Source organism: Segatella copri (assembly GCF_019249795.2).
Classification (GTDB): domain Bacteria; phylum Bacteroidota; class Bacteroidia; order Bacteroidales; family Bacteroidaceae; genus Prevotella; species Prevotella copri_B.
This window is the reverse complement of the sequence record NZ_CP156891.1, coordinates 2,082,501-2,197,843: the sequence shown is the minus strand read 5'-3', so window position 1 is coordinate 2,197,843 and position 115,343 is coordinate 2,082,501. Positions and strand designations below refer to the sequence as shown.

Annotated in this window: 90 protein-coding genes, 2 tRNA genes, 2 rRNA genes and 4 pseudogenes (2 of these 98 cut by a window edge); 48 read left to right on the top strand and 50 right to left on the bottom strand. The window is 44.3% G+C overall.

Going from position 1 to position 115,343, the window contains the following annotated elements:
* The 5 genes and pseudogenes from KUA48_RS09290 to KUA48_RS09270 form a co-directional block, all read right to left on the bottom strand.
* On the bottom strand, nucleotides 1-603 hold the 5' portion of the coding sequence (locus KUA48_RS09290; RefSeq protein WP_218433543.1) for a S41 family peptidase. It extends 981 nt beyond the left edge of the window; only the first 603 of its 1,584 coding nucleotides appear in the window; it begins with the start codon at nucleotides 601-603; its stop codon lies off the left edge, out of view.
* 137 nt (nucleotides 604-740) lie between these two features.
* Nucleotides 741-2,750: a DNA topoisomerase IV subunit B gene (locus KUA48_RS09285; RefSeq protein WP_371833693.1), complete on the bottom strand. Its 2,010-nt coding sequence runs from the start codon at nucleotides 2,748-2,750 to the stop codon at nucleotides 741-743.
* A gap of 99 nt (nucleotides 2,751-2,849) precedes the next feature.
* Nucleotides 2,850-4,001, bottom strand: coding sequence for an N-acetyltransferase (locus KUA48_RS09280; protein WP_153087358.1), 1,152 nt, complete (start codon nucleotides 3,999-4,001; stop codon nucleotides 2,850-2,852).
* Between the two features lie 165 nt (nucleotides 4,002-4,166).
* Complete coding sequence (locus KUA48_RS09275; RefSeq protein ID WP_153080732.1) at nucleotides 4,167-5,456, bottom strand: acetylxylan esterase; 1,290 nt, start codon at nucleotides 5,454-5,456, stop codon at nucleotides 4,167-4,169.
* Nucleotides 5,457-5,749: 293 nt separating this feature from the next.
* Nucleotides 5,750-5,911: pseudogene (locus tag KUA48_RS09270) on the bottom strand (IS1380 family transposase); the annotation flags it as partial.
* Nucleotides 5,912-6,060: 149 nt separating this feature from the next.
* Between KUA48_RS09270 and KUA48_RS09265 the strand changes: the two are divergent.
* Nucleotides 6,061-7,602: a carboxylesterase/lipase family protein gene (locus KUA48_RS09265; protein ID WP_218433542.1), complete on the top strand. Its 1,542-nt coding sequence runs from the start codon at nucleotides 6,061-6,063 to the stop codon at nucleotides 7,600-7,602.
* Between the two features lie 161 nt (nucleotides 7,603-7,763).
* Here the strand turns inward: KUA48_RS09265 and KUA48_RS09260 are convergent, their stop codons facing one another.
* Nucleotides 7,764-9,338: a class I SAM-dependent methyltransferase gene (locus tag KUA48_RS09260; RefSeq protein ID WP_153080715.1), complete on the bottom strand. Its 1,575-nt coding sequence runs from the start codon at nucleotides 9,336-9,338 to the stop codon at nucleotides 7,764-7,766.
* 439 nt (nucleotides 9,339-9,777) lie between these two features.
* On the opposite strand from KUA48_RS09260, the gene KUA48_RS09255 reads away from it, so the two are divergent.
* From KUA48_RS09255 to KUA48_RS09245, 3 genes are all read left to right on the top strand, one after another.
* Nucleotides 9,778-10,188, top strand: coding sequence for a hypothetical protein (locus tag KUA48_RS09255; RefSeq protein ID WP_144021577.1), 411 nt, complete (start codon nucleotides 9,778-9,780; stop codon nucleotides 10,186-10,188).
* Complete coding sequence (tnpB, locus tag KUA48_RS09250) at nucleotides 10,176-10,523, top strand: IS66 family insertion sequence element accessory protein TnpB (protein WP_117588063.1); 348 nt, start codon at nucleotides 10,176-10,178, stop codon at nucleotides 10,521-10,523. The genes KUA48_RS09255 and tnpB overlap by 13 nt, the downstream gene beginning before the upstream one ends.
* 100 nt (nucleotides 10,524-10,623) lie before the next feature.
* Nucleotides 10,624-12,213, top strand: coding sequence for an IS66 family transposase (locus tag KUA48_RS09245; protein WP_369503212.1), 1,590 nt, complete (start codon nucleotides 10,624-10,626; stop codon nucleotides 12,211-12,213).
* Nucleotides 12,214-12,626: 413 nt separating this feature from the next.
* Here KUA48_RS09245 and KUA48_RS09240 read toward each other — a convergent pair whose 3' ends face one another.
* Genes KUA48_RS09240 through KUA48_RS09230 form a run of 3 tightly spaced genes read right to left on the bottom strand, consistent with a single transcriptional unit; the run spans nucleotide 12,627 to nucleotide 16,099 of the window.
* Nucleotides 12,627-13,385, bottom strand: a complete 759-nt coding sequence (locus tag KUA48_RS09240) for a succinate dehydrogenase/fumarate reductase iron-sulfur subunit (protein WP_022120108.1) — start codon at nucleotides 13,383-13,385, stop codon at nucleotides 12,627-12,629.
* A gap of 15 nt (nucleotides 13,386-13,400) precedes the next feature.
* Nucleotides 13,401-15,383 (bottom strand): fumarate reductase/succinate dehydrogenase flavoprotein subunit, encoded by a 1,983-nt coding sequence (locus KUA48_RS09235; protein ID WP_153073137.1) that lies wholly within the window; start codon nucleotides 15,381-15,383, stop codon nucleotides 13,401-13,403.
* Nucleotides 15,384-15,415: 32 nt separating this feature from the next.
* Nucleotides 15,416-16,099: a succinate dehydrogenase/fumarate reductase cytochrome b subunit gene (locus tag KUA48_RS09230; RefSeq protein ID WP_118254486.1), complete on the bottom strand. Its 684-nt coding sequence runs from the start codon at nucleotides 16,097-16,099 to the stop codon at nucleotides 15,416-15,418.
* Nucleotides 16,100-16,330: 231 nt separating this feature from the next.
* Here KUA48_RS09230 and mnmG point away from each other — a divergent pair, with 231 nt between their 5' ends.
* From mnmG to deoC, 6 genes are all read left to right on the top strand, one after another.
* Entirely contained in the window at nucleotides 16,331-18,202 is a 1,872-nt protein-coding gene (gene mnmG, locus KUA48_RS09225; RefSeq protein ID WP_218433277.1) for a tRNA uridine-5-carboxymethylaminomethyl(34) synthesis enzyme MnmG, read from the top strand.
* 249 nt (nucleotides 18,203-18,451) lie between these two features.
* Nucleotides 18,452-18,982: an adenine phosphoribosyltransferase gene (locus KUA48_RS09220; RefSeq protein ID WP_117587136.1), complete on the top strand. Its 531-nt coding sequence runs from the start codon at nucleotides 18,452-18,454 to the stop codon at nucleotides 18,980-18,982.
* Nucleotides 18,983-19,103: 121 nt separating this feature from the next.
* Nucleotides 19,104-20,951 (top strand): excinuclease ABC subunit UvrC, encoded by a 1,848-nt coding sequence (uvrC, locus tag KUA48_RS09215; protein ID WP_218433278.1) that lies wholly within the window; start codon nucleotides 19,104-19,106, stop codon nucleotides 20,949-20,951.
* A gap of 129 nt (nucleotides 20,952-21,080) precedes the next feature.
* The gene (gene dtd, locus KUA48_RS09210) at nucleotides 21,081-21,533 is read left to right on the top strand and encodes a D-aminoacyl-tRNA deacylase (RefSeq protein ID WP_117695101.1); all 453 of its coding nucleotides are present in this window, start codon (nucleotides 21,081-21,083) and stop codon (nucleotides 21,531-21,533) included.
* A gap of 49 nt (nucleotides 21,534-21,582) precedes the next feature.
* Complete coding sequence (locus KUA48_RS09205) at nucleotides 21,583-21,927, top strand: nucleotide pyrophosphohydrolase (RefSeq protein ID WP_153073134.1); 345 nt, start codon at nucleotides 21,583-21,585, stop codon at nucleotides 21,925-21,927.
* A 69-nt stretch (nucleotides 21,928-21,996) separates the two neighbouring features.
* Nucleotides 21,997-22,932 (top strand): deoxyribose-phosphate aldolase, encoded by a 936-nt coding sequence (gene deoC, locus KUA48_RS09200; RefSeq protein ID WP_153080718.1) that lies wholly within the window; start codon nucleotides 21,997-21,999, stop codon nucleotides 22,930-22,932.
* 169 nt (nucleotides 22,933-23,101) lie between these two features.
* Here deoC and KUA48_RS09195 read toward each other — a convergent pair whose 3' ends face one another.
* Nucleotides 23,102-24,079 (bottom strand): polyprenyl synthetase family protein, encoded by a 978-nt coding sequence (locus KUA48_RS09195; protein ID WP_118152530.1) that lies wholly within the window; start codon nucleotides 24,077-24,079, stop codon nucleotides 23,102-23,104.
* A 107-nt stretch (nucleotides 24,080-24,186) separates the two neighbouring features.
* Between KUA48_RS09195 and polA the strand changes: the two genes are divergently transcribed.
* The 3 genes from polA to KUA48_RS09180 all read left to right on the top strand — a co-directional run bounded on the left by polA (nucleotide 24,187) and on the right by KUA48_RS09180 (nucleotide 27,964).
* Nucleotides 24,187-26,949 carry a DNA polymerase I gene (gene polA / locus KUA48_RS09190; RefSeq protein WP_218433279.1) on the top strand — a complete coding sequence of 921 codons (2,763 nt, stop codon included), beginning with the start codon at nucleotides 24,187-24,189 and terminating at the stop codon, nucleotides 26,947-26,949.
* Nucleotides 26,950-27,309: 360 nt separating this feature from the next.
* Nucleotides 27,310-27,474, top strand: a complete 165-nt coding sequence (gene rd / locus KUA48_RS09185; protein WP_022120120.1) for a rubredoxin — start codon at nucleotides 27,310-27,312, stop codon at nucleotides 27,472-27,474.
* A gap of 106 nt (nucleotides 27,475-27,580) precedes the next feature.
* Nucleotides 27,581-27,964: a desulfoferrodoxin gene (locus KUA48_RS09180; RefSeq protein WP_118152531.1), complete on the top strand. Its 384-nt coding sequence runs from the start codon at nucleotides 27,581-27,583 to the stop codon at nucleotides 27,962-27,964.
* A gap of 438 nt (nucleotides 27,965-28,402) precedes the next feature.
* Here the strand turns inward: KUA48_RS09180 and KUA48_RS09175 are convergent, their stop codons facing one another.
* A complete protein-coding gene (locus KUA48_RS09175; RefSeq protein WP_153080719.1) occupies nucleotides 28,403-28,678 on the bottom strand; it encodes a hypothetical protein in 276 nt (91 codons plus the stop codon).
* A 454-nt stretch (nucleotides 28,679-29,132) separates the two neighbouring features.
* Between KUA48_RS09175 and KUA48_RS09170 the strand changes: the two genes are divergently transcribed.
* From KUA48_RS09170 to lgt, 5 genes and pseudogenes are all read left to right on the top strand, one after another.
* Nucleotides 29,133-31,550: a DEAD/DEAH box helicase gene (locus KUA48_RS09170; protein ID WP_218433280.1), complete on the top strand. Its 2,418-nt coding sequence runs from the start codon at nucleotides 29,133-29,135 to the stop codon at nucleotides 31,548-31,550.
* A 163-nt stretch (nucleotides 31,551-31,713) separates the two neighbouring features.
* Nucleotides 31,714-32,052, top strand: a complete 339-nt coding sequence (locus KUA48_RS09165) for a hypothetical protein (protein ID WP_147327900.1) — start codon at nucleotides 31,714-31,716, stop codon at nucleotides 32,050-32,052.
* Nucleotides 32,053-32,245: 193 nt separating this feature from the next.
* Nucleotides 32,246-33,082, top strand: a pseudogene (gene dinD, locus KUA48_RS09160) (DNA damage-inducible protein D).
* A gap of 143 nt (nucleotides 33,083-33,225) precedes the next feature.
* Nucleotides 33,226-34,329 (top strand): redox-regulated ATPase YchF, encoded by a 1,104-nt coding sequence (gene ychF / locus KUA48_RS09155; protein WP_006848895.1) that lies wholly within the window; start codon nucleotides 33,226-33,228, stop codon nucleotides 34,327-34,329.
* Between the two features lie 18 nt (nucleotides 34,330-34,347).
* On the top strand, nucleotides 34,348-35,211 hold the full coding sequence (gene lgt / locus KUA48_RS09150; protein ID WP_218433281.1) for a prolipoprotein diacylglyceryl transferase: 864 nt from the start codon (nucleotides 34,348-34,350) through the stop codon (nucleotides 35,209-35,211).
* Between the two features lie 80 nt (nucleotides 35,212-35,291).
* Here the strand turns inward: lgt and mutS are convergent, their stop codons facing one another.
* Both mutS and KUA48_RS09140 read right to left on the bottom strand, forming a co-directional pair.
* Nucleotides 35,292-37,955 (bottom strand): DNA mismatch repair protein MutS, encoded by a 2,664-nt coding sequence (gene mutS, locus KUA48_RS09145; RefSeq protein ID WP_153088770.1) that lies wholly within the window; start codon nucleotides 37,953-37,955, stop codon nucleotides 35,292-35,294.
* Nucleotides 37,956-37,999: 44 nt separating this feature from the next.
* Entirely contained in the window at nucleotides 38,000-39,139 is a 1,140-nt protein-coding gene (locus tag KUA48_RS09140) for an ATP-binding protein (RefSeq protein ID WP_153080723.1), read from the bottom strand.
* A gap of 125 nt (nucleotides 39,140-39,264) precedes the next feature.
* On the opposite strand from KUA48_RS09140, the gene KUA48_RS09135 reads away from it, so the two are divergent.
* The gene (locus KUA48_RS09135) at nucleotides 39,265-41,127 is read left to right on the top strand and encodes a calcineurin-like phosphoesterase C-terminal domain-containing protein (protein WP_218433282.1); all 1,863 of its coding nucleotides are present in this window, start codon (nucleotides 39,265-39,267) and stop codon (nucleotides 41,125-41,127) included.
* A 47-nt stretch (nucleotides 41,128-41,174) separates the two neighbouring features.
* Here the strand turns inward: KUA48_RS09135 and cysS are convergent, their stop codons facing one another.
* Nucleotides 41,175-42,665, bottom strand: coding sequence for a cysteine--tRNA ligase (gene cysS / locus KUA48_RS09130; RefSeq protein WP_006848890.1), 1,491 nt, complete (start codon nucleotides 42,663-42,665; stop codon nucleotides 41,175-41,177).
* Between the two features lie 351 nt (nucleotides 42,666-43,016).
* On the opposite strand from cysS, the gene KUA48_RS09125 reads away from it, so the two are divergent.
* Entirely contained in the window at nucleotides 43,017-44,522 is a 1,506-nt protein-coding gene (locus tag KUA48_RS09125; RefSeq protein ID WP_118254474.1) for an acetyl-CoA hydrolase/transferase C-terminal domain-containing protein, read from the top strand.
* A gap of 653 nt (nucleotides 44,523-45,175) precedes the next feature.
* On the opposite strand, the gene KUA48_RS09120 is transcribed toward KUA48_RS09125, so the two are convergent.
* From KUA48_RS09120 to KUA48_RS09110, 3 genes are read right to left on the bottom strand one after another with little or no spacing between them, the layout of a single operon-like run.
* Entirely contained in the window at nucleotides 45,176-45,781 is a 606-nt protein-coding gene (locus KUA48_RS09120; RefSeq protein ID WP_153073417.1) for an RNA methyltransferase, read from the bottom strand.
* A gap of 38 nt (nucleotides 45,782-45,819) precedes the next feature.
* Nucleotides 45,820-46,251, bottom strand: coding sequence for a SufE family protein (locus KUA48_RS09115; RefSeq protein WP_006848257.1), 432 nt, complete (start codon nucleotides 46,249-46,251; stop codon nucleotides 45,820-45,822).
* The gene (locus KUA48_RS09110) at nucleotides 46,251-47,516 is read right to left on the bottom strand and encodes a peptidase U32 family protein (RefSeq protein WP_153073416.1); all 1,266 of its coding nucleotides are present in this window, start codon (nucleotides 47,514-47,516) and stop codon (nucleotides 46,251-46,253) included. The genes KUA48_RS09115 and KUA48_RS09110 overlap by 1 nt, the downstream gene beginning before the upstream one ends.
* A 226-nt stretch (nucleotides 47,517-47,742) precedes the next feature.
* On the opposite strand from KUA48_RS09110, the gene KUA48_RS09105 reads away from it, so the two are divergent.
* From KUA48_RS09105 to KUA48_RS09060, 10 genes are all read left to right on the top strand, one after another.
* Nucleotides 47,743-48,474, top strand: coding sequence for a FimB/Mfa2 family fimbrial subunit (locus tag KUA48_RS09105; protein WP_218433283.1), 732 nt, complete (start codon nucleotides 47,743-47,745; stop codon nucleotides 48,472-48,474).
* A gap of 273 nt (nucleotides 48,475-48,747) precedes the next feature.
* On the top strand, nucleotides 48,748-49,845 hold the full coding sequence (locus KUA48_RS09100) for a C1 family peptidase (protein ID WP_218433284.1): 1,098 nt from the start codon (nucleotides 48,748-48,750) through the stop codon (nucleotides 49,843-49,845).
* 833 nt (nucleotides 49,846-50,678) lie between these two features.
* Nucleotides 50,679-51,323 carry a hypothetical protein gene (locus KUA48_RS09095; RefSeq protein WP_218433286.1) on the top strand — a complete coding sequence of 215 codons (645 nt, stop codon included), beginning with the start codon at nucleotides 50,679-50,681 and terminating at the stop codon, nucleotides 51,321-51,323.
* A gap of 2 nt (nucleotides 51,324-51,325) precedes the next feature.
* Complete coding sequence (gene rpoN, locus KUA48_RS09090; RefSeq protein WP_218433288.1) at nucleotides 51,326-52,849, top strand: RNA polymerase factor sigma-54; 1,524 nt, start codon at nucleotides 51,326-51,328, stop codon at nucleotides 52,847-52,849.
* An 82-nt stretch (nucleotides 52,850-52,931) separates the two neighbouring features.
* Complete coding sequence (locus KUA48_RS09085; RefSeq protein ID WP_153073412.1) at nucleotides 52,932-53,540, top strand: phosphatase PAP2 family protein; 609 nt, start codon at nucleotides 52,932-52,934, stop codon at nucleotides 53,538-53,540.
* A 25-nt stretch (nucleotides 53,541-53,565) separates the two neighbouring features.
* Nucleotides 53,566-54,072, top strand: coding sequence for a 5-(carboxyamino)imidazole ribonucleotide mutase (purE, locus tag KUA48_RS09080; protein ID WP_153073411.1), 507 nt, complete (start codon nucleotides 53,566-53,568; stop codon nucleotides 54,070-54,072).
* Between the two features lie 53 nt (nucleotides 54,073-54,125).
* Nucleotides 54,126-55,994, top strand: coding sequence for a 4-hydroxy-3-methylbut-2-en-1-yl diphosphate synthase (locus KUA48_RS09075; RefSeq protein ID WP_153073410.1), 1,869 nt, complete (start codon nucleotides 54,126-54,128; stop codon nucleotides 55,992-55,994).
* Between the two features lie 267 nt (nucleotides 55,995-56,261).
* On the top strand, nucleotides 56,262-56,969 hold the full coding sequence (locus KUA48_RS09070; RefSeq protein WP_022120513.1) for a response regulator transcription factor: 708 nt from the start codon (nucleotides 56,262-56,264) through the stop codon (nucleotides 56,967-56,969).
* A gap of 69 nt (nucleotides 56,970-57,038) precedes the next feature.
* Entirely contained in the window at nucleotides 57,039-57,833 is a 795-nt protein-coding gene (locus KUA48_RS09065; RefSeq protein WP_215651202.1) for a hypothetical protein, read from the top strand.
* On the top strand, nucleotides 57,820-58,776 hold the full coding sequence (locus tag KUA48_RS09060) for a sensor histidine kinase KdpD (protein WP_153073408.1): 957 nt from the start codon (nucleotides 57,820-57,822) through the stop codon (nucleotides 58,774-58,776). The genes KUA48_RS09065 and KUA48_RS09060 overlap by 14 nt, the downstream gene beginning before the upstream one ends.
* A gap of 67 nt (nucleotides 58,777-58,843) precedes the next feature.
* Here KUA48_RS09060 and KUA48_RS09055 read toward each other — a convergent pair whose 3' ends face one another.
* The 6 genes from KUA48_RS09055 to KUA48_RS09030 form a co-directional block, all read right to left on the bottom strand.
* Complete coding sequence (locus KUA48_RS09055; protein WP_118152301.1) at nucleotides 58,844-59,656, bottom strand: DUF3108 domain-containing protein; 813 nt, start codon at nucleotides 59,654-59,656, stop codon at nucleotides 58,844-58,846.
* A 6-nt stretch (nucleotides 59,657-59,662) separates the two neighbouring features.
* Nucleotides 59,663-61,630, bottom strand: coding sequence for an Ig-like domain-containing domain (locus KUA48_RS09050; RefSeq protein WP_217755816.1), 1,968 nt, complete (start codon nucleotides 61,628-61,630; stop codon nucleotides 59,663-59,665).
* A 65-nt stretch (nucleotides 61,631-61,695) separates the two neighbouring features.
* Complete coding sequence (locus tag KUA48_RS09045) at nucleotides 61,696-63,204, bottom strand: GH3 auxin-responsive promoter family protein (protein ID WP_153087704.1); 1,509 nt, start codon at nucleotides 63,202-63,204, stop codon at nucleotides 61,696-61,698.
* Nucleotides 63,205-63,411: 207 nt separating this feature from the next.
* Complete coding sequence (gene rnc, locus KUA48_RS09040) at nucleotides 63,412-64,494, bottom strand: ribonuclease III (RefSeq protein ID WP_117728223.1); 1,083 nt, start codon at nucleotides 64,492-64,494, stop codon at nucleotides 63,412-63,414.
* The gene (gene fabF, locus KUA48_RS09035) at nucleotides 64,484-65,746 is read right to left on the bottom strand and encodes a beta-ketoacyl-ACP synthase II (RefSeq protein WP_006848241.1); all 1,263 of its coding nucleotides are present in this window, start codon (nucleotides 65,744-65,746) and stop codon (nucleotides 64,484-64,486) included. The genes rnc and fabF overlap by 11 nt, the downstream gene beginning before the upstream one ends.
* A gap of 22 nt (nucleotides 65,747-65,768) precedes the next feature.
* Nucleotides 65,769-66,005 (bottom strand): acyl carrier protein, encoded by a 237-nt coding sequence (locus tag KUA48_RS09030; RefSeq protein WP_006848240.1) that lies wholly within the window; start codon nucleotides 66,003-66,005, stop codon nucleotides 65,769-65,771.
* Between the two features lie 225 nt (nucleotides 66,006-66,230).
* Here KUA48_RS09030 and KUA48_RS09025 point away from each other — a divergent pair, with 225 nt between their 5' ends.
* From KUA48_RS09025 to nadA, 4 genes are all read left to right on the top strand, one after another.
* The gene (locus KUA48_RS09025; RefSeq protein WP_118152293.1) at nucleotides 66,231-66,833 is read left to right on the top strand and encodes a DUF4254 domain-containing protein; all 603 of its coding nucleotides are present in this window, start codon (nucleotides 66,231-66,233) and stop codon (nucleotides 66,831-66,833) included.
* Between the two features lie 92 nt (nucleotides 66,834-66,925).
* On the top strand, nucleotides 66,926-68,011 hold the full coding sequence (locus KUA48_RS09020) for a glycosyltransferase family 9 protein (RefSeq protein ID WP_118254459.1): 1,086 nt from the start codon (nucleotides 66,926-66,928) through the stop codon (nucleotides 68,009-68,011).
* 191 nt (nucleotides 68,012-68,202) lie between these two features.
* Complete coding sequence (locus tag KUA48_RS09015) at nucleotides 68,203-69,426, top strand: transposase (RefSeq protein WP_369503211.1); 1,224 nt, start codon at nucleotides 68,203-68,205, stop codon at nucleotides 69,424-69,426.
* Nucleotides 69,427-69,961: 535 nt separating this feature from the next.
* A complete protein-coding gene (gene nadA / locus KUA48_RS09010) occupies nucleotides 69,962-70,954 on the top strand; it encodes a quinolinate synthase NadA (protein ID WP_153079261.1) in 993 nt (330 codons plus the stop codon).
* 321 nt (nucleotides 70,955-71,275) lie between these two features.
* Here nadA and KUA48_RS09005 read toward each other — a convergent pair whose 3' ends face one another.
* Nucleotides 71,276-72,247 (bottom strand): glycosyltransferase family 2 protein, encoded by a 972-nt coding sequence (locus KUA48_RS09005; protein WP_153079262.1) that lies wholly within the window; start codon nucleotides 72,245-72,247, stop codon nucleotides 71,276-71,278.
* A gap of 78 nt (nucleotides 72,248-72,325) precedes the next feature.
* On the opposite strand from KUA48_RS09005, the gene KUA48_RS09000 reads away from it, so the two are divergent.
* Nucleotides 72,326-73,285: a glycosyltransferase family 8 protein gene (locus KUA48_RS09000; RefSeq protein WP_194252379.1), complete on the top strand. Its 960-nt coding sequence runs from the start codon at nucleotides 72,326-72,328 to the stop codon at nucleotides 73,283-73,285.
* 46 nt (nucleotides 73,286-73,331) lie between these two features.
* Nucleotides 73,332-74,447 (top strand): glycosyltransferase, encoded by a 1,116-nt coding sequence (locus KUA48_RS08995; protein WP_153079264.1) that lies wholly within the window; start codon nucleotides 73,332-73,334, stop codon nucleotides 74,445-74,447.
* A gap of 452 nt (nucleotides 74,448-74,899) precedes the next feature.
* Here KUA48_RS08995 and KUA48_RS08990 read toward each other — a convergent pair whose 3' ends face one another.
* From KUA48_RS08990 to tet(Q), 12 genes and pseudogenes are all read right to left on the bottom strand, one after another.
* Entirely contained in the window at nucleotides 74,900-75,817 is a 918-nt protein-coding gene (locus KUA48_RS08990; protein WP_118142112.1) for an IS982 family transposase, read from the bottom strand.
* Nucleotides 75,818-75,902: 85 nt separating this feature from the next.
* The gene (locus tag KUA48_RS08985; protein WP_218433721.1) at nucleotides 75,903-76,958 is read right to left on the bottom strand and encodes a glycosyltransferase family 4 protein; all 1,056 of its coding nucleotides are present in this window, start codon (nucleotides 76,956-76,958) and stop codon (nucleotides 75,903-75,905) included.
* 2 nt (nucleotides 76,959-76,960) lie between these two features.
* Nucleotides 76,961-77,686, bottom strand: coding sequence for a glycosyltransferase family 2 protein (locus KUA48_RS08980; RefSeq protein ID WP_153079266.1), 726 nt, complete (start codon nucleotides 77,684-77,686; stop codon nucleotides 76,961-76,963).
* The gene (locus KUA48_RS08975; protein WP_153079267.1) at nucleotides 77,683-79,689 is read right to left on the bottom strand and encodes a Por secretion system protein; all 2,007 of its coding nucleotides are present in this window, start codon (nucleotides 79,687-79,689) and stop codon (nucleotides 77,683-77,685) included. Before KUA48_RS08975 ends, KUA48_RS08980 begins: the two co-directional genes overlap by 4 nt.
* Nucleotides 79,690-79,879: 190 nt before the next feature.
* Nucleotides 79,880-80,944, bottom strand: a complete 1,065-nt coding sequence (locus KUA48_RS08970) for an acyltransferase (RefSeq protein ID WP_218433719.1) — start codon at nucleotides 80,942-80,944, stop codon at nucleotides 79,880-79,882.
* A gap of 55 nt (nucleotides 80,945-80,999) precedes the next feature.
* Nucleotides 81,000-81,614 (bottom strand): non-canonical purine NTP diphosphatase, encoded by a 615-nt coding sequence (locus KUA48_RS08965; protein WP_153087530.1) that lies wholly within the window; start codon nucleotides 81,612-81,614, stop codon nucleotides 81,000-81,002.
* Between the two features lie 82 nt (nucleotides 81,615-81,696).
* On the bottom strand, nucleotides 81,697-82,653 hold the full coding sequence (locus KUA48_RS08960) for a YitT family protein (RefSeq protein WP_006848224.1): 957 nt from the start codon (nucleotides 82,651-82,653) through the stop codon (nucleotides 81,697-81,699).
* A gap of 77 nt (nucleotides 82,654-82,730) precedes the next feature.
* Nucleotides 82,731-85,592, bottom strand: a complete 2,862-nt coding sequence (gene leuS, locus KUA48_RS08955) for a leucine--tRNA ligase (protein WP_218433717.1) — start codon at nucleotides 85,590-85,592, stop codon at nucleotides 82,731-82,733.
* 110 nt (nucleotides 85,593-85,702) lie between these two features.
* Entirely contained in the window at nucleotides 85,703-86,677 is a 975-nt protein-coding gene (locus KUA48_RS08950) for an aldo/keto reductase (RefSeq protein ID WP_117728247.1), read from the bottom strand.
* A gap of 176 nt (nucleotides 86,678-86,853) precedes the next feature.
* The gene (locus tag KUA48_RS08945) at nucleotides 86,854-87,264 is read right to left on the bottom strand and encodes a hypothetical protein (protein WP_218433724.1); all 411 of its coding nucleotides are present in this window, start codon (nucleotides 87,262-87,264) and stop codon (nucleotides 86,854-86,856) included.
* Nucleotides 87,262-87,336: pseudogene (locus tag KUA48_RS15720) on the bottom strand (two component system sensor kinase); the annotation flags it as partial. The gene KUA48_RS08945 and the pseudogene KUA48_RS15720, both read right to left, overlap by 3 nt.
* Nucleotides 87,336-89,261: a tetracycline resistance ribosomal protection protein Tet(Q) gene (tet(Q), locus tag KUA48_RS08940; protein ID WP_117859267.1), complete on the bottom strand. Its 1,926-nt coding sequence runs from the start codon at nucleotides 89,259-89,261 to the stop codon at nucleotides 87,336-87,338. The pseudogene KUA48_RS15720 and the gene tet(Q), both read right to left, overlap by 1 nt.
* A gap of 144 nt (nucleotides 89,262-89,405) precedes the next feature.
* Between tet(Q) and KUA48_RS08935 the strand changes: the two genes are divergently transcribed.
* The 3 genes from KUA48_RS08935 to KUA48_RS08925 all read left to right on the top strand — a co-directional run bounded on the left by KUA48_RS08935 (nucleotide 89,406) and on the right by KUA48_RS08925 (nucleotide 94,026).
* Nucleotides 89,406-90,629, top strand: a complete 1,224-nt coding sequence (locus tag KUA48_RS08935; RefSeq protein ID WP_369503210.1) for a transposase — start codon at nucleotides 89,406-89,408, stop codon at nucleotides 90,627-90,629.
* A gap of 356 nt (nucleotides 90,630-90,985) precedes the next feature.
* On the top strand, nucleotides 90,986-92,275 hold the full coding sequence (locus KUA48_RS08930; protein ID WP_218433801.1) for an IS1380-like element IS612 family transposase: 1,290 nt from the start codon (nucleotides 90,986-90,988) through the stop codon (nucleotides 92,273-92,275).
* A gap of 458 nt (nucleotides 92,276-92,733) precedes the next feature.
* Complete coding sequence (locus KUA48_RS08925; RefSeq protein WP_118065475.1) at nucleotides 92,734-94,026, top strand: ATP-binding protein; 1,293 nt, start codon at nucleotides 92,734-92,736, stop codon at nucleotides 94,024-94,026.
* Between the two features lie 271 nt (nucleotides 94,027-94,297).
* Here KUA48_RS08925 and KUA48_RS08920 read toward each other — a convergent pair whose 3' ends face one another.
* From KUA48_RS08920 to KUA48_RS08905, 4 genes and pseudogenes are all read right to left on the bottom strand, one after another.
* Nucleotides 94,298-94,780, bottom strand: coding sequence for an energy transducer TonB (locus tag KUA48_RS08920; RefSeq protein WP_118201342.1), 483 nt, complete (start codon nucleotides 94,778-94,780; stop codon nucleotides 94,298-94,300).
* Between the two features lie 86 nt (nucleotides 94,781-94,866).
* Nucleotides 94,867-95,349, bottom strand: coding sequence for an ORF6N domain-containing protein (locus tag KUA48_RS08915; protein ID WP_218433636.1), 483 nt, complete (start codon nucleotides 95,347-95,349; stop codon nucleotides 94,867-94,869).
* On the bottom strand, nucleotides 95,346-96,569 hold the full coding sequence (locus KUA48_RS08910) for a DUF6624 domain-containing protein (protein WP_256624507.1): 1,224 nt from the start codon (nucleotides 96,567-96,569) through the stop codon (nucleotides 95,346-95,348). The genes KUA48_RS08915 and KUA48_RS08910 overlap by 4 nt, the downstream gene beginning before the upstream one ends.
* 299 nt (nucleotides 96,570-96,868) lie before the next feature.
* Nucleotides 96,869-97,239, bottom strand: a pseudogene (locus KUA48_RS08905) (DNA resolvase); the annotation flags it as partial.
* A 47-nt stretch (nucleotides 97,240-97,286) separates the two neighbouring features.
* Here KUA48_RS08905 and KUA48_RS08900 point away from each other — a divergent pair.
* Nucleotides 97,287-97,397: an Abi family protein gene (locus tag KUA48_RS08900; protein WP_228112404.1), complete on the top strand. Its 111-nt coding sequence runs from the start codon at nucleotides 97,287-97,289 to the stop codon at nucleotides 97,395-97,397.
* A gap of 231 nt (nucleotides 97,398-97,628) precedes the next feature.
* Here KUA48_RS08900 and KUA48_RS08895 read toward each other — a convergent pair whose 3' ends face one another.
* On the bottom strand, nucleotides 97,629-97,790 hold the full coding sequence (locus KUA48_RS08895; RefSeq protein WP_181993618.1) for a hypothetical protein: 162 nt from the start codon (nucleotides 97,788-97,790) through the stop codon (nucleotides 97,629-97,631).
* A gap of 144 nt (nucleotides 97,791-97,934) precedes the next feature.
* Entirely contained in the window at nucleotides 97,935-99,317 is a 1,383-nt protein-coding gene (locus tag KUA48_RS08890) for a hypothetical protein (RefSeq protein ID WP_218433634.1), read from the bottom strand.
* A 404-nt stretch (nucleotides 99,318-99,721) separates the two neighbouring features.
* Here KUA48_RS08890 and KUA48_RS08885 point away from each other — a divergent pair, with 404 nt between their 5' ends.
* From KUA48_RS08885 to nagB, 3 genes are all read left to right on the top strand, one after another.
* On the top strand, nucleotides 99,722-100,990 hold the full coding sequence (locus KUA48_RS08885) for a VapE domain-containing protein (protein ID WP_218433632.1): 1,269 nt from the start codon (nucleotides 99,722-99,724) through the stop codon (nucleotides 100,988-100,990).
* 310 nt (nucleotides 100,991-101,300) lie between these two features.
* Nucleotides 101,301-101,753 (top strand): DUF6078 family protein, encoded by a 453-nt coding sequence (locus KUA48_RS08880; protein ID WP_118255730.1) that lies wholly within the window; start codon nucleotides 101,301-101,303, stop codon nucleotides 101,751-101,753.
* An 85-nt stretch (nucleotides 101,754-101,838) separates the two neighbouring features.
* Entirely contained in the window at nucleotides 101,839-102,630 is a 792-nt protein-coding gene (nagB, locus tag KUA48_RS08875) for a glucosamine-6-phosphate deaminase (RefSeq protein ID WP_218433631.1), read from the top strand.
* Nucleotides 102,631-102,667: 37 nt separating this feature from the next.
* Here the strand turns inward: nagB and KUA48_RS08870 are convergent, their stop codons facing one another.
* The 8 genes from KUA48_RS08870 to KUA48_RS08835 form a co-directional block, all read right to left on the bottom strand.
* Complete coding sequence (locus tag KUA48_RS08870) at nucleotides 102,668-103,786, bottom strand: efflux RND transporter periplasmic adaptor subunit (protein WP_118065457.1); 1,119 nt, start codon at nucleotides 103,784-103,786, stop codon at nucleotides 102,668-102,670.
* 23 nt (nucleotides 103,787-103,809) lie between these two features.
* The gene (locus tag KUA48_RS08865) at nucleotides 103,810-105,057 is read right to left on the bottom strand and encodes an ABC transporter permease (protein WP_218433630.1); all 1,248 of its coding nucleotides are present in this window, start codon (nucleotides 105,055-105,057) and stop codon (nucleotides 103,810-103,812) included.
* 76 nt (nucleotides 105,058-105,133) lie between these two features.
* Nucleotides 105,134-106,393 (bottom strand): ABC transporter permease, encoded by a 1,260-nt coding sequence (locus KUA48_RS08860; protein WP_203053232.1) that lies wholly within the window; start codon nucleotides 106,391-106,393, stop codon nucleotides 105,134-105,136.
* Between the two features lie 15 nt (nucleotides 106,394-106,408).
* Nucleotides 106,409-107,125 carry an ABC transporter ATP-binding protein gene (locus tag KUA48_RS08855; RefSeq protein ID WP_218433629.1) on the bottom strand — a complete coding sequence of 239 codons (717 nt, stop codon included), beginning with the start codon at nucleotides 107,123-107,125 and terminating at the stop codon, nucleotides 106,409-106,411.
* 160 nt (nucleotides 107,126-107,285) lie between these two features.
* A complete protein-coding gene (locus KUA48_RS08850) occupies nucleotides 107,286-107,657 on the bottom strand; it encodes a GntR family transcriptional regulator (protein WP_117695648.1) in 372 nt (123 codons plus the stop codon).
* A 19-nt stretch (nucleotides 107,658-107,676) separates the two neighbouring features.
* Nucleotides 107,677-108,522 (bottom strand): hypothetical protein, encoded by an 846-nt coding sequence (locus tag KUA48_RS08845; RefSeq protein WP_218433628.1) that lies wholly within the window; start codon nucleotides 108,520-108,522, stop codon nucleotides 107,677-107,679.
* 13 nt (nucleotides 108,523-108,535) lie between these two features.
* Nucleotides 108,536-109,360: an ATP-binding cassette domain-containing protein gene (locus KUA48_RS08840; protein ID WP_022120381.1), complete on the bottom strand. Its 825-nt coding sequence runs from the start codon at nucleotides 109,358-109,360 to the stop codon at nucleotides 108,536-108,538.
* A gap of 226 nt (nucleotides 109,361-109,586) precedes the next feature.
* Nucleotides 109,587-110,243: a hemolysin III family protein gene (locus tag KUA48_RS08835; protein WP_117695654.1), complete on the bottom strand. Its 657-nt coding sequence runs from the start codon at nucleotides 110,241-110,243 to the stop codon at nucleotides 109,587-109,589.
* A 327-nt stretch (nucleotides 110,244-110,570) separates the two neighbouring features.
* Here KUA48_RS08835 and KUA48_RS08830 point away from each other — a divergent pair, with 327 nt between their 5' ends.
* The 5 genes from KUA48_RS08830 to KUA48_RS08810 form a co-directional block, all read left to right on the top strand.
* Entirely contained in the window at nucleotides 110,571-112,766 is a 2,196-nt protein-coding gene (locus KUA48_RS08830; protein ID WP_203053240.1) for an alpha-galactosidase, read from the top strand.
* 454 nt (nucleotides 112,767-113,220) lie between these two features.
* Nucleotides 113,221-114,752 (top strand): 16S ribosomal RNA (locus tag KUA48_RS08825).
* A 134-nt stretch (nucleotides 114,753-114,886) separates the two neighbouring features.
* Nucleotides 114,887-114,960, top strand: a tRNA-Ile gene (locus tag KUA48_RS08820).
* A gap of 63 nt (nucleotides 114,961-115,023) precedes the next feature.
* A tRNA-Ala gene (locus KUA48_RS08815) sits at nucleotides 115,024-115,100 on the top strand.
* A 178-nt stretch (nucleotides 115,101-115,278) separates the two neighbouring features.
* Nucleotides 115,279-115,343 (top strand): 23S ribosomal RNA (locus KUA48_RS08810); it runs 2,833 nt beyond the window's last position.
* The 16S and 23S rRNA genes sit together here with 2 tRNA genes alongside, the layout of an rRNA operon.

Here is a 115,343-nt window from a genome sequence, read left to right as displayed (position 1 = left end):
GAAGCTTCCCAATCGGATGTATCCGATGCCCGAACGAATCATATAAGCCGCATCCATCGTAGTTACCGGAATTTTATCGCGCTTTACCTTGAAGATGAGTTTATCCTTGATGCCACGGCGCACGATGGTAAGGTTCACCGTTGTTCCCTTAGGACCACGAAGGCGCTTCATGATTTCCTCCTTGCTCATCTTGACGCCCGAAATGGCAGTATCGTTTACAGCCACAATGCGGTCGCCGGCAATGATTCCCACCTTCTCAGAAGGTCCGTTCGTAACCGGCTGGATAACGAGCAGCGTATCATCTACCATGTTAAACTGCACGCCAATGCCATCAAAACTGCCGTTCAGCGGCTCGTTCATCGCCTTGGTTTCCTTGGCTGTAGCGTAAGAAGAATGAGGGTCGAGCTTTTCGAGCATACCACGGATGGCGTCCTCTACGAGCTTATTCTCATCCACACTATCCACATAGAGGTTGGTAATGGCGATTTCAGCCCTTCCCAACTTCTCTATCGGGCTGTTCTTGCCCATCTTGATACGCAACTGGGCACTGGCAGAAGTTACTGCCAGGAATGCTACCAGTGCTATGAATAGATATTTCTTCATTTCTTAAAACTTAAAGTTATGAAAGAGAGAAATCCTTCAAGAGTTAACAGGTTAACAGTTAACAGCGCTTTTTTCAATGGTTACCCCCCCGAAAGCACTTGAATTCTTCACTCTTCGTTCTTCACTCTTCACTTCATTTAATCCAGCGGTGCTGAGTCTTCCTCCGGAATATCCTCTTCTATTACCAGATTTTCGATGATGAAGTTCTGGCGCTCCATCGTGTTCTTACCCATATAATATTCCAGCAGCTTCTGCACCTGGTCGGTTTTATGCAGCGTAACCTGCTCCAACCGCATGTCGGGACCGATGAAATGGGCGAATTCATCAGGCGAAATCTCTCCCAATCCTTTGAATCGGGTGATTTCAGGGTCAGGGCCCAAATCGCGAATCGCCTGCTGGCGCTCCTCATCGCTGTAACAGTAATGCGTGATGAAATCGCTCTTTTTCTCCTTGCTTCCCAGTTTCGCATCCGCATCAGCCACCACCTGCTTGTTCTTGATCTTGGTTCGCTTGTTGCGCACTCGGAACAATGGGGTCTGAAGCACGTAGACATGGCCCTTCTTGATGAGATCTGGGAAGAACTGAAGGAAGAAGGTGATGATGAGCAGGCGGATGTGCATTCCGTCGACATCCGCATCGGTTGCCACAATTACCTTGTTGTAACGCAATGAATCCAAGCCGTCCTCTATATCGAGAGCCGCCTGAAGCAGATTGAACTCCTCGTTCTCATAAACCACCTTCTTGGTAAGACCGAAGCTGTTGAGCGGTTTACCACGCAGAGAGAACACCGCCTGGGTATTCACATCGCGGCTCTTGGTGATGCTTCCGCTGGCAGAATCGCCCTCGGTGATGAAGATGGAACTCTCCTCCTTGCGCTCGTTCTTGGCGTCGCTGAAATGGATGCGGCAGTCGCGGAGCTTGCGATTGTGGAGATTCGCCTTCTTGGCACGCTCACGGGCGAGTTTGGTAACGCCCGCCATCGCCTTGCGCTCGCGTTCGCTCTCCTTAATCTTATTCTCCAGAACCTCAGCTACACCCTTGTGGATATGGAGATAGTTGTCTACTTCCTTCTTCAGGAAATCGCCCACATACTTATTGATGGTTTCGCCACCATTCGGCGTCATCGTAGTACTTCCGAGCTTAATCTTGGTCTGACTCTCGAAAACCGGTTCTTCTACGTTGATGGCAATGGCAGCCACCAGTCCGTTTCGGATGTCAGCATACTCATACTTGCCGTAGAACTCCTTGATAGTCTTGGCAATATGCTCCTTGAAGGCACTCTGATGCGTACCTCCCTGGGTGGTGTGCTGACCGTTGACGAAGGAATAATACTCCTCGCCATACTGGTTGGTATGGGTGAAGGCAATCTCGATGTCCTCGCCCTTCATGTGGACGATGTCGTAGAGACCTTCGTTGGTCATATTATCGCTCAGCAAATCCTGCAGACCATGGCGACTCAAGATGCGGCGGCCATTGTGCATGATGGTGAGTCCGGTGTTCAGATAAGTATAGTTGCGGAGCATCGTTTCCACGAAATCATCGTGGAAGGAATAGTTCTTGAAGAGTGTATTATCCGGCTCGAAGAAGATAAAGGTACCGTTCTCGTCCTCAGTATCTTCCGTCATATCGCTCTTCAGAATACCTTTCTCAAACTTCAGATGGCGCACCTTTCCATCGCGGTACGACTTTACTTCGAAATGGGAACTGAGGGCATTGACCGCCTTCACACCCACACCATTCAGACCGACGCTCTTCTTGAACGCCTTGCTGTCGTACTTACCGCCGGTATTCAGCACACTTACAGCCTCAACGAGCTTGCCCTGAGGAATACCACGACCATAGTCGCGCACGCTGACACGCAGATTGTCCTCGATATCGATTTCCAGACGGGCACCTGCACCCATCTTGAATTCATCGATAGAGTTGTCTACCACCTCCTTCAAGAGCACATAAATACCATCTTCCGGCAGATTTCCATCTCCCAGACGGCCGATGTACATACCCGGACGGGTGCGTACATGCTCCATATCGCTCAAGTGGCGGATGTTATCGTCGGTATATTCTACCGGCGGCTGCTCCTGAGGGGCATTGGCAAACTCATCTGCAGCATTCAATTCGCTGTTACCTAAGTTTTTATCTTCAGACATGATTTCCTCCTTAGTTATTCTTATTTATTTTCTTATAACATAGCAAATGATGTTGCAATATTCTGTTTATCAGATCATTGCCAACACAATAATTGCTATTTACTTGATACTCTTAATATAGCAGTTGCGGCGCTTGTGAAGGATTGGATCCAAGACGCCCCATTGTCCCTGCACGGCAGCATTTTCTTCCATTTCTACCTGCGTTTCTCCCCACTCGATTCCATACTTCTGATAGATAGGAATCAGGTCGGCAAAGAGCAGCGCATTGGCACCCTTAGCACGGTATTCCGGCTGGATACCGATGAGCAGAAGGTCGACAATCTTGGTTTTATGGAACTTGATGGCGCGCAGCAGATGCCACCAGCCAAAAGGAAGCAGCCTGCCCCTATGACACTTCTGCAGAGCTCTGGAAAGGGAAGGCATCGTAATACCGATACCTATCATCTTATGATCCTCGGTAGTCCAGTCTTCTATGGCTGTTACAAAGTTCAGGTCGAGCAAAGACAGATACATCTTGATGTACTGGTCTATCTGCTTCTGTGAAAGTTCGGAATAACCATAGAGATGCTTGTATGTATCATTGATGAGGTCGAAAATCTTCTGTCCGTATCCGCCCTGATAAATATCCTTACGGGTAAGTTTGCGGACATGGAGATTGTATCTTTTCTCTATCATCGCTGCTATCTTGGCATATTTCTCCGGGATGGTATCTGGCACCATCAGTTTATACTCTACATACTTATTATCTACGGTAAAGCCCTCCAGAGCCTCGATGTGCTCCGGATAATATGAATAATTATAAATGGTAGGCATGGTGCCTAGCTGGTCAAAGCCCCAGGTAAGCATGCCTTCTGGATCCATATCGGTAAAACCCAGCGGACCTACAATATCTTCCATTCCCTTCTCCTTACCGTATTTCTCTACAGCATCGAGAAGAGCCTTGGAAACCTCGCGGTCGTCAATGAAATCAATCCAGCCGAAACGGACCGACTTCCTGCCCCATTTATTGTTTGCCTTATGATTGATAATGGCAGCGACGCGACCTGCCAGCTTGCCGTCCTTATAGGCAAGAAAATACTCTGCCTCGCAGAACTCGAACGCTGCGTTCTTGTCCTTGCTCAGAGTATTCATGTCGTCGCTGAAAAGATTAGGCACATCATATTCGTTGCCTTCGTAGAGGTCGTAATGGAAGTCGATGAACGTCTTCAAGTCCTTCTTTGTTTCGACCTTTTTAATTTCTATTAATGACATGATTTTCAAACTAGTTTGCAATATTATAAATGCAAAAGTAGCAATATTTTGGCAAATTACCAAATATTGCTACTTTTTTTGCAGTTTTTTAGGGGTTAATTTTTAATTACAGCTCCCAAACTAGCCTATATCACCCATTTACTGGTGGTTTTGGCGGAATCAGTTTTACTTAACGAGATGCTCTTTTATCCAAACCATCTGCTGATAATTTGTATCGGGTGTAGTCCAATGCTCATTGATTGGAGTGAGCAAAGCTTCCTTCTTACATTTCAACGTATTCCAAACAGCATAGCTGGTAGTTGGCGGACAGGTATTATCGTTATATCCCCATGTAAGATAAGTTGGGGCCTTTACCTTGCGGGCAAAATTCACCACATCATAATAAGCCATCGTGTTGAGACAATCCTTGTTCTTCAATATCTCATGATATTTATTGAAGTGAGGATAACCGCCCGTTCTTCCCTTCTCGGCATAAGCAGCCATATCGCTGAGCGCCGGATGATTGGCAACACACTGGGTTACGCGCTTATCTAAACCGGCTGCAATAATAGCCAAGGCTCCACCCTGACTTCCGCCCTGCACAGCCACATTCTTTCCGTCCCATTCTGGGAGAGAGGTTAGGAAATCTATGCAGCGCACCAGTCCCTGATAAACATGCCTCATATAATAACGGTTCTTATCTTCCAATCCATTGGCAAGATAACCACCGTTTGCATCGTTGAATCCCTTGCTTATCTCCTGGAATGTTTCGGCTGGGAGACGTGGGTCGAGACCATGAATCTCTATCTCGAAGCGGATGAATCCGTTCTCGGCGTAATATTTATTGCGCATAGGCTCCTTGATGGTCTTGATGCCGGCTCCAGGAGGTGTGAGAACCACAGGATGGCTACCCTGCTTGGCATTCTTGGGATAGAAGAGGTAGCCGTACATCGCATGACCTTTCTTATCTATCTGAAGCTTTACAAGATAGCAATCTATCTTATCTGTACAATATTCCTTGGCGAGTTCCTTGGTATAGCTCATCGGCACGTTCTTCAGTTCGTCCTTTGCCTGCTGCCAGAAAGCATCGAAATCCTTAGGCTCCTGGGTATAAGGCTGAATCTTATCTACCGAGAATCCTACTTTGATATGATGCTGATAGGTCTTACCATCGAGTTTATAGAATAATCTCAAATCGCGGAAGCCCGGTGTCTTTCGGGTTCCCATGTTCACGATGGCGCGCCCATTCTTCAGCTTGAAGCTTCCTTTCTTGTCAGCCTTCAGCATGTCATCGCCTATTTCATAATTCACCTCGCCGTCACGGGGAATTCCATACTTATAGAAACTTACTTCCACCTTAGCCTGTTCGCCCGTCTTATAGAGCCAGTCGGCATGGTCAGGCACGGTTAGCCAGAGATAATCACTGCGATAGGGATAGTTCTCCGCCTTCACACTTAACACACTCGTCATGTTCATCGCCAGGATAAACAGAAGCGATAAATAGATTGTCCTTAATCTGTTCATAATTTTATAGTTTGTTTTTAAATTATAATATTCAACTATCATATATGAGCGCAAAAGTACAACATTCCATTGAGATAACAAAATGATTTCAAGGATATTTTTGTTCAAGATACCCTCAATAGGCATCTTGAACAAACAAATATCCTTCCCGATAGTTTTAAGCACTGGCGGAAAACTAACATTCTCCAAGGAATCACAATAAGAAAAAGCTCGATCATCTATTCTCTCCAACACTGGCGAGAAATGCGAAGTGTCGGATGAAGCGAGAGATGGTTCATCAAATGAGTAGTGAAATTATGAGGGTGGAGTCGATTACAGAAGACAATATGGTGTCAAATTGCTCCATGACCCGAAAATATTCCTCCAAAAGGAGTGAGTTTCTCAGATTTAATTTGTATCTTTGCCATGTCATATCAGAGTTTTGCTTGTTTTCTTTTCGCAACACTAAGATAAGTGAAAATTCTGATATAGCAAAATCCGGAGTAACTTTTTGTTGCTCAGGCGCCTAAAATGTTTAATTGATAATAGTGTTGCGGAATTAATGGAATAACCAGAAATGAAATTGAAAAGACATCTACTGACAGCCGCCCTGACACTCTTTTGCCTATCGGCAGCTAACGCCCAACTGCTAAGAACAACAGTGGAGCAAGGAGAAATTGAAGGTGTGGAACATGAAGGATTCGCCCTATACAAGGGAATCCCATACGCTGAAGCACCAGTGGGCAACCTCAGATGGAAAGCCCCAGTAAGCAAGAAGCCTTGGAAGGGAGTATTCAAAGCAGATAAATGGGGAGACCGTCCACCACAGCCCATCGACCCTAACCAAAATGGTGGAGAGCAGGGCATGAGCGAGGACTGCCTATACCTCAGTGTGGAAACACCAGCCAAGAGTAAGAATGACAAACTCCCTGTATTTGTGATGATTCATGGAGGAGCCTTTCTTTCTGGCTCCTACAGTGGAACTCAGGAAAGCTTTGTCAAGGAAGGCATCATCTATTGCAGCATAGAATACCGCTTGGGAGCCTTGGGATTCATGGCACATCCAGAGCTGAGTAAGGAATCAGGCAAGAACATATCTGGTAACTATGGCATCCTTGATCAAGTGATGGCCTTAAAATGGATTCACGACAATATCGCTGCCTTCGGTGGAGACCCAGACAAGATTACCATTGCTGGAGAATCTGCCGGTGGTATCTCGGTAAGTATACTATGCGCCTCTCCCCTTGCCAAGGGACTCTTCCGAGGAGCCATCAGCGAAAGTGGTAGCTCCTTCTGGCCTGTGGGTGAAAGCAGAAATGGTAACACAGCCATGCTCACCTCCAAAGCGGCAGAAGCAGGTGGACTTCTCCTTCAAAAGAGACTCAAGGCTAAGAACTTGAAGCAGCTAAGAAAAGTTCCGGCTATGGACATCGTGAAGAATACCGCCTTTGAGTCTTTTTGGCCGAACGTTGACGGCTACTCCATCACCGATGACCAGTATAAGCTCTATGAAAAGGGAAGCTACAATGATGTAAATGTCATCATAGGAACCAACAGCGACGAAGGAAGTATGTTTAGCCACCCTGTCAGTGTAAGTGACTATGAGAAAAGAATCCATGAGATATATGGAAGTTGGGCAGACCAGGTTCTCAGTCTCTATCCTGCCAAGACAGAGGAAGAAACCTACTTCGCTCAATCCGACATTTTCCGTGATGGCTCCTTTGCATGGGGAACGTATGCCTGGGCTAACCTGCAGAGCAAGACCGGCAAGGGCAAGGTGTATATGTATTACTTTGACCAAGACTCTGAGAACACCATCGTGAAAAGCCGCAAGGGAGGAGCCAGCCATGTGGCAGAGATGCCATTCATCTATGGCTATAAGTTTGGCTCTGGAAAGATGACCGAGACGGAGCAGCACATGGAACAAATCATGTCACGCTACTGGATCAACTTTACCAAGACTGGCAATCCAAATGGGGATAGCCTTCCTTTCTGGACTAGCTACCAGGAAGGTAAACCAACGGTGATGATTATGAAGGAAGGACTGCATTTGGGTCCTGTTCAAAATCAAAAGCAAATGGACTTCTTCGAGAAGTTCTTCAAGGAAAAAAGAAAATAATACGTCAAGTTCCAAGTGGCATTTCTCCCACTTGGAACTTTTTCATTAAAGAGATAAAACGCCACTGTGGCAGCACACCTCACCTATTTTTTTCTCTATCAAGCTGTTGCTGATATATTTTTCTTTTCAGACCTTTACATTTTACACATTTTCGAGGTTTTCTAAGCTTTCTCCGTTATCATCAGCACATGACTTTCGTCGCTCAATGTGGTGGCGAAGATATAGGTTTCGCCACCATCCTTCAGCTTCAATCGCTTGCGTAATTCTGCTACGGAAAGGGGGAAGTTGCGGGTAGCGATGTTTGCCTTGGTGATTCCTGACAGATGACGCTTCAACTCCTTTTTATTAAAGGAGGATACGACGATGATGCGGAAACTTCTGCCGGGGAAGACAGCGATAGGCTCACGGCTCACGAAAAGATGACTGTTCTTGGAAAGCATTCTGGCTCCATATCGCTCAGATAAGACGCTGAAACAGCCGGCTTTCATCAACGAGGCATTCGGCTCGTAAAGATACAGCATCTCTTCAAGGGTGGATGGGGCTATCTTCACCGAAGAAGACTCCATATCCAACTCATCGCAGACGAAGGATTGCGCATCGTTGATGCAATAAATACGGAGATTCCCGGCATGTTTTACTTCTCCATCTGTTCCTTCTGCTCCATCTATTTCATCTTCTCCACTTTCTCCATCTGCCGATGAAGCCCTCATATCGTCCATATTTCGCGCTGAGAGCACTAAAAGGAGTTCCTTACACTCATTATTCACGGAGATGATATGAACCTCTTGTACGCAGTTTAATTCGCTTACCGCACGGTGCCAGTCAAGCATCGGAGAGAGTTTGATGATGACGTAATCTGCCTTCGAAAGCATTTCTTCCTGCAAAAGGGTTACATCGGGCGTACAATCTTTCAAGGATACTACCTTGTTGCCCGCATCGTCTCTACGAGCAGGATCGATGAAGATCAGCTTAAGACCAAGGTTGGTCTTAAGTAATGACTGAGACTGATCTTCAGTTATGCCTAAAGAATCTGATGCAGCAGCCTCTTTCTTTGAAGCAAAAGAATGCAGAACCTCTATTCCGTCTCCATTCTTCACGATGGCATTCTTCAAACCCAACCGCCCAAAGTTTTCCTTCGCTGCTTCACAGAGATGAGCCTGACGCTCCACATACATCGACTTCACGTCCAATCGGGAAGCGATGTAAGAGAAGTCTACTCCGAAACCGCCGGTCAGGTCAACAAACCCGATTTCTTCAGAAAAATCTCCTTCATAAGGTTCTTCTTTTATTTCATTAACATTCTCTTCTGATTCTGTTAATATCTGTTGCTTTTTGCAAGTAGCTTCATTTTTGGCGAATTCTGAATCAACTGCCCCTTTGCCGGCAAATTCGCAAATTTCAGAAAGATGAAGATTTGAGGCGTTTTCGCTCTCCTTCTCCTTTTCTTCTCCGTTTTCGGATGATGAAGGAGACAAACCGAGCAGTCGGGCAGCGAGTTCAGCCTTATAAAGTGCCGTTTGCTCTGACGAACATTGCTCCATCGAAATATGAGGGGGATAGATGATGCCATCAATGCTTGCCCAACGGGGCAGTTTCACACGAGCCATCTTTCGCCCGCGAATCTGGTCGAGAGCGAAAGGCATATCTACCTCGGGATACTTGCTGCCGAGGAAAGCCAACTGGCGAACATCATCGTCCTGATGCTGGCGGATAAAATCGAGCGTTGCTTGGTTCATTATTTCTGTTGAGTGATTCGTCATTACATTACTTATTCTTAATAACCGCAAAATTACGATATTCTGATGAGATTACAAAATATTTCTCAGAATATCTGATATTTTATATTGGGATGCACCGAAAACAGGATGCTCTCGGCTATAATCTACCCTTTTTCCTGGCTATATGATTCTAACAGCAGGTATAAATAAATACATAACTATCGGAGACAGAACAACTGACTAGGAAAAACAGAAGGCTGGCAGAAGAAAAACAGCATACTGGCAAAAGGCAAACAGCCGACTAGCGCAACAGAGGCTAGTCGGCTGTTCCTGTATAACAGTTTGCCAAACATCCTTTCTCTTATTTCAAGAGAAGGTAAGCGGCTCCGCGTTTATACCTTGCCCTTTATCGTAAAAGTTCTTACCTTTGCACCATAATTTTAAAAGCAACGAAATTATGAGAGCAACAGAACGTTATGAGAGGGCATGGAATGCCTTCCAGATTCATTTGAATCATAATCCAAAAGCCAGTTTGATTCCTTTTTTAAAGGAACGGCATGTAAACCATCGCTCGATGCATAGATGGATGTCAGAGAAAGGTTATTCTGTTAGGTTAGCCAAACAGCAGATTCGTCTGCTTCAGGCCGAAGCCCGTAAGGAATGTTCCGAAGCAACAGCCAAGGACACTGGGATGATGTTCCTTCCCATGGAAATGCCATCCGATTCCGTCTGCCCGGAAAATTATCTTTTCGGCATAACCTTAACCTTTCCCAATGGAACGATAGTCACCATCAAGAAAGGTAGTGCCAAATCAGTCATGCATCTGATGAAACTTTACGAGAAGGAGGACTTGCTATGTTTGGATTAAACGAAAACACCCAGTATTACGTCTGCCAGCGATATGTCCGAATGAACATGGGCATAAATGGCCTGTACCAGATTGTGAGGACGGAGATGGAGCTGCCGCCACTCGGTGGTGCCGTCTTCATCTTCTTCTCCAAGAACCGCCAGCAGGTAAAAATGCTAAAATGGGATGGCGACGGTTTCTTGCTGTATCAGAAGCGACTGGAGCGAGGAACCTTTGAATTACCATTCTTTGATCCCCAAAGCAAACAATGCAAAATGCCGTACAAGACGCTATCTGCCATCATGAGCGGAATTTGCCTGAAAAGTATGAGATATAGGAAACGGCTTAATCTATAGGCGCATAAGATTATATTTAATGAACTGTGTATCAATAAGATAGAAAAATAAATATCTAAAAATCCTTGCATATCTCGATATTTTTTCGTACCTTTGCACTATGAAAAAGGACGAAATTATAGTACTTTTAAAGAAACAGCTTCAGCTTGCAAACGAACAGCTTCAGCAAGCTAATGCTACGGTGAGTTCATTGACTACACAGGTCAACGAACTCATTGAACGTATAAAGTCATTAGAAGAATTACTCGTCCAGAAAGGAATCGCCATTGACAAAGCGAATCGTCAGAACAAGGCACTCGGCAAGCTCGTTTCAGGCAAGAAGTCCGAACGTCAGGAAAAGAATCCACAAGACTCGATGACCCAGGAGGAATTTGACAAGAAGAAAACAGAGCAGGCCGAAAAGAGAAAGGCACGCAAAAACAACGGAGCCAAGCGTGACATGCATTACGAGATGAAAGAGGTGCATGTTACGATAGATCCAGTCATGGATGCAGAGTTTTTGAAGACGTTGCGTCTCTTCGGAACTCGTACCTGTATACGTTACAGCATGGAACCCATCAAATTCATCAAGACCGTGTATCACATCAACACTTATACTGATGGAAGTATCATGTATCCGGGGAAAACTCCGCCGGCTCTGTTGTTGAATTCTTCCTATTCACCTTCCTTTGCAGCAGGACTCCTGCAGATGCGATACATCTATTCCATGCCGGTAGAGCGAATCATCAAATACTTTGCCGACAATGGGTTTACGTTAAGGAAAGCCACGGCAAACAAACTGATTGCCAGAAGTGCCGATGTACTGGAAAACTTCTATAAGGCTATCTGCCAAGTAGTGTTGCAGCAGGATTATGTCTCGGCAGACGAGACATACCATAAAGTGCTGTTAGCCAAGACAAAGCCTACGGACAAGGGTTCGAAGAAAGGCTACTTCTGGGCTGTAAGTGCGCCTAAACTGGGACTTGTCTTCTTCGTATATGAGGATGGATCACGCTCTGAGCAGGTCATACTTAACATATTCTCTGATTATAAAGGTACCATACAGAGTGATGCATATGCTCCTTACCGGAAACTGGAGTCGGATGCTTATCCTGACATTATGAGAATCGCCTGCCTGCAGCATGTCAAGAGAGATTTCATCGACTGCGGCAAGGAAGACAAGGATGCTCAGGAGGTCGTAGATATCCTCAACAGATTTTATCGAGAAGACAAAAAACATAAGGTTGGGGTAAATGGATGGACCGTTGAAGACCATCTAGCCTATCGGCAGTCATATGCACCGGACATTTTGCAGGATTTATTGGAGAAACTGGAGGAAATATCTTCCAGGAAAGATTTGCTGCCCAAGTCTACCTTGGCGCAGGCGGTCGGCTATGCCCTTAATGAATATAATGCCATTTGTGACATCTTCAAAAGAGGTGATACGGCTCTCGATAACAACTACATTGAGAGAATCCAGAGATACATATCACTATCAAGAAGAAACTCAATGTTCTTTGGTTCGCACGAAGGAGCAAGCCGGGCGGCTATCCTATATTCTATCGCAATCTCATGCAGGCTGAATGGCATTAATCTGTTTGAATACATATGCGACGTAATAGAAAAGACTGTAGAATGGCAACCCAATACCCCATTAGAAAAATATAGAGACTTACTTCCTGACCGATGGAAAAAGCAGCAACAGCATTAATTTAATCAGCTGTTACTGCTTTTTTTTGAATTATGCAAGGTATAAACGCGGAGCCGCTTACAAGAGAAGCACGGTTGGCAGGAATATCGCAATCAGCTCTTCACTCTTCACCTTCCCAACATAAAGAGCTGAAACACAACGCATTATATAGGTGAAGAGATTTCCGGCACTCTTCACCCACTCTTCACCTTTTACGATTTTGGGAAAGGTATAAACGCAGAGCCGCTTAGCTGTCAACAGCCTAAAAAGGTGAAGGGCGGGTGAAGAGTAAAAAAACACTCTTCACCCGCCCAACTTTCTATCCTTCAACTACTTACACCCAAAAGGTGAAGAGTGAAGAGTTGTTGGGAATTTTCTCTCGCATCCGTAAAGATGCAGAGAGAAAATTCCGGTGTCTCAAAAGAAACGATGGATTAGTCAGCCAACTTAGCCTTCAAGAACTCACGGTTCAAGCGGGCGATGTTAGCGATAGACTCGTTCTTAGGACAAACAGCCTCGCAAGCACGAGTGTTTGTACAGTTACCGAATCCGAGCTCATCCATGCGTGCAATCATCTTCTTAGCACGGGCAGCAGCCTCTACACGACCCTGTGGGAGAAGTGCCAGCTGGCTAACCTTTGAGCTGACGAAGAGCATAGCAGAACCATTCTTACATGCAGCAACACAAGCACCGCAACCGATACATGTAGCGCAATCCATTGCCTCGTCTGCATTCTCCTTAGGAATCAGGATAGCGTTGGCATCCTGAGCCTGACCTGTACGAATGCTGGTGTAACCACCTGCCTGGATGATCTTGTCGAATGCTGAACGGTCTACCATACAGTCCTTGATGATAGGGAAACCAGCAGAACGCCAAGGCTCAACGGTGATAACATCGCCATCGTTGAAACGACGCATGTAGAGCTGACATGTTGTAGCACCACGCTCAGTCTTACCGTGAGGTGTACCATTAATATAGAGAGAGCACATACCGCAGATACCCTCGCGGCAGTCGTGGTCGAAGACGAAAGGCTCCTGACCTGACTCGATGAGCTCCTCGTTCAAGATGTCGAGCATCTCGAGGAATGAAGTATCATCTGGGATGTTCTTCATCTCATGTGTATCGAAGTGACCCTGTGCTGTAGGACCGTCCTGCTTCCAATACTTAACTGTGAAACTTATATTTCTTGCCATTGTCTTGTTCGCTTTTTAATTCTTGTAATTTCTTGTCTGTACCTTAATTGCCTCATACTCGAGAGGTTCCTTGTTGAGCACTGGAGCAGTTGTATCATTGCCCTGATACTCCCAGCAACCTACGTAGAAGAAGTGCTCATCATCACGCTTAGCCTCGCCTTCCTCTGTCTGGTACTCCTCACGGAAGTGACCACCACAGCTCTCATTGCGGTGCAATGCATCGTAAGCGATCAACTCGCCCATCAAGATGAAGTCACGCAAGTGGATAGCCTTATCCAACTCTACGTTCAAGCCTTCCTTCTTGCCAGGGATGAAGAGGTTCTTGTTGAATTCCTCGCGCAGAGCCTTCATCTTCTTCAAGCCTTCCTCAAGACCTTCCTTGGTACGACCCATACCTACGTGCTCCCAAAGGATGTGACCCAACTCCTTGTGGATAGAATCTACAGAGCGCTTGCCCTGGATACCCATCAGGCGGTCGATTTCCTTCTGAACACCTGCCTCTGCCTCTGCGAACTCTGGGAGATCGGTAGAGAGCTTTGGCCACAATGCCTGGTCGGCCAAGTAGTTCTGGATAGTGTATGGCAATACGAAGTAACCGTCAGCCAAACCCTGCATCAAAGCAGATGCACCAAGACGGTTAGCACCGTGGTCAGAGAAGTTACACTCACCAATAGCGAAGAGACCTGGGATAGTAGTCATCAACTCGTAGTCAACCCAGATACCACCCATTGTATAGTGGATAGCAGGGAAGATCATCATTGGGTTGTAGTACTTCACGCCGTTAATCTCGTTAGCCAACTCACCTGGGTTAACGTCGGTAATCTCCTCATACATATCAAAGAGGTTGCCATAACGCTGCAGGATAACGTCGATACCGAGACGGTTGATAGACTCAGAGAAGTCGAGGAATACGGCAAGACCTGTGTTGTTGACACCGAAGCCCTTGTCGCAACGCTCCTTAGCTGCACGAGAAGCCACGTCACGAGGAACCAGGTTACCGAATGCTGGGTAACGGCGCTCCAAGTAGTAGTCGCGGTCTTCCTCAGGAATATCAGAACCCTTCTTTGTACCAGCCTGCAATGCCTTAGCATCCTCAATCTTCTTAGGAACCCAGATACGACCATCGTTACGGAGTGACTCTGACATCAAAGTCAACTTACTCTGGTTTGTACCGTGAACAGGGATACATGTAGGGTGAATCTGAACGTAAGATGGGTTAGCGAAGTCAGCACCCTTGCGGTAGCACTGGATAGCTGCTGTACAGTTACAACCCATAGCGTTTGTAGAAAGGAAGTAAGCGTTACCATAACCACCGGTAGCGATAACTACGGCGTTGGCAGAGAAACGCTCCAACTTACCTGTAATCAAATTCTTGGCGATGATACCACGAGCGTGACCGTCAACGATCACAATATCCTCCATCTCGTAACGGGTGAAGAGCTTAACCTTACCTGCCTCAACCATGCGGCTCAAAGAAGAGTAAGCACCGAGGAGAAGCTGCTGACCTGTCTGACCCTTAGCATAGAATGTACGAGAAACCTGAGCACCACCGAAAGAACGGTTAGCCAGCATACCACCGTACTCACGAGCGAAAGGAACGCCCTGAGCTACGCACTGGTCGATGATATCGTTGCTCACCTCAGCCAAACGGTAAACGTTAGCCTCACGAGCACGGTAGTCACCACCCTTTACAGTATCGTAGAACAGACGGTAAACAGAGTCACCATCATTCTGATAATTCTTAGCTGCATTGATACCACCCTGTGCTGCGATAGAGTGAGCACGACGTGGAGAGTCCTGGATGCAGAAGTTCAAGATATTGAAGCCCATCTCGCCGAGAGAAGCAGCAGCAGAAGCACCTGCCAAACCTGTACCTACAACGATAACGTCGAGCTTTAACTTATTCTTTGGGTTAACCAAACGCTGGTGAGCCTTATAGTTGGTCCACTTCTCAGCAACTGGTCCTTCAGGTATTCTAGAATTTAATGTTTTTGCCATAATCTTTTTTAATACTTAAATGATTACACGAATTATGCGCAGCACAAAGATGGAGCGCAACCGAAAGCGAATGCCAATACAACTACGATGAAGAGGAGAAGCAGGATGGTAGAGTAAATCATACCGATCATCTTCCAACGGCAGAACCAAGTCTTACCGCTCCAACCGAGAGTCTGAATAGCACTCCAGAAACCGTGAGTGAGGTGGAACCAAAGAGCTACCAACCAGATAAGGTAGAGAACTACGAATACTGGGTTAGCGAAGGTGTCCTGAATGAATGCGAAGCCATCTGATGGGCTGTGGCCGAAGCTTGTACCCAAGAATTCAGCAAACATCATGTTGTACCAGAAATTGAAGAGGTGAAGCAACAAACCGAGAACGATGATGATACCGAGCACCAACATGTTCTGGCTAGCCCACTCTACCTTCTCTGGCTTTGCTGTTACCTCGTAACGCTGGTTACCGCGAGCACGACGGTTCTGTGCTGTCAGGATGAAAGCGTAAACGATGTGACAAACTGCCAAAGCTGCCAAACCCAAAGTTGCAACTACGGCGTACCAGTTAGCACCCAACAATTCGCAGATTGTGTTGTAAGCTTCTCCAGAGAAAAGCGCAACAACATTCATGCAACCGTGGAATGTCAAGAATAGAATAAGAGCGATACCAGTTACTGACATCACTACTTTTCTACCAATAGATGAATTGATTAACCACATAAATGATTGAAATTTAATTATTTAACTGTTTGAAACTAATTTATATTCCACACTTTTCGTCCCTGCAATACCTATTTTTTGGCATTCTGCAATCCTCATTTCTAGGTATATTTTCGCAAGTCTGCTGCAAAATTACTATATTTTAATGATTTATCAAAGTATTTTTGCTAAAATTTCGATTTTATTTCTTACTTTTGCCGAAAATTAGAAAAAATATAGATTAAACGAAGTATGAAATTCAATTATGACGTGCTCGTTATCGGTGGAGGACATGCCGGATGCGAGGCTGCTGCAGCCTCTGCAAACATGGGTGCCAAAACCTGTTTGATAACGATGGATATGAACAAGATTGGACAGATGAGTTGCAACCCCGCCATCGGAGGTATTGCCAAGGGACAGATTGTGCGCGAAATCGATGCATTGGGCGGACAGATGGGTATCGTAACGGATAAAACCGCCATCCAGTTCCGAATGCTCAACATCGGCAAGGGGCCTGCCGTATGGAGCCCCCGTGCCCAATGCGACAGAGGAAAGTTTATCTGGGAATGGAGAACCACCCTCGACCATACTGACAACCTCGACATCTGGCAAGACCAGGCTGACGAACTGCTCGTAGCTAACGGAGAAGCCATCGGCGTAAAAACCATCTGGGGAGCCGAATTCTATGCCAAGAGCATCATCATCACCGCAGGAACATTCCTCAACGGACTGATGCATGTAGGAAGAAAGATGGTTGAAGGCGGAAGATGCGCCGAACCTGCCGTACACAACTTTACGGAGAGCATCACCCGATGGGGCATCACCACAGCCAGAATGAAAACCGGGACTCCGGTCAGAATTGACAAAAGAAGTGTTCATTTCGAAGATATGGAAGAACAGCCGGGCGACAGCGATTTCCACCAGTTCTCTTACATGGGAGAACATCGGGTTCTGAAACAATTGCCTTGCTGGACTTGCTACACCAACAAGAAGGTACACGAAACTTTAAAAAGCGGTCTCGCTGACTCACCTTTATATAATGGTCAGATTCAGAGTACCGGTCCACGTTACTGTCCGAGTATAGAAACAAAGCTCGTCACCTTCCCCGACAAAGATCAGCATCCGCTCTTCCTGGAACCGGAAGGCGAAGATACGAACGAGATGTATCTGAACGGTTTTTCTTCGAGCATGCCGATGGATATCCAGCTGAATGCACTTCACGAGATTCCTGCTTTGAGAGATGCCAAGATTTACAGACCGGGATACGCCATCGAATACGATTACTTCGACCCTACCCAACTCAAACACTCACTGGAGTCGAAAATCATCAAAGGTCTCTTCTTTGCCGGACAGGTGAACGGAACCACCGGTTATGAGGAAGCAGGAGGACAGGGAACCGTGGCCGGAATCAACGCAGCCTTGCATTGTGTTGGCGACAAAACATTCGAGATGAACCGCGATGAGAGTTATATCGGGGTACTCATCGATGATCTCACCACAAAGGGAGTTGACGAACCATACCGTATGTTTACCTCCAGAGCCGAATACCGCATTCTGCTCCGCCAGGACGATGCCGATGCCCGACTCACCGAAAAAGCATACGAACTCGGAATTGCCAAGCGCGACCGTTACGACTGGTGGATAGAGAAAAAAGAAGCCATCGGAAGAATCATCGAATTCTGCGCCAACTATCCTATCAAGAAGGATGAGATAAATCCAAAACTGGAGGCACTCGGCACTACTCCACTTCGCGCCGGCTGCAAGCTCATCGACCTCATCGCTCGTCCGCATCTGAATCTCACGAATCTTTCGGAGATTATTCCGGACCTGAAGGCTGCACTGGAAACACCAGCTAACCGAAAGGAAGAGATAACGGAAGCTGCAGAAATCAAGATGAAGTACAAAGGTTACATCGAACGAGAGCGTCTCATTGCCGAGAAGATGCACCGTTTGGAGGACATCAAAATCAAGGGCCGTTTCAACTATTCCGAGCTCCACGAAATCTCCACAGAAGGACGCCAGAAACTCGAGCGCATCGACCCGGAAACTTTGGCACAGGCAAGCCGAATTCCGGGCGTATCACCAAGCGATATCAACGTGATGCTTGTATTACTCGGAAGATAAGCCGTTTCACAGCGAAGCACAAGGGAATTTCCAATGTTTCACGTGAAACAGACTATCAACAAAACATTTGATGCTCAACCGCTTAAGAAAGGTTGCATCAAGTGTTTTGCGGTTAAAGTAAAACTTCAGTAATTCGTGAAACAAAAGCGGATAAAATCGAGTAAAAGGCAAAAATAAACGGGCAAAAAGCCCATAAAAAGGAACAAGAAAAAAGAACAAAATAAGTATCAATTTAAAGCATAAAAAGTAATGAACAATCAGCTATTATTAGACAATCTGCGTTGCATTCCAGATTGGCCAATCAAGGGTGTGAACTTCCGCGACGTTTCAACCCTTTTCAAGAATCCTGCATCTTTAAAAGAGATCAGCGATGAGATGTATGAACTCTACAAAGACAAAGGAATCACCAAGATTGTAGGCATCGAATCACGCGGTTTCGTAATGTCTTCAGCCCTCGCAATACGTCTCGGAGCCGGTGTAGTTTTATGCCGCAAACCAGGCAAACTTCCATGCAAAACCGTACAGGAAAGTTATGCTAAGGAATATGGTATCGACACCATCGAAATCCACGAAGATGCCATCAACGAGAACGACATCGTACTCCTCCACGATGACCTCCTCGCTACTGGCGGAACCATGAAAGCAGCATGCGACCTGGTAAAGAAATTCCATCCGAAAAAGGTATATGCCAACTTCATCATTGAACTCGTAAACGAGAATTTCGAAGGCAGAAACTCCTTTGATCCAGACGTTGAAGTAACTACTTTATTACAGTTATAAGCTGCAAAAAGACTGCAAGAAATACTGCGAGAATGCAGCAAGGAAGCAGTAAAAGACACTAGAGCGTTGCCGTTTCACGTGAAACAGTAGCGCTCGTTTTCCCTTTAAAAACAAGTAAAATATGACGAAACAAGAGAATGAGGAGCGCTTGGCAAGGCTTAAAAACATCGTTTTAAGTATGCCGGAAAAGCCAGGAAGCTACCAATATTACGACGAAAATCATACGATTATATATGTGGGAAAGGCGAAAAATCTGAAGAGAAGAGTATCTTCCTACTTCCATAAAGAGGTAGACAGATACAAGACAAAGGTGCTTGTTTCTAAGATTCACGACATATCTTATACGGTCGTAAACACAGAAGAAGACGCACTTTTGCTCGAAAACAGCCTGATCAAAAAGTATAATCCAAGATACAATGTCCTGCTGAAAGACGGCAAGACATACCCCTCTATATGCGTAACAAACGAGTATTTTCCACGCATTTTCAAGACTCGTCATATCAATAAAAAAGTGGGAACCTTCTTCGGTCCTTACCCTCATATCGGCAGCATGTATGCCGTTTTAGAGGTCATCAAGAAGCTTTATAAGCCCCGCACCTGCAGAATGCCTATCACCAGAGAAGGCGTTGCAGAAGGCAGATACAAGCCGTGTCTGGAGTATCATATCCACAACTGCGGAGCACCCTGCATCAACAAGCAGAGCTATGAGGAATATCAGGAAAACATGCGCCAGGCACGTGAAATTCTGAAGGGAAACACGCGGGAAGTAAGCAAATATCTCTACGATTTGATGATGAAAAATGCCGAACTTCTTCGCTTTGAAATAGCTGAAGAATATAAGAAAAAGTACCAATTACTGGATGAATTTGAGGCAAAAAGCGAGGTAGTAAGCCATACCATTACAGATGTAGATGTCTTCACCATCGTAAATGATGATGCCAACAAAAACGCCTTCATCAACTATATTCACGTAAAAAACGGCACCATCAACCAGAGCTTCACATACGAATATAAACGTAAACTGGAGGAGAGCGATGAGGAACTTCTGATTACAGCCATTCCGGAAATCAGAGAGCGTTTCCACTCCACATCGAAGGAGATAATCGTGCCCTTCGAAATGGAATGGAAGCTGAAAGATGCAACCTTCTTCGTACCCCAAAGAGGAGACAAAAAGCACCTTCTGGAGCTGTCGGAAATGAACTGCAAGCAGTATAAATTCGACCGTCTGAAGCAGGCAGAAAAGCTCAATCCGGAGCAGAAACAGACCCGATTGATGAAGGAATTACAAGCAAAACTGAAGCTTCCAAAGCTGCCGTATCAGATAGAATGTTTTGATAATTCCAACATATCCGGTACTGATGCCGTGGCAGGTTGCATCGTATATAAAGGTATGAAACCATCCAGAAAAGACTACCGTAAATACAACATCAAAACGGTGGAAGGACCTGATGATTACGCATCCATGCAAGAGGTGGTAAGACGCCGGTACAGTCGCATGATAGAGGAAGAAACTGCACTTCCTGACCTCATTATTACCGATGGCGGAAAGGGTCAGATGGACGTAGTAAGAGAGGTTATTGTTGACGAATTACACCTGGATATTCCTATCGTAGGACTGGCCAAAGACGACCATCACCGCACCAACGAACTTCTCTTCGGATTCCCTCCTCAAACCATCGCCCTACCACCCGAAAGTGAACTGTTCAAGGTGCTGACACAGATACAGGATGAGGTGCACAGATACGCCATCACCTTCCATCGCGACAAGCGCAGCAAACATGCTCTTCACTCAGAATTAGACGATATCAAAGGCATCGGTCCAAAGGCTAAAGAAGCCCTTCTGAGCAAGTTTAAGAGCGTGAAAAAGATGAAAGAAGCATCCTTTGAACAACTTTCAGAAGTATTAGGCCCTCATAAGGCAGAAATTCTTTCAAAATATTTCGAAGAAAAAGGCGAGAATATGAAATAAAAGTTGTATATTTGCAGTTCAAACTATACTATTATTAATAATAAGAAGAAGAACAGAACCGAAGCAAGCATTCCACAAATGCTATTCATAAAGTTCTATGTTCAACATTCAAAGTTCAAAAGTAGTAATATGAGAATCGTAATACAGCGTGTCTCTCACGCCTCAGTAACCATCGAAGGAGAGGTTAAATCTGCCATCAGACAAGGCTATCTGATCCTTCTGGGAATAGAGGAAAGCGACACTTCAGAAGATGTAGACTGGCTGGTCAGAAAGGTAATCGGACTCCGTGTTTTCGACGACGAAAACCATGTTATGAACCGCTCTATCATGGATATAAATGGTGAGATTCTGGTCATCAGCCAGTTCACCCTATTCGCCAGCTACAAGAAAGGAAACCGCCCAAGCTGGCTCAGAGCAGCCAAGCACGAAATCAGCGTTCCACTCTATGAGGAGTTCTGCAAAAAGCTATCCGATGCACTCGGAAAGCCAGTAGGAACAGGCGAATTTGGTGCCGATATGAAGGTAGATTTACTGAACGATGGACCGGTAACCATCATGATGGATACTCACAACAAGGAATAATGCCCTACCCTGAAAGAAAGGCATCTTTCCCCATAAAAGAATTAGGAAGATGACAATAAAAGAAGCACAAGAAGCTGTAGATCAGTGGATTAAAGAATATGGCGTACGCTATTTCAGCGAACTGACCAATATGGCTTGCCTCACAGAAGAAGTGGGCGAACTGGCACGTGTCATTGCCCGAACATACGGCGAACAGAGTTTTAAGAAAGGCGAGAAACCTAACTTAGGCGAAGAAATGGCCGATGTTCTTTGGGTGCTTATCTGCCTGGCAAATCAGACAGGGGTTGACTTGACAGAAGAACTCCAGAAGAGTTTTGACAAGAAGACCAAAAGGGATTCTGAAAGACATAAAAACAACCCAAAACTATCTGAGCATCAGAAAGATAAAGAATAAGACAACAAGAATTAAAATTGCTATTCATATAAAAACTTAACTTTAATAATTATATAAATAACATTAAGTATGAGCAGTATTAAAGAACAGGTTCTTGCACAGCAGGGACAGTATAAAGAGTCAGACGACAAGTATTTATCAGTTTTGAAGCAGTACAACTGCAACCTCAACGATGAGGAAGTAGCTGCTGCAGTAAAGAAGATTCTCGATGAAAAGGTAGCAGAGAATGAGACCATGGAGGTCAAGAAGTTCCTCTTCGGTAGCATCGAGTTGACTTCTCTCCATACAGAAGATACAGAAGAAAGCATCCTGAAGATGATTGAAAAGGTGAACCAGTTTGCCAAGGATTATCCTCAGCTTCCTCACGTAGCAACCGTATGTACCTACCCTAACTTTGCCGGCCTTATCAGCCAGAGTCTGGAGGTTGACGGCGTAGAAATCGCTGTAGTAAGTGGCAATTTTCCATCCTCTCAGACCTTTATCGAGGTAAAGATTGCAGAAACCGCTATGGCTATCAAGGATGGTGCTACAGAGGTGGATATCGTAATGCCTGTTGGCAAGTTCTTCAGCGAAGATTACGAGGGTCTCTGCGATGATATTCAGGAACTCAAGGAGACATGCGGAGAGCATAAGATGAAGTGCATTCTGGAGACAGGCGATCTGAAGAATTGCAGCAACATCATGAAGGCTTCTATCCTCGCAATATACTCAGGTTCTGACTATATCAAAACCTCAACAGGCAAGGAGAAGGTCTCAGCTACCCCTGAGGCAGCATACGTTATGTGCCAGGCTATCAAGGCATATTACGAAAAGACTGGTATTCAGATTGGTTTCAAGCCTGCAGGTGGTATCAATACCGTTCATGATGCCGTAGTTTACTACACCATCGTGAAGGAAGTTTTGGGAGAGAAATGGCTGACCAACCAGTGGTTGCGCCTCGGCACATCACGCCTGGCTAACCTCCTCTTGAGCGAAATTCTGGGCAAGGAAATCAAGTACTTCTAAAGATAATTTCAAAGTACCATTAAACATACTTAGAAGGATAGTTTTAAAGTACCATTTAAGATACTTCTAAAGAGAATTCTAGAGTATTGCTTAAAAGAAAAGTAACTGATTATCAGTAGAATACAAAAAACAAAGGGTTGATTCTCTCTGAGAACCAACCCTTTTTATATTAAGCTTTTCTTTCAATCACAAAATCCAAGTAAGCCTTCAAGGCATTGTAAATATCCTTATCCTCCACATAAGTATCGAGGAAATTCATGGCTTCGGCATGGAAATCCCACATGCGCTTATCCGCATATTCTATACCTCCGTTTTCCTTTGTAAATGCCACTAACTGAGCTATTTCATCAGCCGTCACAGTATGAGCCTTTACCTTTCTGGCAAGCTTCATCATCTCCTCATCACCGGTAGACTTCAAAGCATATATTACAGGCAAAGTTAGTTTTCCTTCAACCATATCATTACCAGTAGGTTTACCTATCTCCTTGGAATCATAATAATCAAAGATATCATCACGGATCTGGAAGATGATGCCCAAGTTCTGCCCGAAACGCTTCGCCTCTTCAATCTGCAGTTCTGAAGCATTGGCAGATATCGCTCCGATACCGGCGCAAGCCTCAAAGAGAGCTGCCGTTTTCTGCTTAATCACCTGATAATAAATATCTTCCGATATCTCTTCATTACTGATACTGTTGAGCTGAAGAATCTCACCATTAGACAGGATACGTCCCAACTCAGCAAGATAACGCACGATTTCCTCTGAATGCGAATAAGATACATGAAGCAAGGCGGTGGAAAGAATGAAATCGCCCACAAGCACAGCCACCTTATTATTATAAGTAGCATTCACGCTAGCCTGTCCGCGGCGCTCCTCACTCTCATCAACCACATCATCATGTACCAGCGAAGCGGTATGAAGAAGCTCCAGACCTACCGCAGAATGCTGGGTAACACTGGAAACCTTTCCAAAATTACGTGCCATCAACAAGATGAGTATAGGGCGCATACGTTTTCCAGCGCGCTGACGGATGTGGTCGAGCACCTGGGAAAGGAGGCCATCGCTATGCATAAGAGACTTGTTGAACAAATCTATAAAATCTGCTAATTCTGCCTCTATAGGCAGCTTGATAAGTGATAAATAGTCCATTATATGTGAGTAAATCTACTTAATTTCTGAAATTTGTTACAAAATTAATCAATTCTTCTTGAAATATCGCATTTTTTTAGTAATTTTACACCACAAAAATGAATATTATGGATAAATTGTTCCTTTTAGACGCGTATGCGCTCATTTATAGGTCGTATTACGCCTTTATGAAAGCCCCTCGAATCAATTCGAAGGGACTCAATACTTCGTGTGTAATGGGGTTCTGCAATACCCTCAACGAGATACTTACCAAGGAGAAACCTACCCATATTGCGGTGGCTTTCGACCATGGCAAGACTTTCCGTCATGAGGCTTTCCCTGCATATAAAGCTCAACGAGAAGAGACACCGGAAGACATCAAACTCTCTGTGCCTATCATCAAAAATATCCTGGAGGCATATCATATCCCTATCCTTCAGGTAGATGGTTTCGAGGCGGATGATATCATTGGAACAGTTGCCTTGAAGGCAAGTGAAAAGGGGATGGAAACCTACATGCTCACACCCGATAAGGATTACGCACAACTGGTTCGTAACAATGTTTTCATGTTCCGTCCTCGTCATGGCGGTGGATACGAAAAGTTGGGCGTACAGGAAATTGAAGAGAAATACAGCATCACTTCCCCACTCCAGGTTATCGACCTCCTTGCTCTGATGGGCGACTCAGCTGATAACTTCCCTGGCTGTCCGGGCGTGGGAGAAAAGACAGCCATCAAACTTATCAACGAGTTCGGTAGTGTAGAAGGTCTTATCGAGAACTCTTCTCAAGTGAAAGGCAAGCTCCGCGAAAAAGTGGAGGGTGCAGTAGAAGATATCAGGATGTCAAAGTTCCTGGCAACCATACGAACCGATGTTCCGGTAGAGATCAAGATGGAAGATTTGAAACGGGTAGAGCCAGACAATACAAAATTGGATGAAATCTTCACCGAGTTAGAGTTTAAGTCGTTTGCTAATCGAGTTCTTAACAAACCTAAAAAGGTGCAAACAAAACCTACAGAAGAGCTCGATTTATTTGGCGTACAGCTGGCAGATAGTAAGGGAGAGCCAAAAAACGCGAGTTTTGAGACCCTTAAAACGACCTCTCATTCATATAAACTCATTGATACAGAAGTAGATGCAAAGAAACTTTGTGACTATTTATTGACATTCAATATTCTCAGTCTAGACACAGAGACCACATCTACCGCTGCCATTGATGCAGAATTGGTGGGTTTGAGCTTTGCCGTGAAGGAAAAAGAGGCTTTCTACGTAGCAATTCCAGCAAATCGTGAAGAAGCCTTAAAAATCGTAAACATCTTCAAACCTCTCTACGAGAACCCGGAAATCTTGAAAGTGGGGCAGAACATCAAATACGATTACGAGGTGTTGATGAACTACGGCATAGAGATTCAGGGCAAGATGTTCGATACGATGCTCGCCCACTATCTCATCCAGCCAGAACTTTACCACAACATGGATTACTTGGCAGAAGTATTCCTCAATTATCAGACCATCCACATCGAAGAACTGATTGGTCCGAAGGGAAAGAACCAGAAGTCGATGCGCGATCTCGCCCCATCAGACATTTACGAATATGCTGCCGAAGATGCCGACATCACCTTGAGATTGAAAAATGTGCTCGAACCAAAACTCAAAGAGATAGATTGTGAAGATCTGTTCTGGAATGTAGAAATGCCGCTTGTACCTGTTTTAGCCCACATGGAGATGACGGGAGTATGCATCGACACCGATACCCTGAAGGAAACATCCGAGAAACTCACCAACCGCCTCAATGAGATAGAACATCATATCTATGAGTTGGCAGGCGAATCGTTCAATATCGCTTCCCCACGCCAGGTTGGAGAAATACTCTTCGGAAAGATGAAGATTGTGGAGAAGCCTAAGAAGACGAAGACGGGCCAGTACGTAACAAGCGAAGAAGTTCTTCAGCAGCTGCGCAGCAAGAGTCCAATCATCGATGAAATACTGAACTACAGAGGTTTAAAGAAACTTTTGGGAACCTATATAGATGCCCTTCCAAAGCTTATCAACTCTCGCACCGGTCACATTCATGCCTCTTTCAACCAAGCCATCACAGCCACTGGACGTCTTTCTTCAAGTGATCCAAACCTGCAGAATATTCCTGTACGCGATGACGATGGCAAGGAGATACGCAGATGCTTCATCCCAGAACCAGGCTGCCTGTTCTTCTCTGCCGACTATTCACAGATAGAACTTCGCATCATGGCACACCTGAGCCAGGATCCAAACATGGTAGAAGCATTCCGTGAAGGCTCTGATATTCATGCAGCTACAGCTGCCAAGATTTGGCACGAAGACATCAAAGAAGTAACAGATGCACAGCGCAAGAAGGCAAAAACTGCCAACTTCGGCATCATCTACGGCATCACGACCTTCGGTCTTGCCCAACGCATGAACATCGAAAACCGAGAGGCAAAGCAGATCATAGAAGACTACTTCCGCACCTTCCCTGGTGTTCAGGCTTACATGGAGAAGGCAAAGGAAATGGCAAGAGAGAAAGGCTATGCCGAAACCCTCTTCCAGCGCCGTCGCTACCTGCCAGACATCAACAGCAAGAATGGTACTGTAAGAGGATTTGCCGAGCGCAATGCCATCAATGCCCCTATCCAGGGCTCTGAGGCAGACATCATCAAAGTGGCTATGATCCGCATCTTCAACCGATTCAGAGCAGAAGGCATCAGGAGCAAGATGATTATCCAGGTGCATGACGAACTCAATTTCTCCGTATATCCGGAAGAGAAGGAAAAGGTAGAGAAGATTGTGGTAGAAGAGATGCAGAACGCCTACCACCTCAGTGTGCCTCTGGTTGCTGATGCCGGATGGGGAAACAACTGGCTAGAAGCACATTAGAAAAACCAGAAAGCGGCCGCAAAAACCGCAAGGCAACTTAAATACAAAGAAGCTCGCAAGATACCAAACGTTCATCTTGCGAGCTTTTCTTTTTCGAGATGTTTCACATGAAACAATCAAACATTCTATCAAAACACCACTAAAAAGACAAATAACTCCTTTATTCACAAGTACATCTAGAAATCTTTGTTTATTTAGTTTAAAAAGGATAATAAAATTATAATATTTTCAAATTTATTTGGCTCTTACAGAAATAAAGTGTATATTTGCATTGTAAATCAGAAAGATATGTAAACGCACCTGTCTGATTAAAAGTGAATAGATACAGTAATCAATCAAATTAAGAAAGAAAGGAACATTATGAAGAAATATGTTTGCGACGTGTGTGGTTGGATTTATGATCCAGAAGTAGGTGACCCAGAGGGCGGCATCGCTCCAGGTACAGCATTCGAAGACATCCCAGATGATTGGGTTTGCCCTCTTTGCGGAGTAGGAAAGGAAGATTTCAGCCCTGTAGAGGAATAAGGCTCTTTTGGAGGAATCACCCGAAGGAAATCCTCACAAAGGAATCATCTGAATGAAATACCTGATATTCAGGCAACACATTCATAAAATAATAGGAGGAACCATTATGACAAAAGTTAGAGAAATCTACCGCTGCCAGATTTGTGGCAATGTAGTAGAAGTTGTAAACCCAGGAGCCGTGCTCAGTTGCTGTGGCGAGCCGATGAAGCTGATGAAGGAAAACACCAGCGATGGCGCCAAAGAGAAGCACGTGCCTGTGATAGAACCTATCGAGGGCGGCTATCGCGTAACAGTAGGAAGTGTGGAGCATCCGATGCTACCAGAGCATTACATCCAATGGATAGAATTGCTCACCCCTACCGATGTACTTCGTCACGAGTTGAAGCCAGGCGAAAAGCCTGAAGCAATCTTCCTGACCAACGCAGAAGCCAAGGATGTTACGGCTCGAGAATACTGCAACCTTCACGGGTTGTGGAAGGGGGTAATCTAAAAGATTATGGAAAGGTAAAATCTAAAGGAATACTATAATTCAGGAGGACGTGTCTCTATATCGTAGACACATCCTCCTGATTTTTCATCTATAAATCAAAGTTTTCTCCAAAAAATTTTGGAACTTATTGAAATTATTCGTATATTTGCACCAAATAACTATTATACACGCATTTTTAACAATAATACGATATCATTTAATCATCATTTAATTATAAACATTTAAATCACAACAATTATGAGAAGAACTATTTTTACTTTTATCATGCTTTGTTTCATAACACTAACTCTGCAGGCACAAGATGTCTGAACAGCAGCAGGTTCTAGCACAATCTTCGGTTCTCATTGGAATGAAACGGATACCAGCAATGACCTGACCGATAAAGGGAACGGCATCTGGGAACTCACTTTCACCTTCAATCAGGCAACCAAGGAGGTATCAGCTACAGCTGTACCAAGCGTAACCGACGGCATTAGCCAGATTGCCAGTGACATCAAGACCAAGAAAGTAATCTTCAATCTTCAGGGACAGCGCATTTCTGCTCCAAAACAGGGAGTTTACATCATCAACGGCAAAAAAGTAGTCTTGAAATAACAAATACTTATCATAGTAATCATCAGAAAGGCATTCACCAGCATCGTGAATGCCTTTTTTTAGATAATTTCCCACGATTTTTTCGTATCTTTCATTTATAATGTGTAACTTTGTATCCAATATATTTAAAGCAAAAGAACAATGGCAAAGAACAATAAGCAGACAGCTGGTCAAGATGGTGTCAGCAAAATGATCACCATAATTCTAAGAAATTCATCGCACAACAACTGAACTACGCTCGCACATCAGCTGTTATGCATGCGCACAACAGGTAATGTGCAATCGCACAACAGCTGTTGTGCGATTGCAGAAGGTATCTCTTCCAGCAACTTATCCTATCTTTCCCAACAACTTATCCTATATATCCCAAGGACTTATGTAATATTTTTCAGGTACCTCTCCCGTATATTCCAACGTCTTCACCTATATCGTTGCGCTTCCTCAAGCGTTTCTGTCGGTTTACCATCGTTGATTCTTCCGTCATCTATGATTTTTAGTTAATTTTCCACGATTTCTTTGTATCTTTCATCCATAATGTGTATCTTTGCATTAATTAAAATAAGGCAACATAACAATGGCAAAGAATAATAAGCAGGCAGCTAACCAAGACGGTAACAGCACCAAGAAGGCTACAAAGAAAAAAAAGAAAGTCAAGGTTTCGCATATCGTGAAACCAGAAAACATGACTTTAGAGGAATGGCAAATCAAACTGCGCAAGCAGGTGACCGATATCGAGCACTTTGATATCAGTTGTGTTGATGACGTCCTTTGCCCTGGAGAGTATATCGTTCACAACCCTGAAAAGAACAACGAGTACAAGGTGGTGTATCGTGGAGCCAACAGCGAATGGAATTATTGTTCCTGCATGGATTTCAAGACTTCGAGACTCGGCACTTGCAAACATATCGAAGCCGTCAAGAAATGGTTTGGCGGAAAGAGGGGCGTACATGTACATCGGGAATTACCACCTTATACTTCTGTCTATCTCTCCTATCGGGATGAGCGATGCGTAAAGATTCGTATCGGCTCAGACAACAAGGAGGCATACGAACAGTTAGCCAAAGATTACTTTGACAAGAACCATGTCTTGAAGAAATCAGCCTATGCCCGCATTGGCTCTTTCTTGAAACAAGCTCGCCAAATCAGCGATACATTCAGATGCTATAAAGATGCCATTGACTTTATCATCGATATTCGCGAAAAAGCGAAAAGAATGAAGATTGTGAAGACATACGATGACGAGAAACTCAACAATCTTCTGAAAGTAAACCTCTATCCTTACCAGAAAGAGGGCATCCGCTTTGCTGCAAAGGCAGGAAAGGCTATCATTGCCGACGAGATGGGTCTCGGAAAGACAATCCAAGCTATAGGTACTGCCGAACTGCTACGCAAGGAAAGTCTTATTGGCTCTGTACTCATCCTCTGCCCTACCTCGCTCAAATATCAATGGCGAAGTGAAATCAAGAAGTTTACTGATGCCGAAGTCTTCGTCATAGAGGGAAGTCATCTCAAGAGAAAGGAAGCGTACAATCGCCCGGAACCTTACAAGATTATTTCCTATAATAGTGCCGCCAATGACATCAAGATACTCGGCTGTTTGCAAACCGATATGCTCATCATGGACGAGGTGCAGCGCCTGAAGAACTGGAACACGCAGATTTCCCGTGCGGCAAGAAAGATAGAATCAGATTACTCCGTAATTCTATCCGGTACCCCATTGGAGAACAAGCTCGATGAACTCTACTCTATCGTGGAGTTTGTTGATAATTTCCGCCTTGCCCCTTACTACCTCTTCAAAGACAAGCATATCATTACTGATGAAACAGGAAAAGTTCTGGGTTATAAGAACTTAAACGACATAGGCAAGAAGCTGGGCGATATTCTCATCCGTCGCCGCAAGAAGGATGTGAAACTCCAGATGCCAGAGCGTTCTGACAAGAACCTTTTCATTCCGATGACCAACGAGCAGATGGAGATGCATCAGGAGTGGCAGAACCAGGTACGTCTCCTGATTCTGAAATGGCGCAGGATGCATTTCCTATCCGATAAAGACCGCAAGCGTCTCCTGCTCTTCCTCTCACAGATGCGCATGGTATGTGACAGCAGTTATATCCTCGACCAAAAGACGAGATACGACACCAAGGTGGATGAATGCGTGAACATCATCAGCGACATTATCAGCGAGGAAGGTGAAAAGGTTGTGGTATTCAGTCAATGGGAACGCATGACCCGCCTCATCGCCAAGGAACTGGAGAAAAAAGAAATAGGCTTTGAATATCTGCATGGTGGCGTGCCATCCGAAAAGCGCAAAAACCTGGTAGATAATTTCATGAACGAACCATCGAGCAGGGTTTTCCTCTCTACTGATGCCGGAAGCACAGGCTTGAACCTGCAGTCAGCCGCTACCATCATCAACATCGACTTGCCTTGGAATCCTGCCGTTCTCGAACAGCGTATCGGGCGCATCTATCGCCTTGGTCAGCAGAACAACATCCAGGTTATCAATCTCGTAACACCTGATTCCATCGAGCAGGAAATGCTCGGTAAGTTGCGTTTCAAGACCTCCATGTTTGAAGGCGTTCTTGATGACGGCGAAGATTCTGTATTCATCACAGATGATAAGTTCAGCAAGATGATGGAAACAGTGAGCGGTATGGTGGAAGAGGACGAAGAAACAGAGAAGGCTCGCAACAAACATAAATCTAACGAGAATAAAGAAGAGGTTTCCATCCAGCAGCAAACGAACTCATCTTCGAACGGAGAATCCGTCTCTAATCGCTCAAGTCAGCCAAAGGATTTAGTAGCCCAAGGAATATCTTTCCTCTCAGGTTTAGCCGAAACCTTAAAGTCGCCAGAAGCCACAGCCCAGCTGGTTGATTCCATCGTTGAGAAAGACGAGCAGACAGGCGAAACCTCCATCAAGATACCTGTGGAGAGCAAAGAGACTGTCTCTAATCTCTTGAATCTCATAGGAAAGTTGTTTGCAAAATAAGTCATGGGTAAAAAGAAACATAAGCATCAAGGACATTATTGCAAGATGTGTGGAGAGTATAAATCCAACGAGTCGTTCAGTGGTAAAGGACACAGACTGCACATCTGCAAGAAATGTATATCAATAAGAAATAAGGCTAAAAAAGAAAAGAAACGTTTAGAACATGATAGAATTAACGAAGTCTCAGAAGAAAACAGCTCGCAAGCTCATTAATTTGGGCTTGCAGCGAGAGTGCGCCAAGTTCATGCAATCTACCAAAGATTTCATGAACAAGAACGCATCAGCAGAGGATGCACACGATGCATACCTCAAACTATATGATAAGGTATACCAATTCGACAAGCATATCGCTCGCCGATACGATGGGATGTCAGGAGGTAGATATTACATCACCGTATGTTACCTATACTATGACGGAGTATTGACTGACGAAGACATCCGAGAGTTTGACGATGAGCTATATAACAGTTTGAAAGAAGCCAAGAAGTCTTTTCAAAATTAAACGATATGAGTTACACAGAATATTCTTGTAGCAGACTAACTTTTAAAATATGTTTGTTCTACCAAAAGAAATTGGAGATTTAGGAGAGATACAAGTATTTATTGATGAGCAAAGAAGGAAATAAATAACCTTTTCCTTGCTACAACCAAATAAAAAGCGTAACTTTGCCGAAATATCATAAAAATAAGCAATTATGAAGGAAGAAGAAATCAAAGAATTGTTCGAGCAATTCGAAGCTATTGCCAACGAATACGAAGGCGTAGAATGTTGGAGCGCAAGAGAACTTGCACAAGTGTTGGGTTATTCCAAATGGGAAAGATTTGAAGGAGTCATCGAGCGAGCTAAAGACGCTTGTATCAACGCTGGCGAAATGGTAGAATATCATTTTCCCGGCGTTGGGAAAATGATACCTCTTGCTAAAGGTGCTCAGCGTGAAGTCAAAGACTACATGCTGACTCGTTATGCTTGCTATCTCATTGCCTAAAACGGTGATCCACGCAAGCCACAAATCTCTTTTGCCCAAAACTACTTTGCCGTACAAACTCGCCGAGCAGAATTGGTGCAAAAGCGTTTGCTGGAATACGAACGTGTACAAGCACGTGCAAAACTTGCAGAAACAGAGAAGCGTCTCTCTGGTGTGCTGTATGAAAGAGGGGTGGACAGCAAAGGCTTTGCCATCATTCGCTCACTAGGTGACAAGGCGTTGTTTAATCTCGACACGGCTCTTCTCAAACGTAAATTGGGTGCTCCTAACAGCCGACCTCTCGCCGATTTCCTTCCAACACTAAATATTAAAGCTAAAGATTTTGCTGCAGAAATGACTTCTGTCAACGTTCAGCAAAAGGATTTGCATGGTCAGCAAACTATCTGTCAAGAACATGTCGATAATAATAAGGCTGTTCGTAATATGATGCTCCAACGTGGCATTGTGCCAGAAAATCTTCCTGCAGGTGAAGACGTCAAGAAAGTAGAACGCAGATTAAAATCTGACGAAAAGACATTGACCAAAAAGAATAGCAAAAAGAAATAATATCTATCATAATTCTATAACTAGAGAAGATGTAAGGATTTCACTCGTCATCTATGATTTTTAGTTAATTTTCCACGATTTCTTCGTATCTTTCATTTATAATGTGTAACTTTGCACCGGAAATTTAAACGTTTAAAGATAAAATGGCATTAAAATGTGGTATTGTAGGCCTCCCAAACGTGGGTAAGTCTACACTGTTCAACTGTCTGTCTAGTGCGAAGGCACAGGCAGCTAACTTCCCTTTCTGTACTATCGAACCAAACTTGGGCGTCATCACCGTACCAGACGAGCGACTCAACAAGTTGGCAGAGATTGTTCACCCAGGACGCATCGTCCCAGCTACTTGCGAAATCGTGGATATCGCAGGTCTCGTAAAGGGTGCCAGCAAGGGCGAAGGTCTTGGTAATAAATTCTTGGGAAATATCCGTGAGTGCGATGCTATCATCCACGTAATCCGCTGTTTCGACGATGACAACATCGTGCGCGAGGGTGGCGCTAAGGTTGATCCTTTGGAGGATAAGAGCGTCATCGATACAGAGTTGCAGCTCAAGGACCTGGAAACTATCGAATCTCAGCTCACCAAGCAGAAGAAGACTGCTGCAGCAGGCAACAAGGATGCTAAGACGATGGTTACCGTTCTGGAGGCTTACAAGGCCGAACTGGAGCAGGGAAAGAACGCTCGTGGCGTTACTTTCGAAAGCAAGGAAGAGCAGAAGGTGGCTCACGACCTCTTCCTCCTCACTACCAAGCCTGTGCTCTACGTGGCCAATGTTGACGAGGCTTCTGCCAAGACCGGCAACGAGTATAGCAAGAAGGTAGAGGAAATCGCCAAGGAAGAAGGTGCTGAGTGCATGGTCATCGCTGCAAAGACAGAGGAAGACATCGCATCGCTCGAAACCTACGAGGACAAACTGATGTTCCTCGAAGAACTCGGACTGGAAGAGAGCGGCGTAAACCGACTCATCAAGAAGGCATACGCCCTGCTGAACCTCGAAACATTCATCACCGCTGGTGAGATGGAGGTCAAGGCATGGACCTATCACAAGGGCTGGAAGGCTCCTCAGTGTGCCGGCGTCATCCATACCGACTTCGAGAAGGGATTCATCCGTGCAGAGGTTATCAAGTATGATGACTATATCAAGTATGGCTCTGAGGCTGCAGTACGCGAGGCTGGTAAGCTCGGCATCGAGGGCAAGGAGTACGTCGTACAGGATGGTGACATCATGCACTTCCGGTTCAATGTATAATCCTATTCTTCTACGGTTATGATAGCAAATCTGCTTAACTATATCGTATGGGACCCAGACCCAATTCTGGCTCATCTGGGTCCTATGACCATCCGCTACTACTCCACCTGCTGGATGATTGGTCTGCTGCTGGGCTATCTGCTCGTGAGCAAGCTTTACAAGCAGCAGGGGCTCTCAGATGAGAAGTTCTCCCCACTGTTTCTCTACATCTTCTTAGGTGTACTGATAGGTGGCCGTTTGGGACATTGCATCTTCTATCAGCCGGAATATTTCCTCACCCAGTGGGATCACTTCATCGAGATGCTGATACCTGTTCACCACATGCCAGACGGCAGTTGGAAGTTTACGGGTTATGAGGGACTGGCGAGCCACGGAGGCGTATTCGGCATGTTCGTCGGCATCTGGCTCTATTGCCGCAACATGAAGGTGAGCGGCTGGGTAGTGCTCGATAATATGGGTATCTGCTCAGGCATTACAGCCACCTTTATCCGTTTGGGCAATCTGATGAATTCAGAGATTATCGGCAAGGTAACCGATGTGCCTTGGGCATTTATCTTCGTTCGCGAAGACCAGTATCCACGCCATCCGGGTCAGCTCTACGAGGCTTTGGCATACTTCTGCTTTTTCCTCCTCATCCTATTCATCTACAAGAAGAGAGGACCTAAGAGCGTAGGCACCGGTTTCTATTTCGGTCTTTGCCTTACTCTCATCTTCACCTTCCGCTTCTTCATCGAATATACGAAGGAGATTCAGGTGGCATTCGAGGCAGGTCTGCCTATGGATATGGGACAGATATTGAGCATTCCGCTCATCATCGCCGGTGTATGGAGCATCGTTTCCAGCACAAAGAGAGCGAAAGAAAAGAACGTAGAGGCAAAATAATATTAGACGACTTATTTTCAGATTATAAAAATCCCTCCTCGTGCAACAGCATCTGCTGCCACGGGGAGGGATTTATATTTTTATCTTCCCAGCAGAATCTTCTTGATGTCATTGAGCTTGTTCAATGCCTCTACCGGAGTGAGATTGTTCACATCCAGCCCGAGTATTTCATCACGTATCTGCGTCAGTACAGGATCATCGAGCTGGAAGAAACTGAGCTGCACACCATCCTTAGGTTCATCGATGTGCTGTACGTTCGGTTTACCGGCACCACCTACCCCGGCATTGTCATCCTCCAACTGTTTGAGAATCACATTGGCACGGTTCACGATGCTGCGAGGCATACCGGCAATCTCTGCCACATGGATACCGAAAGAGTGCTCACTGCCTCCCGGTTCCAGTTTACGCAGGAAGATTACCTTTCCGTCCACCTCTCTCACACTCACATTGAAGTTCTTGATGCGAGGGAAGTTCTTCTCCATTTCGTTGAGCTCATGATAGTGGGTAGCAAAGAGCGTACGCGCCTGCGCCTTCTTATGTTCGTGCAGATATTCCACGATAGCCCAGGCAATGGAAATACCATCGTAGGTAGAAGTACCTCTTCCCAGCTCATCAAAGAGCACCAGCGAGCGCGGAGAAACGTTGTTCAGGATGTTTGCTGCCTCGGTCATCTCTACCATGAAGGTCGATTCGCCGAGCGATATATTGTCGCTTGCACCTACACGTGTAAAGATTTTATCCACCAATCCAACTCGGGCGCTCTCTGCGGGCACAAAACAGCCTACCTGTGCCAGCAGCACGATAAGGGCGGTCTGGCGCAGCAGAGCCGATTTACCAGCCATGTTAGGACCGGTAATCATCATGATCTGCTGTTTCTCGGTATCGAGCAGCACATCGTTAGGTACATAGCGTTCGCCCAGCGGCAGTTGGGTTTCAATCACCGGATGCCTGCCCTGCTTGATGTCAAGCACCTCAGAATCATCGACGATAGGGCGCACGTAGCGGTTCTCGTCAGATATCTTTGCAAATGACAAAAGACAGTCCATACGGGCGATGAGGTTGGCATTGATCTGTATCTGCGGAATATACTCCTGCATGGCAGCTATCAGTTCGTTGAAGAGCTGTGCTTCCAATACCAGAATCTTCTCATCAGCACCGAGAATCTTTTCCTCATATTCCTTCAGTTCCTGGGTGATATAACGCTCTGCCTGAGCCAGCGTCTGCTTGCGTATCCACTCCTCAGGCACCTTGTCCTTAAAGGTATTTCTCACCTCCAGATAGTATCCGAAAACATTATTGTAACCTACCTTCAGACTCGAAATTCCTGTCTTTTCTATCTCCCTTTCCTGTATCTTGAGCAGATAATCCTTGCCGTGGCGGCTGATGGCACGAAGGTCATCAAGTTCAGCATTGAATCCGTCGGCTATCACATCACCCTTATTGACCAGCTGTGGCGGATCGGGCTGTATTTCCCTGGCGATGCGGTCTTTCAGGGTCTCGCATACGTTCAGCTGCTCGCCTACCCGCTTCAGAGCCTCGTTCGTAGCATGCTGGCATGCCACCTTGATAGGTTTGATGGCTTCAAGTGCATTCTTCAGCTGAACCACTTCGCGAGGCGAAACTCTACCCACGGCTACTTTGGAAATGATACGCTCCAGGTCGCTGATGCGATGCAGCTGGTCATCGAGAAGCTGACGGAATTCCGGTTCCTTGAAGAAATATTCCACGATGTCGAGACGCTCGTTGATTGGTTTAACGTCCTTCAACGGGAAGACCAGCCAGCGTCTGAGCATACGTCCACCCATCGCCGTTACCGTACGGTCGATGACATTCAGGAGCGAAGAACCGTCTTCCTGCATAGGGGCAACCAGCTCCAGACTGCGGATGGTAAACCTGTCCATACGCACGAACTTATCTTCTTCGATACGTGAAAGGGCGGTGATATGATTAATCTGTGTATGCTGGGTAATCTCGAGATACTGCATGATGGCACCACTGGCTATCACGCCGTTCTTGAGATGCTCTACACCGAAACCTTTCAGAGATTTTGTCTTGAAATGTCCCAGGAGTTTCTGCAGGGCTGTCTGCTCGGTGAAAACCCAGTCATCCAGTTCGAAGGTACAGTATTTGCTGCCGAAATATTTCTCGAAGTCATTCTTTCGGGCGCGGTCGTAGAGCACCTCTTTCGGCATGAAGTTGCCCATCAGTTTTTCTACATAGTCGTAGGTTCCCTCGCCGGTAAGAAACTCTCCGGTCGAGATATCCAGAAAGCTCACACCGCAAGCGGTCTTGCCGAAGTGTACGGCTGCCAGGAAGTTGTTCTCCTTGTAGTTCAGTACGTTATCTCCCATCGCCACACCCGGTGTAACGAGTTCAGTAATACCTCGCTTCACCATCTTGTCCATCTGGCTCAGTCCCTTCTTACCTTTTATTTCGAGTCGTTTCTTCTTCGGGTCTTCCAGCTGGTCGCATACCGCTACGCGCTTACCCGCCCTGATGAGTTTAGGCAGATAGGTATCCAGAGCATGATGAGGGAATCCTGCCATCTCGGTCGTGCCCGTAGAACCGCCATTATTGCGTCGTGTCAGCGTAATGCCGAGTATACGGGATGCCTCCACCGCATCTTCGCAGTAAGTTTCGTAGAAGTCACCGCAACGGAAGAGCAGCAGCGCTTCGGGATGTTTCGATTTCATCTCGAAAAACTGTCTCATCATCGGTGTAAGACCTTTATTATCGTTTGCCATTATCTTTTTTCTCCTTATATTATTTCTTTTAATTTACATAGTTTCTATCTACAATACTCCTCCTTAAACCACAGCCGGTATATCGGGTCAACAAAGACAAAAGCATCGTTTTGCTTTTCGATAATATCTTTGTTCTGGAGCGTTTTCCTGTTCTTGACAATCGTATTCGGATTACCAAGATTATAGATTTGTTTCACGGCTTGCGAGGAGAAATGCTGTTCGCCATTGGCTATAGCCTTAAGCATCTCTATCTGAGTAGAACTGAGATTCTCCGTATCATTCTGAAACATCGGGGTATTGATGTTGAGTACCTGTTTCAATCCCAGATGATATATATCTTCCGTCACTTCCGAAACCGTGAAACTCCAGATAAAATAGCACAACTGCTGGAGATACCAGGAATGGCAGGCCACGGCATCACAGATCCGCTCTGCCATCTCTGCAGAGATTGACTTTCCTGTCTTCTCGAAAGATGACAGAATGAATGGAATCCAATGCTCCTTAGCTATCTTCTGCATGAAAATCACTTGTCCGAAGCGATAAAAAGGACTATTGGAATTGTTGAAGATATTGAGCATCATGTTTCGCTTGCTGCCGTAGAGGCAGTAAGAGGTAAGCTGCTGTTGCTGCCATACCGAGCGCATCTTTCCCTCCATATCCTTATACTCAGGAAGGTTAGCCAACTGCTGGAACTCGTCTATGCAGACGATAATCCTGATGCCCTTTTCCTTTGCCAGCAACTCAGGCAGTTGGAGAATCGTCATCTTATCACGCTCTTGTGGCACAAACTTCAGGTCAAAAGCCATGAAGTCGGTCACCTGGTCGCTTACTACAACCTGCGGTATCACGCCTGTCAGGAATTTCTTTGCATCCTCTATCCACCGTTCCATTTTAGAGGAAGCACAAGCTATAACCTGACTGGCAAAAGTGCGATAAAATTCAGATTCAGAGCCGATGCTGAAGGCATCGATATAACAGATTCTTACGTTATTATCCTCACCAGCCAATTCGCTCATCGCCCTTTTCACTAGCGATGATTTACCCCATCGGCGTGGTGAAATCAGCATCACGTTGATATGGGAGGACAGTAATTGCTTGAGCAAAGCCCTGTCTTCCTGTCTGTCGATAAAATTCTCATTGGTGGCTAATGTACCAAATTGAAATGGTGATAGATATTTTGCCATATTCCTAGTAATTTGGTACAAAGTTACGAAATATTACCCTAAGGTAAGTTACCCTAAGGTAATATTTAGAGTTTTTTAAATGAATATATGCTGCATTACCATAATAAAGCCGTACTTTTGTACTCATGAAAAAGAAACAATTATACATAGGGGTTCTGTCGGTTGCTTGCTGCGCGCTCGTAGCAATAGGCATCACCTTGCACCTGCTCTACCCCAAGAAACAGATACAGAACCTGGTGAAAAACCCACCGGTTCTCCATCTCAAGCCACAGCCTGCTGATACGCTGAAGAAGAAACCTGTGAAGAAGATGGATTTCAATATCTCCGGAACTTTAAGAGATAAGGAAGGAAAGGGAGTGGCTGGCGTCATCGTGAGCGATGGATTCAACTGTGTAAAAACCGATGCACAGGGCAGATATAAGATGAAGCGAGACAGCCTGGCAAAATTCATATACTATTCTGTTCCAGCCGATTGCGAGGTTCCTACCCATTCTAAGACCGATCGCACGGCTTTCTTCTACCAAAAGGTATCCAAGGGGAAGAAAACCTATAACTTCACCCTCACCCGACTGCCGGGCGGCAAGGAGATTCACTATAAGATGATTGTCATCGGCGACCCGCAGGTTACCAATGCCTACAGCCCTTATTATACTTCTCCGGATGATAATCCCATCAAGAAGAGTGATGTAGAAAGATTCACCACCCAAACCATGGCAGATATCAAACAGACCATCAGTTCGCTGCCTGCCGGAACACCGGTCTACGGGCTCAGCATGGGCGATGATGTACAGTATTATGGCGGTTACAACGCCAAACTGGAGCGTCAGATACGCCAGGCATTGGGCTCTTCAGAGATGCGCCTCTTCTCCGTCATCGGCAATCACGACCAGGATGGCAAAGCGCTCTACCGCAGGAAATGGGAGGAGAATTTCGGTCCTACCGATTTTTCCTTCAACCGTGGCGATGTGCATTATGTCTGCATCAACAACTGCTTCTTCCACCGCGGCATGTCTTATTATTCTCCTGGAGAATTACGTGAACGCCAGGTGCGCTGGCTGAAGCAGGATCTCGCCCTCACGCCAAAGGATATGAAGGTGGTACTCTGCTATCATATCCCGTTCACCTTCGGCAATGCGCCTTTCAGCAAGGCGAAGCCGCTGACCAATGCCCATGAGCAGGGGCATTATTCTTCTTCTCGTCTCTCGCTCCTGCTTTCTTTGCTGAAACAGTTTAAGGGCGGTTACGAACTCTTCTGCGGACATACTCATTTTGCCTGCAACCACGAGATTAATTATCAGGGCGAGGATGTAATGGAGCATTGTCATGCTGCCGCCTGTGGTAATATATGGCAGTCGAATATCAACATCTGCGGAACTCCAAATGGATATTATGTATACAGTTTTGTGGGTACCAGCATCAGCAACTGCTATTACAAGGGAACTTTCTGGGATAAGAGCAAGCAGATGACCTTGTTCCGTGCGCAGACCGATTTCAACGGCGAGAAATACTCTAGGGATTGGCAGTTGGCAAACAACAGGAATATCCTGGTAGCCAATGTCTTCAATGCTACCAGTCATTGGCGTGTGGTAGCCGTAGAGGATGGCAAAGAATATCTGATGGGGCGCCTCAGCGGAAAGGGGCAGGATGCCTTTGCCGCCGGCTATCATCATAAATATAGCGAGAGTGTATCCTATCGGTTCGTGAGCAAGGGCAACGGTTATCTCATCATGAACCACCTATATTATTATACTCCTAGGAATCCGAATGCCAAAATCATCATCAAGGCATCCGATCCATACGGAAATACCTATACGGCATCGAGCGATGAGGTAACGACAGAGCCTTTCGCCAACTTTGCCCATTATTACGAAAAAGAGTATAAGGAATATAAGAGTAAGAAAGATAAGATGTTGCGCGATTCTATATCTGGCAGACAGAAAGATTCACTTGCTGCAAGGAAGAAAAATCCTGCAGCAGTACAAAAATAAAAAGAGAGGGTGCGTCATAAGTTGATGATGCACCCTCTTTTTAAATATTATTTGTTCAGTTTCCAGGTAACACCATCTTTGGTGTCCTTTACCTCGAAACCGGCTTCAGCCAGGGCATCGCGAATCTGGTCGCTGGTAGCCCAGTCCTTATCAGCCTTAGCCTTGGCACGCAGGTTGAGAACCATATCCACTACCTTGCCATAAGCCTCTTCACGAGCATCATTGTTGGCTCCCTTCTCACTCTTCAGACCGAGCAGGTCGAAGGTGAAGAGATGCATGGTGTCTGAAAGCTCCTTCAGGTCTTCAGCAGAGATGTTTGCCTTGTGGTCGAGGGCTGTGTTGATTACGTGGCAAGCCTCGAAGAGATAGCTGATAACGAGCTGAGTCTGGAAGTCATCGTTCATCGCATCGTAGCAGCGCTGGCGCAACTCGCTTACAAACTTCTTCACCTGCTCATCGCTCTGCTTAGCCACAGGCACACGCTCCAGGTCGTTCAAACCATTCATCAGGCGCTCCAATCCCTTCTGGCTGGCCTTCAAGGCATCGTTAGAGAAGTCTACGGTGCTGCGATAGTGAGCAGAGAGGATGAAGAAACGGATGGTCATTGGCGAATAAGCCTGCTCCAGACTGTCGTGATTGCCAGTGAAGAACTGCTCCAGGGTAATGAAGTTACCCAAGCTCTTACCCATCTTCTGACCATTGATGGTAATCATATTGTTGTGCATCCAGTAATGAACCATCTGGTCGCCCTGAGAAGCCACAGCCTGAGCAATCTCGCACTCGTGGTGAGGGAAAATCAAATCCATGCCGCCACCGTGAATATCGAAGTGGCTGCCCAAGTACTTACGTCCCATCGCAGTACACTCGCAGTGCCAGCCTGGGAATCCATCGCTCCAAGGACTAGGCCAGCGCATGATATGCTCAGGTGAAGCCTTCTTCCAGAGAGCGAAGTCAGCCTGGTTCTTCTTCTCGCCGATACCAGCCAGCTCGCGGCTCTCGTTGATTACGTTCTCCAGGTTACGTCCGGAGAGGATACCGTACTTATGATCCTTGTTATACTTCTCGATGTCGAAGTAGATAGAGCCGTTACTCTCGTAGGCATAACCATTGTCTAGGATTTCCTGAACCAGTTTCTCCTGTTCAATGATATGGCCTGTGGCATGAGGCTCAATGCTAGGAGGGAGCACGTTCAGCGCCTCCATGGCATCGTGGTAGCGGTTGGTGTAGTACTGCGCAATTTCCATTGGCTCCAACTGCTCCAGGCGAGCCTTCTTCTCAATCTTGTCATCGCCTTCATCTGCATCGTGCTCCAGGTGGCCAACGTCGGTAATGTTTCTAACGTAGCGAACCTTATAGCCCAGGTGCTTGAGATAACGGAAGAGTATATCGAATGTGATGGCTGGTCGTGCATGACCGAGATGCGGATCGCCATACACGGTAGGGCCACAAACATACATGCCCACGTTAGGAGCGTGGAGCGGAGTGAATCTCTCTTTCGTACGTGTGAGAGTGTTATAGATCAATAATTTCTGTTCCATCTTGTATGAACCTTTATTTTATATTATTTATATTTTGAGTGCAAAGTTAACTCATTTTTCTGATATATCCGACAAATCATTCGCAAAATGTTATTAAAATCCTCGAAAATATCAATGGAACTGATTTTCCATGGTAAATTCTCTCTGTATGATGCTGCTATATTTTTGCATAAAGTAAGTAGTTTTTGTATATCTATTCACTATTTGTAAGTTTTTTGCCAATTATATGCATAAAATTATCAAATTATTAGCATATATCGAAAATAATGTGTAACTTTGCAGCCGCAAACAGTTATCAATTATCAAGAAGGCGGCTATAAGTTCCGCTAATGAGTATTAAGTTAGAAGAAAATGGCATATACAAGATTGAGTGCTGCCGAAGCGGCAGCGATGATTAACGATCAAGATACAATCGGATTGAGTGGTTTCACACCAAACGGCGTGCCTAAGGCAACCTTCCGCGAACTCTCCAAGAGAGCCGTGGCTGAGCACGAGGCGGGCAGACCTTTCCAGGTGGGCATCCTCACGGGTGCTTCTACCTCGCAAAGTATCGAAGGTGACATGGCAGCAGCCCATGCCATCAAGTTCCGTGCGCCATTTTCTACCAACAAGGACTTTAGAACTCATACAAACCTGGGCGAGATTGATTATGAGGATATGCACCTCGGCCACATGGCTGAGCGCCTGCGCCGTGGTTTCTATGGCGAAATAGACCTTGCCATCATCGAAGTTTCTGATTTGGAAGAAGGCGAAACTACCTGCAAGGCATTCCTTACCTCTGCCGGCGGCATCGTTCCTACCATCGTTAGATTGGCAAAGAAGGTGCTCATCGAGAAGAATACCTTCCACAGTCCAGCTTCCCGTTATCTTCACGATGTATATGAGATAGCAGAATGCCCATTCCGCACACCTATCCCAATCTTGAATGTGGGCGATAGAATAGGTAAAGAGTATGTGGAGATTGATGCCCGCAAGATTGTGGGTGTGGTAGAATGCAACATTCCGGAGGAGGCGCGTGCCTTCAAACCGCTCGACCCTGTGACCGAACAGATGGGACATAATGTGGCTGATTTTCTGGTCAGTGACCTGAAGAAGGGACATATTCCTCCTCAGTTCCTGCCTTTGCAGAGCGGAGTGGGCGTAACTTCCAATGCTGTATTGGAGGCATTGGGACAGAACCCTAACGTGCCGGTATTCAGCGTTTATACCGAGGTGGTTCAGGATGCCGTGGTAAAATACATGCGCGAGGGAAGAATCAAGGATGCTTCCTGCTCTTCGCTCACCGTAACAAACGATACATTGAAAGAGGTGTATGATGATATTGATTACTTCAAGAAGCATCTCACCATCCGCCAGAGCGAGATTTCAAACTCTCCTGAGGTCATCCGCCGTCTGGGTGTCATCGCCATGAACACCGCCATCGAGTGCGATATCTACGGCAATGAGAACTCCAGCCATATCTGCGGCAGCAAGCTGATGAATGGTATTGGCGGTTCCTGCGATTACGAGCGCAATGGTTACATCTCTATCTTCACCACGCAGAGTACCACCAAGAACGGTTGCATCTCTGCCATTGTTCCGATGTGCAGTCACGTAGACAGTACCGAGCACGATGTGGATGTCATCGTTACCGAACAGGGAGTTGCCGATCTCCGTGGCAAAGGCCCATTGCGCCGTGCCAAAGAGATTATCGAAAACTGTGCCCATCCGGATTACCGCCCTATACTCCGCGAATACTTGAAGTTTGCCGAGAAGGGCCACGAGCCACAGAGCATGCGTGCTGCCCTCGCCATGCACGATACCTTCCTGAAGAAGGGTGACATGAGATTGACTGATTTCGGAGAATATCTGAAATAATAAGAAACAATACACATTTTCTAGGCGTAAGGCATACGCCTAGAAAGTTTTTTTCTCTTTTTATCCATCACGTTTTCCATTTTCAAAACCGCAACTATTTGATAATGAAGCATTTGCCTGTTTAACACAGCGTGATAGATTGACGAAATGTTTACAATATCCATCACACTATTTAAACGCCTGTATATTAGCACATTAAGAGGCTTAGAGATACAAATCGTGATGGATGATAGATGATTACATAAAACTTATTCACGAATACGGCTGCATCGGGTTACGAATATGACTGCGTAGGCTAACGGAGACGTATCTGTAAGCTTATCGAGACGTCTGCATCAGCTAACAGAGACGTCTGAACTCGCTGATTGAACTACTTGAGTTGCTTGATTGAACCACTTGAGTTAGCAGACTGAACCACTTGAGTATTCTTCTTCATGTGCTTGCATGCAACCATAAAACTTTTTCAGCAACTTTTCCCGGAAGTATGGAAGAAGGCAGAGTTGAAGGCAAATATGAGGCCAACACAGAAACAGCACAACGCTTGCTGGCGATGTGACTTTCTGCCGAACAGGTAGCCAAAGCTACCCAGCTACCTTTGGAAATCATTAAGAATCTGAGCAATTCAAAAAACACAAGTTTGGCATGAACTCAACTTATAGTTTCAGGAGTTTGGCAAATTCCCAGACTACAATACCGGCGGTTACACTGACATTCAGGGAATGCTTGGTGCCGAACTGAGGAATCTCCAGACAGCCATCGCTCATATCCACGATGTTTTGCTTGACTCCCTTCACCTCATTACCGAAGATGACGGCGTAGCCTTTGGGAAGTGAAGAGTGAAGAGTGAAGAGTGAAGAATTCTCTTGCTTTACAGATTCGATTTCCTGATTGAAAAGCTTGTCATGAGCCTCAGGCAGGTTCTGGAGCTTGGTTGAGCCTTCTACCTGCTCGATGCTATATACAAAGTAGCCTTTCTGCTTCAACTTCTCTACCGCCTCTTCGGTAGTCTTGAAGTATTCCCAATCCACGCTGTCTTCGCCACCCAATGCCGTTTTATGAATCTCGGCATTGGGAGGGGTGGCGGTGATTCCGCAGAGATACACCGCCTCTACACGGAAGGCATCGCAGGAACGGAAAACACTTCCTACATTATATAATGAACGCACATCATCCAGGACCACTATCAGGGGCAGTTTCTCGGCTTCCTTGAATTCCTCCAGGGTGAGGCGGTTCATCTCTATCGTTCTTAATTTGCGCATTATAATATACCTTTTATATATAATATAATCAGAGGCGGTTAAGCCTCTGCCTCTTTGGTCTTGTAGGCAAGGGCGTACATGCGAATCTGCTTGATCATCGCCAGAAGACCATTGCTGCGGGTTGGACTCAAATGGTCTTTCAGACCAATTTTCTCTACGAAATAGAGGTCGGCATCCATAATCTCGGTTGGGGTATGACCGCTCAACACACGGATGAGGAGGGCGATGATACCCTTTACGATGAGCGCATCGCTATCGGCAGTGAATACGAGCTTGCCATCTACATAATCGCATTGCAACCATACGCGGCTCTGACAGCCGTCGATAAGGTTCTGCTCGTTCTTGTATTTCTCATCGAGAGGAGCCAACTCGTTGCCCAAGTCAATGAGCATCTGATACTTATCCATCCAGTCGGTAAAATCCTGGAACTCCTCTACTACTTCATCCTGCAATTCATTAATTGTTGCCATTATTTTATTTCTTTAATTTCGTTTACTGTAATCAACTTATAGAGCTTGTCGTTAGGGCGTACCTTATCTGGTACAGGGATGGAAACTCTCCAGCCCTGCTGCGCTGTTTCTACCGGTTTCAGGTCGTAGCGGATTTCATCGGCATGGAGATACATCACACCGGTGGTGTTACCCGTAATCAGCAGTTTCTCGCCCTTGTCGAAGGTAGATGCCTCTACGGCTACTTCTGCCACACCCAACTTAGAGAAATATTTCATCACCTTGCCCACGAGCACCTTCTTCTCAGTAGCTACGGAACCGTAATGCTTATTCCATTCACCGAGAGTCTGCCCCTGGTAATAACCATCCCAGAAACCACGGTTGAAGACGGTGGCGAGTTTCTCATCCCACTCATCCTTCTTCTCCTCGGTAAAGGTTCCGTCGAGCACGGCAGCTATCGCCTCCTTATAACATTTCACTACGGTATATACGTATTCAGGACCACGGGCACGGCCTTCAATCTTGAAGACGCGCACACCGGCATCCATCATGCGGTCGATGAAGCGGATGGTCTTCAGGTCCTTCGGACTCATCACATACTTGTTGTCGATTTCAAGCTGGTTGCCAGTTTCGTTATCTGTAACAGTATAGCTGCGGCGGCAGATCTGCACACACTCGCCACGGTTGGCAGAGCGGTTGGCATTAGCGAGACTCATGTAGCACTTGCCCGATACAGCCATGCACAGAGCACCATGACAGAACATTTCGATGCGGATCTGCTTGCCCATAGGTCCACAGATGTTCTGCTGTTCTATCTGCCCATGGATGTGCTTCACCTGGTCCATATTCAATTCACGTGCCAGTACGGAAACATCAGCAAAGCGTGCATAAAATTTCAAAGCCTCTGTGTTTGAGATATTTAACTGTGTAGATAAGTGAACCTCCTCGCCCACTTCATTGCAATAGCTCATTACAGCCACATCGCTGGCGATGACAGCAGAGATGCCTGCCTCCTTGGCAGCATCGATGATTTCCTTCATCGTTGGGATGTCGTTATCGTAGATGACAGTATTGACGGTGAGATAGGTCTTGATACCATGCTCGTTGCAGGTAGCAGCAATCTCACGCAAATCATCGATAGTAAAATGGTTGGCTGAATGGGATCGCATGTTCAACTTGCCGATACCAAAGTATACGGAGTCGGCGCCAGCCTGTATGGCAGCAGCCAGTGACTCGCGTGAGCCCACTGGTGCCATCACTTCAAATTCGTTTATCTTTGTATTCATGAATGCAATTTTCTAATTTCAGGTGCAAAGTTACACCAAAATGAAGACAAAACACAGAAAAATGGAGAAAAAATGACAGAAATTCGATTATATTGACAAATCAATCACGATTATTTGTCTATATTTGCCTATAAATAAGAATATATCCCTAGGATATACTTCTTTTTATATGAATCCAATCCAGTTTTACAGCTGGTATTATTAATTAAAATTAAAATGAAAGCGTATGAAGAAAGCTTTTACCTCAGGAATGATTCTGTTCCTGGCAATGACCACAATGGTTAGTTGCACACAAGAAAACGTGATGTTTGAAACAACACCACAAGTCAAGAACCAAGAAGTAAGATTCTGCTTCTTCGAAAGTTCCATTGTGCCTATCGGGCAGGATGAAGAGAGCAATCTTGCCAGAACGAGAGCAGACGGGAGCAAGCAATCGCTCAAGGATGCAAAACTCTACACAGATCTGCAAGTATGTCTCATTCCGAAAGGAGATGAAACTACTGCCGGCTATACCGTAAGACAGGAAAACTGGGATGACAAATTCGGAAACGTCAGCCTGCAGGTGCCGGCAGGAGAATACACGCTCGTTGCCGTAGCAGCAAAAACTGATTTGCAGAAGGAAGAACGAATCGAAGTAAAATCAAGGTATGAAATGACCTTTGCCAACAATATCGTACGCGATATGGCGTATACCCTGCAGGAAATCAAGGTGGAATCGGGCAGCAAAGCCGTAACACAGAGTGTTTCGCTGAAACGTGCCGTCAGCTGTTTTGAACTGCAAGCTACCGACATCATGCCTCTGACTACCAAGACTCAGGAAATCACGATAAGCGGAAGCTGCGGCACGGTGTTCAATCCTTCTACCGGATTCTGCAAAGAAAAGGCTACCATCACCCGAAACTTTTCTTTAGTAGCCAAAGCACACCAGGAAAGAAGCATTCACTCTACACCCTTCTGACCGACAAAGATGTAACCGACATCCATATAACAGCTACGGCAAAAGACAAGGAAGAAAAGGTTATCAAGACCGTCAGCTTTGACAACGTACACCTGGTTATCGGAAAGAAGACTACCTATACTGGTCCGATTTTTACCTACCCTAACAATATGTCGTTCACTGTCAACCAGCCGGAGATTCCTGCATCAGGCTATGACAAGGAATTTTAATAACCCATGGCGTTTTAAGAAAGATTAATGCCACAGATTAAAATCTTTTTTGTATTTTTGCGGCATGGAAAGAAAGAACATTATAACCATAGGACTCGCTCTGCTTGTATTCGCCGGTTGCGGATACAGACAGCAGCGAGCCGGTATCTCAGAGACAGGTGGAGGCGAGGATTATCTTCCGGAGCATATCCACCTGATCAGTACTACGCCCGTCAAGGACCAGGGCAACAGCGAACTCTGCTGGGCATACGGCATGCTTGCCACCATCGAAAGCGAGCACATCATGAAGGGGGATTCCGTGAATCTCTCCATCGCCTACATAGCCCGCATGATGCTGGAAGAACAGGCACTGGAATATTACTTTGCACAGGGAAAGAAGAACATCAGCCTGCGCGGTACTGCCCCGATGCTGATACATTATATAGATAAGTATGGTGCACAACCTTACGACAGCTATGAAGATCCGAAGCACGTGAACTACAAGGTGCTCTGCCGCAAGGTGCAGAAACTGTGCGATGGCGCCATCTCGCAGAAAGCGGGCATCAGCCAGCTCAAAGAGGAACTGAACGACCTGTTTGACGCAGAAATAGGCTACATGCCTGCCAAGGCCGTACACATGCTGGGTGCCGAATATACCCCTCAAGAGTTTGCCCACAGCGTATGCTATCCCGAGGAGTATGTATCGCTCACCAGTTTCTCGCATCATCCTTACAGAGAATACTTTGCGCTCGAGATTCCCGATAACCGGATGCACGATGCCTATCTGAACCTTCCGCTCGACGAGCTGATGCTCCACATCAGGAAGGCGGTAGAAAAAGGACACCCGGTATGCTGGGAAGGTGACATCAGCGAACCTGGCTTCAAGGAACCAAGGAAGAACTGTGTAGACATACAGCCGATGGAACGCCCCGTGACCCAGGCATCGCGACAGAAGGAGTTTGAACAGCTTCGCACCACCGATGATCATGTAATGGAAATCATAGGTACCTTCATGAAAGGCAAGCAGAGATTCTACGTCTGCCGCAATTCATGGGGCAAGAACTGGGGCAACAAGGGACTCATCTACCTATCGGAAGACTATCTGCGCCTCAAGACCATCGCCGTATCCATGAGCGAAGAGGCATATATAATAAGGTATAAGCTTAACTATAATCAGGTATAAGCTCCCAAACAGGCTTCAGACATAAGAAATGTGTTAAAATGGTTGACATACATCAAATAGCTGTTAAATAGCACGTGTGTGCGCACACACATAGTTGATTTATATCAAAAAAGAGGCTTTTTTATGTGATTTTCTCTTAAAACATTTGGTGGGTTCGGAAAATCGTCGTACCTTTGCATCGTCAATAAGACAAAAAGGTTATTAGGTTTTTAGGTTAAGATTGTTAGTTGTTTTAGGTTATTAGTTAGTTTAAAGGTAAATTTAAGATTGTTTATTCAGAGAAACGGTATTAGTTAAGGTAAAGAAAAGATTGTTTATTCAAGGACGACAAAAAGTTTAGGTTATTAGGTTTTTAGGTTTAAGATTGTTAGTTGTTTTTTTATTAGGTTTTAGTTTAAAGGTAAATTTAAAGATTGTTTATTCAAGGATTAACAGGATAATTTCAACAGGTGAGTTGAAGGTAAAAAGATCCAAATGTATGGGATAACCAAAGATGACGCCTGAGCAGAATTGCTGCTTCGGGCTCCGTAATGGAAAGGGTAACAAAAAGCCCTTGAGTTATGAGAAATTTGGGAATATCGTATTAAAAGAGCGCAATTTCGAAATCATTCGAAGTTGCGCTCTTTATTTTATCCCCTAGGTAAAGGAGCTAGGACATATGTATTACTACATAAAAACTTTGCCTAAGACTATAGCCATAACACCTTAAAGTACTTAACTCATTTACTCCTAGACTGGAGAAAGTTCAGTTTGAGAAAAAATAACCGCCAAATTATTTTGTTTTACCAACGAAAAGTCGTAATTTTGCAGAAGATATATAAAGATAGGAAATTATGGCAAGACATCCTCTTTGGAACGAAGAATACTGGCTCCTGCTGTTGCAGCTGTACCAGAAGAAGCCCATGGGCGTGAAACCTCTCTATTCGAAAGGGATGGTCGACTTGAGCCTGGAACTGCATATTCCACCTGAGTTTCTGCACGAACAGATGTTCAAACTCAGAATGGTGACTCCGAGAATCAAGCGACTATGGGAGAAGTATGCCGATAAGCCACAGAAACTGAAGCGCGATATACAGCGCATCAGGCAGATGAACGGCTGCGGAAACGCCATACAGTTCTTCGAGGGAGTGGAAGTGAAGGAAACATTCGAGAAAAACTGGGAACCACTGGAAAGTGAACCATCGCTCACCCCCGTGAAACTCATCATCATCCTCGATCTCTACTTCCAGCTTACACCAATCACCATGGTGCCGGAAACACCGGAAATCATCGACCTGGGAAAACTCATCAGGACATCACCGAAGGTCATTGCCGAGGCGATGGGCGTATTCATGTACTGCGACCCCTATCTCAACCGCGAAGATATGCTGATACACCCGCTGCTAGAAGCATGCAACGACATCTGGCACCAATACGGAAACGGAAATCCAGACAAGCTTTACCAGCTTGCCAACGAACTAAAAGAATACTTTAAGTAATTATGGCTCAAAAACTCATACAGACACAGGCACAGAAGTTACAGCAACTTCAAAGACTTTCAGCCCAGCAAATGCTGCAGGTGAAACTGTTGGAAATGCCGCTCACGGAACTGGAAGACAGTATCAATGCAGAACTAGACGATAATCCCGCTCTGGAAAGCGAGAACCCAGACGACATGCTCAACGAGAATGTCGCCAATGATGATTCGCCCGCAGATGATGAGTACGACAACAGCAGCAATGAGGATGCCTACGAGGCAGAATCTGAAAAAGAAGAAAGAAAAGACGAACTGGACCAGGCACTGGAAAGCATCGGAAAAGACGACCAGATGCCTGACTACAATACAGACAGATACAACAACCAGGACAGCGCTGACTACGAAGAAATGGTTTACGGCGACACCACCTCTTTCTATGATAAGCTGAAGGAACAGATGGACATGCAGCCGCTCAGCGACAAGGAGAAGGAAGTAATGGAATATCTCATAGGTTCACTGGATGACGACGGACTGCTCCGCAAGGACCTGGACAGCATCTGCGATGAACTCGCTATCTATCACAACATCGATGTTACGGAAAAAGACATCGAGCACGTGCTCCACATTCTACAGACCTTCGACCCAGCCGGTGTAGGAGGAAGAAGTCTGCAGGAATGCCTCCTGCTGCAGGTTAAGAGACTGCCAAGAGGTGTGCTCCGCAAGACAATGGAAGAGGTGTTTACCGACTATTTTGACGAGTTTACCAAGAAACATTGGGACAAGATCAAGGCAGGACTGGAACTGAACGATACACAGGTAGAAACCCTGCAGGCAGAAATCAGAAAGCTGAACCCGAAACCGGGCGCATCGATGGGCGAAACAGAGGGAAGAAACATGCAGCAGATTACCCCCGACTTCATCATCGACACCAATGATGACGGAACGATTACATTCTCGCTGAACCGTGGCAACATTCCGCAACTGACGGTTTCGCCATCATTCACCGACATGATTGACACCTACAGGAAGCATAAAGACAAGATGAGCCGGAGCGACAAGGAAGCCCTGCTCTACGCCAAGGAAAAGGTGGACAAGGCACAGGGATTCATCGAAGCCATCAAGCAGAGAAGACATACCCTCACCGTCACCATGAAGGCAATTATCGACATACAGCGGCAGTTCTTCCTGGATGGAGACGAGGCTGACCTGAAACCGATGATCCTGAAGGATGTAGCAGAACGCACGGGACTGGACATCAGTACCATCTCGAGAGTGAGCAACGTGAAGTATGCCCAGACTAAATGGGGCACCTTCCCGCTGAAGTTCTTCTTCACAGACAGCTACACCACTGAAGACGGCGAAGAGATGTCTACCCGCAAAATCAAGATTGCCCTGCACGACATCATCGAGAAAGAAGACAAGAAAAAGCCGATCAGCGATGATGCACTCGCCAAACTGCTGAAGGAGAAGGGATTCCCTATCGCACGACGTACGGTGGCAAAATATAGGGAGCAACTGGGCATACCGGTGGCACGACTCAGGAAATAAGATAGTGGTATGAGTCAGGAAGAAACCGGGGCCCACCACAAAATATTTGAGAGATAAAAAGAATATATACGTTATTAGTGTTATGAAAGAGAAGAATATCATATTGACAGCACGCATCATGAGCATGATCTTCACGCCCTTCTATCTGCCGATGGTAGGACTGATTGCTCTGTTCATCTTCAGTTATATGTCGCTGTTACCGATAGGATACAAACTGGTGATGCTGGGCATGGTCTACCTCCTGACCGTCGTAGCTCCATCGCTACTCATCCACCTCTACCGCATGGTTCAAGGCTGGACCTCGCGTGAGCTGGGCAAGAAGGAGCGCCGTATTGTGCCTTACATCCTCTCTATCGTATGTTACTTCGGCTGTTTTTTCTGGATGGAATACCGCAATACGCCTCGCGTCATCAGCATCATCGTAGTGGTAGCGCTGGCGATACAGATGATTTGCGCCTTCATCAATGTATGGTGGAAGATCAGCACCCATACGGCAGCCATCGGAGGTGTGGCAGGAGCTCTGGTGTCTTATTCTGTAGCCTTCAATTTCAATCCGCTGTGGTGGCTCTGCCTTGTGCTGATGATGGCAGGCGCAGTAGGAAGTGCCCGCATGATACTCCGACAACATACGCTGTCACAGGTAGTTACAGGATTTCTGATAGGAACCACCTGTGCTATATTGGTAATATAAAGTTTATAATAAAATATAAGAAGAAATGAAACCATTAGTAAGCATTATTATGGGCAGTACAAGCGATCTGCCTGTTATGGAAAAAGCATGTAAGTGGCTGAACGACAACCAGATTCCTTTCGAGGTTAATGCCCTTTCTGCTCACCGCACTCCAGATGCAGTAGAGTCATTCGCCAAGGGAGCCAAGGAGCGTGGCGTGAAGGTTATCATCGCCGCTGCCGGTATGGCTGCCGCCCTTCCTGGTGTTATCGCAGCATCTACTCCTCTGCCAGTAATCGGCGTGCCTATCAAGGGTATGCTCGATGGTCTTGATGCCATGCTCAGCATCATCCAGATGCCTCCTGGCATTCCTGTAGCTACTGTTGGTGTGAATGCGGCTCAGAACGCTGCCATCCTCGCTGCTGAAATGATTGCCCTTGCCGATGAGGAAGTGGCTCAGAAGGTAGAGGCTTGGAAGGCGGGGCTCGGTGCCAAGATCCAGAAGGCCAACAAGGACCTGGCTGAGGTGAAATACGACTTCAAGTGTAATTAATCTAATATTGTGATATGCCCCATTCTTTTGGGGCATATCTTATCTTATATATTATGGTAGATTTATTCAATTATACCCGCCGTGCCTCTTCTGTGGCACATATCGGAGCCCTCGGCCTGGGTGGCGATAATCCTATCCGCATCCAGTCGATGACCACCACCAACACCAATGATACCGAGGCTTGCGTACAACAGGCTGAGGAGATTATCAAGGCTGGTGGCGAACTGGTGCGCTTCACCACTCAGGGTTCCCGCGAGGCAGAGAACATGAAAAACATCAATGCCGGCATCCGTGCCGACGGCTATCGGACTCCGCTCGTAGCCGATGTTCACTTCAATCCTAACGTTGCCGACGTGGCTGCTCTCTATTGTGAGAAAGTGCGCGTCAATCCTGGCAACTACGTGGATCCTGCCCGCAAGTTCATCAAGCAGGAATATACCGACGAGGAGTATGCCCACGAACTTCAGAAGATTGAGGTTCGCTTCGTACCTTTCCTCAACATCTGCAAGGAGCATCATACTGCCATCCGCATCGGTGTGAATCATGGTTCACTCTCCGACCGCATCCGTAACCGCTACGGCGATACGCCAGAGGGCATCGTAGAGAGCTGTCTCGAGTTTCTGCGCATCTGCAAGAAGGAGAATTTCCACGATGTGGTTATCAGCATCAAGTCATCCAATACCGTTGTGATGGTTCGCTCCATGCGCCTCCTAGTTGAAGAAATGGAGAAGGAAGGCATGAACTACCCACTCCACCTCGGCGTAACCGAAGCTGGCGAAGGCGAAGATGGCAGAATCAAGAGTGCCGTAGGTATCGGTGCTCTCCTGGCTGATGGCATCGGCGATACCGTTCGTGTAAGCCTGAGCGAGGAACCGGCTGCAGAGATTCCTGTGGCACGCCATCTGGTAGATTACATCGGCAAGAAGAAGGGGCATCTGATGATTCCTGCCACAGCTTGTCCTTCATTCGACTGGCTGCGCCCTACCCGCCGCGAAACCGTGGCTGTAGGCAATATCGGCGGCAGCAACGTTCCGGTGGTTATCAGCAACCGAATCAACGGCGAGAGCACCGCTTGTGAGAACAAGGATGCTACTCCAGACTATATCTACATCGGTGGCAAGATGCCTAAGCAGTTTGTGGCTGGCCAGAGCTACATCGTAGATTACAATGTTTACGAGACGCTGAACAGCAAGCCAGAGACTACTGGTGCCAAGCTCTACCCTATCTTCCCTGCCATGGCAATGCCGCTCATCGCCAGCATCAAGGCAGACGTCAAGTTCCTCACCCTGCAGTTTGGAACTCCTGCCGATGAGTATATCGCTTGCCTGAAGGCTCATCCTGAGGTGGTGGTTATCTGCGTAAGCAATCATCAGAACCGTCTGGGCGACCAGCGTGCATTGGTTCACGAGATGATGAATGCCGGCTTGAAGAACCCTGTGATCTTTGCCGAGATGTACCAGCACAGCAAGGAGGAGAAGAGCGCCTTCCAGCTGGAGGCTGCTGCTGATATGGGAGCCTTGATGATTGATGGTCTTACCGATGGTATCTGGCTGATGAACAATGGAGACATCCCTGCCCTGACAATAGATGAAACCGCTTTCGGAATACTTCAGGCAGCCCGTCTGCGCACCAGCAAGACCGAGTATATCAGTTGTCCGGGATGCGGCAGAACCCTCTACGATCTTCGTGAAACCATCGCCAAAATCAAGGAGGCAACCAAGCATCTCAAGGGTCTGAAGATAGGTATCATGGGCTGTATCGTGAATGGTCCAGGCGAAATGGCGGATGCCGATTACGGCTATGTAGGTGCCGGTCCTAACCGAGTAAGCCTCTACCGCAAGCAGGTTTGCGTAGAAAAGAATATTCCGCAGGAGGTGGCAGTAGAGCATCTACTCGCCCTCATCGACTCGGACAAGCAATAATTATTTAGGCACGGATTACACAGATTACACGACTCTTTATTAGAGATTATGATATGGTTTATTAGCAGTTGCGCCATAAATCCGTGTAATCCGCGTAATCCGTACCTAATTTATACCCGCCCCTAATCACTCCCCGTTCCTAATCCATAGTACCTTCAAAAGTTCAGGAATGAATGTTATCTTTAAGTTAATCTCCACCTCTTTATATGGCTCTTTGACAAAAAAAATGTATCTTTGCAACTGTAATCATCAAAAACTGAAAAGATTATGGCAAATACTAAACTGCTCCTGGTAGAGGATGATGAAAACCTCGCCTATATGGAGAAAAGTTGCTTCGAAGATATCATCGGAGGATATGAGGTGAAAACTGCCGTAAACGGCAAGGAAGGACTGAAAGTGTGGCAAGACTTTCAGCCCGATGTTATCGTATCTGATATCGACATGCCCATCATGGACGGAATAGAAATGGTGAAGAAAATACGCGAGGTTGACGGAAAAACCATAATTCTGTTTACCACCGGACTCACCTCGCCGAAAGACCTGAAGGCAGGTTATGCCGCCGGGGCCAACAACTATGTGAAGAAGCCGTTTATTCCGGAAGAGCTTGATGCTCATATACATAGCCTGCTTCAGCTGAAAGCCGGAGCCCGCAGCGAAAACGCCAGCAACCAGATAAAACTGGGTAAATACATTCTAGATGCCGACCATGCTACTCTGAAAGATACGCAGGATGGTAAACAGAAAATGCTCACCGCACGAGAGGCAAAGATTCTGGAACTGCTGGCAGTAAACAAAAACGAGGTGGTGCGCCGCGAAGCCGTGTTGAGCCGCTTCTGGGGCGTGGAAGACAAAGACTATTTTGCTTCCAGAAGTTTGGATGTATTCATCAAGAAAATCCGCACAGCGCTGGAAGACGAACCGGGCGTAGAACTGAAAACCATCAGAGGTGTGGGATTCAAACTCATCGCAGAATAGACATCCCCCCTCATAACATCATACGAGAATCAAATTAGAATAAAGAAAAAAGACAGAAAAGACATCATTATGCTGAAAGCGATATTATACTACATCCTGTTTCTGGCAGAATATCTCATCACCATCTTCCTGGGAGGATTCCTGGTGGGACTCTACATGGCAATGAACATGGATTCGGGCTCCCACAGCCAGCAGATAGGAGCCCTAAAGGAATCCGTCTATCCGTTTATAATAGTCATCGGATTTCTGGGCATACTCATCGTATGGTTCACCTTCGGACATTACAAATTCTCCAGGTTCTCGCTTGGAAAGGTGATTCCTGCAGCCAAATGGAAGGCGATGACCATTTGCACCATGCCGATTCTAGGCTTCACCATGGTCTTCTATTCCATCATGAATCTCTTCCATCTCGACTTCCTTCCCAAGCAGATGATGGATATTAGCTATCTCGGCTTCCTGCCTTTTAATATCAACGGATCGTTTATATCTGCCTACATATTCTTCGGCGCCATTCAGGAGGAACTGATCCGCTGCGGCAAGAAGAGTTGGGTGCAGCTGCTCACACTCTCGATCATGATGCTGCCAGCCAGCATGATGTCGGTAACACCCAGTGGTGATATCAATGTAGATCTGACCGTGCTCGGTTTTATCACCCTCTGCTATTGCAGCTGGATATACGGCAAGACACGCAGCACCATCATTCTCTTCGTGCTTTGTTTCGTATCCAATCTGGTTCCCTTCCATTTTGAATCGAAAGTGCTCGGCATATTGCTCCTGATAGCCGGTACGGCATTAACCATAGGCGGATTCGCTGCCCTGAGCAGGAAACTGCCTGAAATGCTTGTGAAAGATGAAAACGAATAGAACCAAAATACTCAGCACCACGGCGCTGATAGCCGTGCTCTGCATGCAGCTGTTCTGGATGTGGAACTCCTTCGAGATGACCGTTCACCAGATGGGGTTTGAAACACCCTGGAACCTGGCACCGGATGTCAGGGCACAGGCCCTGCTCGCAGCCTTTTACGAAAGCAAGTTCACCGTTCTCACCTCTCTCCTCACCACGGTGGTCATCATCCTGAGCCTCATCGACCAGATTAATTATATTGATGAGCAGGAAAGGGTGCGACTGCTGCGCGAGGACTTCTCCTATGCGATGGTTCACGATATGAAATCGCCCCTTACCTCCATCATCATGGGAACCAAGTATCTGCACAGCGGCGTACTGGAAAAGAAACCGGAAATGAAGGAGAAATACTTCTGCATCGTAGAAGACGAGGCACAGCATCTGCTTGCTCTCATCAACCGCCTGCTCACCATCTCGAAACTGGAGCACGGCAAGCTGCATATTCAAAAGGCGGAAGTAAATTTGGAAACGATGATAGAGGATGTGGTGGATAAATACAAGGCGAAATCGGCGAAACCGATTCATATCACCACCCACATAGGAGCCACCACCGCCCTGGCCGACGAGGAATATCTGAAGGAAGCCATCAGCAACCTGGTGGATAACGCCACCAAATACTCTAAGGAAGAAATCAATATCCAGATTTCCACCCTAGAAAATGATAAGAACGTATATATCAAAGTATTCGATGAAGGTATCGGCATTGCCAAAAGCGAGCTGAAAACCATCTTCAACCGCTTTGAGCGTGCTGCAGAGCACGAAAAGGATGCCAGGAAAACCCGTGGCGGCTTCGGTATCGGCCTGAACTACGTGCTGCAGGTAATCAACACCCATGGCGGCAGGATAAGCGTAAAAAGCGAGAAAGGCAAATGGTCGGAGTTCACCATATCGCTGCCGAAATAATCTGCTTGCACAGCCATATTAATAACAAAGCTCCCGATGCATCATGCACCGAGAGCTTTGTTTTATCTTATTTCACGATTGAAGAAACCGGATTTCTCACACCCTTCATTCCTACGAGGAATGCCTTGGCAGCACCAAACTTGAGGAACATATCCAAACGGATAGGAATATGATTCTCATCATCGGTTACATAGAAATCTACGATTCTCTTATACTTGCGATTCTCATACTCCATATAGGCAAGGCGCAGGCAACGGTATTTCACACCATTATCTGCCTTGATGGTAACCTTACCATCAAACTTTATCTGAGCTGGAGTGCGGTTCTTTCCATCAGCAATAGGGAATTTTACGGTATAACCCTTCTTCCAGTTGGCAGGATTGAAACTGCGGGCACGCAGGAAGATGTTCATCATGTCAAAAACACAATCATCGTAGGTGGCATTCTTCCATACATGCTTGCCATCATGCTGCTGACGGTGCTGCTTGAGATGACACCTACCGCCAGAATAGCTGTAGAATACCTCATCTACCGTATAGCGCTTGCCCTCGTGAGCTCCCTTACGGAAATACATAGGCGCCAGATCGGTGCCGCTGTAGCAGAGCAGAGTGTCGCGAAGCACAAAGATATCATCTACACGCTTATTGCCTCTTGTAACAAGAGAACCGCGATAAGCAGGCTTACCATGACGGGTGGTTTGGACGATAGACATACTGGCATTACCAGCTTTTACCCAAACAAACTTCCAATTGTAATACAGATTGTAAGTAAGGAACTCACCCGACTTGAAGGCTGTATTACGGAAGGTACACTGGGCAGACACCGTAGTGCTGACCAGAAGTAGCAATAATGCAATCCCGAATGATTTGATCGTTTTCATAACTCTTTATAATTTAGGAATGTACTCGATGCCAAGTTTCTTGGCACGTTGCGCATTCTGGTTCTTAACTTTCTTTTCTTTATCAGGCTTCTGCTTGGTAATGGCACCAGGCTTCTGACGGGAAAGTTCACGGGCCGTAGGATCCCAACTCTCGGTTAAATCCCATTTAGCCTTGCATTCTATCACGTCTGGATAGTAATACACCTCTTCTGCCTGTTCATCCTTATCATAGCAGCCTGCATCCCACTTGCCGTTGCCGTTGCGGTCTACTATCAGACGCATGTAATACTTCTCCGGCTTGAGATAATAGAATTCGGCTACTCCGTTCACTGCCTTCACTTCTTTCACCACCTGATCCTGCGCATTGAGTAGCTGAACGAGGAGCGGATGATTGTCGAAATCGTGCGTTACATTAATAAGCAACGTACCGTAAGTATCCAGGGAATTGACCTTGAAACCCTGTTTCACAGGTTTAGATACAAGTCCGTAGATGTCCTGGAATGCGGCAGAATCAACCTCCAGACTATATTCTATGTCCGGACGCCACTCGCCTCTCAGAATATACTTGCGGTTGCCCAGCGGCTTAAACTCCATCGGCGCCCTATACCATAGCGTATCATGCTTGGCATAGAGATGAATGCCTGCTGTATCGGCTTTGGCAAGCGGTGTATTGAAGGTGAAGATAACATTCTTGTCAGGATCGAGCTGAGAAGAGACACTCATCTGAACATCAAGCGGTTTTACAGCCATCACGCTATCATAAGGTTCACCCTTCTTCTTTAGTTTTTCCTGCTTCTTGGTCCATTTCTCCAGTTCCTTAGCCTGCGCCTTCATACGCTTTTCGTAAGGTTCCTTCGAAAGAATTTCGAGCGTATCAGTCTGGTTGCGGAGCACGCCCGTACTGTCTGTTATACGGTAAGTAAGCTCAATATTCAGCGTATCCTGGTTGACCAGCGCCGTATCCTTGAGCCAATAGGTAAGCGTATCGTTCTTCTCCGATTTTTCCAGAATAAAGGCATCTTTCTCATTAAAATTCAAGCCCTTGATCTGTGGCAGGATAGAATCACCATAACTGTAATAGAGCGAGAAGCAGTTGGCCTTCTGACGCTCTGCCTTGAGGAAGAAGCGGTCGGAAACCTGTTCGGTAAAGGCACGGAGCACTACATTATCCGGTAGAAAATGAGTATAATTAACCTGATCTATCGACTTGATATGCAAGGAATCAATCCATGTAGTATCCTGTCGCACATCCGGCTTGCTTGACGGCACGATAATATCATGAGAAAAAGCGAGTTTTTCGCTTTTCTGGCTGAATATATAGTTGCCATCCATATCCTGCAGGGCATAGATGCGGTAAGAGCCCGGAGCCACACCTTTTATGACGAAGCGACCACGGCTGTCGGTACGGCTTACACGCAGCATAGGCTTGGTCTTGAAGGCTGAATCGGCATGATCAGCGTAAAGACCTACCAGAATACCCTTGATAGGCTCCAGATTCTCTGATTCGAGCACATATCCCGACACCTCCATCGTATCGATGACCTCGCCGGTAGAGAAACTGTAGGTATAGTTTCCCATCGGATTGCCCTCGTTATTATCGCTGATGGCATCGGAAAAGTCGATGGTATAGGTAGTATTCGGCTTAAGCGAATCTACCAGAGAAATCTGAATATGCTTGCCCGAAGCCTTGATTTCAGGCACTTCGAGCTGCGGAGGCGAAACAACCACTTTCTCGGTAGGATTATCTACCTTGATATATTCGTCGAAATAGATATTCACCTTCTTCTGCTTCACATTTACGCCCTTATCAGCTGGCGAAGCTCCAATCACCTTAGGAGGAGTTTCGTCGAACCAACCACCATCCGGCTGTCCCATCTTGGCACAGGATACCAACATGAGGAAAGCTAAGACGTAGAAAGGCAGAAACAGTGAATTTGCCTTCAACTTGCTCTTTATGTCGTTCAATTGAATCATTCTTTATATCTTCTTAATATCGCAGCATTACTTCAACTTCAGGCGGAAGAAGCATACAGCTTGTTTTATTTGTTCATCATGAGCATCTCATCAATGTTCTTGCGGCTGTTGCTCAAGCGTGGAATCTTATGCTGTCCACCTAACTTGCCCTTGCTCTTCAGCCATTCATTGAAGAGTCCCGGCTTGGCCTTCACTATCTCCAGATGCTGGAGGGTAACGTCGTGAAAGCGCTTGGCCTCATAATCGCTGTTGATTTCCTGCAGCTTCTGGTCTAACAGACTGGCAAATTCATCGAGGCTGGCTGGCTCCTGAGAGAACTCTATGAGCCACTGGTGACGGCACTTGGCATTACTGTCCATATAAACCGGCGCAGCGGTATAATCAGAAACCTGAGCACCCGTCTTCTCGCAGGCATAAGCCAATCCCTTCTCAGCATTATCCATAATCAGTTCCTCGCCAAATGCATTAATAAAGTACTTGGTACGGCCGGTAATGACAAACTTATAAGGATTCTTGCTGGTAAACTGAACCGTATCGCCGATGAGATAGCGCCACAAGCCACAGGAGGTGGTGATGATCATAGCGTAGTTCTTGCCTACCTCAACACCCCAGAGAGGCACAACGGTAGGATTCTCGCTGCCGAATTCGTCCATAGGGATAAACTCGTAGAATACATCATAATCTATCATAAGCGACATGGCTGGGTCTGCCGGATCATCCTGCAGTCCGAAGAATCCCTCGCTGGCATTATAAGTCTCCATATAATGCATGTTCGGCGAAGTGATGAGCTGTTCATACTGCTTGCGGTAAGGAGTAAAGGCAATACCGCCATGGAAGAATACCTCCAGATTAGGCCATACCTCTTCCAGATGCTTCTTGCCGGAAAGTTCCATGACACGCACCAGCACACTAAGCATCCAGCTAGGAACACCCGAAATATTGGTTACGTTCTTATTCATCGTTTCGCAGGCAATAAGGTCGCGTTTCACTTCGAAATCGCTCAGGAGAGCAGTTGACTTCTTAGGAACACGCACCAGATTGGCAAGCGGATTGATATTTTCGATGAGGATAGCGCTCAGGTCACCCACCAGACTATCCGACACATTATAGTTAGGCGAATGGCTTCCACCTAAGATAAGGCTCTTGCCATCAAAGAGTCTGCTCTTCGGATTATTGCGCAGATAATAGGCTACGGCATCAAAACCTCCGGCATAATGAATGCCATGCAAGCCATCATGAGAAACCGGGATAAACTTACTCTTATCGTTGGTGGTGCCAGATGACTTGGCGTACCATTTTACCAGTCCCGGCCATAGAATATCCTTTTCGCCATGACGCATACGGTCGATATCCCCCTTCAACTCCTCGTAGGTATTGACAGGAATATTCTGTGCAAATTTATCATAACTGTTGGTGGTATTTAATAAATGCTTGACACCATATTCAGTATTTTTTCCTTTATTTATAAGGTGCATAAGCACTTTATGCTGCAAATGTTCTGCATCATAGACATACTTCTCCAACTCCTTCTGCCGAGGTTTGAAGACGTTACTTACTATCGTTGTTAAACTCATATCTAGATATATATCATTTAAGTAGATGCAAAAGTAAATCAAACTTTTGATATAGAGAAAGTTTTTACTATTTTTTAATACAAAAGGGTAAGATAAAGTATACAAAAAGGAAATATACAACACAAAAGACTCTCATAAGTGGCGATATTTACCATCTTATGGGAGTCTTCTGTTAAATCGTATTTTCTATCCGGAAAGAGATACAGTTTACTCATCGTTACCGAAAGCTGCCGCTTCGGCAGCGGCAATAATCTCTTCTCTTGATAATTCCTTAGGCTGAGCCGTGATGTCGCTCAAATCGAACTCATCACTCTCCTTCTTTTCATCCTTCATCTCGACCTGCACTTCAGTTTCCTGGGCAGTTTCGGCAGATTTCTCTGTGAAAACCTCCTCTTTGAAAACATTGATGTGCTTCTCCTCTACCGGTGCGTTTTGTGCATCAGCATCCTGCGAGATGATGAAATCGTCTTTCACTTCTGTGTTAGGCACGTTTTCAACAGGTTCCTCTTCCATCTTGGTGCGGTTAGCCTTAGCTGTGAACACAGCATCAATATACTGTGGTTCTTTGCGCAGTTTTTCCAAGCTAGTCTTAGAAGCCACCTGCTGGCTTTCCTTCTTGGAATAGCCCTTTCCTACTCCACCTTCAACACCTTCGAGTACAACCTGATAGGTGAAAATCGGGCTACCATTCTTGTCTTTTTGCTGGTCTAGCATAACGAAATCCAGCTTCACGCGGTTTTTCTGGCTCCATTCGATGAGTTTGCTCTTGAAGTTAACCTCCTTATAAGCCACCTTATCGATGTTTATCATTTGTGCCAGAATACGTTTCTGCATAAAATACATGCAGGCATCGTAACCACGGTCCAGATAAATGGCACCTACCAAAGCTTCGAACGCATTTCCTCCCATATAACTGTTATGAGAAGAACTGTGTCCATTAGAAAGAATCAGCTGGTTGATGCCCATTTCCTGTGCCAGTTTATTCAGCGTATCACGCTGCACTAACTTGCTTCGGGTATTGGTAAGGAATCCCTCACGCTTGCCAGGGAAATGCTGGTACACGATATCTCCTACTACAGCATCCAAAACCGCATCACCCAAGAACTCCAACCGCTCATTGTTCACTGGTTTTCCCTTAGAATTGCGGTGCATGATGCTCTTGTGCAACAGCGCCATCTTGTAGTAGCTGATGTCGTGAGGATAAAAACCGAGGATTTCATATAAAGACAAATAAAGCTCTTTATCCTTGCGGAAAGAGAGCTTTATCCTATCTATAAAATTATTCAGCATACTTCTTGAATACTACACAGCAGTTGTGACCGCCGAATCCGAAAGTATTACTCAATGCAGCACGAACCTCACGCTTCTGAGCTTTGTTGAAGGTAAAGTTCAAGTTGTAATCGAGCTCTGGATCATCATCACCCTCTTCGTGGTTGATAGTAGGAGGAACGATATCGTTCTTCACACTAAGAACACAAGCCATAGCCTCTACTGCACCAGCAGCACCAAGGAGGTGACCAGTCATTGACTTGGTAGAACTGATGTTGAGCTTGTAAGCTGCATCACCGAAGACAGCCTTGATAGCCTTAGCCTCTGAGATATCACCTACGTGGGTAGATGTACCGTGAACATTGATATAGTCAATGTCCTCTGGCTTCAGATTGGCATCAGCAAGTGCACGCTCCATAACGAGCTTAGCACCAAGACCCTCAGGATGAGATGCTGTGATGTGATAAGCATCGGCACTCTCGCCCTCACCTACCATCTCAGCATAAATCTTCGCACCACGAGCCTTAGCGTGCTCAAGTTCCTCGAGAATCAAGCAACCTGCACCCTCGCCCATAATAAATCCATCACGGCTTGCGCTGAACGGACGTGAAGCATGCTCTGGGTCATCATTACGTGTTGACAACGCATGCATAGCATTGAAACCACCTACGCCACAAGCGCAGATAGCAGCCTCTGCACCACCGCTAACGATGATGTTTGCCTTACCCAAACGAATCAGGTTGAAGGCATCAGCCAATGCATTGCTTGAAGAAGCACATGCAGATGTAGTAGTATAGTTTGGTCCGTGGAATCCAAAGTGGATGGAAATCTGACCAGAAGCGATATCTGCAATCATCTTAGGGATGAAGAATGGGTTAAACTTAGGACCATTCTCCTCGTGAGTACCATAGTACTTCACCTCATCCTCGAAAGTCTTGATACCACCGATACCTACACCGAATACAACGCCAACGTTGTTCAAGTCTTCCTTCTCAAGATCGATATTAGCATCCTTTACACCCTGCATGGCAGCAATCATAGCCAACTGGGTATAACGGTCAAGCTTGCGAGCTTCCTTACGATCAATCCAATCATTGATGTTCAGGCCTTTAACCTCGCAAGCGAACTTGGTCTTGAAAAGGGTTGTATCGAAATGAGTAATAGGCGCAGCACCGCTCTTACCAGCAAGGAGGCTCTCCCAAGTTTCCTCAGGAGTATTACCAACTGGAGTCACAGCACCGAGACCTGTTACAACAACTCTCTTTAATTCCATTTAGTATAATTTAGCTGCTAAATTACTTAGCGTTCTCCTCAATGTAAGAGATAGCGTCACCTACAGTAGCAATCTTCTCAGCCTTATCGTCTGGGATAGAGATAGAGAACTCCTTCTCAAACTCCATGATCAACTCTACAGTATCCAAAGAATCTGCACCAAGATCATTTGTGAAGCTTGCCTCTGGCTTAACTTCAGCCTCATCAACACCGAGTTTATCAACGATAATTGCCTTTACTTTGCTTTCAATTTCTGACATAATTGTAACTTTTAAAATGTTTATAAATCAATTTCTAATTAAAAATCTGAGTGCAAAGGAACACTTTTTTTTTGAGATAAACAAATATTTTGGCGAAAAAAGTGCATTATTGTGCACAAACACCCCCTAATTGTGCATATTTTTGGCATTTTTTTCCTTTTTTGTTGGTCGTTTCAGATTATTTTGTTACTTTTGTACGGTATTAATTAAACATTTAAATCCATTATGACATTTACAGAAAAAGCCAATAAGATATTTAATCAGGCGATAGCCGATTATCATATCAAAGACAACATTGATACACCAATCAATAATCCATACCAGGAAGGTAGCATCGAGAACTGCCTTTATCTGAAGTGCTGGATTGACACTGTACAGTGGCATTTCGAGGATATTATCCGTGATCCTCAGATAGACCCGGCTGAAGCACTCGTATTAAAGCGCAGAATCGACAAGAGCAACCAGGACAGAACTGACCTCGTTGAGCAAATCGATACTTACTTCCGCGAAACATACAAAGACGTGAAGGTTCTGGATGATGCACGCATCAACACTGAGAGTCCTGCATGGGCTGTTGACCGCTTGAGTATTCTTGCCCTCAAGATTTATCACATGAAGGAGCAGGTGGAACGCCCGGAAGCTTCGGCTGAGCACAAAGCGAAATGCCAAGCCAAACTGGATGTACTCCTGGAACAGCAGGTAGACCTTTCTACAGCTATCGACCAACTCTTGGAAGATATCGAGGCTGGACGCAAATACATGAAGGTTTACCGACAGATGAAGATGTACAACGATCCTTCAACAAATCCTGTACTCTACAAGAAATAAAAAAACAGATAGGAGAGCGCATATACCTTATTATATAATAAGAGGTATGGCTCTCTTTTTTCACCTTATATTATATATAGAAGAAAAAAACGATGAAAACTGAGCATATCCTGGTAATTAGATTTTCAGCCATGGGCGATGTAGCCATGACCGTACCTGTAATTCAATCTTTGGCCAAACAATACCCGAAAGTTAGAATTACTGTGCTCAGTCGTCCCTTTGCCCGTCCTTTCTTTGAAGACTTGGCTCCTAACGTTGGCTTTATGGAAGCTGATATAAAGGAGGAGTACAAAGGGGTGAAAGGACTCAACGCACTCTATCGCCGATTGATAGCCAAACAGTTTACAGCAATTGCCGATTTACATAGCGTGCTGCGTTCCGATTATCTGCGTATGCGCTTCAACCTGGATAACTTCAAGGTTGCACATATTGACAAACATCGCAAGGGAAAACGCAAGCTGGTAGCTTCTAATGGTAAAAAACTTGTGCAGCAACCTACATCGTTCCAAAACTATGCTGATGTTTTTGCACAACTTGGATATCCTATCCACATGGATTTCACATCTATCTATGGGGATGGAAAACAAGGAGATTTAAGTATCTTACCACAGGAGGTGTTCGGAGTAGGAGAGAACGCTATCTCACTAGAAGACAAGCACATAACAGAGCCGTGGATTGGTATTGCTCCCTTCGCTGCACACGAGGGAAAAATATATCCGATACAACTGATGGAAAAAGTTATCCAGCGACTTATCCACAATCATCCACACGCTCATATCTTCCTTTTCGGTGGAGGTAAAGACGAAACACCAGTGATGAACGACTGGGCTGAGAAGTATCCACAGCTCATTAACGCTTCTTCTCATCTTAACGGATTGAAACAGGAACTCATCCTGATTAGTCATCTGCACGTTATGGTGAGCATGGATAGTGCCAATATGCACTTGGCATCGCTTGTAAACACTCCTGTAGTAAGCATCTGGGGAGCTACCCATCCATACGCAGGTTTCATGGGCTGGCATCAGGATCCTGCCAATGCCGTACAGCTTGACTTACCTTGCCGCCCTTGCAGTATCTATGGTAACAAGCCTTGCGCTAGGGGAGACTTCGCATGTATGAAGAATATCTCTCCTGAACTGGTAACAGAAAAAATTGATTCTGTTTTGAACAAAAGATAGGGAATCAGAACTTCTATATATAATAATATATCAGAAACCTATATATAAATCAATACTGCGTTAAATTAATATTTAATCGTCTGTAAATCAATAACTTATATTAAGAAATTCTTATGAAAACTTAACTATAAAAAGTTGGTCAAGTCGCTGATTTTCAGTAACTTTGCAAATCACGACAAACGCAAAATTATATGAATACAGGACTTGACCAATATATGGATATCTTTAAAGATGCAGTTGAAGATTCGGCTGCAAAGTTAACAAAAAGTTTCGAGAAAATACTCATCGAGGTGATAATTTTGTTCATGGTAATACCAAGAAAGATAAATTTCACCCAAATGGGGAGGTATGGCTCGCATGTTGAGCAAACCTATCGCAACGCATTCGGCTTAAAAAAGTCGAAAAGCATTGACTGGCTCAAACTTAATGTCTCACTTGCCAAGCGCTTCTTTGGTAAACAGGGAAGATGGGCTATTGCCATTGATCCCAGCTACATCAGCAAAGCTGGCAAGAAGACTCCACATATCGGTCGTTTTTGGTCGGGATGTGCACAGTCTGTTAAACATGGTCTCGAAATCATGGGTATTGGCCTCATTGATATTGATGCCAAAGACTGCATGATGTTAAAAGCACACCAGTCGCTAAGTAATAAAGAACTGAGTCTTAGAAACAAGACTATGGTAGATTTCTATATCAGCGTCATTAAGCGTTACCGCAAGGAACTTCTTAAACTCTCAACCCTCATAGTTGCAGATGCTTACTTCTCTACAAGTACATTTGTTAATGGGATAAAGAAAGAAGGGTTCTCTTTGATAAGCCGCTTTCGTGACAATGCTTGTCTCTTTTATGTCTATGCTGGTCCACGTACTGGAAAACGTGGTCGCCCAAAGACCAAGGATGGCAAGATTGATATGAAGAATTTTGACCTCACTCGAATGGAGAAGATGGAGATGAAAGATATAGAAGGAACAGCTTATACTTTGATAGCCTATTCCAAGGCACTCAGGTGTAAAGTTAGACTTGTCATCTGGCAGATGCCGAATGGCAAGAAGAAACTATTCTTCTCTACAGACACCTCACTTTCGGGTGAAGAAGTACTTCTTTATTATAGAACCAGGTTCCAGATCGAATTTTGCTTTCGTGACGCCAAAGGCTATACTGGTCTTATGGACTGCCAGGCTCGCGATAAGTGGAAACTCGATTTTGCTTTCAATGCTTCGTTCACATCACTAAATGTTGCCAAGGTAACTATGAAGGAGATGGGAATGAAATATTCTATGTCTTCATTCAAGTCACTGATGACCAACATTTATCTGGTGAAACGAATTTTTAAAGCAAGCGGGTACACCCCGAACCGAACTTTAATTAGCAAGATTTTCAAAGATCTCTCGTGCTTACAGCGTATAGCTGCTTAGCACATTATTGAATTATTAACGAACTATTGATAAATAGGTATTGAATAGAAAAAAACAGATGAAAATCCTATAACCAAAACCAACCATATAAATAACTCAGACCAGAGAGCAGAATATCCTGATGGATTTCTGCTCTTTTTTGTTTTCCACAAAAGCGTGGATAAGTGTACGGAAAATCCCAATAATAACTTTTTAATAAGTTTGTAAATATCCACACATACCTATCTCAAACCAACAAAAAGAGGATATCCACATAGATATTATTAAGTTTTTAGAAACTTTTTCGCAGTTTTTGACCGAAAAAAGATATAAACTTATTAACTTTGCACCGAATTGGGGAAATGTTGATAAACCGGTTAATGCATTAAGAGACAAGAAAAAGATTTCAAAGGCCTCTGCGGATAAACTGGAATAAGACTTGGATAACGAAATACGCAAGTTTTTATGCAGAATGTTATCCACTTATCCACGGCATATCATCATCTCTATATTCTCTTTTAAAAAAATAAAAAATAAGAAATATAATATGAATGTTATGGTGAAAAAAGAATGGATTGAGAAAGGATACGTTGACGAACCTGTTGACGAAGCCTTGGACTTGAAAGCTGAAATCAGAAAGCTTTGCAAGGAGAAAGATGCTATTATCCTCGCCCACTACTATACGGTAGGTGAGATTCAGGACATCGCCGACTTTGTTGGCGACTCTCTGGCTTTGGCTCGTAAAGCTGCAGAAACCGATGCCCAGCTAATGGTTATGTGTGGCGTGCACTTCATGGCTGAGACATGCAAACTCTTGAGTCCTGACAAAATTGTGATCTGTCCTGACTTGAATGCTGGTTGCTCGCTTGCTGACAGCTGTAAGGCTGAGGATTTGAAAAAGTACAAGGAAGAGCATCCAGGATATAAGGTTGTGAGTTATGTAAACACCACGGCTGCAGTGAAGGCGCTAACTGATTGTGTAGTGACAAGCGGTAATGCCAAGAAGGTGATTGACAGTTTCCCACAGGACGAAAAAATCATCTTTGGTCCAGACTATAATCTCGGTAACTATATAAACAGCATTACAGGCCGCAATATGTTGCTTTGGAACGGTGGCTGCCATGTACATGAGAAATTCTCTGTAGAGGCTATAGTTAAACTGAAGCAGAAGCATCCTGAGGCTGTTGTGATGGCTCACCTGGAGTGTAAGGCACCAGTACTTGCTGTAGCTGATGTAAAGGGCTCTACAGCCACCATGTTGCATTATGCCCAAGAGCATCCTGAAATCAAGGAGTATATTATCGCTACAGAGGCTGGTATCCTGCATGAGCTGGAGCGTAATTGTCCTAACGTAATTTTCTATCCCGTACCTCCAGAGGTAAGCGAGGGTGGAGTAGGTTGCAGCTGCAATGAGTGTGAGTATATGAAGATGAATACGCTCAAGAAGATATATAATGCATTGAAATTTGGTTGGCCAACAGTTGAAGTGGCTCCTGAAATAGCGAAAAAAGCGATCAAACCAATAGAAAAGATGTTATCACTATCGTAGAATGATGTGGTGAAAATTATAAGATTAGTGGTAAAATTTGTTTTTTATGGGTGAAAAAATCATATTTCGCTACCATAAAATGTATAATTTACGACTTTATAGACAAAAATCGTCGTATCTTTGCATCAGTTAAAACAAACGGACGTTGTGAAACGTCATTTCATCATCTTTTACTTATACAAATAATATTAGAAAATTTAATCTAATTATAAAGATAGAGCGTTCAAGTGATTTGAATGCTCTATTTTTGTTTATATAGGATTTTCTCTTATTCCTCTGTATGCTTATCCGGATGGGAGAAATCTTTATGCCTTCATTCATTTATTTCTTGATAAGAAAGAGAAGTGCAATTCGTCCTACGTATGTACTTATCATCTTTCTGAACATCATATATTTCTTGGTATATTCTTTGTTCGGAAGAGGATATAATCCGTGTTTCCTTAATTCTCTGATCGCATGATTCAAGGATATCAATGAATGCTTCAAACGGATATTGTTAACCAGATAATCCATCGAGAGCTGGGCTATACGGCGGTTGAGTGCCTGGCGCTCTGCTACAGGAACCGTATCGAGCAACTTCTGAAGATGTAGAATCACCTCCAGTTTATTGTCCATGTGGATATCTATCTTATCCTTATTTTCTAATTCGCCAGGCGCGTATTTATCCACTCTATTATAATAAGGTGAGGTCTGAGTCTTGAATATTCGTTCTGCCCGTAAGAAGAGTTGTGGTGTAAATTCCTCGTCCTCGCCAAAACTGATGTTTGGTGAGAACAGCAAGCTACCCACAATGGCGCGGCGGAATATATAGGAACAGGCTGAGCCTAAAAGGGTATTGTTGTTGAGGTATTTTGTGCCGCTGATTGGGGTAGGGAGTTCGTAAGACGGTTCTCCTGTATCATCCTTGCTGAAACAGAATGTAACGATATCTGGATTATGGAATCTCACGATGTCAAGGCAATGTTCATAGGTTGGCTGAAGAAGATAATCATCTCCTTCTATAAACTGGATGTATTTCCCTTTGGCTAAGTACATGCCATAGTTGCGTGCCATACTGCTGCCTAAGCCGGGTATTCTTAAATAGAGCAGGTTATCCAGCAACTCTTTTATCTGGCTGGCTACCAGTTCATCGCTACCATCATCAACGAGAATTATTTCCCTCTCTTTGGCATTGAGCGAAAGCTGAAGGATACTATTGATGCATTCTACAAGATATTCCTTCTGATGGTTGCTTGTAGTAATGATGAAACTCACCAATGGTGAAGATATCTCTGATATTAATTCTTTCTGCATAAGTTATTCTTTTTTATGACTGCAAAGATAATAAAAAGATTTAATTTACGTATTAATAGTAGTACAAAAAACATAAAAATGGAAATAGTTTGTTCTACTGATAGTAAATATATCATGCCGACCGGTATCATGTTGACCTCTTTGTTTGAGAGCAACATAGGAGAAGTTGTCAATGTACATCTCTTGCATGATCAGAATTCTGCTGCATTATTGAATCCTATCAGAACCATAGCTGCCCGTTATCAGCAAACAATTCATTTCTATCTTATCAGCGATGAGATTTTCAAACATTTTCCAGTTGGTCTGGATTTTCAAGTAGATCATGTAGGAACTTCGTTTGCTACTTATTATCGTTTGTATCTTGCGGAAATTCTGCCTGCTGATATTGATAAAGTTATCTATCTGGATGGCGATATTCTGGTTGTGGATAAACTTGTTGAATTGTGGAATACTTCTGTTGAAAACTATGCAATTGCCGCTGTTCCAGATAGTTATAATAATAATATTGAACACTATAATCGCCTGCGTTATCCCCAATTTATGGGTTATTTCAATGCTGGTATGTTAATTGTCAATCTGAGATATTGGCGTGAAAAGCAGGTCCTTCTCAAATTCTTTGATTATGTGAAATCTAATACGGAAAGGTTGAGATGTCATGATCAGGATGTACTGAACTATCTGTTCAAGGATTCTAAGTTGGTATTACCTATCAGATATAATGTACTGAATGAGTATTGGTTTGATTTGCGTTATTCTCTTATCTCCTGGGAATTTGATGAACAGATATTGGAAGCTCAGGCTCATCCGGCCATCATCCATTTTACGGGTATTCCTAAACCATGGTATAAGAACTGCAAGCATCCATGGAAAAAAGAATTCGATAAGTATAAAGCGATGAGTCCTTGGCGTGATGAAAAAGAAAAGCGCTGGATGCCATTGAAGTTCTGTCTGGAGAAAATGGCCATAAAACTGGTGGTAAGCATGGGACTGCGCAAATCTGATTATATTGTAGAAAATAGGTATATTGAATTGTCTTAAGATTTCTGATATTCAAGTATCTTTTAAATAAGTATCATATAAAGTTATGAAGATTCTGTTGGTAGGTGAGTCTAGTTTGCTACATAATACTCTCAAAAAGGGATTAGTAGAACTTGGACATCAGGTAACGCTGATGTCCGACGGCAATGATTGGCACAACTCTCCTCGTGACATCGACTTGCGCCGTAATATGGAGCGTTATGGAAGATGGAGCGGGCTTATGGTGTTGTGGAAAATTGTTTGCAATCTTCATAAGATATGTGGAAATGATATTGTTCAGGTGCATAACTATCAGTTTGTGCCTTTGATGGGTTGGTGGAACATGCTGATATTCTGGTTTCTCAAGCTTACCAATAAGCGAATCATTAAAGGCTGTTTTGCCGATGACCCACATCTGTTCAGACAACAGGCCAAGGGTATTCCAGCTTATTCTGATACTTTTTGGAATGGTAAATTACAGAATATCGAGGAGAATAAAGAGCGTATGGCTTTTCATTTCATGCCTCAGTTTGATAAGTGCTGGCATACTGTATCTTATCATTCTGATGCTTTGATAGCCTGTCTTTATGAATATTACCTCTGTTACGATGTTTCTGAATTTCATAAAAAACTCTACTATATTCCTCTCCCGATGATAATTCCTGCTATAGATGAAAACAGGCAGAAAGGGAATGGTGAGGTTATCAAAGTGCTTGTAGGTTTACAACCTAAGCGCGAGTATCTGAAAGGTGCTTTAAAGATAGCTCATTTTGTAGAAATTCTGGCAAAGAAATATCCTGGTAAGATAGAACTCAAATATGTAGAAGGAGTAGCTTATGATGAATATTGCCGGATGCTGGATGAAGCAGATGTTCTGGTAGATCAGTTTTACAGTTATACTCCATCCATGAATTCGTTGGCAGCCATGGCACGTGGTACTGTGGTTATCGGTGGAGGAGAGGAAGAATATTATGAGTTCATTGGCGAAACAGAATTACGCCCTATCATCAATGTGAGTCCTGAGTATACTGAATCTCAGAATGTAGCAATCATCGAGCAGGCTTTCTTTACTTCTGGACATTTATCATATCTCTCGCGTCAAAGCATAGCTTTCGTTATGAAATACCATGATTATCGGAAGGTGGCAAAAGAGTATGAACAAATATATTTACAACATTTATAATATATTGAAATGCAGATTTTTAAATACTTTCTGAGATATATGAATACGAAGAAGGCTTTGTCTCGTTGGACAGTCTTTTATGTGGGATCCAGCGATTATAAATAATATCAAAAAAGCACTTCATTGTTCATTCCGTACTGATGAAATCTGTAATGTAGTATTTCACATATCCCAACTTAATACACCTTATTATCGGGACAAATATGATCTATTGAGTCCTTCTTTCGTACCCTTAGATTCTGTTTCACAATCGATGTACAATTAAGTATAACATCTCAATAGTTCTAGCCATTTTTGAAAGATGTTAAATTTAGAATATTACCTCAGTTCGGGATAACGAGCTCTATCTAAAGGCTTTATAATGTTTTTATATAAGGGACACAGAGGCTTGGCAACCATCTATATATCTTGGATGGTTGCTGAGACAAAATCCTCATGTAAAATATGCAATGTTAGAAAAGACTAAGCTGTTTCGTATCTTCGATAACGTATCCAGTAAGTGCCTTGGGCTTGTTGTCAAAGAAACAGTATGCCCCTAATGCAGAAATAATATTTATGATGAAATTCGCAACAGACCTGTGACGTGAATGTACTATCTGAGCCGTATTTTTCAACAGGTCATTAATCGTTTCAATGATGTATCTTTTGCGTAGCATCATCTTGTCATAGAACGGCATTAGTTTGTTCTTCATGTTCACTCTCAGTCCTGTTACCAACTGGATGCCTTCCTCAAAAAGCGAATCGAAGAGTTTTTGCGAGATATATCCTTTATCTGCAAACAGCTTACCATACAGACGTTTAGCCAACACATCGAATACCGTTGGATCTTTGTCGCTAACGTTTGCACCAGTGAGAACAAAAGCAATTATCTCACCTCTATCATTACAAGCCAGATGTAGCTTGAACCCATGACACCATCCCATTGTTCCCTTTCCGTTTGTGGCAATGCCTTTGAACACTTTGTTGGCATAACGCCTGAGATTGTGGCATATTGGTATCATGGTTGAATCAACAAAGGTTATACCTGTACATCTGCCAAAAGCACGGAGATTCAGGAAGAACATGAGAGGGAAGAATACGCGACTTTCAAGTTCTACAAAACGGTTATAAGACACCGCATTTGGAAAATATGACTTCAAAGTTCCTCTAATAAAGAATAGGTAATAATGCTTGAAGTTTCGGAACGAGCCGAAATGGAAATACAGCAAAATCGTCATGATTTCACTATCAGATAAAGAGGCTTTACGTCGTCTGCGCTTTACTCCATCTTCACCCAAAAGCAATTTTCCTGCATTTTCAGCATCAAAAACTTTGTAAAATTCATCAATAATACAAAATAATTCTGTAACTTTGTCCTTGGTAATCTCCATAATGATATCTTTTTATGTTTGTAACTAATTGGATTTCAACTACAAAGATACAAAAAATATCGGAGATTACCAACTTTTTTAGGCACTATTTCTTATCCCGAACTGAGGTAGAATATTGAATAGCCATGGTTTGAGCTTTCATACCCAGATTATGGCGTAGTGATTCTGAATTTATCATCTTGCAAATGGCTGTGATAAAAGCTTCATTATCATTTTGTCTTACGATAATACCATTTATTTCATCTCTAATAATTTCGTTAGCTCCATATTTAAAGTCGAAAGTAACAGAAGGTAAACCACATGCTTGAGCTTCTAACATTACAATACCTTGACCTTCATAATGTGAAGACATTACGTGTAAACTATAGTTAGGATATATTTCCATCATATTTTCTCCTCTGCCACACAATTTTACCTGTTTTTCCAATCCTAAACTTGTAATTTGCTCTTGTAATATATGGTAAAGTGAGCCGGTTCCATAAATATCGAGTTGCCAGTCGGGATATTGTTTGGCTACATTTTTCCAACAGGTAATCAATCTGTCAAATCCTTTCTGTTGTTCTAATCTTCCTACAGCAATAGCTTTTTTGCAACTGTAGTCTTTTACCTTTTGGTGAGGTATGTTGATAAAGTTGGGGATAACGTATACATTCTTTGCCGATTGAAATTCTTTAGCATCGTCATGAGTCAGACAAACTATGGCATCAGCTTTTCTTTCCATTAATCCGAATAGTGAGTGAAAAGGATTGAATGAACGTGCCAAATGTGATTCGTATATTCTTCTTGCCTTGGTATGACAAAGAGGTAATAACAAAGCTCCCAATGTAGTGGTAAAGAATACTACGTCGGGATTAATCTGTTTTATTGTTTTATTTAATCTGTAAGCTGCTAATAATAATGTAATTATTCTGCTTAATAGCTTATATACTTTATTTCTTGTCTTCTTGGCAAAAGGAACATGAAGATGAATCAGCCGGATACCTTCGTCTAATATATACTGTTGTTTCCGTTTATCTTCATACACAGAAATTACAGTAACCTGATGATGGTATTCTTGATAGAATGTATTAGCTTTCATAGAAACGATTTTTTCTACGCCTCCATTCTCAGAATAGTCTTCTATGATGTATACTATATTCATGTTTAATGAGTTGTTAATCCTTTTATTTTGTGTATAAGAAAAATAATGTTCTTTACTATAGATACTCTGAACATCAATCGTTTGTATAATGAATATCTACTTCCTTTTCCATTACAAGAAATGGTTAAGGAATGACGGCGGAAATAGATAAGTTTATCATCTATGAATTTTACCTTATATAGAAAGGCTGCCACATTTCCTATCCAGATATCATGCATGGGAATATCTTTAGGAAAAGGTAATGCTGCCTCTTTTACTCGTTTTGTAAATGCCATGCAGCACCCTGTATATCCGTTTTTATAGAGGATATTATATACTCTTCCACTTTTTATGTTCATTAATTGATAGAGCGATGGTGATGTAATTTTCAGATTTTCATCTGTTACTTCTGCATCGCTGATGATGCAGTCGTAATGTTGTAGCCATTTCAGACAGATTTTCACTTTATCATCTTTCCAAACATCGTCTTGATCTGCTAGAAATATATAGTCACCTTTGGCTTCCTTTAATGCATTTTCAAAATTGAGAGTTGGTGAGTGACGATAGACACCATCTATGATTTTTATTCTTTTATCGTTAAAACTCTTGATAATAGAAATCGTATTATCTGTGGAGCCATCGTCAGAAACGATGACTTCATCTTGGAGAGACAGCTGAAATAAGATAGAATTCAACTGCTCTCTGATATATTTCTCACCATTAAAGGTGGCTATACAAACTGTTATCATCGTATGATGGCTATTTTACAAACTGTTCCTTTCTCTCCTTCTTCTGTAGCAGTTTCTACCATATATATTCCACTTGCTACTTTTCTACCCTTCAGGTCGCAACCATCCCAGCTATAACTTCCACCGGTACTTTTACCTTGGTTTACGAGCGTACCATTAACAGATACTATCTTAATATCTGCATGAAAGCTTAGTCCTACAATATTAATACTGCCTGTATAATCAGGTTTTACAGGGTTAGGATAAGCGTAGACATTATCCTTTGTCATTTCTTCGTTTGTTGCTGTAACATCACTCATATATGAGCATAATCCCTGATCTGTTGCAAAATAAACCAAACCATTAGGCATGATGATGATGTCTTTTATTAAATTGGATGGTAATGGAGAATTCTCAGTAGTAAAGTGTTTCACTTCTGTATTACAATCATCGCTGATAACATATACTCCATTATTAGTGGTACCCATCCATTTTCTGTTACCTGCATCTACGGCTATACATCTTACTTCTACATTAGAGAGTAAATAGTCAGCATAATTTGTACCATCATTACGTGGTATTTTATGTTGGGTAAATTCACTGGATTCATTTTCTACGTTCATTTTTGAAAGATAGATAGGGCCTAATGTTGTTCCTAACCAGATATTACCAACTTTATCTTCTGTGGCACAAAGTACAAATCTTGGATTGAGGGCAGTTTTATCCTCGTTGATGAAGTTTGGACCATACTGAGTGATTTGATCCGTAGTTGGATCAAATGCATAGAGTTTACAACTTTCCCACCAGTTATTAATAAACCATAGTCTATTGTCATAACTTACATCAAAGAAGTTAATCATATTTCCATTATATACATCAGTTATTTCATTATGAGTGAATGCTGTCCATTCATCACTATTCTGTGTATATTTCCATATTGGATAATCGATATCTATATTTGAAGAACTGTTCAGTACCCACAGGTTACCTTCTTTGTCATATTTTATACCTGTTATCAGTAGATAATCGTCGCTATTTACGCAAGACTGTAATGGGGAATTGTTACGATTGTAACTCTTTATAAACTTCTGATTTTGAAATTCATATAGTCCACTTTTTGCACCAACCATAACATGACCTTCTTTTTTAGGATCAAAATCCATGCAGAGAAGGTCTATGTAATTATGACCTATCATTTGACTTGTAGGCTGTTCGAATTCACTCCAGGTATCACCATTCCATACATGTACTTCACCAGGATTGTTATAATCACCTTCTTGTGACCAACTTCCTGGTACTGCATATATAGTACCATTATTTAAATATAATTTGTGGAACCTGTTTGATGTAGGTCCGTCAGGACGTACGCCTTCTGTTTTATATTGGCGTTCCTGGTTTGTATCTACAGTATAATAGGTCAGTTTACCATCTGATGTTGTTGTCCACCAGTATTTAGAGTTTGAGTCGTATACGTTTAGATAATCTTCCGTAACCTTTATATAATCCCCTGTTCTGATCCAATTTCTTTTGTCTAGCAGATTATCTGTCAGTTTTCCACGAAATAATCCTGCACTCGCTGATGCTGCATAGAGATAATCGCCGTCTATATATGAATAGTTAACTTCGAAATCTAAAAGATAACTATTGCTGATACTTCCATCTTTTACATTTATTTTGATAATTCCTATACCTGTAGAAAGATAAGCATATTGCCCATAACAGTATATATGGTTGATATTTTTATTACCTGTCGTAGAATACTGATAGAAGTCAGAGATATTGTCAACATTACAATCTAACCCAAGCAAATCTATATTAGAATTGCTGTATGTGATAATTAGCTTTTTACATGTAGGATTATATCTGATATGACTGATATCTACGTCTGATAAATAGTTTGATTTGTCATATGTTTTTATACTACCATCTTTGATATTATATGAAAATAAACTACCTGATGCCAATGCAAAAGCAGTTTCTTTAGCAGGAGCTATTTCTGTAATATTATAATAACTGCGATACATAGTCCATGTACCTATCTGAGCAGATAACTTCGATAGGTACGAAAATAGAAATATTATGATAAATATAAAAGTTTTCTTCATAAAGTTCTGAATATAATAATATTGTTATAGTCTTCATTGGCTATTATTTAAAAGCCTAATACTATATTAACTGCAAATATAACTATTTATTGTTTTTATAAACAGATACTTATAGATATTTTTGAAGTTGATGCTGGATGGGTGAAACGATGGCTTTCTTTGCTATCCATGCTGTGAGGATAATAAAAGCGAGGGATAGGATGAATTGGAATTCTTGATGTGGATTTCCTTCTCCATATCGTTTAAGAAATATACTCTGTATGATGCGAAAGCAGAGATTATGACAGAGAAATATTTCAAAACTGATGCTGCCTAGCCATAGCAAGAGTTTATTATGGAATATCCTAATAAAACAACCTTTACCTTGATCTCTTGCTGTAAAATAGAACACGGTTATGGCTGATGGTATCCAATAAATAATGGCACAGCGAATGTTCGGATTGCAATGGATTGATAGGAAATACATTGCGATAAACAGCAATACCACTCCCATATCCGATAGGTTTACTTGCCAGAAAGAAGTTGAGTTTGTTATCTTATCTGCTATTTTTTTACCTTTTTCTGATCTGCATACTTTATATAAAAGGATACCTATCATGAAATCTATCATTCTGAATAATGGGTGGGCATAAATGTAGCCGGCTGAATAATCTGCTTGTGCACAGAGCGAGATACTGATATAAACTGTCATATATATACTTATTGTTGCTAATAAGTATAACCAGGAATGTCGCATAATCCAAGCGTATAAATACTTAAATATAAGATAGAAGAAGATAAGATCAGAAATAAACCATGTAGCTGCATTGAGATGAGCCATAAAGTCATGTGCCGGATACCAGGTTTGTATCAACAGCGAATGGGATAGAATCTGATACCATGGTAATATACGCCCTAATCGCCAATCCATTAATATGAGAATGGCGAGAATCAGAATATGAAGAGGATAGAGTTTGATGATACGGGAAAGGAAAAAATTTCTGTTTCCCAATACTTCTTTCTGTAGTTTTTCTCCTTTGCTTAAAGAGAGTACAAAACCACTGATAACAAAGAAAATGGCAACAGGAAACTCGCCCAAGTAATTGATTAAATCTTGGGATATGGGTAGGGTGGAATGCGAAATCACAATCATTAGGATAAGAATGAATCGCAGGGAATTGAGTGTCCTGATCATGATGCCTTTTCTTTGTTATAATGTTATTCTATTCTGTATTGAACAAGAATAAATCTTATTTCTTTTTCAAATACTCTACCAATTTAGCCACGGCTCTGGCTCTGTGGCTGATGCCGTTCTTGATTTCCTCACCCAGCTCAGCAAAACTCTGGTCATATTCTTCCGGAACGAAGATTGGGTCGTAGCCGAAGCCTTCGATACCATGCTTCTCGGTGGCGATATAGCCGTTTACGATACCTTCGAACTGGTGAATTTTCTTGATGCTGGTGCAGCCGCAAGGACATACATCCTGCTTCTCGATGTAGCAGATAACGGTGCGGAAACGGGCCTGACGGTTTTCCTTACCATCCAGTTCTCTCAACAGCTTAGCCATGTTAGCCTCACTGTCGTGGTCGGTACCCTCGGCATAGCGGGCACTGTGAACGCCAGGGGCACCATCAAGTGCCTCTACCTCTAGACCGGTATCATCGGCAAAGCAACTTACGTGGTAATGGTCATAAACATACTGCGCCTTCTGCAAGGCATTCTCTTCCAATGTGTTGCCTGTTTCAGGAATATCCACATCGCATCCTATCTCCTTCAGCGATACTACCTCGTAGTCGCTGCCCAGGATGTCGCGAATCTCCTGGAGTTTATGCTGGTTATTTGTTGCAAAAACTATCCTTTTCATAAGTTTATAATTTATAGTTAATAGTTTATAGGGCATTCTTGCAATAGTGCTTCTTGCTATACGGCAAAGCCGCTATAAACTTTTAACTTTTAATTGTTTTAATGTCTTTATCTTTGATTTTCACCTTCATCTCATCAAATCCCTCGCCATACACACCGATTACGGAACTCTGACTTACAAAGGCATTTGGGTCGATGATCTTGACGATACGGAAGATGGTGACGCTTTCGTTCTTCTTTGCTAGGATACAGAGCACCTTCATCTCGTTTCCCGTGTACCAGCCATGGCCATCGAGAATGGTTACGCCATGATCCATCTGCATACCGATGGCATTGGCTATCTCCTGATATTTCTTGCTGAATATCATAAACTGCACACTTTCTCGCTTGGCATTCATCACATAGTCGAGTACCAGGTTTTCTATCACCATCGTACAGAGACCGAATACTACCTTTCTAACAGCGTCTATCGTGGTAAACTCTGGTTTCGCATTGAAGACGAAGAATGAACTGCCCACGATGAGGAGATCCACGAAGATGAGCACACGGCCCAGCGAGATGTTGTGATATTTGTTGACGATGGCAGCAATGATATCCGTTCCACCTGTACTTCCATTATGCAGAAAGACGATGGCGAGTGATAAGCCCGTAAACAGACAGCCGATGATGAGCGACATGAAGTCCTGTCCCTCTCCCAATATCTGTACCATCTTGCCATCTTCACCTATCATCCAGTCTTGCGCCAGAGCCAGGAATAGGGAGAGCATGATGATGGCATAGATGGTCTTCACCATGAATTTGAATCCCAGTATCTTCAGCGCGGCAAGCAGCAAGGCGGCATTGATGAGAAAATAAGACAAATAGATAGGTATCCCCGTGCCGTAGTAAATCACGGCTGCGATACCCGTTACGCCACCCGTTACTATCTGGTATGGAAGCAGAAAGATGGTCCATCCAAATGTGTAAAGCAAGAGTCCAAGGGTGATGTAGAAATAATCCTTGCACTCATTCTTAATTGTTTGACTGATTGCTATTTGCATAATATTTTCCTCGTATTTTTAAAGCACAGAAGGTCGCCCATTTTTAGATGAGACGACCTTCTGTATATTATCAATAATTACTTTTTCAACACAACGTTGACAATCTTCTTTGGTACGATGATCACCTTCAACACGTTGAATCCTTCCAAGTACTTCTGGCTCTTCTCGTCTGCCAATACCTGCTTCTGGATTTCCTCGTTAGGAGTATCTACAGGGAAAGTCATCTGGAAACGAGCTTTACCATTGAAGGAAATAGTGAGCTGCATATCGTTCTCCTTCAGATACTGCTCATCATACTTAGGCCATGCTGCATCGCAAACGCTGCCCTGCTCGCCAAGTGCTGCCCACAACTCTTCTGCGATGTGTGGAGCGAATGGAGCGATGAGGATGACGAGGTCTGTGAGCAGTTCCTTGTTGCGGCACTTCTGCTGACCGAGTTCGTTCACGGCAATCATGAAGGCTGAGATAGAAGTGTTGTAAGAGAACTTCTCGATATCCTCGCTTACCTTCTTGATGAGCTTGTGAACGCTCTTCAGGCTCTCTGGCTTCGCTGCCTCGTCGGCTGAAGGAAGGAAGTTGTCGGTACGGTTCTCGTAGAACAGACTCCAGAACTTCTTCAGGAAGCGGTGGCAACCGTCGATACCATTGGTATCCCAAGGCTTGCTTGCCTCTACAGGACCCAGGAACATTTCGTAGAGACGCAGGGTATCAGCACCATACTTCTCAACAATCATATCTGGATTTACCACGTTGAACATACTCTTAGACATCTTCTCGATAGCCCATCCGCAGATGTACTTGCCATCTTCCAGGATGAACTCAGCGTTCTGATACTCAGGGCGCCAAGCCTTGAATGCCTCGATATCCAAAACATCGTTGCTTACGATGTTTACATCTACGTGGATAGGAGTTACGTCGTAATCCTTCTTCAGATTCAAACTTACGAATACAGGAGCCTTGTCGTGGTCATCGCTGTTGATGCGGTAAACGAAGTTAGAACGGCCCTGAATCATGCCCTGGTTCACCAGCTTCTGGAATGGCTCTTCCTTGCAGCTTACGCCGAGGTCGAACAGGAACTTGTTCCAGAAACGGGAATAAATCAAGTGACCGGTAGCATGCTCGCAACCACCTACGTAGAGGTCCACGTTCTGCCAGTACTCATCAGCCTTCTTGCCTACGAGTGCCTCATCGTTGTGAGGATCCATATAGCGCAGGTAGTAAGCAGATGAACCTGCGAAACCTGGCATGGTGTTGAGTTCCAGTGGGAATACGGTCTTGTTATCTACGAGGCTCTTGTCAACCACCTCTTTCTTCTCGGCATCCCAAGCCCACTTTTTGGCTCTGCCCAATGGTGGCTCGCCAGTTTCTGTTGGCTTATAGGTCTCAATCTCAGGCAATTCGAGTGGCAAGCACTCCTCTGGAACCATCTGTGGCATTCCGTCCTTGTAATATACAGGGAATGGCTCGCCCCAGTAGCGCTGACGGGAGAAGATGGCGTCGCGGAGACGATAGTTTACCTTTACTCGGCCGATGCCCTTCTCGGTAACAAATTTCTTGGTAGCTGCGATAGCCTCCTTCACGGTGAGTCCGTTCAGAGAGAAGCCATCCATGCTGCTCTTGCCTGCTACAGGTGAGTTGGTTACGATGCCTTCCTTGGCATCGAAGCTCTCCTCTGAAACATCAGCACCCTTGATAAGAGGAATGATAGGCAGGTTGAAGTGCTTGGCGAAGGCGTAGTCACGGCTATCGTGAGCTGGCACAGCCATGATGGCACCTGTACCATATCCTGCCAATACATATTCTGAAATCCATACTGGGATTGCCTCGCCAGTGAATGGGTTGATGGCGTAGCTTCCTGAGAATACACCGGTTACGCTGTGGTTAGCCATACGGTCCAACTCAGTACGTTTCTTCACGTAGTCGAGATATTTCTCTACCTCTTCCTTCTGCTCGGCAGTAGTTACCTGCTGGACATATTCGCTCTCTGGAGCCAGAACCATGAAGGTTACACCAAACATGGTATCGGCACGGGTGGTGAAGATGGTGAACTTCACGTCGCTGTCCTTTACAGAGAATTCAACTTCTGTACCCTCAGAACGGCCAATCCAGTTTTTCTGGGTTTCCTTGATACTGTCGCTCCACTGGATGGTCTCCAAACCGTCGAGCAGACGCTGAGAGTAAGCAGATGTTCTCAGGCACCACTGCTGCATCTTCTTCTGGATGACAGGATAACCGCCACGCTCACTTACGCCGTTTACTACCTCGTCGTTGGCAAGCACAGTACCCAGGCCTGGGCACCAGTTAACCATGGTTTCGCCGAGGTAAGCGATGCGGTAGTTCATCAGAATCTGCTGCTTCTTCACGTCGTCGTAGCTGTTCCACTCCTCGGCAGTGAAGTCAATCTGCTCGTTCTGAGCCACGTTCAAGTCAGCAGAACCCTTCTCCTCGAAGCGCTTGATGAGCTTTTCGATAGGCTGAGCCTTCTGGCAGCTGTTGCAGAAGAATGAGTTGAACATCTTCTGGAAAGCCCACTGAGTCCAATGGTAATACTTAGGGTCGCAGGTACGAACCTCACGGTCCCAATCGAAGCAGAAGCCAATCTTGTCGAGCTGCTCGCGGTAGCGGTTGATGTTGGCTACGGTAGTAACCTCTGGGTGCTGACCGGTCTGGATAGCATACTGCTCAGCAGGCAATCCGTAAGCATCGTAACCCATAGGGTTCAGTACGTTAAATCCGTTCAAACGCTTGTAGCGTGCATAGATATCGCTAGCGATATAACCAAGTGGGTGACCTACGTGCAAACCTGCTCCTGATGGATAAGGGAACATGTTGAGCACATAGAATTTCTTCTTGTTTTCATCCTCTGTCACCTTGTAGGTCTTGTTCTCGACCCATTTCTGGTGCCATTTCTTCTCGATTTCTCTGAAGTTGTATTCCATTGTTTTATCTAATAATTATGTTTCTTTTCTTAAATATAATAAGGTGTAACCCTATTCAAGGTGCAAAATTACATTTATTTTGGCACATAACAAAATAAAATGCAAGTTTTTTATGAATTTAATGTCTTAGCATGCACACACTTCATGTTCTTTTCCAGCTGGGCGGTAGAGCTGGCTCCTACCAATACGCTGGTTACACCTTTCTGCTGCAATATCCAGGCAAGTGCCATTTCGGCGAGTGTTTCGTCTCTTTCTCCTGCTTCTGCGTTCCATTTCTTGAGCTGTTCCAGCAGTTCTGGAGTTAGAGCAGAGTGTTTCAGAAAATGCTCTTTTGCCATACGGCTGTCTGCCGGTATTCCGTTGAGATATCGGTCGGTGAGAAGTCCCTGTGCCAGGGGTGAGAACGAGATGAAACCGATGCCGTTTTCTGCGCAATAATCTAAGGTTCCATTCTCTTGTGGCGCATGGTCGAGCATGTTGAGTCTGTCCTGGAAAATGAGCAGCGGACAGTCGCGCTCCTTCAGATATTGGTCAGCAAACTTCAGGGCTTCCAGTGGCCAGCGGCTGATGCCGAGATAAAGAGCTTTGCCTTGCTTCACGATGTCTACCATGGCTTGAAGGGTTTCTTCGAGCGGTGTGTTCGGATCGTAGCGGTGGCTGTAGAAGAGGTCAACATACTCGAGATTCATTCTCTTGAGACTCTGATTCAGACTGGCCATCAGATACTTACGTGAACCCCAGTTGCCGTAAGGACCTTCCCACATATCATAACCTGCTTTGGTTGAGATAAAGAGTTCATCGCGATAGGGCTTGAAATCATCTTTCATCAGTCTGCCCATTGTTTCCTCTGCACTTCCGTATGGAGGTCCATAGTTGTTAGCCAGGTCGAAGTGGGTGATACCATGGTCGAAGGCATAGTGAGTGATGGCACGACTTCTTTCGTAAGAATCTACCTCTCCGAAGTTGTGCCAGAATCCCAAACTTATTTTAGGCAGCAAGATACCACTCTTGCCGCATCTCTTGTAGAGCGCTTCTGCATCGCTATAGCGATTGGCGTCAGCATGATAAATACCTTTAATGTCCATTATTCCTTATATTTTTTATTACAGCGAAGAGCCTGAAACTCTTCACTCTTCACCTTTCCTTTGTAAATGCCTATAAACAAGGCATTTGGCGTGGTGAAGAGTTTTTGTTCACTCTTCACCCACTCTTCACCACTCCTCACCGGTATGTGGTTAGGAGCCTGCCGGCTCTTCCTTTTCTACATCGCAAAGGTAACCTGAAATCTGCATTTTTCAATCTCTATGTCCAATGTTCTAGCTGTTCTGAAGAAACTATCTAAAGTAAGCTTCATATAGTCCTCCAGGTCTGGTATCTGCGGAACTAGCAGTAAATTCTTCTTTATATGTACAGCCACGTCATCAGAATCAGTAATTCCATATATTACGGAGACAGATCCTTTTGCATTAATGTCATTCACCACCTGACGTACCCTAGCAAACTCATCAATGTCGAATTTGGAAAAGCTATGGAACCAAGGCCATATCAGGTTTATGAACTTACATTCATTAATTGCTTCCATCAAAAAGAAGATTCCCTGATACTCAAACTTTATCCGCCCTTCCTCTATCTCTTGCGGAGTACAGCCCATTTCCTTTAACAGTTTATCCATACATCCGATAAGAATGGAGATAAGTATATATCCCAACCGTATTGCCTTATAGAAATTTCCTGACCGCTCCATTATTTTGATGACATTGATTTTTGAAACATGAATAAAAGTTTATCTTTTTCGTTCATGCGGATATTATCAGAATAATCGCCTTTTGTTATTTGATACCCACATGGCTTAACCATAAAAACGCCTAAGCCCTTAGTGTATGAACTTACTTCTGAGGCGTAGTCTTTACTTGTATTTAATGGAACTTTCCCTTTAATATGACACCACTCATTATTGCAACTGATGTCTTCAATCTCAGACATCAGTTTTTGCAAATCTGTAATAGCTTTGGAACTTGCCGCTTGGGGTATCTGCAACTCAAAATAGAGCATCGGTTCGAGAATGTCCACACCTGACTGTTGCAAGGCCAGCCTGAAGACATAAGGGGTCAGCTGTCTGAAATCAGCAGGTGTACTTACCGGGCTATAATACTCGGCTTGAGTAAAAGTTACTTTCAGATCAGTCACTTCCCATCCATGTAAACCAGATTGGCAAGACATACGAATCCCTTCAAAAACGGCATTTTGAAAAGAATGGTTCAGATAACCATAGGAGATGTCACTTTCGATTTGCAACCCTGTCCCTAACGGCAAGGGTTCAAGCGTCAGCCCTATTGTGGCCCAATAAGGGTTGGGTGGCACTTCGATCTGAATAATCTTATTGACCTTTTTTACAGGTCGTTCTTTGTAGATAGTCTTGATCTCATCAAAATGGACCTTTACGGAAAATCGTTCTTCCAGCAATGTCTGTATGATTTCCTTTTGGGTCAAACCATATAACGAGATTTCCAATTCATCACTATATGAGTTTATGGAAAAGGACAAAGACGGGTCTTCAATCCACAATGTATTCAGAGCGGATATCACCTTGCTTCTCTCTTCGGGCTTGTCTGGTCGGACGGAGGATTTGAGAGCGGGATGCTGATGAGATAATCCTTGAATCAAACAAGGTTTAGCGCCTAAATAATCTCCGATTCGAAAATCTTCCATATCTTCTACAATCGCGATATCATTGGCACCCACTTCATCAACATTTATCTCTCTGCCCTGATAAATAGTTTTTAGATTTTTAATCTTGATGAATTTTTCCGAATCATTGATTCTTACAACGTCTCGAAGTCTCAGACTTCCGTCAATTATTTTTAGAAAACTTCTTTTATGTCCTTTGGGGTCATGCTCTATCTTATAGAGATAAGCTGATAGTCTGTTTGAGACCGATGCCGGAGGAAGTATAAAAGAAGAGATGGCGTCCAACAACTCATTGATACCGATATTGAACATTGCTGATCCATGTAGTACCGGATAGACTTTGGCTTTTGCCACAAGAGCGATTATCGTATTCCAATAATCAGCCGGTGAAATTTCGCTATCCGCCAAATATCGTTCCAATATGTTGTCGTCATGGTCGCATACAAATTCTTTGTATTCTTCCTTTATATATGTTTGGGAGCAAACTGGATAAACCGATCCATCGACAACAGTTTGCATACACAGGACATCTTGCGACAGATTTGTTTTTATATCCAGATACAAACGCTCCAAATTCACACCGGCACGGTCAATCTTATTGATAAATATAATTGTCGGGATTTGCAGCTTCTGTAAAGTATTGAACAGCAACTTTGTCTGCGCTTGTATGCCTTCCTTTGCGGATAAGATGAGGACTGCTCCATCAAGCATTTTGAATGTCCGCTCCACTTCCGCAATAAAATCCATGTGTCCCGGAGTGTCAATGATATTGCATTTCACCCCGTTCCAGATAATAGATGTCGTAGAAGCCCGGACAGTAATTCCTCTACGTTTCTCTATATCCATAGAGTCTGTTATGGTGTCACCATTATCCACACGGCCGCACTTTTCCGTTGCTCCACTGGCAAACAGCAGATTCTCGGTTACGGAAGTTTTTCCTGCATCAATGTGAGCAAGAATTCCTAAATTTATAATATTCATTTGCAATACTGCGTTAAATTAACATTTAATCGTCTATAAATCAATAACTTATATTAAGAAATGCTTATGAAAACTTAACTATAAAAAGTTGGTCAAGTCACTGGTTTTCAGTAACTTTGCAAATCACGACAAACGCAAAATTATATGAATACAGGACTTGACCAATATATGGATATCTTTAAAGATGCAGTTGAAGATTCGGCTGCAAAGTTAACAAAAAGTTTCGAGAAAATACTCATCGAGGTGATAATTTTGTTCATGGTAATACCAAGAAAGATAAATTTCACCCAAATGGGGAGGTATGGCTCGCATGTTGAGCAAACCTATCGCAACGCATTCGGCTTAAAAAAGTCGAAAAGCATTGACTGGCTCAAACTTAATGTCTCACTTGCCAAGCGCTTCTTTGGTAAACAGGGAAGATGGGCTATTGCCATTGATCCCAGCTACATCAGCAAAGCTGGCAAGAAGACTCCACATATCGGTCGTTTTTGGTCGGGATGTGCACAGTCTGTTAAACATGGTCTCGAAATCATGGGTATTGGCCTCATTGATATTGATGCCAAAGACTGCATGATGTTAAAAGCACACCAGTCGCCAAGTAATAAAGAACTGAGTCTTAGAAACAAGACTATGGTAGATTTCTATATCAGCGTCATTAAGCGTTACCGCAAGGAACTTCTCAAACTCTCAACCCTCATAGTTGCAGATGCTTACTTCTCTACAAGTACATTTGTTAATGGGATAAAGAAAGAAGGGTTCTCTTTGATAAGCCGCTTTCGTGACAATGCTTGTCTCTTTTATGTCTATGCTGGTCCACGTACTGGAAAACGTGGTCGCCCCAAGACCAAGGATGGCAAGATTGATATGAAGAATCTTGACCTCACTCGAATGGAGAAGATGGAGATGAAAGATATAGAAGGAACAGCTTATACTTTGATTGCCTATTCCAAGGCACTCAAGTGTAAAGTTAGACTTGTCATCTGGCAGATGCCGAATGGCAAGAAGAAACTATTCTTCTCTACAGACACCTCACTTTCGGGTGAAGAGGTACTTCTTTATTATAGAACCAGGTTCCAGATCGAATTTTGCTTTCGTGACGCCAAAGGCTATACTGGTCTTATGGACTGCCAGGCTCGCGATAAGTGGAAACTCGATTTTGCTTTCAATGCTTCGTTCACATCACTAAATGTTGCCAAGGTAACTATGAAGGAGATGGGAATGGAATATTCTATGTCTTCATTCAAGTCACTGATGACCAACATTTATCTGGTGAAACGAATTTTTAAAGCAAGCGGGTACACCCCGAACCGAACTTTAATTAGCAAGATTTTCAAAGATCTCTCGTGCTTACAGCGTATAGCTGCTTAGCACATTATTGAATTATTAACGAACTATTGATTTGGATTAAGCAATAATATACTACATTAGATGCGTTGTCGAAACGCACCTTTTAATACCTCCTCGTAGCATGTGAGAACTACAGGATTACTAACTCGTATTAATATGTATATTATTACTGCCGCATAATGATTACAAAATTACACAAAAAAAATATATCTAACAAAAGTTGGAGGATTTTTTAACTTTCCTTAATTCCGCAACACTATAATTTAACTTTATTTATAAGTTCCTGAGCAACAAAAAGTTGCCCAGGATTTTGCCATGTCAGAATTTTCACTTATCTTAGTGTTGCAAAAAGAAAACAAGCAAAACTCTAATATGACATGGCAAAAATACAAATTAAATCTGAGAAACTCACACCTTTTGGAGGAATTTTTTCAATCATGGAGAAATTTGACTCCATGCTTTCACCCGTTATCGACTCAACACTGGGTCAGAGATGCAGCAGTATCTTCGGATATCAGTTCAGCGAGATAGTCCGTTCGCTGATGAGCGTTTATTTCTGTGGCGGCTCATGCGTGGAAGATGTAACGTCACAACTGATGCGCCATCTCTCGTATCATCCTACCCTTCGTACATGCAGCTCTGATACCATCCTCAGAGCCATCAAGGAACTGACACAGGAAAACATCTCCTATACTTCCGACCAAGGCAAGACCTATGATTTCAATACTGCAGACAAACTCAACACATTGCTTATAAACGCTTTGGTTTCTACAGGCGAGTTGAAGGAAATTGAGGAATACGATGTTGACTTTGACCATCAGTTCCTTGAAACGGAGAAGTATGATGCAAAACCGACCTACAAAAAGTTCCTCGGCTACAGGCCTGGCGTATATGTTATCGGTGACAAGATAGTCTATATCGAGAACAGCGATGGTAACACGAATGTGCGTTTTCATCAGGCAGACACCCATAAGAGATTCTTCGCTCTTCTGGAATCCCAGAACATCCGTGTAAATCGCTTCAGGGCAGACTGCGGTTCCTGCTCGAAGGAAATCGTCAGTGAGATAGAGAAGCATTGCAAACATTTCTACATCCGTGCCAACCGATGCAGTTCGCTCTACAATGACATCTTTGCTCTGAGAGGATGGAAGACGGAGGAGATTAACGGCATCCAGTTCGAACTCAATTCCATTCTCGTTGAGAAATGGGAAGGCAAGTGCTATCGTCTTGTCATCCAGAGACAAAGACGCAACAGTGGCGACCTTGACCTGTGGGAAAGCGAATACACTTACCGTTGTATTCTGACCAACGATTACAAGTCATCGACAAGGGACATTGTTGAATTCTACAATCTGCGTGGCGGCAAGGAACGTATCTTTGACGACATGAACAACGGATTCGGTTGGAGCAGGCTCCCCAAGTCATTCATGGCGGAGAATACTGTCTTTCTTCTGCTTACTGCATTGATACACAATTTCTACAAGACCATCATGAGCAGGCTTGACACCAAGGCTTTTGGGCTCAAGAAAACGAGTCGCATAAAGGCTTTTGTCTTCAGATTCATCTCCGTACCTGCCAAGTGGATCATGACTGCAAGGCAATACGTGCTGAATATCTACACAGAGAACCGAGCTTATGCAAAACCCTTCAAAACAGAATTCGGATAAGAATCCTTTCTTTCCGGTTTGAATCTGCGTATTACCTCAAGTCGCATCGTGGGGTAAGGGGATGGTGGCTACATATTGATGTTGTGCTGTTGCTTTTTACTGAAAGCTGCTACTAACGACTCATAAATCTACCCTTAATCGTGTATTGGATGATAGTTGCGGATTTTAGGGGTAATAAAAATATTCAATATAATCGTTGTATTGAATAAAAATTATATTTTTTTCGATATGGAAGAGTAAGTGGGGATGTAGTAAAGGTCGATTGGTTATGGAAAAACATTCTGTTATATGTTTGATATACTTTATCAAAATACACTTTTAAGGACGACTTTTTGTGACTTTCTACACTTTTAAGGACGACTTTTTGTAGTTTTATACATTTTTAAGGACGACTTTTTGTACTCTTTGAAATAAAAAATGTATCTTTGCATTCAGAAATATCAAATAATCAGATAGTTATGAAGAGAAATGCCATCAAATACCTATATCAATGGAAAGCAAGCAACGACCGAAAGCCGTTGATTATGCTTGGAGCCCGCCAGGTTGGCAAAACCTGGCTGATGCAGGAATTTGCCAAAGAGGCCTATACCCGTAGTGCGTATGTAAACTTCGAAGACAATGAAATGCTCCGGGAAGTTTTTGCACATGACTTTGATATTCCCCGTATTATCAATAGCATACAATGGAGTACAGGAGTTTCTATTGATGAAAATACGCTTATTATCCTTGATGAGATACAAGAAGCACCCAGGGGTATCACCGCATTAAAGTATTTTGCAGAAAAAGCACCTCAATATCATGTCGTAGCTGCAGGTTCATTGCTCGGAATTGCGATGCATCAGAATGACTCTTTTCCTGTAGGTAAGGTAGATTTCATGCATTTATATCCCCTCACATTCTTTGAATTTCTAGATGCAATCGGTGAAAGCCGTATGGTAGAACTGCTGATGTCAAAGGATTGGAATATGATAACCATGTTCCGGAATAAATTTGAGGAATGCCTGCGACAGTATTATCTGGTCGGGGGAATGCCGGCTGTAGTACAGTCTTTTGCCAGCGAGGGAAATCTGTCTGAAGTCAGAAGCATTCAAAAAGGAATCCTTGAAGCGTATGAGCGTGATTTTTCCAAACATGCTCCGGCCATAGAAGTTCCACGTATCCGAATGGTATGGAAATCCATCCCATCCCAGCTTGCCAAGGAAAACAAGAAATTCATCTATGGTGCCGTAAAGGAAGGAGCCAGAGCAAAGGATTTTGAACTCGCTATCGAATGGCTGAAAGATGCAGGGTTGATTTATAAGGTAAACCGTTGTAAGAAAGCCCTGTTGCCATTGGCTGCATACGAGGATTTTTCTGCTTTCAAGTTATTCCTGTCTGATGTGGGACTGATGGGAGCCATGAGCAATATTCCTGCCCAAAGCTTGCTGGAAGGAAATGTGCTGTTTTCAGATTTTAAGGGGGCGCTGACAGAGCAGTATGTCCTGCAGCAGCTTAAGGAGAAATCTTCCTTGTCTATCTATTATTGGTCGGCAGAAAATTCACGTGGTGAAATAGATTTTCTAGTGCAGGATGAAGAAAGAATCATTCCGATAGAAGTAAAGGCTGAGGAGAATTTGCAGGCTAAGAGTTTGAGGGTGTTTGTAGAGCGCAATCAGGGATTGAAAGGTATGCGCCTATCCATGTCACCTTATAGAGAGCAGGATTGGCTTGCCAATTATCCATTATATTCCGTGTCTGCAATATTTGGATAATTATATAGGTATAGTATGCAGATAATCAGCGCTAACGTGCTTTTTTCATACCATTAGCGCAGATTATCTGCGTGTTTTGGTCTTTTTATTTAATACAGAATCATCGGCAAGAAGGGATAAACAGGGGCTATAGTTTCTTCAGTTTGGCCCCATTGATTTGTTAGATGGCTAATATAAAATACATTTTTAAGGACGACTTTTTGTGCTCTTTGAAATAAAAAATGTATCTTTGCATTCAGAAACATCAAATAATCAGATAGTTATGAAGAGGTTACTTCATTAAAATTGATTTGTTATTGTAGCCATAGCCGATAATCTTTACATCTACTTTTGAATGGATTAAAGTTGGTGAACCTTGTATCTTGTATTGGAAGTAGATTGTATCTATTTTCTCTGTTGTGGCTATTTTGAGAGTTTTAACTTGATTGAATATTTCCATTGTTATCTTTTTGAATTTTTTATTGTCGCAAATAACCACTCTTTTTTTTACAATATATCCTTGTTGGTCTGTCTTGTACTCAATAGCAACGTATGCCTCCAAATTATTTTTTTGAAACTCAATAGGATATTTACATTTTCTTTTCAATTCGTTTATAAACAACTCTTTATTTCTATAGTCAGGATTACCTGTGCTTACTTGGCATACATCAAATAGTTGCGGAGATGTTCCCACAAGAGACACATTAGTATTGGAGTTGCATGAACCAAATACTACCAAAACTGTCAATAATATAATACCCACTAATTCCTTCATCTTTATTCTATATGATTTTATCTATGACTCCACTTTAAAAGTGGATTTAATATATGCCTTGGAAAGCCTTTATGCAATCCTCGGCGTTAACTAACTCTGACAACGTAGAACACACCTTGTTTCGGTTTTGCGTTACCCTCGTCCAATCTGCGAAACACCTCGTCTATGCGCTTATTGGTTGCTTCAATGTGCTTATCGGTATCTTGTTGATGTTGCAGGATTTCCAACTGATGATATTCCATCGTTTCCAAACGACTAAAAACAGAAGCATTGTTTACCATAAAGTGACGCATGGAAACAAATGCTCGCATGATCTGAATATTAACCTCAATAGCTGTTTGTGAACGAAGAACGCTACTAAGCATTGCCACGCCTTGCTCTGTAAAAGCATAAGTTGAATAGCTGTTGCCGCCTCTTCCATTTGAGATCACAATTTGTGACCTCAAACATTCTTCTCTACTCAATTCAAAACGAAAATCATCGGGAAATCGCTCCATATTACGTTTTACAGCTTGATTTAACACCCTGGTTTCCACTCCATAAAGTTCAGTCAAGTCTCTGTCTATCATAATTTGATTCCCATCATTTTAAGATAGTCTGATAACGTTCCCATACCTACAGACTTCCTGTATTCGTCAACTTTCTCAGGATTCTCCAGCTTGTAAAGATGCCATTTGCCGTTCTTGTCTTCTTCCAATTGGGTGCCATATCGCTGTGGACGACCTTCGAAAAGGCAGATACGGTCTTCCATCATCGCCACATTCTCACGAGGAATATCGCCTCTCTCTGCAGCCTTTAGGAACAATGGCAGATATTTCCTTTGCATCTCGACCGATGAATGTTGAACAACAAGCCAATAAGCTCTACATGCATCACCAACCTTGTCCTTACCAACAAATCCACGTGAATCAAGGATTTTAAAAATCTTCTGTTGGTTGACGCTGTCAATCGTAGCCATTACGGAAAAAATGGAATCTATCTTTGCCTTGTCTTGTGGCTGCTGTCTTGATGTCATCCTCCATTCCTGTCGAATGGCTTGGTCATCCTTTGCTATTTCGAGCAGTTGATTGCGGAGAGGAATATCGTAGTTGGCTTCTTTCCTTGTCTGACGCTCATGCATCGCATTAATGATTTCATTCCATCGCACATCATCATGAATAGGGAGCAGATCTTTGTCTGTTTCTATGTTCAGACTATACCATTCTGGTTCAGCTTTCATTCTCTCCTCAAGAAACCAGAACGCAGCATCTTTATGACCTGCCAGTGATGCCACACATGCAGCATTATAGAGATGCTGGCCGCGAATGTAGTTCTTAAAATCAAATGCATGGGTGAAGTATCGTTCAGCTTCTTGATAATTCTGCTGCATGTAGGATGAATCAGCTTTTGATATTAAACTATTGTATTTCCGACTTTCCTCCACATCAGGTAAAGTACCAGTCTGCATCACTCTGATGCTCTTGTTCTTGAAATCCTCCAAAGATATAGCTACAGACTGCATATTATGCATATCAGTTACATCCCAATGATAAACACCTTTCTCTGGCCATTTCTTAGATTCTGTCTGCATGACATACATTATTCCCAGTATTGTCTTACCAGCCTTATTTATTCTGTCAACACAAACAAGTCGGTGTTGTCTTTTATTAAAATATAGATTTCGCCAAATGTTTTCAACATCATTCTTTGGTAGCTTCCACAAAGTTGTCCTGGTTACAGTCAACAATCCATCCTTGCTGATCTCATAATCAGGAACCTCACAGCTGTTCACTCCTTCAAATACATACATATTATCATCAACAGTGCGTAAACCATTCACAGGAAATGGTACATCCTTGGTTATTGCCCTAATGTATTTTGTGTATTCAGTCTGATTTTTTGTAGAGCATGATGTCATAAGCACAACTGCTCCCAATATAAAAATACTTTTCTTCATTTTATCTGTCATATTTATATTCATTTTTCCAAAATCACAAATTGTGACTTTGAACATTACCATATTTAACAGCATTCAAAGGTAATGCTTTTAGCCTTTAAGCCACTATAGCACAACCCCTTTTCTTTGAAAAGAACGTAAAATCAATAGTATTATTGCGGTGATTGCACTTTTAGTAATCGCTTCACTCGTTGTACGGTACTTACCCCTTTACCACTCAATTTTGTCACATCCCGAAAGGAATACCCCTTGCGGAGCAAACTAATAACTTCCCTATATTCGGTTTTCATCTGTTCTGCCGTTTTTACAGAGCCTACCTTGCGTCCGAGTTTTCCACCTTTCTCTATATACCGCTTCCTTCCTGACTGCAATCGGAATGAGATATTATCACGTTCCAATTGCGCACAGGTTGAAAGCGTGGCTATCATTATCGGGGAAAGAGGGACGGATGTCCTTCATCGTCCAATAATATAAGCTGTTCCTTTTGAATGTAGAGGTTAATGCCACAGTCAATGAGTTGCAGACAATGGGCAATGTGAACATGGTTTACATAATCTGAAAGCAGACAAGATGCCCAAGCGCATATCGCATTACTTTGGCTTGCAACCAATTGTCTTAGAATTTTGGATAACGTCTTTGACACTGTTACGAAATGCCTACTGCCACCATTCAAGAGTGTAGAACAAAGTAAGCTCCGTCATGCCTGTCTCTCCAAGAAGAATTGCTCATTCTACTAATCGCCCAACATCATACACATTGGAGCGTATCGGTGACATGGCTTTCAACAATTGCAACAATTTGAACAACGTATATACTTATACCGTTCTCCCTATCAACATCGACCAGAATACGTTTACCAATTTCAAGGCTACTACCCTTTGGGTGCCATTTGGGATTATATTCTGTACTATTTTACATCATTTCCTTCTTAAACCAAAGCTCGAACACACAGTCGGCAATGAAGATGCCGTCCTTCTCCAGGGTAATCAATTCCTTGTCGATGAGGGCTTTCTTGATGCGGTCGATGAAGTTGTTTCCGGCAACCGACATACCATATACGAATGCCTTTTCCATTGTTTTTTTGCTTGATTACGGATGCAAAGATAAGCAAAAAAATGAAAGTTCACAAGATTGTGGACCACAAACTTGTGAACTTTTAATATTATTTTGTAAATCAGGTATTTAAAAGCTGTTTTTTATGCATAAAACAAGCCTGAATCAGAGGCTTTTCTTATCAAACACACCATTCATCGTGATGCAGAGATGCTGGAACTTGCTGAGGAGTTTGTCTGACCATTTCGTCATGTTGTAAAGGTCCTTGATTTCCTTAAACTTCTTTTCCTCCCATTGCGGATAATCTATCTCTGAGAAATAACGGCGGTAGTCGCGGAGATTGTCGCCCGAGAAATGGAGATAATCGTCGATGTCGCCAAACCATTCGGGAGTCATCATCTGGGTGGCAAAGGCTTCGAAGTTCTGGTTGTCCTGAAGCATGCAGTTGTGATTCAATACACACCATACGCAGAACCAATGGTTCTTGCGGGTAACAAATTTCAACATATTGGCTATCTGAGCCTTCAGATTCTGCATGTCGATGTATTTGCCGTCTTTTACTTTGTAGAAAACCTCGTTGGGAAGGGTTTCCGGAATGCCTTCGGGATGTTCCAAATCGTAGATTTCCAGCTCGATGATGTGCCATTTTACGGTGGCTGATACCAGTTTGAGATATTCTTGTGCTGTAAAATTGACGTGGGCAAGCTGGGCGCCCAGCAGTTGGGTGTCTCTTATATATTTCATAAAGTCGAGGCGCAGATTTTCCGGTACCTCGTCTTTTAGCGTTTTTCTTACTTCCAGCAATTGGCTGACGGAGAGCTGCTTTCCGTTGTTGTCATATTCCAGGGTTGTAAAGTATCGGTCTATGTCGCTGATGCCCTTTGGTTCTTCCTGATATTCCTGTAGCGACATTTCGAAGAGGCGGGTGGTCTGCTCTTCGCTCATGGCGAGGTTGGTGAAATGGCTCAGCTGGCGGAAGTGGAGCATCAGATAACAGGCCATGCTGTATAGCTGGAAGAGATTCCAAAGGCGCTCTACGGGTTTTACGCCGGGGATATGAGTGGGTTTTACCTGGCGTAACAGTTCTTTCTGGAGTTTGGTTACTTCGTTTACGTCGATAGTACTTCCTTTGCCCAGTTCATCGGTTTCGAAAAAATCGTTGAGCTTCGGCAGGATGCGGGTCATATCCAGCGGCGCCACTTTCATCCGTTTTCCTTCTATCTGTTTTCCCTTTTTCATGTCTTCCATGATATGCGCCATCAGGGGTGTAAACTTCTGCATTACGATGATGCTGATGCTTACTTCGTGGGTTTCGTTCTGCTCCTTTCGCTGTTTGGCTATGTCGTTGTGCTGCAGTACCATATCTTTCTCTGCCATATAGCAGAGCCGGGTGGCTTTGGTGCAGAGCGAACGGATATCGAAGGTAAGTTCCTGCGGACTGTAATCTTCCCATGCATCTACCAGAATGCTGAGCATTCGGCAGAAGTTGTCGAGCTGTCGGTCGAAGACTTCGTAGCTGAATTTTATTTCATCTTTATCTTCATTCATTGTCAGTCTGTTTTAAGAAAATAAGTTTTGCCACAAAGGTAAGATTTATTTTCGGATTATGCAAGGATATGCGCTTGTTTTTCCTCTTTTTTCCCCATACTTTTCCCCGTAGCCCCCTTGTTTCTTCCCTGATTTCAGAAAAGTAGCGGGAAGGTGGCGGGGAAAATTTGGAATCGGCGAAGGGAAGTATTAACTTTGCAATCGAAAACGAAAGAGCGGCGAAATGCTGAGCCATGAATGAGCTGAAACTCTTCACTCTTCACCTGAAGCCCGGAAATGCCCATAAACAGAGGGGTTTCGAGGGGTGAAGAGATAGAGACAACTCTTCACCCACTCTTCACCACTCTTCACCTTATTATATATAAGGGCAAAAAGATGATTATTATTAACTAAAAAAATTAATTATGAAGGAAAATTTAAAAACCTTATCGTCATCAGATAAGATGACAAACGAAATTTCAGCACTCTCTCTTGTTGAGAGTTTTCTCGATGAGTATTATCTCTTCCGTAGAAATGTGCTAAGTGGTAAAACCGAGTATTTCACTCTCTCAAAGAATGAGGACGAAACTGAGGAGCCCGTAGAAGAGGAACCGGAAATCGGTGGGGAAGAGGAGGAATCTTCTGACTCAACCTGGAAGGTGCTGACTCCGGAGGCTTTCAATTCCATCGTCCGTCATGCCAAGCGGTTGGGTGTGGGAGGAAAGAAGTCGCCCCGACAGGATATTGAGGAGTTCGTACGTTCTGAAGAGGTTCCGGAGTTTGATCCTATCAGGGAGTATCTCGAGAACCTGCCGGAATGGGATGGTAAGAACCATGTGGCTGAACTCTTTGGCAGGATTCCGGGGCTTACAAGTGAACAGTTGGGATGGTGCGCCACCTGGCTCCGTTCGGCTGTTGCCCACTGGTTGCAGATGGATATGTTTCATGGCAACGAAACCACTCCTGTGCTTATCGGCAAGCAGGGTTGCGGCAAGAGTACCTTTGCCTATCGCCTGCTGCCGGATTATCTGCGACAGTATTTCCTCGACCACATCAACTTTGCCAATAAGTTTGATTCCGAGATGGCGCTCACTCATAATCTCTTTGTCAACATAGATGAGTTTGCGAATATGGGACCATCGCAGCAGGGCAAGCTGAAGCAGATGCTTTCGAAGGTGAAGGTGAACGGGCGCCCTATCTTCGGCAAGTGTCAGGATGACCGTCCGCGTTATGCTTCCTTCCTGGCAACCACCAATGATGAGCATCCGCTCTGCGACCCTACGGGTAGCCGCCGATTCGTCTGTCTGCACATTCCGGCAGGTGAATATATCGACAACGGTTCACCCATCATTTATGACCAGCTCTATGCACAAGTTATGTATGAGCTTTGCCATAAGAAGACGCCTTACTGGTTTACCAATGCCGAGGTGGATCGTATTCAGAAGTGCAATCTTCCTTTCTTCAAGGTAGATGATTTTGAATCGATGCTGAAGAGCTGCTTCCGTGTTCCTGAAGATAATGAAACGGGCGAATGGCTCATCTGTTCGGATGTTTTCGAGGTTCTGCACGAAAGATTTCCGATGCTGATCAGTAATCTGAGCACCAAAATTCGCATCGGCCAGTCGCTCAAACTCCTGGGTTGCAAGATGAAGCATACCAAGAAGGGTCAGGCCTATCTGCTTGTAAGAATCTGAAAATATAGCTAAGCGGCAGATGGGTGAAGAGTGGTGAAGAGTGGGTGAAGAGTGAGAAACAACTCTTCACCCCTCGAATCCCCTCTGTTTATCGGCATTTCCGGGGGTTAGGTGAAGAGTGAAGAGTTTTTCGCAGTTCCTTTCTTAAAATTCTTTCTCAGGCTTTTCCGATAGCTGTCTGACTAGAACAGCCCACTGTTCTCATAGCGGCTAGTTGGCTGTCTGTGGTTCGCCAGTAGGCTATTTGCCGATAACAGCCCCTCAATCTTTCGAAGAAAAAATTATTTATCCAACTAAAAAAGTAATGAGTATGAACAATATTTCAATCCATTCCATTGATACGGTATGTCTCAAGGAGGCGTGCCCGGTACATCACCTTTGTGCTCGTTTTGAGCGTTATCAGAAGTTGCGTAAGTCGGAGAAGGTGTTCAGTATTCTGAACCCGGACCGTATAGCCTGCAACGAGCAGGGCTGCGCCTATCGTCTTCAGAAGAAAATCATACGCATGGCACGCGGATTCCGCCGCATGTTCGGCACGATACCTTCTGCCAATACGCCTCATTTCTGGCACTTTTCGCCCTATATCAGCGAAAGCACCTATTGCAAGGCGAAGCGCGGCGCCATCCTCATCGCACCCGATATGCAGCAGAAATTACTGCGTCTCTTCGAGCAGAATGGCGCTGATATCAGCATCGGTTTTGATGAATATGTAGAGCAGGAGGGCTATGAAGAAGTAGATACCGCAAACTGTAAAAAAATATAATTTTTGCCATCTTTTAGCGGTAATGAAACAGATTTTTATTATTTTTGTTTCCTGAATTTTACAACTAAACAATAAAAAATAGATTATGCGTGTTATTATCGAAAAAGATTATGAGAAGCTGTCAAAGTGGGCAGCTGATCATGTAATTGAAACAATTAACAGATTTCAACCAACTGCTGAACGTCCTTTTGTTCTGGGTTTGCCAACCGGTTCTTCACCTCAGGGCATGTATGCCAACCTGGTAAAGGCGGTAAAAGAAGGCAAGGTTTCGTTCAAGCATGTCATCACTTTCAATATGGATGAATATGTAGGTTTGCCGGAATCTCATCCTGAGAGCTATCACTCTTTCATGGCTACCAATCTCTTCAATCATATCGACTGCCCTAAGGAGAATATTCATATCCTGAACGGTAATGCCGAGAATCTGGAAGAGGAGTGCCGTCATTATGAGCAGATGATAGAAGAAGCGGGTGGCATCGACCTCTTTATCGGTGGTATCGGTCCTGATGGCCATATCGCTTTCAACGAGCCATTCTCTTCTCTTACCTCCCGCACACGAGCAAAGACGCTCACTACAGACACCAAGATTGCCAACTCCCGTTTCTTCGATAATGATCCTGAGAAGGTACCTAGTCTGGCTCTGACCGTAGGTGTGGGTACCGTGATGGCTGCCCGAGAGGTAATGATTCTCTGCAACGGTCATAACAAGGCGCGCGCCCTGCAGGCTGCCATCGAAGGTCCTGTTACTCAGGCTTGGACCATCAGCGCTCTGCAGCAGCACCAGCATGGCATCATCGTTTGTGATGAGATTGCCTGCGATGAACTGAAGGTGGGTACTTACCGCTACTTCAAGGATATCGAAAAGGATAACATCTAAGTTATCTGATGCCTATAAAAAAGAATAAGGATGATGACTATTCGTCATCATCCTTATTTTCTGCTATAACCTGAGGACCGCGAACCTTGTCCTTGAGTCCCAGACCTTTCTTGATTTCAATATTTACTCCATCGCTCAAACCGGTAGTTACCTGTTTGCGCTCATAAGTCTTCTTCTCGCCGCTACCTTTTATGATATATACAAAGGTAGAATCGCCGCTAAACTCGATGGCACTCTCCGGAACGGTGAGTACATGGGTAGCCTTTGCCAGTACAATCTCGGCATTGGCGCTGTAGCCTGAACGGATTTTGCCTCCCTTGGTAGAACGGATGGCTGCCTTTACCTCAAACTGGTTGGCACCATTGTTTTCTACAGCTTTAGGAGAGATATACTCCAGGTTAGCCTCGAAGTTGAGGTTCTGCAAGGCTCCGATGGTAATCTTCATCGGCATTCCTGTAACGAGACTTCCCACTTCGGTTTCATCGATATTGCCACGGAAGATGAGGTCGTTCATGTTGGCTACACTGGCGATGGTAGTACCATCGTTGAAAGTGTTGGCAAGAATCACCGAGTTACCCACCTTGACAGGAATATCGAGGATAATGCCCGAGATGGTAGAACGGATGAGGGTGGAAGAAGCGCTGGCATTGCTCTTGCTTACACCATCGCGAACTACCTGGAGAGCATCTTCGGCAGCGGTAACCTCCTCGCGTGCCTGTTTCATCGCCTGCTTTACCTTATCAAACTCATCGGCGCTGACCAGCTGTTTCTTGAAAAGCTGTTCCTCGCGGCCGTAATCCACCTGTGCCTGTTTTAGGTTGATTTCTGCAAGGCGCACGCGTGCCTGAGCCGAACTGAGCTGTCCCATATCCGGAATCACCTTTACCTTGGCGATAACCTCGCCCGCCTGAACATAATCACCCGCTTCTTTGCAAATCTCGGTGATGATACCGCTAATCTGAGGCTTTACGCTCACCTCGTTGCGAGGCTCAATCTTGCCCGTGATGACGGTAGTTTTCAAAACATCAGCCATCTTAGGAGTAAACTCAGTATACTCCACAGGCTTAGGCTGCGATTTCTCATAAAGGAACACGAAGGTTCCGATGAAAATCAAGGCGACTATCGCCGCAACAATCAACTTTGAATACTTTTTCATATCTTTTATATCTTATTTTTCTTTTATTCGTCTCTCATCGCATCCACCGGTTTGATGCTCATGGCTCGCCATGCAGGGGCGAGTCCGGCTAGGCCGCCGAGAATGCAGATGAGGATGGCAGAAGAGATGGCCGTCCAGAAATCTACCTGGAAGTGGGCGGTAAGAATGCCATCCGTGGTACTTCCTACTTCCAGCATCTGCAGGATGGCAACACCGAAGAGAATGCCGCTCATGCCGGCTACCAGGGTGAGGAGAATACTCTCGGAGATGATTTGCGAAAGTATCATCTTAGGCGTGGCTCCGATGGCTCGGCGGATGCCTATCTCGGTGGTTCGCTCCTTTACCGTTACCATCATGATATTGGAAACTCCGATGGCGCCGGCGAGAAGGGTGCCGATGCCTACCAGCCAGATGAGGAAGTTGACGCCCTTGAACAGGTTGTCGAGCATCTGGAAGAGAACTTCGGTATTGAACACCATAATGCCCTTTTCGTCCGTAGGGTCTATGCTGTGGGCTCTTGCTACGGTTTCTCTCATCCGCTGGGCAATGCTGCTCATTACTACGCCCGGTTTGCCGGTGGTGGCGATGATGTCTACTGCCTTACCCCGGTTATAAGCGCTGCGCAAAACCGATTGGGGCAGGGTGATGGTTTCATCGGCACGACCGCCGAAATTGATGCCGTTGCCCGAACGGTAATCTACGCCTATCACCATATAATAGGTAGAGTCTACTCTTACGCTCTTGCCGCACGGATCACCGCCGCCAGGAAAGAGATTCTTGTAAATCTGTTTGCCGATGACGCAAACCTTGCGCTGCTGGCGCACATCCATCTCGTTGATGTATCTGCCGTAAAACATCTGTGGCGCAGAAACCTGGGCGTAATCGGGATTCACGCCCTGGGTGCTGCCGCTGAATTTCTTGTCGCCAAACACTACCGACTTGTTGCCGCCGAAGAGCAGCGGGGTAATGACATCGAGTTCGGGCACCTGGTGGCGCAATCTGTCCAGGTCTTTCTCTTCCATCTGCCAGGAGCGCCCCTTGTTGAATCCCTTGTAGGGTTTGGTGGTGTTCTGCGCCCAGATGATAGCGGTGTTGGTGGCAAAGCCTGTGAAGTTGTTTTGCAGCATCTCCTTCAGTCCCTGTCCGCCACCCATCAGGGCGATGAGCATAAACACGCCCCAGAACACGCCGAAGCCCGTAAGCAGACTGCGGCTCTTGTTCCTCGTGATGGTGTCGAGAATCTCTTTATATGTATCTAAATCTAATCGCATAGCCTATTCTATATATATAATAATGTGTAAGCAAGAATGAATTCAACATTCAACACTTAACATTCAACATTTTGCATTACTCTGCTCTCAGCGCCTCTATCGGTCGGATTCTTGCAGCCTTGATGGCTGGGATGAGTCCGGCGATGGTGCCTGCGATGACGATGGTGATGGTGGCACCGATACAGGTGCCGATGCCCACCGTAGGATTCACAAACATGGCGGCTTTAAACAGTCCGGTATCTACGGTGGTGTGGCCGATGGTTGCATCCATGATTTCGTTTGCCGCCACGCCACAGACCATTCCGATGTAGCCGAAGAACGAGGTGATGATGATGCTCTCGGTAATGATGAGTTTCAGTATCGACCAAGGCTTGGCTCCGATGGCTTTTCTTACGCCAAACTCTCGGGTTCGCTCCTTCACGGTGATGAGCATGATGTTGCTTACGCCCACGATTCCGCTCAGCAGGGTGAACAGCCCCACAATCCAGAGGGCCGTCTGCATGATGGCGATTCCCTGGTTCATCTGGATATTGTCCATGTATCGGTTCCAGAGCCAGATGGTTCGCTCGTCATCAGGTGCTGCCTGATGGTTATTGTTGATGCTGGCGCGGTAGTTCTTCTCAAACTTCTCGTTATCTTCCTTGGTCTTCAGGTTCTTGATGGTAAACTCTAGACTTCCCGCATCATCGCCCTTGGCGTAGATGGTCTTTATGGTGGAGTAGGCGATGAAGGCTTCGGTATTATTGCGCGATTCATCATCCTTGTAGATTCCCACCACCTGGAAGTTGAGGTTGCTGATCTTTACGTTCTTGCCCACCAGCGAACGGTAGTCTTTGCAGAGTTCCTTGGCCTGGCTTCGGCTCAGCACTACATTCTTGCGCTGCTCCTTCATATCGATTTCGTTGATGAATCGTCCGGCAATCAGCTCCGTCTTGTCGATTTTGGGATGTGTAGGAGCCACACCCACCAATGACTGGCTTGCCACATAATTATCACCATAGTTGATGTTCACGTTATACTGTTCCAGTCTTCCACCCACATCATCCACGTACTGGCCGTAGGTCTTGTTGCTGATGAGGATATCCTTGTCGTTGAGCGTGATGCTTCTGCCTTCCTTCAGTCCCTTGTAAGCCTTGGAGGTTTCGCCCGGGAATACTCGCATGGAGTTGGCAAGGAATCGGGTGCTTTGCTGCAACTGGGCATTAATCAGTCCGTTGCCGGCGCCCAGCAGGAATATCAGCATGAAGATTCCCCAGGCAACGGCAAATCCCGTGAGCGAAGTGCGGAGTTTGTTGCGCTTCGACGTGCTCCATATTTCTTTGATTAATTCTCTCATGTTCCAAGTTCAAAGTTATTTCACGTAGTCTTTCGATACGAGATGATGGTCTCTGTTGTCTTCGATGCTTCCGATGAGTCCGTCCTTGATATGGATAACCTTATCGGTCTCGTTGGCAACACCGCTTTCGTGGGTTACCACCACGATGGTCATTCCCTCTTTCTGGTGCAGTTCCTTCAACAGGTCCATCACTTCCACGCTCGTTTTGGAGTCTAGGGCTCCGGTAGGCTCATCGGCAAGGATGATTTCGGGTTTGGTGATGAGGGCACGGGCGATGGCTACACGCTGCTTCTGTCCTCCCGACATCTCGTTAGGATAATGGTTGGCCCATTGCTTCAAGCCCAGTTTTTCGAGATATTCCATTGCCAGTTCGTGGCGCTTCTTGCGGCTCACGCCCTGGTAGAAGAGTGGAAGTTCCACGTTTTCCACCGCTGTCTTGAACGAGATGAGGTTGAACGACTGGAAGATGAAGCCTATCATCTTGTTGCGGTATTCGGCAGCACGGGTTTCCGAGAGGCCTTTGATGAGCACATCATTGAGTCGGTATTCGCCCGTATCGTAGTTGTCGAGAATACCCAATATATTTAATAAGGTGGATTTTCCCGAGCCGGAAGCACCCATGATGCTGACGAACTCGCCACGTTCGATGTCGAGGTCGATGCCCTTCAGCACATGGAGTGGCTGAGCACCCTGGTAGGTCTTATTGACGTCTTTTAGATGAATTAATGACATATTACTTTCGTTTTATGGATATCAATTTAAACCATTAGACGCTTGCAACTTTCAGAAAGTTGCAAGCGTAACTCTTTTTTAAAACGTTATTACATACACCTTATTATATATAAGGCAAAGACAGAAGCTATAAATATATATTTGAGGATGAATAGTGTCATCATATCTTTATCTTTTTGAGATTCTTCTCCAACTCTTCCTTCACTTCATCGATGGAGATGTCGAGAAGCTGCATTTGTCGGGCGAGTTCCGGGAGTCTTTCTTTCATAAACTCCTTTTTGCGGGTTTTCTTGATCTGCTTCTTGGCTCCTGCGGAAACAAAATAGCCCAGGCCTCGCTTGTTGTAGATAATCTCATCGGTGGCAAGCAGATCGTATGCCTTCACGGCTGTGTTGGCATTTACCTCCAGCAGCACGGCGTATTCCCTGACGCTCGGTATTCGTTCGTCTTCCTTGTACTTGCCCGCCAGAATCTCATCGCTCAATCGCTCGGCTATCTGTACGTATATTGCTTTATCATTACTGAAATTCACAATCTTCAAATTTTAATTCTTAGATGTTGATCCACTTGTTGCAGATAACCTGCATGCGGGTGAAGAGCTTGTAGGATGCCCAATAGTTGAAGGCAGCCAAAGCAAGAAATACTGCAGACGAGGTGAATACAGCACAATATTGAGCAGAAGAACCCTCTTCGATGTGCAAGGTTCCTACGAAATCAAGCCATCCGGCTTCACCCAGTTCGTTGATAATATAACCCAAAATCAGACAAAGTGCCAATCCCGTACATGCTGTCAGAAGCACAGGAAACTTACGGTAGAAGGCTCCTCCCAGGGTTGCGAAGGAATGGGCAAATATCAGGAAGGAGTAGACTGCCAGAATTGTTTGCCAAGAATTGTCTATTGGTGAAAGGGCAAAAATGGTGTGGCTGAGTACTGGCCATGTAAGGCTGATATGGAAGCCTGGAGTGATGAAAAAGCTAAAGATGAGCTGGATAATATCTGAAATGACCAAGGCTCCTAGCAAAGTCACAAGACCACCAACGGTAACAACCAGGTATCGAGCCACATATTTTTCCAGGTTAGTGGCAGGAATCATCAGGAAACTTTCGCGCTGTAACTTGGTCTTCATATTTCTGAAGATGCAAGATGCCAATACGTAAATGACCATAAAAGAAATGAATCCAAAGAACATATATGCGGATTCCTTATAACTGTCGGTCATGGCATCTAGTTCATGGGATGCTGCAATAAAGCCACTAATTCTGTAAAGCCGGATGATGTTTGCAATTGAAAAACAGATGGCGAGTCCTGCAATGATTCCCAAATTATAGGTCCAGTTGTTTAATACATCCCAACGGATAACCATTCCTAATCTATTTAAATCGAGATTCTTTTTCATAATCGTCTAATTTTTAATCGTTTAATTTTCCATTAATTACTGCATTGAAGAGCAACTCCAGGTTCATCTGTGTTTCCTGCTCACCCTCCTGTCGCTTGCAGATGGCGGCATTACCCTGCAGGGTTGGCTCGGCGTAGAGCACGGTATCGTCCATTTCCTGTGGGTTGCGGTATTCGAAGGTGTATTTCTCGCAGATGTCTGAAACCGAAGTGTCGAGCAGAAGCTGGCTCTGGTTCATGATGATGATGTGGTCGAGCAGCGACTCTACATCGTGCACCTGATGCGTTGAGATGATGAGGGTGCGGTCTTCCGTCATGTTGTTGGCGATGACCTTACGGAACTGGCTCTTCGATGGGATGTCGAGACCATTGGTTGGCTCGTCCATCAGAAGAAAGCGGGTACCCGTGGCGAGTGCGAAACTCATGAATACCTTCTTCTTCTGTCCCATCGAGAGTTCGTTCAACTTGAGAGAGAGTGGTAAATCAAAATCCTTGAGGCAACGGTCCAGCACTTCCTGCGAGAAGTTTGGATAGAATCCCTGGTTCATCTTCACGTAGGTGGCGAGGGAAACGTTGGGCAGTTCAAACTCTTCGGGCACCATGAAGATGTCCTTCAGCATCTCGGCTCTGCGATCTTGTGCCGAAATGCCATCCACGAGAATGGTACCTTGTTGCTGGCGGAGCAATCCGCTGATGAGGTAGAGCAGGGTGCTCTTGCCTGTACCATTCTTACCGAGCAAGCCATAAATGTTGTTCTCCTTGAGTTCCAAAGAGAAATCTCTAAATACAAGGTGCTTGCTACCTGGGTATCTGAAATCAATGTCTTTAATCTGTATCATAATCTTTAATGTTTTAGTGTACTACTTCAATAGAACACTGCAAAGGTATGCTTTTCTGCGATAACTTCCAAACTTTTGGGCAATTATTTTTATACTTTAACGTATTGTTAACAATTCCACCTTATTATATTATAAGAAGAGTATGATATGAATGTCTTGTAATATAGAACTTTATAAAAAGGAAAGCAAAAACTTCCCGATGCCTTGATGCTTTTTATTAAGTCGTTTAGATATATTTCATGAGAATATCCCAAACTGCAATGATGTGGCAGATACTACCAGCTAAAACGAAAAAATGGAACACGGAATGCATGTATTTCTTCTTGTTGATACTGTAGAATACGGCGCCCGTAATGTAGCAGACGCCTTCGGCAATAATCCACCAGACTGTGGCGGTGGATACGGAGTCTATCAAAGGTTTAAAGGCAACCAGTACCGACAATCCCATGCCTACAAAGCAGATGGTCTCCAGGTTGCTGTGATCCTTGAGTCTGGCAAAACTCATGATGGTTCCGGCAATGGCGCAAGCCCAGATAAAGATAAAAAGACTCCATCCCCAATATCCCTGGTCTCGCATCGCAATGAGCGTGATTGGCGAGTAAGAACCGGCAATATGCCAGTAGATGGCGGCATGGTCCCATTTGCGCAGTCGCTCCTTCCATTTGCTCCAGGCAGAAACAGCATGGTAAACCGTTGAGGCGATGTAAGACATCAGCATACCGAACAGATAGAGGATAACTCCCGCCGTAGCCCATCCGTTATGCATCGTAAAGCACCAATATAAGAAGATGGCTCCCACGACAAAGCCCATCAGGATACCTCCTGCATGCGACCATGAGTTCCAAAGTTCTTCTTTATGGCTGAAATGTATCTTTAGTTTCATATCTCTATATATCTTTTCGTTACACATTCTGCTGATTTTGAGAAATAGGACATTCAAGCCACTATACCTAAATCGTTATCAGCTATAACATTGCAAAGATACTAAGAATTTCTTAAAGTGGACTATCTTTTAGGAATTCTTTCGATTTCGGGAGTGTTTTCTTTGCTTTATTTGCTGATTGTTTGTCCTTTTCTGCTTTCTTCGAAAAATAAATCAAAAAAATATTGGAGTGTATTGGATTTTTTTATATTTTTGCGATGTGAAAATGAGAAATCATCTCTCACAAAATAGAAATTGTAAACGCAACTAATAACTTAGAAAGGTAATATGAAGTTAAAATCAATTGCACTTATATTGATGACTGTCGCACTTCCGGCGATGGCAGAAAAAGTATCTGTAAATACAAAGGGTATGTCGCTCATTCTCGATGTTGAGAATGGAAAGCCTGCCCAGTATCTCTATTTCGGTACTAAGTTGAATCCTAACGATTTGCAGAATCTGAAGGTCGCTACTGATGGCCGTATGGATGCTTATCCGGCTTACGGACTGAATACTCCAGCTGAAGCGGCGCTTGCCATGCGTCATAGTGATGGCAATCTTTCAACTGCACTCGTGGCTACGGGCTGTGATGTGAAGAACGAAGGAAAAGCTTCTGTTACGACCGTTCATCTGAAAGATCCTGTATATAATATAAAGGTAGATTTGAAGTATCGTGCATACAATGATGTTGATATGATTGAGGCATGGACCGAGATTCTGAATGGTGAAAAGGGTACTGTTACCCTGACTACCTTTGCATCGGCTATGCTTCCTATCCGTCGCGGAGATGTTTGGATGAGTCATCTTTCCGGTACTTGGGCTGCTGAGGGACAGTTGAGTCATGAAAAACTGCAGCCAGGAGAATTTGTAATCCGAAACAATGATGGTACCCGCAATTCGCATACCGATCATGCTGAAGTCATGTTCTCGCTCGATGGTAAAGGACAGGAAAATGCGGGTAATGTTATTGGTGCAGCCTTGGTTTATAGCGGAAACTATAAGCTGAAGACGGTTACCGATGATACCGAATATCATTATTTTTTTGCCGGTATTAACGAACAGAACTCTGAATATCATCTTAAGAAAGGTGAGACTTTCAAAACTCCAGCACTCGCTTTGACCTATTCAACACAGGGCTTGAGCGGTGCAAGTAGAAACTTCCATAAATGGGGGCGCAAATATATCTTGGCACATGGAGATAAGGAGCGTGATATCTTGCTCAACTCTTGGGAAGGTGTTTATTTCGACATCAACCAAAAGGGAATGGACCAGATGATGGCTGATATCCATAGTATGGGTGGTGAACTCTTCGTAATGGATGATGGATGGTTCGGAACCAAATATCCTCGTGTTACTGATAACTGTGCACTCGGTGACTGGGTGGTTGATACCAAGAAACTTCCTAATGGCATTGAAGGCTTGCTGAACGATGCCAGGAAAAACCAGGTAAAGTTTGGTATCTGGATCGAACCGGAAATGACCAATACTACCAGTATGCTCTATGAGAAGCATCCTGATTGGGTTATCAAGGCTCCTAAGCGAGATGCTGTTCTGGGACGTGGCGGTACACAGCTGGTGCTCGATCTCTCAAATCCAAAAGTACAAGACTTTGTTTTCGGCGTAGTAGACAATTTACTTACTAAATATCCAGATATAGCCTACATTAAGTGGGATGCCAATATGCCTATTATGAATCATGGCAGCCAATACTTGTCTGCAGCTGAACAGAGTCATCTCTACATTGCTTATCATCAGGGATTTGCGAAGGTTATCGACCGTATTCGTGCTAAGTATAAGGATGTGGTGATTCAATGTTGCGCAAGTGGCGGTGGCCGTGCCAATTGGGGCATGCTCCGTGGTTTTGATGAGTTTTGGGTAAGTGATAATACGGATGCCATGCAGCGTATTTATATGCAGTATGGAACCAGCTATTTCTTCCCAGCCATCGCCATGGCAAGTCATATCTCTGCTGTGCCAAACCATACCGTATTCCGCACTACTTCTTTGAAGTATCGTATTGATGTAGCTATGAGCGGACGTCTTGGAATGGAAATCCAGCCAAAGAATATGACGGATGAGGAGAAGGCTCTCTGCCGAAAGGCTATCTCTGAATACAAGGAGATTCGTCCTGTTGTTCAGTTTGGCGACCTTTATCGTTTGGTTTCTCCGTACGATAATCAGGGCTTGTCTTCTATTATGTATGTTAGTGAAGCAAAAGACAAGGCTGTCTTCTATTGGTGGAAATTGGTAAACTTCTATAATGTTCATTTGCCAAGAGTTAAGATGGCTGGTCTGGATGAGAATAAGATGTATAAGGTAAAAGAACTTGATGTAATTGATAACAAGCCTCTTGATTGTGAGGGAAAATCTTACTCTGGTAAGTATCTTATGGAACATGGCTTGGAAATGCCGTATGTTCATGAGGTAGACTGGGGTAAGAAGAACGACTGGTCGTCTCGTGTTCTCTATTTGGAGGCAGAATAGTTTTCTGGTACCATTATGTATATGCGCATGCATGTGTGCCCACACGCAGATATGAGCGCGTGTATGTATATAATAAAGTGTTTGGTACCAAAATAAGTGCAAAATAAGATGAAAGTGTTAAAATACCGTTAATTTCAAAACTTTTTTCGGAAAATGTTTGGTGGTTTCGGAAAATGTTTGTACTTTTGCACTCGCTTTTGAGAAATACAACTTCTCTTAGCAACTAAAGAAAGAGTTCTTTGAAAGATTTTATATAAACAGACAAGTAGTACAAGAAGCGGTTTTGGATTACACCTTATTATATATAGGGATATGAAGAAACTGGGTAAAAGAAACGAACCGTCAAGCAATTGACAAGTCAGGTTTACTAAGCTTCAATAAACGAAAAGGATATTCGTCCTAAGTACAGACAACAAACAAACCAAGCCGCAAGGCTAGGTAAAAATGATATTTTACAATGGAGAGTTTGATCCTGGCTCAGGATGAACGCTAGCTACAGGCTTAACACATGCAAGTCGAGGGGAAACGACATCGAAAGCTTGCTTTCGGTGGGCGTCGACCGGCGCACGGGTGAGTAACGCGTATCCAACCTGCCCACCACTTGGGGATAACCTTGCGAAAGTAAGACTAATACCCAATGATATCTCTAGAAGACATCTGAAAGAGATTAAAGATTTATCGGTGATGGATGGGGATGCGTCTGATTAGCTTGTTGGCGGGGTAACGGCCCACCAAGGCAACGATCAGTAGGGGTTCTGAGAGGAAGGTCCCCCACATTGGAACTGAGACACGGTCCAAACTCCTACGGGAGGCAGCAGTGAGGAATATTGGTCAATGGACGAGAGTCTGAACCAGCCAAGTAGCGTGCAGGATGACGGCCCTATGGGTTGTAAACTGCTTTTATAAGGGAATAAAGTGAGTCTCGTGAGACTTTTTGCATGTACCTTATGAATAAGGACCGGCTAATTCCGTGCCAGCAGCCGCGGTAATACGGAAGGTCCGGGCGTTATCCGGATTTATTGGGTTTAAAGGGAGCGTAGGCCGGAGATTAAGCGTGTTGTGAAATGTAGACGCTCAACGTCTGCACTGCAGCGCGAACTGGTTTCCTTGAGTACGCACAAAGTGGGCGGAATTCGTGGTGTAGCGGTGAAATGCTTAGATATCACGAAGAACTCCGATTGCGAAGGCAGCTCACTGGAGCGCAACTGACGCTGAAGCTCGAAAGTGCGGGTATCGAACAGGATTAGATACCCTGGTAGTCCGCACGGTAAACGATGGATGCCCGCTGTTGGTCTGAATAGGTCAGCGGCCAAGCGAAAGCATTAAGCATCCCACCTGGGGAGTACGCCGGCAACGGTGAAACTCAAAGGAATTGACGGGGGCCCGCACAAGCGGAGGAACATGTGGTTTAATTCGATGATACGCGAGGAACCTTACCCGGGCTTGAATTGCAGAGGAAGGATTTGGAGACAATGACGCCCTTCGGGGCCTCTGTGAAGGTGCTGCATGGTTGTCGTCAGCTCGTGCCGTGAGGTGTCGGCTTAAGTGCCATAACGAGCGCAACCCCTCTCCTTAGTTGCCATCAGGTGAAGCTGGGCACTCTGGGGACACTGCCACCGTAAGGTGTGAGGAAGGTGGGGATGACGTCAAATCAGCACGGCCCTTACGTCCGGGGCTACACACGTGTTACAATGGCAGGTACAGAGAGACGGTCCCTTGCAAAATGGATCAAATCCTTAAAGCCTGTCTCAGTTCGGACTGGGGTCTGCAACCCGACCCCACGAAGCTGGATTCGCTAGTAATCGCGCATCAGCCATGGCGCGGTGAATACGTTCCCGGGCCTTGTACACACCGCCCGTCAAGCCATGAAAGCCGGGGGCGCCTAAAGTCCGTGACCGTAAGGAGCGGCCTAGGGCGAAACTGGTAATTGGGGCTAAGTCGTAACAAGGTAGCCGTACCGGAAGGTGCGGCTGGAACACCTCCTTTCTGGAGAGACGAATTTCCTATAGAAGATTTAGGAACATGACTTAAAAAGTTCGCTTCTCTTCTTGTACGCACCATCTGTTTAATTAAATAAGAGATAGAGAATGTTCGGCAGAGATGCTACTCTTTACCAACACAGTCCTATAGCTCAGTTGGTTAGAGCGCCACACTGATAATGTGGAGGTCGGCAGTTCAAATCTGCCTGGGACTACACATCGGCGCAGCCAATGTGTAATCAAAGTTCAACTTTGATTCATTCTTTACTTCTCGATTTGGGGGATTAGCTCAGTTGGCTAGAGCACCTGCTTTGCAAGCAGGGGGTCAACGGTTCGAATCCGTTATTCTCCACCATGCCTTTTAAGGCAAGAAGATCTTTGACATATTGACACAAGCAAAATTGTAAGTAATGAACTTTATTCAGACTAAAGTAAATCAAATCGCAAGATGAGATTTCACTTTGTTAGAATACAGCTGAAAGTATGAGCTACTTATTCGTTATTCGGAAACGAGTAACAAGAATACAGTCGTAAAGAAAGTAAGAAAGGGCGTATGGCGGATGCCTAGGCTCACGGAGGCGATGAAGGACGTGATAAG

Coding starts and splice junctions, on each gene's coding strand:
- KUA48_RS09265 (WP_218433542.1), top strand. CDS start 6,061: ATGAAATTGAAAAGACATCTACTGACAGCCGCCCTGACACTCTTTTGC.
- KUA48_RS08840 (WP_022120381.1), bottom strand. CDS start 109,360: ATGATACAGATTAAAGACATTGATTTCAGATACCCAGGTAGCAAGCAC.
- KUA48_RS09045 (WP_153087704.1), bottom strand. CDS start 63,204: ATGAGTTTAACAACGATAGTAAGTAACGTCTTCAAACCTCGGCAGAAG.
- rnc (WP_117728223.1), bottom strand. CDS start 64,494: ATGCTGAATAATTTTATAGATAGGATAAAGCTCTCTTTCCGCAAGGAT.
- KUA48_RS09230 (WP_118254486.1), bottom strand. CDS start 16,099: ATGTGGTTAATCAATTCATCTATTGGTAGAAAAGTAGTGATGTCAGTA.
- KUA48_RS08965 (WP_153087530.1), bottom strand. CDS start 81,614: ATGAAAAGGATAGTTTTTGCAACAAATAACCAGCATAAACTCCAGGAG.
- KUA48_RS09280 (WP_153087358.1), bottom strand. CDS start 4,001: ATGTCATTAATAGAAATTAAAAAGGTCGAAACAAAGAAGGACTTGAAG.
- KUA48_RS09255 (WP_144021577.1), top strand. CDS start 9,778: ATGAGAGCAACAGAACGTTATGAGAGGGCATGGAATGCCTTCCAGATT.
- KUA48_RS09085 (WP_153073412.1), top strand. CDS start 52,932: ATGAAAGAGAAGAATATCATATTGACAGCACGCATCATGAGCATGATC.
- KUA48_RS09240 (WP_022120108.1), bottom strand. CDS start 13,385: ATGGCAAGAAATATAAGTTTCACAGTTAAGTATTGGAAGCAGGACGGT.
- KUA48_RS08930 (WP_218433801.1), top strand. CDS start 90,986: ATGGCAAAAATACAAATTAAATCTGAGAAACTCACACCTTTTGGAGGA.
- KUA48_RS08830 (WP_203053240.1), top strand. CDS start 110,571: ATGAAGTTAAAATCAATTGCACTTATATTGATGACTGTCGCACTTCCG.
- KUA48_RS09180 (WP_118152531.1), top strand. CDS start 27,581: ATGACAAAAGTTAGAGAAATCTACCGCTGCCAGATTTGTGGCAATGTA.
- cysS (WP_006848890.1), bottom strand. CDS start 42,665: ATGGAACAGAAATTATTGATCTATAACACTCTCACACGTACGAAAGAG.
- KUA48_RS08980 (WP_153079266.1), bottom strand. CDS start 77,686: ATGATAACAGTTTGTATAGCCACCTTTAATGGTGAGAAATATATCAGA.
- KUA48_RS09095 (WP_218433286.1), top strand. CDS start 50,679: ATGGCAAGACATCCTCTTTGGAACGAAGAATACTGGCTCCTGCTGTTG.
- KUA48_RS08975 (WP_153079267.1), bottom strand. CDS start 79,689: ATGTATCGCAGTTATTATAATATTACAGAAATAGCTCCTGCTAAAGAA.
- mnmG (WP_218433277.1), top strand. CDS start 16,331: ATGAAATTCAATTATGACGTGCTCGTTATCGGTGGAGGACATGCCGGA.
- KUA48_RS09140 (WP_153080723.1), bottom strand. CDS start 39,139: ATGGCAAAATATCTATCACCATTTCAATTTGGTACATTAGCCACCAAT.
- KUA48_RS08835 (WP_117695654.1), bottom strand. CDS start 110,243: ATGAAACTAAAGATACATTTCAGCCATAAAGAAGAACTTTGGAACTCA.
- KUA48_RS08885 (WP_218433632.1), top strand. CDS start 99,722: ATGAAGGAAAATTTAAAAACCTTATCGTCATCAGATAAGATGACAAAC.
- KUA48_RS09055 (WP_118152301.1), bottom strand. CDS start 59,656: ATGAAAACGATCAAATCATTCGGGATTGCATTATTGCTACTTCTGGTC.
- KUA48_RS09120 (WP_153073417.1), bottom strand. CDS start 45,781: ATGCGCAAATTAAGAACGATAGAGATGAACCGCCTCACCCTGGAGGAA.
- KUA48_RS08920 (WP_118201342.1), bottom strand. CDS start 94,780: ATGAAGGAATTAGTGGGTATTATATTATTGACAGTTTTGGTAGTATTT.
- rd (WP_022120120.1), top strand. CDS start 27,310: ATGAAGAAATATGTTTGCGACGTGTGTGGTTGGATTTATGATCCAGAA.
- KUA48_RS09115 (WP_006848257.1), bottom strand. CDS start 46,251: ATGGCAACAATTAATGAATTGCAGGATGAAGTAGTAGAGGAGTTCCAG.
- KUA48_RS09065 (WP_215651202.1), top strand. CDS start 57,039: ATGCTGAAAGCGATATTATACTACATCCTGTTTCTGGCAGAATATCTC.
- KUA48_RS09100 (WP_218433284.1), top strand. CDS start 48,748: ATGGAAAGAAAGAACATTATAACCATAGGACTCGCTCTGCTTGTATTC.
- ychF (WP_006848895.1), top strand. CDS start 33,226: ATGGCATTAAAATGTGGTATTGTAGGCCTCCCAAACGTGGGTAAGTCT.
- KUA48_RS09285 (WP_371833693.1), bottom strand. CDS start 2,750: ATGTCTGAAGATAAAAACTTAGGTAACAGCGAATTGAATGCTGCAGAT.
- KUA48_RS09005 (WP_153079262.1), bottom strand. CDS start 72,247: ATGCAGAAAGAATTAATATCAGAGATATCTTCACCATTGGTGAGTTTC.
- KUA48_RS08970 (WP_218433719.1), bottom strand. CDS start 80,944: ATGATCAGGACACTCAATTCCCTGCGATTCATTCTTATCCTAATGATT.
- KUA48_RS08945 (WP_218433724.1), bottom strand. CDS start 87,264: ATGGATAAACTGTTAAAGGAAATGGGCTGTACTCCGCAAGAGATAGAG.
- KUA48_RS08860 (WP_203053232.1), bottom strand. CDS start 106,393: ATGAGAGAATTAATCAAAGAAATATGGAGCACGTCGAAGCGCAACAAA.
- KUA48_RS08870 (WP_118065457.1), bottom strand. CDS start 103,786: ATGAAAAAGTATTCAAAGTTGATTGTTGCGGCGATAGTCGCCTTGATT.
- KUA48_RS09060 (WP_153073408.1), top strand. CDS start 57,820: ATGAAAACGAATAGAACCAAAATACTCAGCACCACGGCGCTGATAGCC.
- KUA48_RS09165 (WP_147327900.1), top strand. CDS start 31,714: ATGATAGAATTAACGAAGTCTCAGAAGAAAACAGCTCGCAAGCTCATT.
- dtd (WP_117695101.1), top strand. CDS start 21,081: ATGAGAATCGTAATACAGCGTGTCTCTCACGCCTCAGTAACCATCGAA.
- KUA48_RS09015 (WP_369503211.1), top strand. CDS start 68,203: ATGAATACAGGACTTGACCAATATATGGATATCTTTAAAGATGCAGTT.
- rpoN (WP_218433288.1), top strand. CDS start 51,326: ATGGCTCAAAAACTCATACAGACACAGGCACAGAAGTTACAGCAACTT.
- KUA48_RS09025 (WP_118152293.1), top strand. CDS start 66,231: ATGACATTTACAGAAAAAGCCAATAAGATATTTAATCAGGCGATAGCC.
- KUA48_RS08895 (WP_181993618.1), bottom strand. CDS start 97,790: ATGGAAAAGGCATTCGTATATGGTATGTCGGTTGCCGGAAACAACTTC.
- KUA48_RS08990 (WP_118142112.1), bottom strand. CDS start 75,817: ATGGAGATTACCAAGGACAAAGTTACAGAATTATTTTGTATTATTGAT.
- KUA48_RS08880 (WP_118255730.1), top strand. CDS start 101,301: ATGAACAATATTTCAATCCATTCCATTGATACGGTATGTCTCAAGGAG.
- KUA48_RS09110 (WP_153073416.1), bottom strand. CDS start 47,516: ATGAATACAAAGATAAACGAATTTGAAGTGATGGCACCAGTGGGCTCA.
- KUA48_RS09170 (WP_218433280.1), top strand. CDS start 29,133: ATGGCAAAGAATAATAAGCAGGCAGCTAACCAAGACGGTAACAGCACC.
- KUA48_RS09135 (WP_218433282.1), top strand. CDS start 39,265: ATGAAAAAGAAACAATTATACATAGGGGTTCTGTCGGTTGCTTGCTGC.
- deoC (WP_153080718.1), top strand. CDS start 21,997: ATGAGCAGTATTAAAGAACAGGTTCTTGCACAGCAGGGACAGTATAAA.
- nadA (WP_153079261.1), top strand. CDS start 69,962: ATGGTGAAAAAAGAATGGATTGAGAAAGGATACGTTGACGAACCTGTT.
- KUA48_RS08915 (WP_218433636.1), bottom strand. CDS start 95,349: ATGATAGACAGAGACTTGACTGAACTTTATGGAGTGGAAACCAGGGTG.
- KUA48_RS08910 (WP_256624507.1), bottom strand. CDS start 96,569: ATGTATGTATTTGAAGGAGTGAACAGCTGTGAGGTTCCTGATTATGAG.
- KUA48_RS08935 (WP_369503210.1), top strand. CDS start 89,406: ATGAATACAGGACTTGACCAATATATGGATATCTTTAAAGATGCAGTT.
- purE (WP_153073411.1), top strand. CDS start 53,566: ATGAAACCATTAGTAAGCATTATTATGGGCAGTACAAGCGATCTGCCT.
- KUA48_RS08985 (WP_218433721.1), bottom strand. CDS start 76,958: ATGAATATAGTATACATCATAGAAGACTATTCTGAGAATGGAGGCGTA.
- KUA48_RS08960 (WP_006848224.1), bottom strand. CDS start 82,653: ATGCAAATAGCAATCAGTCAAACAATTAAGAATGAGTGCAAGGATTAT.
- nagB (WP_218433631.1), top strand. CDS start 101,839: ATGCGTGTTATTATCGAAAAAGATTATGAGAAGCTGTCAAAGTGGGCA.
- leuS (WP_218433717.1), bottom strand. CDS start 85,592: ATGGAATACAACTTCAGAGAAATCGAGAAGAAATGGCACCAGAAATGG.
- KUA48_RS09195 (WP_118152530.1), bottom strand. CDS start 24,079: ATGGACTATTTATCACTTATCAAGCTGCCTATAGAGGCAGAATTAGCA.
- fabF (WP_006848241.1), bottom strand. CDS start 65,746: ATGGAATTAAAGAGAGTTGTTGTAACAGGTCTCGGTGCTGTGACTCCA.
- KUA48_RS09235 (WP_153073137.1), bottom strand. CDS start 15,383: ATGGCAAAAACATTAAATTCTAGAATACCTGAAGGACCAGTTGCTGAG.
- KUA48_RS08865 (WP_218433630.1), bottom strand. CDS start 105,057: ATGCGATTAGATTTAGATACATATAAAGAGATTCTCGACACCATCACG.
- KUA48_RS08855 (WP_218433629.1), bottom strand. CDS start 107,125: ATGTCATTAATTCATCTAAAAGACGTCAATAAGACCTACCAGGGTGCT.
- mutS (WP_153088770.1), bottom strand. CDS start 37,955: ATGGCAAACGATAATAAAGGTCTTACACCGATGATGAGACAGTTTTTC.
- polA (WP_218433279.1), top strand. CDS start 24,187: ATGGATAAATTGTTCCTTTTAGACGCGTATGCGCTCATTTATAGGTCG.
- tnpB (WP_117588063.1), top strand. CDS start 10,176: ATGTTTGGATTAAACGAAAACACCCAGTATTACGTCTGCCAGCGATAT.
- uvrC (WP_218433278.1), top strand. CDS start 19,104: ATGACGAAACAAGAGAATGAGGAGCGCTTGGCAAGGCTTAAAAACATC.
- KUA48_RS08900 (WP_228112404.1), top strand. CDS start 97,287: ATGCCCAAGCGCATATCGCATTACTTTGGCTTGCAACCAATTGTCTTA.
- KUA48_RS09125 (WP_118254474.1), top strand. CDS start 43,017: ATGGCATATACAAGATTGAGTGCTGCCGAAGCGGCAGCGATGATTAAC.
- KUA48_RS09245 (WP_369503212.1), top strand. CDS start 10,624: ATGAAAAAGGACGAAATTATAGTACTTTTAAAGAAACAGCTTCAGCTT.
- KUA48_RS09205 (WP_153073134.1), top strand. CDS start 21,583: ATGACAATAAAAGAAGCACAAGAAGCTGTAGATCAGTGGATTAAAGAA.
- KUA48_RS09105 (WP_218433283.1), top strand. CDS start 47,743: ATGAAGAAAGCTTTTACCTCAGGAATGATTCTGTTCCTGGCAATGACC.
- KUA48_RS08950 (WP_117728247.1), bottom strand. CDS start 86,677: ATGGACATTAAAGGTATTTATCATGCTGACGCCAATCGCTATAGCGAT.
- KUA48_RS09020 (WP_118254459.1), top strand. CDS start 66,926: ATGAAAACTGAGCATATCCTGGTAATTAGATTTTCAGCCATGGGCGAT.
- KUA48_RS09050 (WP_217755816.1), bottom strand. CDS start 61,630: ATGATTCAATTGAACGACATAAAGAGCAAGTTGAAGGCAAATTCACTG.
- KUA48_RS08925 (WP_118065475.1), top strand. CDS start 92,734: ATGAAGAGAAATGCCATCAAATACCTATATCAATGGAAAGCAAGCAAC.
- KUA48_RS09030 (WP_006848240.1), bottom strand. CDS start 66,005: ATGTCAGAAATTGAAAGCAAAGTAAAGGCAATTATCGTTGATAAACTC.
- KUA48_RS08890 (WP_218433634.1), bottom strand. CDS start 99,317: ATGAATGAAGATAAAGATGAAATAAAATTCAGCTACGAAGTCTTCGAC.
- KUA48_RS09260 (WP_153080715.1), bottom strand. CDS start 9,338: ATGAACCAAGCAACGCTCGATTTTATCCGCCAGCATCAGGACGATGAT.
- KUA48_RS09220 (WP_117587136.1), top strand. CDS start 18,452: ATGAACAATCAGCTATTATTAGACAATCTGCGTTGCATTCCAGATTGG.
- KUA48_RS09275 (WP_153080732.1), bottom strand. CDS start 5,456: ATGAACATGACGAGTGTGTTAAGTGTGAAGGCGGAGAACTATCCCTAT.
- KUA48_RS08845 (WP_218433628.1), bottom strand. CDS start 108,522: ATGAAAAAGAATCTCGATTTAAATAGATTAGGAATGGTTATCCGTTGG.
- KUA48_RS08995 (WP_153079264.1), top strand. CDS start 73,332: ATGAAGATTCTGTTGGTAGGTGAGTCTAGTTTGCTACATAATACTCTC.
- KUA48_RS09070 (WP_022120513.1), top strand. CDS start 56,262: ATGGCAAATACTAAACTGCTCCTGGTAGAGGATGATGAAAACCTCGCC.
- lgt (WP_218433281.1), top strand. CDS start 34,348: ATGATAGCAAATCTGCTTAACTATATCGTATGGGACCCAGACCCAATT.
- KUA48_RS09000 (WP_194252379.1), top strand. CDS start 72,326: ATGGAAATAGTTTGTTCTACTGATAGTAAATATATCATGCCGACCGGT.
- KUA48_RS09075 (WP_153073410.1), top strand. CDS start 54,126: ATGGTAGATTTATTCAATTATACCCGCCGTGCCTCTTCTGTGGCACAT.